Below are 114,657 nucleotides of genomic sequence, written 5' to 3' on the forward strand. Positions count from 1 at the left end.
GCCTCGGGATAGCTGGCCGGATAGGCCGGCTTTGCCGCCGGGCCTTCATTGCCGACCGCGGCCACGACCACCGTGCCCAGCCGCCGCGCCGCCGCGACGACGCGGCCGAGCAGCGGATTTCGCGGCCCGGTCAGGCTGATCACGACCACCGGCACGCGCTCACGCGCCATCCACGCCAGCGCCTGGCCGATCGCGGCCGCATTGCCGCCGGCCGGATCGCCGCCATAGACGTCCGCAACATGGAGCCGAGCGCCTGGCGCACTGGCCCGAACCCCACCGCCGCCAGTCAGCAGCGAGGCGACCGCGGCGGCATGATCGTTCGGACGCGGACCGCCCTGCGCAAAGCTCTGCTGACGCGCGAGGCCAGGCGTGCCCGCCGGGACCCCGCCATCGACGATCCCGATCCGTCCCTTCGCGCTGCCGACTTGAATGGTGCTGCCGGCGGCCGGCGCGCCTAGCCCACCGCTCGCGAAATAAAGCGGATCGGCGCTGACCTCGCGCCCGCCCGCGACCCCTCGCAATTGCTTGAGCGCCCGGGTCAGGCCCATGCCGCGCGGCGTCGCAAACCGCGCATAGCCAACGCCCAGTCCGTCAAGCTCGACTAGCTCGATCAGGCGAAAGCCGCGCGCGGTCGCCGCCTGCGTCACTGTCTCGTCGGCGTCGAGCACGATCAGTTCGTTTGCGCGCACGGCATTGCCGTCGGGATCGATCGCAACGCGATCGGGGTGCCGCCGGACAAGCTCGCGCACGCGCTCGGTCTGCGCGCGCACCAGCGACTGCGCATCGCCCAACCTCTCACCGACCTCGGGCAGCCCCCGGGTCACGCGATCGGTCACGCCGCCGACGCGCGGCAGCTGTGGCAGCAGCTGCGCCTGCGCTGGCCCTATGAGGCACAATGCCATCGCGATCAGCCCGGTCCGCTCCATGCTCGTCATCCTAGACCTAGAAAAATTCTGCGTCATGCTGGATGAAACGAATTGCCGCGTCCGTTTCATCCGCGAACCTGAAGGAACCCCTGATTGCGCTTCGAGGAGCAACTGCTCGACCACCTGCCTCGGTTACGCCGCTTCGCACATGCGCTGGCACGCAATGGCGCGGATGCGGACGATCTGCTGCAGGCCTCGGTCGAGCGGGCTCTGCTGCGGCGCGATCAGTTGGAACCTGGTACGCGACTGGACAGCTGGATGTGCCGCCTGATGCGCAATTTGTGGATCGACACCGTCCGCGCCGAAACGCGCCGCGGCGAGACCTTCGTGGCACCCGACCTCGGCGAGGCAATCGGCGCTGCAGGAAATCAGGAAGCCGTGGTCGAGCTCGGCAAGGTCGGCGCCGCGCTGCGCCGGCTCCCACCCGAACAGCGCGAGGCGGTCGCGCTCGTGGTGGTCGAGGGGTTCGCCTATAAGGAGGCTGCCGAAATTCTGGGCATTCCGATGGGCACACTTACTTCGCGTCTGGTGCGCGGGCGCGAGGCGCTGATGGCGCGGCTGGGAGAAGCGGCATGACAATCGAACCTGAAACGCTAATGGCCTATGCCGATGGCGAGCTCGGCCCGGTCGAGGCCAGGCGCGTTGAGCAGGCGATCGCCGCTGACCCCGCGCTGGCCGATCAGGTCGAGCGCCACCGCGCACTCGCCGCTTCGCTGCGCGACGCCTTCGCGCCGGTCGCACATGCTTCCGTGCCAGCGCAGGTTGAGGCCGTGCTGCGCGGGTCCGCCAAGGTCGTGCCGCTCACGCCACGTGCCGCGCGCCGCGAGCGCCCCTTTTGGATGGGCGCAGTCGCCGCGAGCCTTGTTGCCGGACTCTTCGCCGCCCCACTTGTGATGCCGCCGGGCGACCTCGCCGTGAAGAACGGCCGCCCGCTAGCTCGCGGTGACCTCGCCCGCGCGCTCGACACGCAACTCGCTTCGACGCAGGCCGACGCCACTGAAGTCCGCATCGGGGTTACCTTCCGCGACAAGGCACAGCGCCTGTGTCGCAGCTTCGAGCGCGGCGAGACTGGCGGCATTGCCTGTGCGTCAGGCAAGGATTGGCAGGTGGAGCGGCTTTATGGCGGGATGGTTGCGCAGGGGGCGCAATATCGGCAGGCCGGTTCGCCCGCCGCCGAACTGATGGCCGATGCGCAGGCGATGATGGCAGGCGAGCCGCTCGATGCCGTCGACGAAGAAGCTGTCATTGGCGAGCGGTCTCGGTAACGCAAGAAACGTACTTGAGGGCAGCTTTCAGGCGAAGCAGTGCTGCTGTGAAGTGACCGCTTGTGGGGCGCAAAACAGACCTGAATGCCTTCATCGACCGATACCGCGGTCCCGACCTCGCCCAAAGTCAATGCCGTGGTTGAATGCCAGCTCTGCACCCAGCCTCCGCCCGGTTTCAAATGTGATACCAAGCTGGGCCTTCCGCGCGGATAGGATGGACTCCATCTGCGGGTCGCGCTCAAGGCTTCGGGCCATTTCAGCCATCGCGCTCTGCGCGGACTTACGGCCCACGAGATCCCCCGCCACGTATGCGCGCTGGGCCTGAGCGGTAAACGTCTTCCATCGCTCAACGAACTTGTCAGCGCGTCGGGCCGGGCTCGTGCGAAGCTCAGCTTCAAGCTGCATTGCTTGGTTGGTTCGCCTGAAGTCGCCGCCCGCCGCTTCGCGGGCAAGCCCCCGGTCCTTCTTGTATGCGTTTTCGAGGTCGACCGACGCGTGCTCGGTGATCCCATTTAGATCCTTGCGCGCCGCGCGGAGTTCATTCGCCTGCTCTGGGCTGGTGGCGTTGCCCTTCTCGAAGCTGTCGAAGATGCTGACCACCGCGCGGGCGTGCCGCTGGACGATGTTCCTGCGCGTCTGGCGCGCTTCGTCTTCGGTGGGCTTAGCCGGTTCGAGGGGCCGTTGGACCGGAAGCCGCAGTCCGTCGAACATGCCGCGCACCTTCTCGGGCATCTTGCGTGCCAGCTCGGCAATGCGCTCGCGGAACGTGATGCCGCGCCGTTCGGCATATTGCCGCTCCGGTTCCCGAGCATAGTCGCTCGCCATATCCTTGGCGCGCTCACGCGACAGCGTGCGGACAAGCTTGCCCTGATCGGCGAAGTCATCCTGCCCATAGTGCAGATCGACACGGTCGCGATGACGCGACAGTGCGACATAGGCCGAATGGCTGTCCATGCCCGGCGTCGCGAGCACATGGGTGCGGTCAACGGTCATGCCCTGCGCCTTGTGGATCGTGGCGGCGTAGCCGTGGTCGATGTTCGCATAGTCCTTGATATCGAACGCGATCGACCGGCCATCGTCGAGCTGCACCGCCATGCGAACCTGGCTCGTGCTCTCCAAAGTCCCGAGCGTTCCGTTCTTCACGCCAAGGTCGCGCTCGTTCCGCAGGAACATGATCCGGTCGCCGGCCGCGAAGTCTCGTGCCCCTCGCTCGGTGGCAATCGTCACATCGTCGCCAAGGGCACCTGCGATACGCAGCCGATCGCGCGCGGCAGTATCCAGCGCCTGAACCTCGTCGCGCGTGTGGGTGAGGATAATGCGCGAAGCGCCGGGATTGGCGAGCCGGTCGCGATCCCAGCGATCGATCAGCGCGTCGCGCGCATCCTCCCGGGTCAGCGCACCGTGCACGGCGTTATGCTCGTCGTAGGCGCGGATCGCTTCGCCAGTGCGACCGGTGGCAAGGTGCCGGGTTGCATCGCGCTGCCAGTCCTCGCGCTGGCGACGAACTTCGGTGATTTCAACGCTACCATGCCGTTCGGCAAGCGAACGGAACGCGGCACCTGCCTCGATTGCCTGGAGCTGTTCAGGGTCGCCGACCAACACGACCTTCGCGCCGCGCTTCTCGGCTTCCGATATCACGCGTTTCATCTGGCGCGAGCCGATCATACCGGCCTCGTCGATCACCAGGATATGGTTTTCCGTGAGCAGGTCTCTGCCCTGCGCCCATTGGTGCTCAAGGGACGCAATCGTGCGCGACGCGATTCCCGACCCGCTTTCCAGATTCTCGGCAGCGATGCCCGACAAGGCGAGTCCCTGTACCTCGTAGCCAGCGTGACTCCACGCGTCGCGCGCGACACTCAACATGGCTGATTTGCCGGTGCCGGCGTAGCCGGTGACGATGGCCAGATCGTGCGGCGCAGTTATGTGATCCAGAGCGGCCTTTTGCTCTCCCCCGAGAACCAGGCCGTTCCTCCCGGCGGCGATGATGGCCTCGTTCAGCGTCGCCGTCGGGAGACCATGGCTTTCACGATCGGCAAGGCGTTCGGCGCCGCGCATCAGGCGCTGCTCGACTTCGATCATCGCGCGAGAGGTGAACCGTTCCTCGCCGCGTCCATCCTTGCCCAGCGCCACGAGATCGGGCGAGGCGCGAACCGCACCCATTGCCAGATCGAACTGCTCTTTTCCGTCGCTGTGCCGGTGGATGAACCGCGCAAGGTCGCGCGTCGTGAACGTGGCTTGCTGGTGGGTAATAGCGTCGAGCGCGATCCCCGGGTTGGCGATGATTTTCTCACCATTGGCGCGAGCGATGTCGATGTGCTCGGCGGCGCGCTCGGATTCCAGCCCTTGCGCCGCCATGCGCGACGCGGCGGGTCCGATCTTGTGCTGCGGCTCCAGGTCGATGCCCTGAGCTTCGAGTGAGCGGTGATCGATCCGCGCGTCGATATCGAGTTCGGCTAGCCGCGCGTTGACGTGCTCGCTCCAGCGCTCGCGCCACTTCTCCAGCAGATCGGTGCGGTTCCAATCGCGGTTCTTTTTGCCGAACCCGTCCTCTCCAACCTCGCGCATGGTCAGCATCACATGCGCATGCGGCTTTGCCAGACCGTCGGCTCCGATATCCCAATGGACATTCAGATCGGCGATCATGCCGCGGTCGACAAACTCGGCGCGGACGAAGTCACGGGCCAGCGCGATGCCCTGTTCCTTCGTCATCTCACGGGGAATCGCGAACTCGATCTCGCGCGCCAGCTGGGCGTCCTTGCGCAGCTCGACAGCTTCGACTTCATTCCAAAGCCGCTCGCGGTCCGACAGATGCTCGGGCGCACCATCCGGCAGCAGCACCTCCGAATGCACGACGCCGGCTTTGTTCGAGAAGTCGTGGTGGCGATCGAGCCGCTGATCATGCAGCCGGGAAGCCGAGCGATACGCAGCCGACGCCAGCGCCGATGATCCAGCAGCGCGTGAGATGACTTTGGCCGAGAAGTGGTAGATCGCCATGACGGCAAACCACATACACTAAACAAGCGACGTTGGAACAACGTATAAGCGCGCCCTCAAAAGAATTCATCTTTCTCGCGAAATAGTTATCCCAAGACATTTCACGACGTTTGCGCTGATCGACGCAGTACCTAACTGACAGCTTCCACAATGACAATTGAGGAAGGTGTCATGCGCAAACCCCGCGACTATGATTCGGAACTGAAGGAGCTCGACGAGAAGGCAAAGATGCTCAAGGAACGGCGACTGCACCAGCTTGGCGAACTGGTCGTCGCGACCGGCGCGGACAGCATGCCGGTCGAGCAACTGGCAGGCGTTCTGCTCGCCGCGGTGGAGGCTAAAGATGCGGCTGCAAAGGAGGGCTGGCGCAAACGCGGCGCGGCATTCTTTCAGGGGTCGCGCAAGGCTCGCGGGCGCGCTGGCCGCGACACGCGCGGCGCTTCGCCGGGCGATAGCGGTGCGCAACCGGCGCAGCGCCAGGATCGCGCGTGACGACAAGCGGGATTGGGTGATGAAGCGCCGCGCGCGCACGCGCCACCTGATCGAATTGGGAGGCCTCGTGGCCAAGTCAGGACTGGTCGAACTTACCGACGATGATCGCGCCGTCCTGTTCGGGTTGCTGGTCGATGCCGCAGCAAGGCTACAAGGCGAGCATCGCGACCAGGCGCTGACACTCTGGCGACGGCGCGGGCGGCGTGCGTTTGCCGAAGCCGAAACAGACTTATGAGGGTGGTGAGCACAAGTCAGCCCAGATCGCGCCGACCAGTTCCGCCAACCGCTCGGGCGTGATCCGTACCGATGCGGTGCGCGACCCGGCGGCGAGATACACGCTATCGAACTGGCGCAACGAAATGTCGCAATAGATCGGCAGCGGCGCGGGCAATCCAAACGGACACACCCCGCCGACCGGATGGCCGGTCAGTTGTTCGACATCTTCTGCAGTCAGCATGCGCGGACGATTGCCCAGTGCGGCCTTCACCTTGCGATTGTCGAGCCGGCAATCGCCGGCGGCGACGACAAGCAGAACTTGATCGCCCACGCGCAGCGAGAGCGTCTTTGCGATCTGTCCGGGTGCGACGCCAAGCGTGGCTGCAGCTTCGAGCACCGTCGCGGTGCTCGAAGCCTGTTCGATGATCGAAATATCAGGTGCCCGCGCCGCCAGAAAGGCGCGGACCGCCTCGGTCCCCATCAGCCGTTGAGCTTGTCCTTCACGGCCTTGGCAGGCGTAAAGCCGAGCTTCTTGGACGCTGCGATCTGGATCGCTTCGCCGGTGCCGGGATTGCGACCTTCGCGCGCCGGGTTTTCCTTGACCTTGAACTTGCCGAAGCCGTTCAACGATACTTCCTCGCCAGCCGCGGCCGCCTCGGTGATGGCGGCGAAAATGCCGTCGACCAGCTTACGCGCGTCAGCCTTGGTGAGGCCATGCGCTTGGGAAACGCGGTCGGCGAGATCGGCATTGTTCATGGAAGTTTTCTCCGTGTGAAATGGGGCGTGCCCTCTTGGGGGCGGCCTAGCAACCTGTCCAGCGACTGGTCAATCATGCGGCAGCGGCACGCTCCAGTGCGACGATGCGCTCTTCACAGATGACCTGGACCGCTTGTCCGAGCACTTCGACGCGCTCACCCAGCCAGGCAAGCTCTTCCTCGCTGATCCGAAAATGCTTGGAGTAGCGAGCCTTCACATAGGCTTCCTTAAGCTTCTGGAAGCGCGCGCGGTCGACGCGGTTGTCGCGCGGCCATGCGTCGATCAGACGCGGATCGATCCGCTCGGCCTGCGTGCGCAAGAAGCCGAGATTGTGAACGTGCGGCGTGTAGAAGGTGCAGACGAGCAAAACGCAGTGGTAAAGCTGTTCAGTCGCTTGATGCAGCAAGAACGCCGAGCGCTTGAAGCGTCCCTTGCTGATGAGGTGGTCTGCGCTCTCTTTGAAATCGGCTGCGGCCGGATAGAACTCCTCGAAATACTCCCGCGCCATCGCCAGCGCCTGTTGCGGCGTCTTGGGCTTTGGTTCGTGAAATTCGGTGTCCTCGCTCTGGTAGAGCGCGATGCCGTCGCGGGCGATGTCCATGAAGAAATAGCGCCCGTGCGCCAGCCCGTCGTTCACCTCGTGCATCGTGTGCACGATGAAATTGACGGGGGTGCGCAGCGTCTTGGTGATCGCCAGTTCTCGGTCGAGCCGGTCCTCGGAGGTCGCCCAGAATTCGACGCGGTCGGTGAGCTTCTCGTTGTTGACGATGACGAGCAGATCGAAGTCCGACTGATAGCCTTTGGCGGTGTGCGGCTCGTCAACCCAGCCGCCGCGCGCATAGCTGCCATAGAGGATGACCTTGAGGATGCGCGCGTTCTTCTTCCAATCGGAGGTCGCGATCGCGGTCGCGTCGCCGAATTCCTCGAACAGAATCTGGACGACGCGCTCCAGCTCGCGCTGTTTAGCCGGTGGAAGATGGTCGAGACTGGTCTGCATGGGCGGTCATCCTAACGGCATGACGATGCTTGGGACAGCCTCGCCGGCCAAGCCGGCGAGGCTGCGACGGTCATCGCCGCAGCTTCTCGGCGATGCGGCGGATTATCCGCTTCCACCATGGCACCGGCAGGCGCCATTCGAGCGCCTGGTGGAGCGTGAACAGAGTCTCTGCGAAATGCCACTCGACCTGTTTGACGCTGAGTCCGGTGCGCTTAGCGATTTCGACATAGGACAGGTCGTCCAGCCGGATCGCGAGGAAGATCTCGCGGCGCAGCGTCGGCATCCGCTGCAACCCCGCCTCCAGCTTTTCGATGATCTCGGTTTCGGTGAGGTGCTCGCTCATGACAGCGCCTCCCCGGCAGGCGCAAAGGCAAGCAGGTAATCCGCCGCCTTGCTGGCGGCACTCGCCGCGCGGAAGATCGCCTTCTCATCCTCGCGCAGAACGCCAAGCCACGATCCGATGTAATCGGCATGCCGCACGGTCGGTTGGATCGCCAGCGACGCACACGCAAACGCACTCGCCATCTCGGCGACAAGCTCCTCACGGGCATAATCCGCACTGCCGAACCCGCCGCGCTGGTTACGGTCCAACCGGCTGATGTGCCCAGTCCAATGGCCAAGCTCGTGCAGCGCGGTGCGATACCAGTTGATTGGCTCGCCGAACGCTGCCTGCGGCGGCACCGCGACGTAATCGCCGCTAGGCGAATAATAGGCCTCGCCCCCACCAACCCGGAAGTCCGCACCGCTCGCCTCGATCAGGCTGCGAACCTGCGGCAGGATATCCGCCTCCGCCGGAAGCTCTGGCAACTCGGTGAACCGCTCGGGCAATCCCTCGCACTGCTCGACATTGAACACGGTAAAGCGCTTGAGGAACGCCAGCTGCCGCGCCTCGCGATCCTCGTCGCGCGCGCGCTCTTCCTCGTCCTTGGGCGTGAACCGATCCGCATAGCAGACGGTCGTTCCCCGCTCGCCCTTGCGGACATTGCCGCCCACCGCCTGGGCTTGCCGGTAAGTCAGCCAGCGCTGCGAGGCATAGCGGCCTTCAATCACCGCCGCCCACAGGATCAGCACATTGACCCCCGAATAGCGCCGCCCGGTCACCGCATTGGCGGGCATGGTGCATCCACACGCCGCTGCATCCCAAGGCTGCACCCATGGCAGCCGCCCTGCCTCCAGCTCGGCAATCACACGGGCCGTCACCTCGGCATAAAGGCTCGCACGCTCGTTTCCAGTCGTCATCACTCCTCACTCCTTCAAACCACCGCAACCGGCGCCGGAATGGCGGGGGTGGGCGGCAGGAGCGGACCGGCGATCCCGCCGATGAAGGCGGGCCGCACCCGAAGGGCCGAAATACAATGGAGGACCCCGGCGCAGCCGGGGTTGCGGCACTCCGCGGCGGGTTCAAAGGGTAGTGACGCCCACCTCCGCCAGATCAAGTGCCGGAGGCCAACGCCACCGCGCCCGGGCGCGGTGACCGCAGCTCATCAGCGCGCAGCGCTGCTCAGCTCCACAGAGCTGCACAAAGCAGTACTCTCCGAAGCCGGACGGCCGTCGCGGCGGCGTGCGCGCGCAGCTGTGCGCCAGCCGTCGCCGCGCCCTCGGGCCGGGTCGAGTGTGCCACGCGGAGAACAAAGGCCTGCGGACCATGGCGGCTTCGCAGAAGTCCGCCAGCGCACGCCCATCAAACGTCGCGTTCCGCTGCCGGGCAGCGCCCGGCCCGCGTCATGCGATCGCAACCCGGCTGGGCCGAGACGCGGAGACGACTCGGCGACGCGCCCGCGGCGTAGAGCGCGGTCACGCAGCGCGTGGGACGCCCTGACACTTCACCCTCCGATCAACCGACCTACGCCACAGCTACGTATGTGTTCGCTGGGACCGCACAGGCCCCTCCTGACCCCAGAGAGGCTCTTTTCTGGGCGAAGGATTTCCGCCCAAATTAGCTCCGGGGGCACCAGTCAGACGCTCGCAGTACAAGGATATTCCGATGCAACCCGAAACCCCCGACCGCATCCTGCGGATCAACACCGTCCTCGACCGTACCGGGCTCAGCCGCTCGACAATGTACCGGAAGATGGAGAATGGCACATTTCCGGAAAACGTCCAGATCAGCACCCGGTGCGTCGGATGGCGCGAGTCCGCAATCGACGCTTGGCTCCGCAACCCTATTTTCTACTGCATCAACGACACTGCCAAGGATGACAGCCAAGCGCCCTAATGCCGCCCCTCACAACCTCCGATCTCCTCCCTGCAAGCTGCCACTTCTTGGGACTGTGGCGGATTAGCAGTCGCGGTCCCCACTCTGGTCGTTTGTCGGCCTAAGCCGCATCGTTCGTGCGACCGGATGGACCAGCCAATGCCACTTCAAAGACACTGCCCGATCCCGTCGCGTCCGCCACCTGCGGGGTCAATCGCATTCGGGACGTCGTGACAATAAGCCCGCCCTTGCCATCAGTGCACACGCTGCTCACGTGCGGAGCGGCGACGCGGTGGCTGCGCAAGTGCGCACCGTTCGGAGCAAGCTCGACCACGCGGCCGCCGCCCCACATCGCCACCAAAGGATTGCCATCGGCCCCGATCGTCATGCCGTCCGGCTTACCCGGAATGCTCATGAAATCGCTGACAATCTGCGGCTCACCAAGTGCGCCAAAGGGCGTCGAGGGGAATCGGATGAGCGTGCGTTGGAGCGTGTCGACCAGATAGAGGCTCGTCCCGTCCCGGGTCCATTCCATTCCGTTGCACGCACCCAGCCCCTCGCATACGCGCGTGACCGATCCATCCACACCGATCCGGAACAGTGTCCCGCGCCCCGCCAGAAGGCCGCGATGCATCGTACCGGCCCAGATGGTACCGTCCGCGCCGATAGTCATGTCGTTGAACCGGCAGCCACTTCCGACATCGACATCGACGATAGGGGTCGTCGCACCGCTCGCCCGATCCACCGTGACAACCGCGTAGTCCGCGAGACCGACGAGCGTGTCTCCGCGCCAGCCGATCGCGTTCAGCGGCACATCGGTCGCGACCCGATGCATCGTACCGTCGACCAGGGTTACGCGGTGCAGGTTCGACCGCACGGGATCGACGAACAGCAAATGCTTGCCGGTCGGATCCATCAGGGGCGACTCGCTGATTGTCGCGCCGGGATTGGCGACAACGCGCGGCTCCCGTTGACGTTCTCGCATCGCCGCGATCAATGTGTCGGCGGCATGCCCCACGGCCGCAGCATTCCGGCCCGGCCGGTAGAGTTCGGAGCCGACACCGATCGCATCGCAACCGCCGTTCAGAAAACGGGAAGCATTTGTCGCGCCGACGCCGCCGACGGCGACGAACCGGGCGTCTGTCGGCATCACCGGTCGCAGCGCACCGATCGCCGCCAGCCCCACCTCACCCGCCGGGAAATATTTGAGCCAGCGCGCGCCAGCGCGATAGGCGCGGAACGCATCGCTCGGCGAGGCAATTCCCGGCATCGGGACGATCCCCAGGTCCAGCGCGCGACCGATCACATCGATATCGCAATTTGGCGCGACACAGATTTGCCCACCTGCATCGGCGAGCCGATCCACGTCCGCAGGGTCGATCACCGTCCCCGCGCCGATCATCATATGCGCGCCGAAATGGCTGCGCAGCAACGCGATCGTCGCGAACGGGTCGGGAGAGTTGAGCGGTACTTCGGCGATGCGAATGCCCGCATCATACAGCGCCTGGACTACCCCGACCGCTTCCCCGCCATCAAGGCCGCGCAGGATCGCGACGACCGGAGTGTCGGCGAGCGCCGCTTCGACTGCAGCCAGCGTGTCGGTCATGCGGCGCGTACTTCGCTGACCGCTACCGCCACCGCGAGCGCACGGTAGCCGGCGATGCAACAGGGTTCGGAGTCGACGATCTCCGCCGCGATCCCAGTCGCTGCCAGCGCGCGGGCGAACATTGCCGACAGCCCCGGATTGCCGATCAGCGTGACCGGCGCCCCGGCGAGCGCCGGATAGAGGCGCAGCGCGTCGGCGATTTCGCCCCCGATCAGCAGGCCGCGCAGATGCGACGCCGCATCCTCTTTGCCCAGCCCGGCACGGACCGCGCGTGCGCGCGTTTCGAACAACAGGCTGCCGAGGTTGAGGCCGCTCGATCGCGCGCGGTCGCATCCGCCGTCGAACGCCGCGCCGACCGCGCCGCTGCCCTCGGTGATCGACGCCAGCAGTCCCTGGCTCGTCATCCGGTCGAACACCTCGCCGCCCATCGACGTGAAGAAATCGACGATCCGCCCGTCGCGGCAATATACCCATTTGCTGTGCGTACCGGGCAGGACAATGAACCGGTCGCCCGCCACCACGCTAGTATTCGCGAGATAGCCATACAATTCCACCTCCTCGCCGCGCATCACATCGGGGCCGCCATGCGGGCCGGTACAGGCAAGGCCCGGGATGATCCGTACCGGCGTATCGCCGATCATGGTGGCGAGGCTGTGCGCGGAAAGGTCGGCGACCGACGAAGGCGCCTCGCAATAGCTGGCATCGGCCCAGCCGATATTCGACCCGACCATGCCCGATGCCCAGCAGGTGCCGAGCGGCCCCCAGCGTGTCGCGAGCTCGTCGATGCACGCGCGCATGCCGTCGCGATCGAGCGCCGCGACCCCGCGCGGCATCGCCACGCGATCGAGCACCTTGCCGTCCACGCCGATCCTCCAGGCGCGAAAATTGCTGCTACCCCAATTGATCCCGACCAGCGGTCGGGCGCCGTCAGCGGCGTGTGACACCGGCACCTCCATCCAGTTCGACGACCGTTCCGGTCATCCATGCCGCTGCGTCCGAAGCGACGAACAACACCGTTTGCGCGACATCCTCCGGCGTCCCGAGCCGCCCGAGCGGATGCCGCCCGACATTGGCGGCGCGCGCCGCCGCCGGATCGGGCGTCAGGTCGAAATTGCGCGCGAGCAGCGGGGTATCGACCGATGCCGGGGCGACGCCGTTGACGCGGATTCCTCGGTTCGCGAGGTCGAGCGCCGCGGTACGGACCAGCCCGTCGAGCGCCGCTTTCGACGTCGCATAGGCCGCCAGCGTGGGCGTCGCGAAACGGGCGTTGATCGACGAGATCAGCACAAAATTGCCGCCGCCCTTCGCGGCCATCGCCGGAGCGCATCCCTGGATCAGGCGCACCGCGCCGACGACGTTGACGTCGTAGATCCGTAGCCAGTCGGCGCTCGGCGTATCGGCGATGCCGGCATTGACGCTCGCCGCGCCCGAATGGACGACGATGTCTGCCGCTCCGCCCGCATCATGCATCGCGGCGAGCGCATCGGCGACCGCCGCATCCGAGCCGAGATCGGCGGCGAGGTTGAGGTTGCCATTGCCCGGCCGCGAATGGCCGAGGGCGCAGACCCATCCGCCCTCGCGGCGAAATCCATCGACGACCGCGCCGCCGATACCGCCCGAGGCGCCGGTGACAAGGATGCGTCGCCCTTCGAACCGTCCGCTCACGCCACCGACTCCGTCCGTTCGACCGCACGTGCACCGCGCCGCCCGATCCATTCGGCGAAGAGCGCCAGCGCTGCAAGTGCCGCTCCGGTAATCAGCAGGATCTTGCGATCCTCAGCGCTCGCAGTGATCGCGGTCATCCACAGCAACAGGCCGCTCGCGCCGACAGTCAGCGCGACGATGCGCGGCGCGTCAGAGGCGCCGCCGCCCGGAGCGGTTTCCGCTGCAGGCGGAAGCGCTGCAATCCGCGCGACGCCCGGGGCGATCCGGCGCGAGAACAGATGATAGGCGCCGAGCACCAGCATCGGCACCGCGACGCCCACGATCACATCGATCAGGATGCCCGCGTCCGCCGCCCATCTCTGGAGCGGCTGGAACGCTGCGACATCTCCGAGCGGCCCGGCGGGCGTGATCAGGTAGCGCAAGAACAGGCCGACCGTCCCTGCCGCGACCACCGTCAGCCACGCCGAACGCTGGTCGACCCGGTCGCTGAAGAAGCCCCATACACTGGGCGCGACGAGCGGCACCACCAGCAGGCTGGTCGCCGCGACGATAACCTTCTCCGCCCCGCCGAGCAGGGGGATGAGGACGGCCACCAAGGTCAAAAACAAGCCCAGGCAGATGGTGACGATGCGTCCGGTGCGGACCTCGGACAAGCCGTCCCGCCCGCGCGTCAGCATCGGAGTGAGGGCGCCGGCGAATACGTTGAGCTGACCGCTGATCAGGCTGGCGGTGGCCGAGAACATCGCGGCAAGGACGAGGCCCAGCATGCCCGCCGGCAACACCGCCTGCGCGGCGAGCATATAGGCCTGCTCCGGATTGGCATTGGGGTCGATCGCCCGATAGAGCATTGGCGGCAGCAGCCAGAAGGCGGGCGAGATCAAATAGAGCCCACCGAACAGCCAGGCGCTGCGCCGCGCGTCGCGCGGCGTCGGCACGCTGATGAAGCGCTGGACGAACGCCCATTCGGCGCCGATCATGAAGAAGTGGATCACCGTCCACGCGGCGATGAACCACCAGCCATAATCGTCGCTGGTGAGCGCAAAGAAGCCCTCGGGCACGCGCGCGGCAAAGCCGTCGAGCCCGCCGAGACGCGCGAGGATCAGGATGACGGTGATCAGCACGGCGAGGTTGAGAACGATGAACTGCATGACATCGGTCATCAGCACCGCCCACAGGCCACCGAGCATCGTATAGAGGACAATCACTGCGCCGAAGCCGAGCACGGCGAAGGTTACGGAGAGATTGCCCGTTCCCGGATCGCGCAGCATGTGACCGGGCTCTAGCGGCACCAGCACGCACAGCAGCACCGAGAGCGCATAGAGCGCGATGCCCGACCCGATCAGGCGGAAGAGCATCATCACCCAAAGGTACAACTGCACCGCCGAATTGCCGAACCGCAGCCGGACATAGTCCGCAGGTGATTCCACCCCCAGTCGGCGCCAGCGCGCGGCGAGGAACGCGCCCGCAAGAACCGCGGCGACGCCATAGGACATGTTGACCGCGACGGCCACGAGGCCAGAGCGATATGCAAGGCCGCCCCAAACCACGAAGGTCCCGGCTGAGAACATCGTCATGAATCCCGACAGCCCCGCCACCCACCAGGGCGACTGGTGCCCCGCGGCGAACATCTGCTTCAGGCTGGTATTGCGCCGCATGTAGAAGATGCCGAGGGCAAGCATCCCGGCGAGATAGGCGATCAGGACGATCGCATCAGCGGTGGTCATCACGGCCCCTCATTACTCAGCCCTCTCCACATGGATTTTGTAGCACTATTAGAGCAACAAATTGCAAAGGCAACGCCCTGTCCAGCGATATTACGCTAATTAGAGTGCTATAAAAGCAATTATAGGCTACACGTTACTCGGCTCCGGGTGGCGTTTGGGGGCCCACAGAAACGCATAAGGAGAGAGTCATGCCGAAAATCCTAGCCGGGGCCACGATCGCCGCGGGCTTACTCGCCACAGGCGGAAGCGCCGCCCTCATATCCCGCGACGCCAGCCCGTCCGGCGTCGTGCGCACTACCGATGGCCCACGCGCCGCCCAACCCGGTGTGAAAACGTCCGCGACAACCGAAATCGCCAGCCTTTCGTCCGCGCTGGACGCCCCGACGCTGGGCCTTGCCGATTCGGTCATCGAGACCTTCCATGACAGCAACGCAAATTTGTGCGGCACCCAGAAGGTGCATATCGACGGCCCGGTCCGCGCGTTCGAGGACCAGAACAACGTCATCCACCTGACCGTATCCGACCCCAACGCCACCGGCTGGCAATGGACCGGATCCGTCACCGGCTTCACCAACAACCCCAAGACCGCGACGCTCGACTGCACGCCGGTGATGATCGGCAACAGCGGCAACACCGATCCTTCCCAGTTCGATCAGAAGACCTGGATTCAGGCGATCCATTTCGCCGGATCGACCGTCTATGCCTATGGTCATGAGGATTATTTCGGGACGCGCACCAACGATCCCGATTGCCACGATGCGGGGACGACCGACGGACTGCCCTATTGCTGGTATTCGTCGATCCCATTGTGGACGGCGACCGTCTCGCCGCCCGACCGTCACGTCAATTTCGGCCGCTCGGCCGCGACCCCGGGGCATGTCGCCATCTATCCGCAGGTCGCCTATCCGGGCGATGCCAACACGACCTCTGCCGGGTGGATAGGATACGGCACGCCGTCGAACATCATCCGCGGCCGCAACCAGGACGGCACGCTGAACGGCTATTACTACATGTTCGCCTATAGCAGCTCCAACTATGCCGGGCAGGGCAAGGGCGTCTGCCTGTTCCGCAGCGCCGACCCGACCGACCGGACGAGCTGGCGCGCCTGGGACGGCAGCACCGCATCGCCGCAGTTCGTCCAGCAGATGAAAAACCCGTACAGCAATACCAACTCGGCCTGCGCGACGGTACAACCCTCGCTGTTCAACAGCTATGTCCGCTCGGTTGTGTGGCACAAGCCATCGCGCCACTACATCGCGATCATCCGCAACAGCAGCGCGGTGCAATATGCGACATCGACCGACCTGCTGACCTGGAGCGCGCCGCAGAACCTGCTGGTCTCGACATCCGCCGAGGCGAATTATCCGGTGGTGATCGATTTCGACGGCGGCGATTACGGCGATTCGAACTTCGACCGCGTCTATTCGAACGGGAGAAGCTACCTCTTCTACCGCAAGTCGATCGTCAGCGGGCATACGCGAATCACCCGGCGCAAGATCGCGGTGACCAACTATCCCGCCGATCCGCCGGGCTCAGCCAACCCCTATTGAGGGCACTCGGCAAGAAAATGTAACGCTAGGCGAAACAAAGGAGTTGCGCTCTTAGCGACATCCTTCACAAAGGGTGCGGGCGGTGGTGCAAGGCGCCGCCGCTCGCTCTATCTTGTGGCGCCACCTCTGGCGCATCTGATCGGAACGCCTGTCCATGCTGTCCAAACCGAACGCCCAGCCCAACCAGAGCCTGATCGACGGAATCGCTACCCTACAGGCGCTGGCGGTCTCGCCCGAACCGGTGGGAAATCGCGAACTGGCACGGCAACTTGGCTTCAACCCGACCCGCGTCAACCGCCTCCTCAAGACGCTGTCCTATCTCGGCATCGCGCGCCAGACGGCGAACCGCAAATATACCGCGGGCCCGGGGATGCATGTGCTGGCCGCTCAGAGCCTGCACGCGTCGCGTATCATGCAGGACGCACTCCCGGTGCTCGAGGAGCTGCGCCGGTTCGGTCTCACCATCGCGCTCGGCGTACTGTGGCGCGACAGTGTCAGCTACCTATTCCACGCCCCGCCGGGGATGAGCACGACCCAAGGCATCGGCCGCATCGGACTCCTGCCCGCGACGTCCAGCGGGATCGGCATGGCGCTGCTCGCCCAGCATGACGACGCGCTGATCGCCGACCTGTTCGCGGGTCGCGAAATTCCGGGATTTCCGAACGGGCTGGACGATCTGCTCAAGGCGATCGGCGCGGTCCGCGACGAGGGCTACGCACGCGTGCTCGTCAACGCGGCGGAGGACCGGCACACCGTCGCGGTCCCGGTGTCCCACCCCTCCTTCGCAGCGGTCGGCATGTCGGGCTGGATTCCGGAACAGAACACGGGCGCGATCGTCGAGGCGCTTAAGGCCGCCGCTGCAAGGATCGGCGACTAGCGGGAAAAGTATTGCTAATTTAGCAATGGTTGCATAAGTCCGATGCGTGGCCGGGTACAGGCCAAGCACGGGAGTGATGTGCATGAAGGATATTGCCGGCGCCTTTCCGGTGCTGCCGACCATCTTCGACGATGCGGGTGAAATCGATGCACGCGGCATGGCGAATGTCGTCGAATGGGTGATCGCGTGCGGATGCGATGGCATCGTGTTCCCGGGCCTCGCCAGCGAATATGACCTGCTCGACCTCGACGAGCGCTTGGCGCTGATCGCGACGATCGGCGAGCGCGCCGCCGGTCGCGTTTCCTTCGTCGCCGGATGCAGCGGGCAAAGCGATGCGGAGAGCGCCACGCTGATCGCGGCAGCCGAACGCGCGGGAGCAGCGGCGGCGATGATCGTCACCCCGGCGCGCAAGGGCGACGATCTCGATGCGATCGGCGATTTCTATGCCGGGCTGGCCGATGCCGCTTCGGTACCGGTGATGTTGCAGAACGCGCCCCGCCCGATGGGGCTGGGGCTCAGCACCCGCCAGCTGGTCCAGGTGATCGAGCGCGCGCCCAACATCGCCTATGTGAAGGAAGAGAACGCCCCCTGTGGCCAGCGCATCACGATGCTGCGCGAGGCGGGCGTGCCCCAGCTGCGTGCGATCTTCGGCGGCGCCGGCGGGCGCTATATCACCGACGAACTGGCGCGCGGCGCAGAGGGAACGATGCCCGCATCGGAGATCGCCGATCTGCACGTCAAGCTGATCGCCGCGCATCGCGCGGGCGAACTGGCGACCGTGCGGATGCTGTTCGAACGCACGCTGCCGCTGCTCAACATGCAGGCGGTGTTCCGCTGGCGCCTGACCAAGGAGGTGCTGCGCCGCCGTGGCCTGATCGAATCGGCCTATGTCCGCGCGCCCGGGCCCGAGCTCGACCGCCACGACCTCGCCGAGCTGGACCAGCTGCTCGCGACGCTCGAGCCGCTGATGCGCGAGATGGGCAGTTCGCTCGATCTGCGCCAGACGGTATAGAGGCGGCGCCATGCGGGACCAGATCGACCATATCGAGACGTTCATCGTCACCATTCCGCGCGACACGCCCTATCTCGGGCCGCTGCGCCCGGGCGAACGCGTGAACGAGCGCGGCTATCTGGTCCGCAGCTCGAACCGCACCATCTATCCAACGCAGGACCGCTCGGTGCTGGTCAAGGTGACCACGCGCGATGGCGCGATCGGCTGGGGCGAGACCTATGGTCTGACCGCGCCGCGCGTGATCGGCGACCTGATCGACGACCTGATCCTGCCGGTGGTGCGCGGTCGCGATCCGTTTGACGTGTCGGCGATCTGGCACGAGCTGTACGACATGCTGCGCGTGCGCGGCTACACCGGCGGTTTCTGGCTCGACGCCCTCGCCGCGATGGACATCGCGCTGTGGGATATCTGTGGCAAGCTGGCCGGGCAGCCGATCCGCAAGCTGCTGGGCGGCGAGCGGCGCTCGTCGATCCCCGCCTATGTCTCAGGCCTCCCGCGCGCGACGCTCGACGAGCGGGTGGAACTGGCCGCGCAGTTCGTCGCCAAGGGCTATGACGCGATCAAGTTCGCTGCGGCGGTCGACCCCGACGGGATTGAGGCCGAACTGGCAGCGCTACGCGATGCGCTGGGGCCGAAGGTCAAGTTGATGATCGACTTCCACTGGATGTTCGGCGCGGCCGAGGCCGCGGCGCTGATCCGGCGGCTCGAGCCCCATGGCCTGTGGTTCGCCGAGGCGCCGGTGAAGCCCGAGGATGTCGAGGGGCTGACGCAGGTCGCGCGCAGCGTGGCGACGCCGATCGCGGGCGGCGAGGAATGGCGCAGCGTCCACGACGCCCTGCCCCGGCTGCGCGCGGGCGCATTGGCGATCGTCCAGCCCGAAATGGGGCATAAGGGCATCACGCAATTCATGCGCATCGCACAGCTCGCCGGTGCGCATCATGTTAAAACGATCCCGCACGCGACGATCGGCATCGGTATCTTTCAGGCGGCGAGCCTGCAGGCTTCGGCGGCGATCGATGACCTCCCGATGCACGAGTATCAGCATTCAATCCTGGACCGGAACGCCGCTTTACTTGACGGTGAGCTGAAGTGCGAAGCGGGCGCCTATGCGCTGCCCGAGGGACCGGGGCTGGGAGTCGTGCCGGGCGCGGCGCTGTGGGCGCATGCGGAGAAGATTCAGGGATAGGTGGCGGTTGTGCCGTCCCTGATTTGACACCTTCAATCAGCCCGGCGCGGTCGCCTCCCGTTGTCCCCCCGGAACAAGTCCGGGGTGCCGGGATGATTGGGGGCGTCGGCGATCCAGACTCCGCTTACCCTTACTCCCCCAGTACCGTCTCCGGGCTAGTCACGGTCCCACCGCCGACCGTGTCGACCGAGAGGGTGAAGCGCAGGCTCTGCCCGTGCTTGCGCGGCACGCTGAATTCGAACGGGAAGGCAGCGTCGGTGATCGCCTTCCAGTCTGCGTCGTCGCGATAGCGCAATGTGGCGGACCGCACCTTGCTGTCGTCGTCGCGCAGATAGACATAGCCGCGCCGCCCGAAGCTGCCGAAATCGAGCAGGTACGCGCGGGCGTCGCCCGCTGCCAGTTCGGCGCTGTCGTTGGGCACCGGCGTGCCGGGTTTTTCGAGCCCCGCCCGGTCGATGCTCGTCTTCGCGCGCAGTCCGTCGACGCGCAGCGCGACCTGCCCGCCCGCGGGGACGGTGACCGTCACTTTGCCGTCGGCGAGCGCAGCGCTGCCCTCGCGCGACAATGCGGTGACGCGCAGCGGCCCGGCGGCGGTGACCCGCGCCGGATCGATCTCGATCGCACTGGTCACCGGCTTGTCCGACTGGTTGGCGAGCGCGAGATAGAGCGCGTCGCCGCGATAGCCCGCGACATAGTTGAGTTCCGGGTGGAAACGGTTGAGCAGCCCCTTGGGCATCCACAGATGCACGCCGCTGTCGCCATAGAAGCGGCCCGGCGCATAGCCGTAGAAGCCGTTCTGGAGATAGGCATAGGCCTCGATGAACTGGGCGGGGAAGTCGATCTGCCCCTTCGACCGCGCGCTTGCATCCGCCAACAGATAGTCGAGCAGCATCGTCGCCATCGGCCAGATATGGTTATAGTGGAACGAGTTGACGCTCAGATTCTGATGCGCGTTGAGTGGATAGTCCGCACCCTCGTAGATCGTCGTGCGCGCGGTGTTGATGTGATAGCCAGGGAAGTTGCGATAGCGGCCGATGATCGCTGAGCGCGCGACATCGTGGAGCAACTTGTCGCCAGTGTCCGCCGCAATGCGCAGCATCCAGGGCGCAAAATTTGCCATGAAGATCGCGCGGTGCCCAGTGCTGGTGCCCGAGCTTTCCGGCGTCAGCCCCCATTCGGATAGTCGCCAGGCGGGCACGTCCTCCTGCGGCGCCGACATCGGCTTGTGCCCCTTCGACGCGAGGTACCAATAGACCGGCGCCTTGCCGCCCGGATTCACTGTCACATTGGCGTCGGGGATTGCCGGCGCCATCCAGGTGAACATGGTGTAGCGGCGCGCGCCCAGCCGGGCGGCATCGAGGAACCGCCGTTCGCCACTCGCTTCGTACAGGCGGTAGAGATCGACGAAATCGGGGACGAAAGCGGGCCAGAAGAAGAAGGCCGAATCCTTGAACTCGGCCTGTTGGGTCTCGACGCGCGTGGCCAAATAGCGATCCGCGCCCGCCACCGCGGCGGCGAGCATCGTGCGATCGCCGGTCGCCTCGAACAGCGAGAGTGCATTCTGCCAGGTCTTGCCCTGTTCGGCGACATCGAGGTTGCGCGTGCGCGATCCTGCATATTCGCGCTTCGCGAGTTCAATCAGCGCAGGGTTGCGACGGCCCAGGACGGCATAGAGCGTCGCCAGTTCGGAAATTGGCGCGGTCGGACCGAGCAGCGTGCGCGAGGGGTTCTGGATCTTCTGTTCGGGGTCTAGGCTGAACAGGAACTTCTCCCGAGACAGCATATATTCGACATAGGGGATCACCCGATCCTCGAACATGCCGGGCCGGTCGGTAACCAGCGCCAGTTCGAACGGGTTGAGGCTGCTGACATTCTTGACCGCGCCAGGCACGTCGGTGGAGTAGGACGACCCCTTCAGCTCCGCGATCCAGCGCGCATAGGACGACATCGAATAGTCGACCATGCGATCGAAGGTGGTGTTGAGCGAGCCCACCGCGTTGCTGCGAAAATCGCGGAAGCCGTACACCTCCCGCGCCAGCTTCTCGTAGAGCTGGGTCAGTTCCTCCGCCTTATCGCGGACCAGATAGGCGCGGAACTGCGTGCTCGCCCCGCTGGCGAGCTTCGATCCCGCCCCGCCCATTACCGGCGCGAAGATCATCGGGCTGGCGGTGCCATCGGTACCACGCACCGTCACGCCGAAGCGGCTATTGTCGGCGAGCGGCAGCGGCTGGAACGGGAATTCGCCGGGATGCGCGATCGCGGCAAAGCCGGTGTCGCCCTGACGAACCATCGTCGTCGGCAGCGTCGCGCGATAGGCGAGCGTCAGATAGGAGCGGTCGGGCAGCCGCTTTTCCTGCCAGATCAGCGGCTGCCAGATTTCCGAGGCCTGCGCCGCCGCAACGTCGGGCGCACCAGTATAGCCTACCGAGAAATAGCCCGGCGCCCGGGCATCGAGCTTCCAGCTGAGCAGCGGATAGGGCTTTGCCGCGAGGTCGACTTCGGCGGTCAGGATGAAGCGGGGATCGGCCGGATAGCTCGCAATCAGCCGGTCACCCTCGCGCCGCACGCTTGCAGGCTTCATCGCAATCGTTTCGCCGGCGTTGAAATAGTCGGCGCTGCGCGGCTCTGCCTTCGCGGCGAGGATACGGTCGTCGAACCCGTCGCCCTGCGTGGCTTCGTCGCGCTTCTCCGCGACGAGGTCGGCACGCGCGGGATCGAACGCGCGCCAGGTGGCGACATTGTATGCGACCCCTTTGATCCCCGCCGGACGCTGCGCCATCTGCGGATCGTCAGGGCGGTACAGCACCGTGAAGTCGAGATCGAAGCCGGCGATCCGCTGCGCCAGCGCATCCGTGGTCGCCGCCGGAGGCGCGGCCCCGGTCGCAACCGGTTCCCGCAGCCCGCACGCCGCCAGCGCCGAGCCAGCCGCCAGCATTGCCACCAATGCCGGCATCCGGCTCCTGCGCCCAATAGTCATGCTACGCCTCACCCTTGTCAGAACCGGAAGGTCAGCGTTCCGGTAATGGAGCGCCCATTTTCGAGGTAACTCGCAATCGCTTCCTCATAGTTGGCAAATTTGCGGGTCGGGGTATTCGTCAGGTTCGATCCCGCGATGCTAATCTTCACCCCCTTGGCGATGTCGTAATCGACCCCCGCGGAAAGATAGCCCGCCGCCTTGTAGTAGATGCCGTTGCCCTCCAGCCCGATGCGGTTGAGGAATCCGCTGCGGTACGAATATCCGACGCGCATGCCGAATGGCCCCTCCTCGTAGAACAGCAGCGCGGTGCCGCTGTGCTTTGATAGCGACTGGAGCGGCAATTCGTCGTTGGTACGCCCGTCGATGATCCCCGACTTGCTGTCGATGAAGGTATAGGTCCCCTTCACCCCCAGATTCTCGAGCGGGCCGGGCAGGAAGTCGAGTGGCTGGCGGATCTGGACCTCGAACCCCTTGATCGTCGCGCCCTGGCCGTTGAACGTGCGGCCGATGCGATACGGAGTTTCGGGATCGCTGTCGTTCGGATCGGCGTCGAGCCCCGGGATCACCTCTTCAACCGTCTGCGAGTAGATGAAGCTCTCGACATCCTTGTAGAAGGCAGCCAGCGACCAGAGCGCCCCGCGCCGCGGATACCATTCGATCGAGGCGTCCAGCTGATTGACGCGGAAGGGCTGGAGCGCCGGATTGCCGCCCGCGCCGGTCCCGGCCGAGGTGATCGAGAAGGAAGGCGATTGGTCGCGCGTGTCCGGCCGCGCCATCACCCGCGCGGCGCCGAGGCGGAAGAGCACGCTGTCCGACACCTCGAACCGCGTCGCGACGCTGGGCAGCCAGTCGTCATAGGCGACGGTCTGGTTGACCGGCTCGAACGCGCCCAGCGTGGTGCTGCCACGAATGCCGTAAAAGCCGTCGGCGATCAGCCGGGTGTTGACGTAGCGCAGGCCAAAATTGCCGCTGACTGGCACCGCGAACAGCTTCGTCTCGAAGTTGCCCTGAACATAGGCGGAGTGAACTGGCTCGCGCAGCGTGAAGCTCGATGTCGGGTCGTAGAGATTGGGCGTGCAGGTCGACGAGAAGACCTGGCAGATGCCCTCATTCCCCTGCTTGTCGGTGATCGGCACCAGATAGGAGGTCGGAAAGTCGCCCTGGGCACCGGTCAGGAACCGGTCGAACTCGACGATTTCGTAATTGCCCGGGATCGAGGTCACCGGGATGCGCGTCGATGCACCCGTCGGATAGGTCGTCTGGTTGCGATAGGTTTCGCGGTTGAGGTCGATCTGCGCGAAGCGATAGCCCGCCTCGATCGACGTCAGGAATCCCCGGTCGAAACTGTAGCGCGCATCCAGCCGGAAGGTCGCCTCCTCCGCCTCGTAGAGATAGCGGTTATCGAAGCTGGTCCGATAGATGTAGAGCGCCGGATCGGTAATATCGACATTGGCGGGCAAGCCGACTGCAGGCACGTCGCGATCGCGGAAGTCGAACGAGACGAGTTGTGCGGAGGTCGTGTCGGCACGCAGATAGGTCTGGCCGTAATCCTGCGTAGCGCGGGTGAAGGACACGTCGCTCGACAGTTCGATCCGGTCACCCAGCTTGCCCTTCACGCCGAATTGGCCCGAGAAGATATCGGTGGGCAGAGTCAGCCGCTCGGCATTGCCCTGAATGACGGCGCGTACCGTACCGGCGACGATATTCTCGTTCTCCGAAACGACGAGGTCGGTATATCCGGACGCGGCACGGCTCAGCGGGATCGACACCCAATTGCGCTTCCGGTCGGTATCGGCGTGCGCGTAGAGCAGGTCGGCATGGAATTCGAGACTGTCGTTAGCCTCGAAGAAGATGTTGGCGGTGGCGCCGTATTTCGTCCGCTTTTCCTGAAGCCGCTGATAGCGGATGTCATTGAAATAATAAATGTTGTTGCCGTCGCCATTGGGATCGACGACGTCGGGATCGGAACTGAAATTGTCGGGCTGTTCGCGCCAGGACGAGAAGCTGTCGAACGAATCCTGACCGATATTGAGCCGCTGATAATTGGCACCGATCGCGACGCCCAGCCGGCCGTCGAGGAACGATGCCGCAACCAGGCCCGTGAGCCGGTAGGACGGGTCGCCGGCCTTGGATTTATCCACGATCTGCGCCGATCCGCCGATGAAGAACTTCTTCCGCGACGAGGCGCGGCGGGTGAGAATGTTGACCGTGCCGCCGAGCGACCCCTCGATCATCGACGGCGAGGGCAACTTGGTCACGTCCATCCGCGCGACCAGTTCCGAAGGGATCAGCGTGAGGACGTTATAGGCGCCCTCGTCGGGGCCATCGGCACCACGGCCATAGGGGCTGATGAGCGTGTGACCGTTGAATTCCAGCCGGTTCTGACTGAGCCCGCGGATCGCGATGTCCGCCGCCTCGTCGATCTCGCGCCTCACCTGCACGCCCGACACGCGCTCCAGCGATTCGGCGACATTCTGGTCGGGCAGCTTACCGATATCCTCGGCTACGATCGAATCGACGATCAGCTTCGACCGGCGCTTGATATCGATCGATTCGGCTTCGGATTCGCGGATACCGGTGACGATCACTTCGGTCGTGGGCGCCTGCGTGCCGCCGGTCTCGGCCTCAGCCGCGCTTTCGTTCTCCTGAGCGAAACAGTTTGGCGCGGCGCCAAGCATCGCTGCGACCAGCGCAATCTGAGAAATTTTCGCGATTCTCTTCAAGGCATCCTCCATCCCAATCGTCACCCCGCTTCGAGCGAGCGGTTCGGCTGATGGGCTTTTTGTTGCTATTTTAGCTATAAGTCAACCGCGATCTATCCTACGTTCGCGCCGATCGGTGGAATGGAGGAAAGGATATTCATGCCACGCAGCGTCGCCCTGGCCCTAGCCGCCGCACTCATTCCGTCAGCAATGGCGGCGGCGCAGACCCGCGACGCGGGCTCGCCTCCCGCCGCGGAGCGGGTAGGCACGGATTCGCTATTCGCATCGCACATGGTGCTGCAGCGCGATCGTCCGATCCGAATCTGGGGCCGTGCGCTCCCCGGGGAAGCGGTCCGACTATCGCTTGGCAAGGCGCAAGCGCGGGCGATCACTAGGCCGGACGGGACGTGGACCGTCACGCTTCCCGCGCGGCCGGCGGGCGGCCCGTATCGCCTCGACGTGTCGGCGCCGTCGTTCCGCGACCGCTATCGCGAAATCCTGATTGGCGACGTCTGGCTATGCGCGGGCCAGTCGAACATGGAGTTCCGCCGATCCAAAGCGGTCGATCTGCCCGCGCACTTCGCACCTGATGCCGGTCTGCGGATGCTCGACATCGCCCGCCGCGAGGCGCCGACGCCGTCCCCACACCTCATGACGCTTGCCGGGTGGAAGACCTCGACACCCGACAGCGCGGCGCGCTTTTCGGCCATCTGCCACCATTTCGGGGAGCGCCTGCGCGCGCAGCTGGGCGTTCCGATCGGCCTGGTCGGCGCGTCATGGGGCGGAACGCGCATCGCCGCCTTTGTCGATGCCGTCACGCTGAAGACCCGCGGACTCGACGGCACCGCGCACGATCCGGTATCCCGCCAGAATGACGGACGCGTGTTCAACGCGATGATCGCTCCGCTCGCGCCGTCTGGGCTGAAGGGGGTGCTCTGGTATCAGGGCGAGAGCGACACACACCGGCCGGAGGGATATGCACCGCGACTGGCCGCGCTCGCGGCAAGCTGGAGACAGGCCTTCGCCCAGCCGCTGCCGATGATCGTCGTGCAGCTCCCGCCGTTCAACCCGTCGCCGCGCACCCCGCCCGGCCACTGGGCCGAGATACGGGAGGCGCAACGGCGCTTCGTTTCCGACGACGGTTCCGCCGGACTGGTGGTGCAGATCGATCAGGAGAGCGCGAACGACCTGCACCCGGCGAAGAAGGCTGTCGTTGCGGAACGCGCGGCCGAACGTGCTTTGTCGGTGGCCTATGGGCATGGAAGTTCGCGGTCGGGCGCAGAGCCGCCGCGTATCGTCCGGATAGGACGCAGGCTTCTGCTGAATTATGAAATCCCGGACCGCCTCGTCGCGCCCAACCCGGAGGCAGTACGCGGCTTCGAGATTTGCACCGACACCTGTGCTGCGATCCAGGCGCGCCTGACCGGCCCCCGAAGGATCGAACTGACGATCTCCGATTCTACCGTGCCGCGATGCCTGCGCTACGCCTGGGCCGACGTTCCACAGCAGAATTTGCAAACGGAGCGCAGCGGACCGCCGGGACCTTTCGCCATTTCTCTGCGTGAAGATACGACGGTGGCAGACCCGGGAGTCGCGCCGACTACAGATCACCGCAAGATTGAGGTTCGAGCCGCTGTCAGCAAATGCAACCTATTCCATTCCGGGATGTGCGGTAGCGAGGTCACCGCCTCCGACACCCGGCCGTCTGCCCGCGGCCCAATAGCCGCTATGCTCGTTTGCTAAACTTTCCCTTGATCACTTTTCCGCCAATCCGAAGCTGGTCGAGATAATCTGACCACCACTGCGCCATGCGAACCCTCTCCGCCCAATGAGCGCCGCGATGGTAAGCCGCTCGAACTTTGTCCTTCTCACCGTGGGCCAACGCGCGCTCGATGGCGTCAGGATGCCAAAGGCCTGACTCATTGAGCAGGGTGCTGGCCATCGCACGAAACCCATGGCTGGTCATTTCGTCGTGTTCGAACCCGAGGCGGCGGAGCGCAACGTTCAACGTATTATCCGAAAGGGGCCGATTCGTTGTGTGAAGTGCCGGGAACAGAAACTCGCTTTCCCGGGCGAGCGACCGGAGATCCTGAAGAAGGTATAGCACCTGCCGAGATAGCGGCACCGCGTGTGCCTGTTTCATCTTCATCCGCTCAGCCGGCACTCGCCAAACCTTCTCTGCGAAATCGATCTCGCTCCACTTCGCTTGCCTCAATTCACCAGGTCGGAGAAATACGTGAGGCGCGATCCTCAACGCGTGAAGGGTTTCGGGTCGGCCTTGATAGCCATCGATCGCGCGAAGCAATTCGCCCACCTTCTTTGGCTCGACAATAGCGGCATGATGTTTGACGCGCGGGACTGTGAGCGCGCCGCGCAGAATATCTGCCGGATTCCGCTCGGTGCGCAGCGTAGCGAAACCGTAGCGGAACACCCGGCCTGCGAACGATCGAAGCCTGAGCGCAGTCTCGTGGTGTCCGCGCCGCTCGACACGCTTCAAAACGTCCAGAAGCTCGTGAGGCGTGACCGAAGCAATTGGGCGCTTGGCGATGCCGCCCAAGAGTTCGAGGAACCAGCGGGCCTTTTTGAGGGTCGCCGGTGATTTCCCCTCGCGCTCCATCTTCTGAATATATTCCTCGGCCACGAGTCCAAAGGTCGTCTGGGCCGCAAGCTCAGCTTTCAGGCGACGCTGCCGCTTCTCCTCAACCGGGTCGATGCCGTCGTCCAACTCGGCCTTGGCCTCATCGCGCTTCCGGCGTGCTTGGGGCAACGAGACATCGGGGAAACTTCCCAGCGAGAGCTTCCGTTCGATGCCGCAGCATCGGTAGCGAAAGCGCCACAGCAAAGCCCCGGATGGCTGCACCAGCAAATACAAGCCATCAGCGTCGGCAACTTTATAAGGACGCTCAGCCGGTTTGAGCGATCGAATCTGCATCACCGTAAGCATGGGGCCACGCCTCCTGCATCGTTCGTGGCCCCATGATTCGTGGCCCCTTTTGAGTGGGCCACGGCGGAACATAATGAGATTTCATGGGACCGCCGAAAGCCAGTTTACCGCAGTTTTCTGCGGTTTTCTAGCCTTGTTCACGGTATGGACTGGTGCCGCTTACAGGACTCGAACCTGTGACCCCCGCATTACGAATGCGATGCTCTACCAACTGAGCTAAAGCGGCCCGACCGGCGCGTGCCGCCGGGGAAGGTGGCGGCGCTTACCAGCGTTGTTCATGGCTGACAAGCGTTGCCGAAGCGTTGACGCCCGGCACTTTGCCGATCCCGCGCCTTTACGCGGTGTTTACCACATGGGGGGCACAGTCGGGTTCAACGTTCGAGGGCCAGTGCCCTCTGTGGAGCATGCGCATGGACACCGGCCGCGGATTCGATGACCGACCCGACACCGATCATGACGATAGCGGCGTGAGCGATCCGGCCGCCAGCGAGGCGCGCCTGTCGATTGGCAGCGACGAGCGCCGCATGCATGTGCGCGCATACAACCACTGGGTGTCGCTGCTGCATGGCCGCGCCTATCCGTCGATCGAGGATCTCGATCCGGGCAACATCGCCGATTTCGGGCCGCACAGCGTACTGCTCGATTTCAGCGCAGGGGTGGAGAATCCAGCGATTCGCTATCTCGGCGGCTCGCTGCGCGAGGAATGCGGCGTCACCGCCGACATTACCCATGTCGCGGAGGTGCCGTCCCGCTCGCTGCTGTCTCGGCTGACCGATCACTATCTGCAGATCATCGCAAATCGCGCGCCGATCGGCTTCGAAGCCGAATTCGTCGGGCAGCGCGGCCACAATACGCTCTATCGCGGCATCCTGATGCCCTTCTCGTCCGACGAGGACACGATCGACTTCATCTATGGTGTCATCAACTGGAAGGAAATGGTCGACGCCGAGACCCAGGCAAGCCTGGAACGCGAGATCGATGCCGCGCGCCGCGCCGCGCCGACCAAGGCGGCGGTCGCCCCGGTCTGGGCCGACGGTCCGAGTTCCGGCTTCGGCGATGGCAACAACCTTGCAGAACGCGAAGTCGAGGTTGCCACGACTGTACCCGAATCGCTTGCAGACCGGCTGATGCTGGCACGCGAGAGCGCCGCCGCCGCGCGCGCGGCGGATACGCGCAGCCGGTCCTCGCTCTACCGTGCCTTGTCGCGCGCCTATGATTTCGCGCGCGCATCGGAACATGATGTCGAAAGCTATGCCGAACTGCTCGCCGATGCGGGGATTGCTGTCCAGGCGCGCGCGCCGATGACGGGCGCGGTAAAGCTCGTCTTCGGCGCCGACTATGACAAGACGCGTCTGACGGAATTTGCAGCGGTATTGGACCATGCACGTCGCCACGAGGTGGCCGAGGGCGGGCTGGACGACTTCATCGTGGCTGCAGCGGGCGGGATCAAGGGAATCGTCAGGGCTGAGCGCGCACTGCGCCGAAAGCCGGCCCAACCCGCGCAGGATCTGTTCGAACGGGTACGCGCCGAACTGCGTGCGCGACCTGCGCTCGCCCGGGTTGCGATGCCGGCCGGCACCGACGAGTTCGTATTGCTGCTCGCCCGCGCTGGCGCCGACGGTGAACTCGATATCGTCGCGCGGATCGAAGACGACGCAGCCCTGTCGCAACGTGCGCTTCGCAAGGCCGCGGCATGACCGCGTAGTACCTCCGCCTTCTCCCAAGCTGCGCGCGAACCGATCCAAACGAACGGTTCGCGCGCATTTTTTTGTCCGGCGTTACCGCTATCCCGGCAATTTAGTCTCAATTGTTACTGTGCAGCGCAGCAAGCCTTGAGCCTTGGTGAATGCAGGCGCATAGCGCGGCTCCATGAGCAAGACGCCGATCAAGTCGCTCGCCGAGGCCCTCAATGCGCGCCTCATCGATGGAGCCCTGCCCGGAGAGCTGGAGGGGTTCGCCGACGATGCCCGCGCCGCTGCCGCGCGGTTCGTGGCGGAGGCCGCCGCGACGCGCGCGCCCGGGCAGCCGGGCATCGCGCTGGAGACCGGACTGGGCGGTGACAGCCGGGCAATGCGGCTGGCCGTCGTCAACGACGACATGCCCTTCCTGGTCGATTCGATCGCCGCGACGATCGCCGCGCACGATATCGCGATCCGCCGCATCATCCATCCCGTGGTCACCGTCGAGCGCGCGGGCGACGGGACGCTCGCGGGGATCGGCGCCGGGCGCGACGGCGGCGGCGCACGCGAATCGATGGTCTATATCGAGATGGAGCGTGCCGACGCGCGCGACCGGACGGGCCTGGTTCGCGATCTCGAACGCAATCTCGGCCATGTCCGCGCGGCGGTGACCGACTGGTCCGAGCTGCGCCGCGCGATGAGCGAGGACGCGACCCGCATCGCCGATGCCGATGGCGCGGCGCTGCTGCGCTGGTTCCAGGGCGGCAGCATGACGCTGGTCGGGCACGAGAACTGGCATCGCGACGGAACGGTGATCGACGCGGCGGGGATCTGCCGGATGGAGCTGGAAACGCCGCTGCTTGCCGATTCCTCGCGGGTGCTCGCACTCGACTGGTTCGAACAGGGGGGCCAGCCGCCGTTGCTGCTTAAGTCCAACCTGATCTCCACCGTCCACCGCCGCGCTCCGCTCGACCTGGTTATCGTGCCGCTGCGCACCAAGGAGGATAAGGGCGGATCGAAGGTCACGGGCCTGTCGATCCATGCCGGCCTGTGGACGAGTGCCGCTTTGCATTCCACGCCGGACGAGGTGCCGATCCTGCGCTCGCGCATCGCCGCGCTGGAAAGCAAGTTCGGCTTCGACCCGCGCGGCCATACCGGCAAAGCGCTCGCGCATGCGCTGGCCGGGCTGCCGCATGATCTGACCACCGCGTTCCCGGGCGAAGCGCTGGAAGCGATCGCGCTCACCGCCATGTCGGTGACCGATCGGCCGCGCCCCAAGCTTGTGCTGATCCGCAGTGCGCTGGGCCGCCATCTGTTCGCGTTCGTATGGCTGCCGCGCGACGAGGTTTCGACCGGGCGCCGCGTTGCCATCGGCGAGATGCTCGAGCGCGCGGCGAATGCCTCGCTGCTCAGCTGGTCGATCGCGCTGGATGACGGGCCGGTTGCGCTGCTGCGCTACACGCTCGACCTGCGCGGCGAGGGGCGCATGCCCGATGCGGACGCGCTGGACGTCGAACTCGAGCGGATGGTGCGCGGATGGCTGCCGGCGGTCGAACATGCCCTGCGCGAGGATGGCGCCGCCGCAGCACGCGCCGCGCGGCTGGCGCTGCGCTATGCCCCGTGTTTTCCGTTCGGCTATCGCAACGGCAACCTGCCGGAAGAAGCGGCGCGCGACATCGTGCGGATCGCGGGCCTAGCCGATACCGGTTCGCGCTCGGTCCGCATCTACACGCATGACGACAAGCTGCGGATCAAGCTCTACCGCCTCGGCGGGCCGCTGCCGCTGTCAGACGCCGTGCCGGTGTTCGAGAATTTCGGGTTCCGCGTGATCGAGGAGGTGCCGACCGCGCTGGCGGGCGATGCCGACGCCTATATCCATGACTTCGAGGTCGAACTGGCGACCGGCGGCACGCTGCAGGGCGAGACCGCGATCGTCGAGGACGCGATTGCGGCGGTGCTGGAGCTGCGCGCAGAGAATGACGCGTTCAACCGCCTCATCGTCGAGGCGGGCCTCGCTCCCGCCTCGGTCGTGCTGCTGCGCGCGTGGTTCCGCTATCTGCGCCAGGCCGGTCTGACCTATGGCCTCGTCACCGTCGTCGAGGCGCTGCGCCGCGCACCCGCCGTCGCCGCCGGGCTGGTCGAGCGGTTCGCCGCCGCGCACGATCCGGCGCGGGTCAAGGACAGCGACGCTGCCATCGCCGATGCCGATGCCGCCATCGCAGCAGGCCTGGTCGCGGTCGCGGCGATCGACGACGACCGCATCCTGCGCGCCATCGCGGGCGTGGTGCGCGCGACGCTGCGCACCAACGCCTATGCGCCCGCTGCAGCCGAGGCGCTGGCGTTCAAGCTCGACAGCGCGGCGGTACCCAACCTGCCCAAGCCGCTGCCGTGGCGCGAAATCTGGGTATATAGTCCGCGGGTCGAGGGCATCCATCTGCGCGCCGGTCCGGTCGCACGCGGCGGCCTGCGCTGGTCCGACCGACGCGACGATTTTCGCACCGAGATCCTCGGCCTGATGAAGGCACAGCGGGTGAAGAACGCGGTGATCGTCCCGACCGGCGCGAAGGGCGGCTTCTACCCCAAGCAGCTCCCTTCTCCCCAGGTCGACCGCGACGCGTGGTTCGAGGAAGGCAAGGAAAGCTACCGCATCTTCATCCGCACATTGCTGTCGATCACCGACAATATCGTGTCGGGTAAGGTGGTGCATCCGGAGGATGTCGTCATCCATGACGGCGAAGACCCCTATTTCGTAGTCGCCGCGGACAAGGGCACCGCAACGTTCAGCGACGTCGCGAACGCAATCGCGATCGATCGCGGGTTCTGGCTCGGCGACGCCTTCGCCAGCGGCGGATCGGTCGGCTATGACCACAAGGCGATGGGCATCACCGCCAAGGGCGCGTGGATCAGCGTCCAGCGCCATTTCCTGGAGATGGGCGTCGACGTCCAGACCGACCCGATCCGGGTCGCCGGGTGCGGCGACATGTCGGGCGACGTGTTCGGCAACGGCATGCTGCTGTCGAAGGCAATCAAGCTGGTCGCGGCGTTCGACCATCGGCACATCTTCCTCGATCCCGATCCCGACCCGGCGGCAAGCTGGGAAGAGCGCAAACGGATGTTCGCGCTCCCCCGGTCGAGCTGGGCGGACTATGATCCCAAGCTGATCAGCAAGGGCGGCGGCGTGTTCGCGCGGTCGGAGAAGACGATCAAGCTGACCCCGCAGGTGCGCGAGGCGCTGGGCATCGAGGCGGAGGAGATGGAGCCGGGCGCACTCATCTCCGCCATCCTCAAGGCGCCGGTCGATTTGATCTGGTTCGGCGGCATCGGCACCTACGTGAAGGCTGCGGCCGAGGCGCATGTCGAGGTGGGCGATCCCGCCAACGACCGGCTGCGCGTCAATGCCGAGGAGCTGCGCGCGCGCGCGATCGGCGAGGGTGCGAATCTGGGCGTGACGCAGGCGGCGCGCATCGCATTTTCGCTGCGCGGCGGGCGGATCAATACCGACTTCATCGACAATTCGGCGGGCGTCGATTGTTCGGACAATGAGGTCAACATCAAGATCGCGCTCAACCGCGAGGTGATCGAGGGTCGGCTGAAGATGGAGGCGCGCAACACGCTGCTCGCCGCGATGACCGACGATGTCGCGCATCTGGTGCTTGAGGATAACCGCCTCCAGACGCTCGCCCTCTCCTTCCTCGAAAATGACGGCCCGGTCGCCGTGCCGAGCTTCGTGCGGCTGACCGAGATTCTCGAAGCGTCGGGGCGGCTCGACCGCGCGGTCGAGGGGCTTGCGACCAACGAGGAGTATCTGCGGCGCGCGCAGGACGGCGCTGGCCTGACGCGGCCCGAACTGGCGGTGCTGCTGGCGACGTCGAAGCTCGCGCTGCAGGATGCGATCGAGACAGGTGGCCTTGGCCATGATCCCGAACTCGAACCCGACCTGCTCGAGGCGTTCCCGCCCGCGATGCGCAAGAAATTCCGCACCGCGATCGAGGAACACCGGCTGCGCGGCGAGATCGTCGCGACCAAGCTCGCCAACCGGATCATCAACCGGTTGGGCGTGCTGCATCCGTTCGAGCTGGCCGAGGAGGAAGGTGCCGCGCTGCGCGACATCGCGATGATGTTCGTGGTGTGCGAGCGGCTGTTCGGCCTGCCCGCGATCTGGGAGGCGATCGAGACCTGGGACATGAGCGAGGCGGCGCGGATCGCGCTGATCGACGAGGTTGCGATCGCTACCCGCTCGCAGATCGCCGACCTGCTGCGCGTGAGCCGTCCGGGCGAGGATATCGCGGCGGTGCTCGGCCGTCTGAAGCCCGGTATCGAGAGTCTCGACCGACAGGCCAAGAAGCTGCTCAAGGAAGAGGCGCTTGCGCAGTCGGGCCGCATCGCCGCCAAGCTGGAAGAAGCCGGCGCGCCTGCCGCACTGGTTGCAAAGATCGTCCGCATCTACGAACTCGACGGCGCGGTGGGTCTGGCCGATCTCGGCCAGCGACGCGGCATCGCCGAGACCGAGTTGACCGATGCCTTCACCCATCTGGGACAGGTGCTGGGCCTCGACTGGGCGCAGGCCAATGCCGCGCGCATCGTGGCGGGCGATCCGTGGGAGCGGCTGCTGATCGCGGGTCTGGCGCGCGATTTCCAGCAATTGCGCCTGGAGTTCCTCGCCCGTGGCACCAGCAAGGACCCGCGCGCCGAGGTCGATGCGTGGCTGGCCGACCATGCGGGGCGCGTCGCCCAGTTCGCGGCGGTGGTCGAACGCGCGAAGAAGGCGCCGACCGCCAATGCCGCAATGCTCGCCCAGATCGCCGGGCAGGCGCGGGTGCTGCTGGGACGCTAAGCGCGATTGGTGAGGCCGGGCGATTTCGAGAGCGCCCGGCCTCGCTTCGCATTGTAATTGCGAATCACTCTCGCTAATGCTGCGAACGAATCGCAACTAGGCACATCACTGCTCTCATGCACGGAACGACCACGACCGCGCGCGCCAAGCGCAGCCGCAAGGCTTTCTGGCTGAAGCAGCTGCACACCTGGCACTGGATCAGCTCGGCGGTCAGCCTGGTCGGACTGTTGCTGTTCGCGGTCACGGGATTCACGCTCAACCACGCGGCCGAGATCGAAGGGTCGCCGAAGACGATCGAGCGGACTGCGCAGCTGCCCGCGCCGCTGCTGCCCGCGATCAAGCCCGATGATGCCCCCGATGCGAAGAAGCCGCTGCCGCCCGCGGTCGCGGCGTGGGTCGAGGACAATCTGGATGTCGCCCGCGCGCGCGCCGATGCCGAATGGTCGGCGGACGAAATCTACCTCGCCCTGCCCCGCCCCGGCGGCGACGGCTGGGTCGCGATCGACCGGGCGAGCGGCGCGGTGACCACCGAGGCGACCAGCCGCGGCTGGATCGCCTGGCTCAATGACCTGCACAAGGGCCGCAACAGCGGCACGGTGTGGAAGTGGTTCATCGATATCTTCGTGCTCGCCTGCATGATCTTTTCGCTTACCGGGCTGGTGCTGTTGCAGATGCATTCCAGGAATCGCCCGAGCACCTGGCCGCTGGTCGGTGCGGGCCTCGTCATTCCCGCGATCCTCGCGATCTTTTTCATCCATCTCTGAAGGGAGCCGCCCGCCATGCAGTTTCGCGTTACCGGATTGACCGCCACCGCCCTGGGCGCGGGCCTGTTCGCGCCGGGAGTGGCGACGGCCCAGACGCTCGACGTCTCGGTCACGATTCCAAGGCTGACGGTCGCCGAATATCACCGCCCCTATGTCGCGATGTGGATCGAAAAGGAGGGCGGCCCGGCGCAGACGCTGTCGGTGTGGTATGATGTCGATCTCAAGAACAACGAAGGCACCAAATGGCTGCGCGACGTGCGGCAATGGTGGCGCGCATCGGGCCGCACGATGCGCTTCCCCGCCGCCGGCGTGACCGGCGCGACCAAGGCGCCCGGCACGCACAAGGTGAGCTTCACCCCGAAGCTGGGCGCGGGCAATTACACGCTGGTGGTCGAGGCTGCGCGTGAGGTGGGCGGGCGCGAGCTGGTCCGCGTCCCCTTCTCGCTGCCCAAGGGCGGTACCGCGCGCGCCAGCGGGAAGACCGAACTCGGAGCGGTGACGCTCACCGTAAAGCGTTGAACAAAGGGGCATGATGATGAAATTCCGTAACGTCCTGATCGCCACCGCCGTCGCCGCGGTCGCCATTCCCGCCAGCGTCCAGGCGCACCGCCAGTGGATGCTCCCGTCCATGACGGTCGTGTCGGGCGAGGGGAGCGACGTGTGGGTAACGGTCGACGCCGCCGTGTCGAACGACCTGTTCTATTTCGAGCATCAGCCGCTGCGCGCCGACATGGCGGTGATGCTGCCCGATGGCAGCGCGGGCGAGGTCAAGAACAAGGCGCAGGGCCGGTATCGCACCACGTTCGACGTGCAGATCGAGCAGCGCGGCACCTACAAGATCTACTACGCCAGCGAAGGCGTGATGGGATCGTACAAGCTGAATGGCGAGGAAGTCCGCATCCCGCGCGGTACCACCGCCGACAAGCTGGCGAGCGTGATCCCGGCGGGTGCGACCGATGTGCGCACGACTGTCGCCAGCAACCGCAACGAGATTTTCGTGACCGCGGGCGAGCCGACCACCGCCGTGTTCAACCCGGTCGGCAAGGGTATCGAGCTGGTGCCGGTAACGCATCCCAACGACCTGATCATGGGCGAGGACGCGACCTTCCAGTTCCTGCTCGACGGCAAGCCGACGCCGGGCCTGACGGTCACGGTGATCCCCGGCGGTATCCGCTATCGCGACCAGCTGCATCAGCAGGATCTGAAGACCGGCCCCGATGGGAAGGTCACGATCAAATGGAGCGATCCGGGCATGACCTGGATCAACGTCACCACCCCGCGCGCCGAGCGTGCGGAAGGCGCCCCGCCCGCGCCGGGCGGTCGCCGGGCGAGCTACGTCACCACGGTCGAAGTGATGGCGCCCTGACCCGAGCCTACTCCGTCACCCCCGCGAAAGTGGGGGCCCATCTCGGGGTGGTGCAGCACGATGCACCGGCGCGGAGATGGCGAACGGAGGAGATGGGTCCCCGCTTTCGCGGGGATGACGATTGGGGCAGATGCGAGGCATGACCCAGCCCCGCATCGCAATTCCGCCGACGCTGTCGCCCGCTGCCTTTCACCGACGGCGGGCGAATGCGCCTGTGGAGCGCTTCGGCGGGGAGACAATGGGGACCGGCTGGTCTGCGACGGTCGTCGCGCCACCGCCGGGGGTGGAGTCGGCGATCGCGGACGTACTCGCCGAGGTCATCGCGCAGATGAGCCATTGGGAGCCGGGATCGCAGCTCAGCCGGATCAACGCCGCAGCCCCCGGAGGCTGGCACGGGATTGCGCCCGAATTCGCGCGGGTGATGGGCGTCGCGCTCGACATTGCGGCGCGGTCGGACGGGGCGTTCGATCCGGCGATGGGGGCGCTGGTCGACCTATGGGGTTTTGGCCCGCCGGGGCCGCGTGCCGATGCGCCCGAGGACGGTGCGATCGACACGGCCCGCGCCGAGATCGGGGTGGGTGCGATGGAACTCGACCCGCTGCTGCTGCGCCTGCGCCGGGCGCGCGGCGCGCGGCTCGACCTTTCCGGGATCGCCAAGGGCTATGCCGTCGATGCGGTCGCCGCGCGGTTGCGCGCGATGGGCTGCACCGATTTCCTCGTCGAGATTGGCGGCGAGCTGGTCGGCGTGGGAATCCAGCCCGATGGCCAGCCCTGGTGGGTCGATGTCGAGCCGCCGCCGGGCATGGCGCTGCCCCCACTGCGGATCGCGCTGCATGAGATCGCGGTGGCGACGTCGGGGGATTATCGCCGCTTTGGCGCGCAGGGGAGCCACAGCATTGACCCGCGCACTGGCCGCCCCATCGCGCACGGCACGGCGAGCGTTACGGTGATCCACGCCGATTGCTGTCACGCCGATTCCTGGGCGAGTGCGCTGACCGTGCTGGAGCCGGAAGCGGCGATGGCGCTGGCGGAGCGCGAGGGGCTGGCGGTGCAGTTAGTGGTGCGGGAGCGCGGCGAGTGGTTGTCGCGCGGGTTGCGGACGATGCTGGACTAGGCCGTGGACACTTAGAAGCGGATCGGCCGATGACGACCCATAGCGGTCGCCTGCAATGTCGCGTAGCGTTACGTAATGCGCTGGCCTGTCCTGTTCGTCGTATTGCTACCGCTTGTGGCTTGCGAGGCCGACCCGCACCCGTACGAGAACGTCTCAGACGACGCCCTGCGCGCGCGCGCAGGGGCGCTTGCGCTGCCGCAAAGATACGACCTTTATGTCGAGGTGCTGCACTCTAGGATACCAGAGCGCCCGGTTCTCGCGAGAGATGTCGCTGCGCTTGGAGAACCTGCGTGGCGGTACGTGTTCGCACATGCAACAAGCGGTGGCCTCACGGAACTGTCTCAGGCCTTGCCTGCCCTCTACGCTTTCGGGCGGCGTTGCACGTCGGCGGAGCTTGAACAGTTGCGAGGGCACGCTGACAAGGTATCCCGTGGGGGCACGGGGCTTGCGATAAAAAGGTATATCAATAGCCTTTGCGGAGCAGACCAGCCTGCTGGCGACTAAGGTCCGCTCCCCGCTCGGTTACGGCCCTTTAGCCCTTATGCCAAAAGCGGTCGTGGGGTCTCGACCCCACCCCCGTTCGGAGTTACCGCGCCGTTCATGCTGAGCTTGCCGCAGGGTCAATCCCGCACCCGGCTCACGCATCGGCCCAGCGGCGCAGGAGATTGTGGTAGACCCCGGTCAGTTCGATCACACTGCGGTCGGTGCCGCCGAGCTGGGCGGTCAGGCGCTGGACGCTCTGGTCGAGGTCGAACAGGATGCGGCGCGCGCCGTCGTCGCGGACCATCGACTGGATCCAGAAGAAGGACGCGACGCGCGCGCCGCGCGTGACCGGCTCGACCTTGTGCAGGCTGGACGAGGGGTAGAGGATAGCATGGCCGGCGGGGAGCTTGACCCGCTGCACGCCGAACTGGTCCTCGATCACCAGCTCGCCGCCTTCATAGGCGGCGGGGTTTTCGAGGAAGACGGTCATCGACAGGTCGCTGCGGATGCGGAATTCGGTGCCGCGCTGAATGCGGATCGCGTTGTCGACATGAATGTCGAAGGTCTGGCCGACGCCATAGCGGTTGAACAGCGGCGGAAAGACCTTGAGCGGCAAGGCGGCGGCGAAGAACAGGGGCGACTTGCCGAGCGCGTCGAGGATGATGCGCCCGCCCTGATGCGCCGCCTCACTCTCCTCGGGCAGCTGCTCGTTGCGTTTGGCGAGCGCCGACTGGTGGCCGGAGGTCGCGTTGCCATCCTGCCACGGCGCATCGTCGATGATCCGCCGCAGGGACGCGACGCCGAGAGGATCGAGCAGGTCGGGGATCGCGATCAGCATTGTGTGTCTCTATAAGGGGGTCGGAGCGGATGGAAGCCGGGGGACAGGGATGGCCCCCACCCGCTCCTCCCCCTTTAGCCCTAGAAGCGATAGCCGAGCGTCAACACCGCAGCGCGGCCCTCACCCTTGGTCGCCCAGGCGACGCCGGTGCCGGCATTGTTGCGGACGCGGGTGTAATATTCGGCGTCGGTGAAGTTCTTGACGTTGAGCTGCGCGGTGAAATTCTCGCCGAGTTCATAGGCGAGATAGGCGCTGTGCACCCAATAGTCGGGCACTTCGCCCCCATTCACTGCGTAGCTGCCCTGATAGGTCACGCCATAGCCCAGGCTGAAGCCCAGCGGCAGCTTGTAGGTCGTGAACAGGCTGCCCGAATGGTTCGGCGTGTTCGGCAGCTCCTGTCCCGCCTGCGGGTCGGACGTTCCGGGCGGCACGTTATTGGCGATGCTCTGCAGCACCTTGCTGTCGAGATAGGTATAGTTGGCGGTGATCGACCAAGCGTCACTGATCTGGCCGACGGCACCCAGGGCGATCCCGTTGACACGCGAGCGGCCGTCGAGCTGCTGGTCGGGTACAGCCGGGTCGCCCGAGGCGACCTTGAACTGGTCTCGTTCGTTGCGGAACGCGGCGAAGGTCAACAGCAGGTCACCGCCCATCAGCTCCGCCTTGGCGCCGACTTCGTAGTTCAGCGCGCTTTCGGGCTTCACATTGCAGGTATCGGCGCCACACGAGCCGTTGACCGAGGTCTTGGACGGAGTCTTCGAATTGCCATAGGCGGCGTAGAGGCTGACCGCCTGCACCGGCTTGAAGACGAGGCCGACGCGGTAGCTGAACAGATCGTCGCTGTTGTCGAACCGCTGCCCCGGCGTCACCGCGCCCAGATTTGCGCCGCTGTCGGCCACGGTGTCGCGGCGGTACCAGCCGCTGTTATGCTCGTAGCGCACGCCGCCGTTCAGTTCGAGCTTGTCGGAGAAGGCGATCGTGTCGAAGACATAGACCGCGACATTCTCCATCTCGCCATGGTCGTGGCGGTTGGCGATGAAGTTGACCGGGCCGGTATAGACGTTGCTGCCATAGGTGAAGCCCGCGGGGCCGGCGACGACTTCATTCGGATTGGCGATGTTGATCAGCGGCCAGCCCGCCGCGTTCGGATTGCTGCCGTCGGGATTGCGCAGCGAGTTGCCGCTGGCGAGGAAATATTTCTCCCACGCCGCCGAGACGCCGAGGACCAGCGTGTGGCGCAGCCCGGCGGTGCCGAATTCGGCGCGCAGATCGGTCTGGGTATAGCCGAGCTGGTTGCGCGAATCGCGCGTGGTGCCGCGCGGGCCGCTGGGCCGGTAATAGCCCGCAGGGAAGGTGATACCGCCCGAAACGCACGGATCGCCATTAGCCTGGCTGCCTGTCGACAGGCAGAAAATGCCCTGGGGCGGAGCAACACGGGTCATCTGCCGCACGTCCTGCCACCGGGTCAGGTTGCGGATGCTCAGCGCGTTGCTGAATTCGTGTTCGAAGATCGCGGTCGCCTGGTCGACATTGGTCTTTTGCAGGTCGACATTGCGGTAGCCGAAATAGTCGCTGGAATCGACTTCTGGGATCAGCCCGGTCCCGCCCGGCCCGACATAGTATGGCACGCCATATTGCGGAATGTTGGTGTCTTCCTGATGCACATATTTGAGCGTCAGGCTGGTCGGGCCGCCGATGCCGATCGTCACCGCCGGGGCGACGCCCCAGCGCTCATATTGCTCGACATCGCGGCCGGGCACGTCGTTGCGATGGACCATCGCGTTGAGGCGCACCGCAATCAGGTCGGTGGCGCGGACATTGGCGTCGATCGTACCGCGATAATAATCGTCGGTACCGATACCGCCATTGACCACGATCCGGGTCCGCTCGAGCGGTCGCTTGGTAACGATATTGATCGACCCGCCGACCGAACCCGATCCGCCATAGACCGAGTTGGCGCCGTTCACGACCTCGACCTGCTCCAGGTCGAAATTGTCGGTGCGGGTATATTGCGCGCTGTCGCGAACGCCGTCGACGGTGATGTCGGTATTGGCCGAATAGCCGCGCAGCGTGATCGAATCGCCATAGCCGCCGCCGCCCTCGCCCGCGCCGAAGGTGATGCCCGGGACGGTGGTCAGCACGTCGCGCAGGGTGAGGAGATTCTGCTCCTCGATCGTCTTGGCGGTGAGGATCGTCACCGTCTGTGGAGTGTCGCGCACGGGCCGCGTCGCCTTCGGGCTTTCCTGCTCGGACTTCACTTCCTTGCCGGTGACAACGACGTCGGCGCGGTCCTGGTCCGCAACCGGATCGGCGATGTCCGCAGCGCGCGCGGGCGCCGATGCGACGAAGCCGATGGCGGCGAGCGCCAGAAAAGCTGGGGCGGCCGCGCGGCCGTCCGACGAAATCCGTGTCATTGCGAAACCCCTCTTGTTATCTGAGGCGCTCGCTATTGAGAGTCGTTCGCACTGTCAACACTAATGCGAATCGTTTTCAACTTGTCACTCTTTTGGTGGCGTCGGCAAGCAGCCAGCTCCGCAGAGCGCTGGCCAGATTAGGGGGATCGGGCGCCTGAATGCGCAGATGGTCGATCTGCGCCACCAGCGCGTTGAGCGGTATCGCCCGCGCCCGCGCAGACTCCTCCAGCGCGGCCCAGAAGGCCGGCTCGAGGCTGATCGATGTCGGGTGCGCGGCGATCGTGACCGATCGCTTTACGGGCGGATGAAACCCGCCCGGCGGCGGCGCGATCACGGCTCCAGATCGAACAGCGCGGCGAGCTGTTCGATCATGGTCCCGGCAAGCTGGTCGACATCCATGATCGTTACCGCGCGATCATAATAGCGCGTCACGTCATGCCCGATGCCGATCGCCACCAGCCCGACCGGAGAACGCGATTCGATCCAGCCGATCACCTGGCGCAGATGCCGCTCCAGATAGGACCCGCTGTTGACGCTGAGCGTCGAATCGTCGACCGGCGCGCCATCGCTGATCACCATCAGGATCTTGCGGTCCTCGGGCCGCGCGATCAGCCGGCTGTGCGCCCATAGCAGCGCCTCGCCGTCGATATTCTCCTTGAGCAGCCCCTCGCGCATCATCAGGCCGAGCGACTTCTTGGCGCGACGCCACGGCTCGTCGGCCTGCTTGTACACGATGTGGCGCACATCGTTGAGGCGACCCGGCTGGGGCGGGCGACCCTCGCCCAACCATTTCTCGCGCGACTGCCCGCCCTTCCAGGCGCGGGTGGTGAAGCCGAGGATCTCGGTCTTCACGCCGACGCGTTCGAGCGTGCGGGCTAGGATGTCGGCGCTGATCGCGGCGATGCTGATCGGACGGCCGCGCATCGATCCCGAATTGTCGATCAGCAGCGTGACGACGGTGTCCTTGAACTCGGTGTCCTTCTCGACCTTGTAGGACAGCGACTGCATCGGATTGACGACGACCCGCGCCAGCCGCGCGGCGTCGAGCAACCCTTCGTCCTGGTCGAAGTCCCAGCTGCGATTCTGCTGCGCCATCAACCGGCGCTGGAGCCGGTTGGCGAGCTTGGTCACCACGCCCTGAAGGTTGGACAACTGGGTATCGAGATAGGCACGCAGCCGTTCCAGTTCCTCATCGTCGCACAGGTCGGTTGCGGCGACGACTTCGTCATATTGCGTGGTGAAGGCGCCATATTCAAACTGGGGGGGAAGATCGGACCAGGGCCGGTTCGGGCGGACGGGCATCATGCCCTCCTCTCCCGCGTCGCCGGGTTCGCCCTCGCCGTCCTCGAACTCGCCCTCCTGCTGTTCGGAGTCCTCGCCCTCGTCGGTCTCGCCCTCGCGCTGCTCGCCGCGCGCGTCGATCTCGCCCTCGCCGGTCTCGCCCTGCTCGTCGCCGGCGTCCGCCTCGTCCTCGTCGGCCTGATCGGTGCCCTCGTCCTCGCCGCCACCTTCGTCGGAGTCGTCCGGGACGAGATCGCCCTCGGTCAGTTCGAGGTCTTCGAGCAGGTTGCCGATCAGCTTCGCGAACGCCGCCTGATCGTCGATCGCCAGCGCCAGCGCGTCGAGATCGGCGCCGCCCTTGTCCTCGATCCAGTCGCGCACCAGCGCAAGGCCAAGCGCCGCGGCCGCGGGCGCTTCACGCCCGGTCAGTCGCTCGCGCACCAGCAGCTGGACCGCGGTCGACAGCGGCACTTCATCGCGCGTGCGCGCTCGGCTGATCGGGTCGGAGCGCATCTTCATGTCGAGCGCATGATCGAGATTGTCGGCGATTCCCGCATAGCCGCGCGACCCGAGCGCCTCGACGCGCGCGGTTTCGACGGCATCGAACACCGCGCGCGCCACCGGCTCCTTCGGCGCGGCTTTCAGATGCGTGGCGGCATCGTGAAGCCGCAGCCGCAGCGCGAAGCCATCGGCGAAGCCGCGCGCCTCTGCCACTTGCTCAGGCGGGAGATTGCGGCCCGGCATCGGGACCTTCACATGGCGTCCGGACTGGCTGGGCGCGTCCGCCGAGAAGGCGAGTTCCAGCTCCGGCTCGTGCGCAAGCGCCCGTGCGGTCCCGGCTAGGACAGACTTGAACTGATCGAGAGGAGAGTCGCTGGCCATCGCCTGTCCATGCGCGGACCCAGCGCGGGACACAAGCCACGAGCGCGCACCGCCGCGTGGGAACGGGTAACCTGCCGAACGCGCAGGCTACAGCAGCGAATCGATCACGGCGCGGCAATATAGCCGGCGCCAATGGCGTTGATCGCGCTTCTTCAATCGCCCGTTTCGCGCCCGCCCGCGCAGGATGTTCCGCGTCTCATGCCCATAGGCGCCGCGCAGCCAGCTAAGCTCCTCGCGATCTCTGCGCCGTCGATAAATCAGCTTGAACAGCATCTTGCAGTCTCCCCATTCGAGAGATGGGCGGCCTAGGATGCTGGAGAATCGGGCGCATGCGTCATATGCCATATGCCGATCCAGTCCCGGTGTTTCTATCTGGCAGCAGCATGACCGAATCGATCGATCGCGACTTTCGAATCCTCGCGGAAAGCTTCCGCGCGGCGAGCGACGTCGCGGCATGGGACGCGCTGGTTCGGGCGTGGTGCGACAAGATCCTGGACCTTCAGATCCCCGACGCACGGTTCGAAGGCGGCGAACGGCTCGCGGAACATTATGCAGAATTGCGCGAGATGCTGAGCCAGCTCTTCCGCGCGACATCGCAAGCGCCGATCGAGCATGCCGTCGAACGCACCGGATCGGCGGCGATGGTCGTCGATACCGCGCACCGGGTGGTCCTGCTCAATGCGTCCGCGCGCACGCGCTTTGGGGTCGAGCAGGGGCAGCTGGTCGGCGAAAGCTGGCTTGCGCCCGACGATGTCGATGTCTGGCGCCAGTTCGTTCGTCACGCCGCGCGGGCGAATTCGGGCCGAATCCTGTTACGCGTGATCGTCGATGGCGACCGCGTGGGAATCGCGGAAGTCGCGGCAATTCACTCTCCCGCACACAGCCATGCCAGCTTTGCGGTGACCGTGATCGACCATCCATGGAGCGCGGAGGTCGAGGCGATGCTCGAACGCGCATTCGGACTGACCGGCGCCGAACTCGATATCTGTCGGCTGCTGATGGACGGGCACTCGCCCCGCACGATGGCGGCCATGCGGGGCGTAAGCGAGCGCACCGTTCGCGTGCAGTTGAGCGCGATCTTCCAGAAAACGAACAGCGCTAGCCAAGTCGCGCTGGTCCGCCTGCTCGCGCTGCTCGCCGCGCACCTAGCGCCCAGCCCGAATGCGAAGGACCTCAGCTGGACCGATCCCAGCGGGCGGACGAAACGGATGCGGCGCCCCGATGGGCGAATCCTCTCCCACAACTGGATCGGTGCACCCGACGGAAAGCCCGCGATCCTTCTCCCATGGCTAGCCGGGGGGACGCTGTTCCCGCCTGTATTCGAAGCAGAGCTGCTGCGCGCGAACATCTGCCTGCACATGCTTCACCGGCCCGGCACCGGCTATAGCGAGCACGATCCGAAGATCGCGCCGGTAGACGACCACCAGGCGATGGTGCGCGAATTCTGTGCAGCGGAAGGGCTTTCGGGCGTGCTGGCGATCGGCCACCACGCAGCGTCCATCCCGCTCGCCGAACTGGCGACCCAAGCGGATTGTCCGCTGTCCGCGATCCTGTGCCTGGGCCGGTTTACCGCCTATGTGCCCGAGCGCATTACCAAGCTGCATTTCATGTCGGGCACACTAACATGGCTGGCGATCAACGCGCCCTGGGCCGTGGAGGTGATCGGAAAGCTGGCGACGCGCGCGCTCGAGCAGAATGGGCCGGACTGGTATCTCGATCGCGTTTTCGCCGCACTGCCGGGCGATCTGGCGACCGCGCGGTCGGCAGAGGGCGCGGCGATGCTGCGCAACGGCGTCCTGTTCAACTTCCACCAGGGGACCGAGGCGTTTTTCGATGACCTGCGGATGCGCGCGAGCGACTTCACCGGATCGCTCGCAAAGCTTCAGCGCCCCTTTCACTGGTGGATCGGCGACATCTCGCCGACCCCGATTGCAGGACAACGCCCCTATTTCGACGCGACCGAGGAGGCGCAGATCGCCAGTCTCAATCCGCGAATCCGGTTCGACACCATCTGCGGCGCCAGCGAACTCTTTTTCTACCAGCAGCCGGAGGCGACCGCAGCGCGGATTGCCGAACTGGTCGAGCGCTATTCGCGCTGAGGCGTTATGCCTTGCCGACCACGCTTTCGGGCAGATCCTTGCCGAACACGCGCTGATAATATTCCGCGACCAGTGCGCGCTCCGCCTCGTCGCACTTGTTGAGGAACGACAGACGGAAGGCGAAGCCGACATCCTTGAAGATATCGGCATTCTGCGCCCAGGTGATGACCGTGCGCGGCGACATCACGGTCGAGATATCGCCGTTGATGAAGCCGCGGCGGGTCAGCTCGGCGACGCGGACCATGTTCTCGACCAGCTCCTTGCCGCCAGGCTTGTCATAGTCGCCGCTCTTGGCGAGCACGATCTGCGCCTCGGTCGCAGCGGGCAGGTAGTTGAGCGTGACGACGATGCTCCAGCGGTCCATCTGGCCCTGGTTGATCTGCTGCGTGCCGTGATACAGCCCGCTCGTGTCGCCGAGGCCGACGGTGTTGGCGGTGGCGAACAGGCGGAACCACGGGTTCGGGCGGATCACGCGATTCTGGTCGAGCAGCGTCAGCTTGCCCTCGGTCTCCAGCACGCGCTGGATCACGAACATGACGTCGGGGCGACCGGCATCATATTCGTCGAACACGAGCGCGGTCGGCGTCTGCAGCGCCCAGGGGAGCAGGCCTTCGCGGAATTCGGTGACCTGCTGGCCGTCCCTGAGCACGATTGCGTCGCGGCCGATCAGGTCGATACGGCTGATATGCGCGTCGAGGTTGATGCGGATGCACGGCCAGTTGAGGCGCGCGGCGACCTGTTCGATGTGCGACGACTTGCCGGTGCCGTGATAGCCCTGGATCATCACGCGGCGGTTGTGCGCGAAGCCGGCCAGCACCGCGAGCGTGGTATCGGGATCGAACACATAGGCGGGATCGAGATCGGGAACGCGCTCGTCCGCCTCGCTGAACGCCGGGCATTCCATGTCGATATCGATCCCGAACGTCTCGCGGACGCTTACCGTCTTGTCCGGCGCGTCGAGAACGGTCGTTTCCCGGCTGTCGGGCATGGTGTTCGGGATATTGGTCATTCGGGGCTTTCCGGACTCGATCGGCTCTTTCGCGGTGCGGTATCGGCTAGCGCTCCGCTCCGCAAGCGCGGGGCTGGCTGTAGCGGGCAGGTCGATCCATAACGCGGGGCCAGAACCGATCGATCCGGGATGGTCCCATGCGCCTGATACCCACTGCCGCGCTGCTCATGCTGTCGGGCTGTTCGTGCGAACCGGAGGAGCCTGTGCGACCGCCCCGCCCTGCCGCGACGGTCGCGAAGGTCTCGCCATCTCCGGCACCCTCCCCGCCTCCCGCCCAGGTGATACGCGCACCTCCGTTGCCGAAGCCAGCGCCGTCGGTACGGCGTGCGTCGACGCCGAGGCCGAGGCCGGTCGCCAGCCTCGCACCGACCGAGGCAGCGGTCGCGGTGCCGCTCGCTGAGGGCGCGAACTGCGCGCCCCGGACGCTGGCGGCATTGCGCAAAGCGTGCGTGGAAACGCTACCGGTCGATCGCGCGGACATATGCCGCTCAAACGCATCGTGCGAGTCGCTCCGCAAGGCCATCTCCAAAGCCTGCGATCTGGCCGATCCTGCGCCGGCAACGTGCCGGCCCTGACCGCCCCTCAGCCCTCGGTCCATTTCGGGGGGAGGGGGAAGCGGGTCACGAACGCTTTCGCCAACGCAGGGTCGCCCTCGATTCGCAATATCCCTGCAGCCTCCAACTCGGCGAGCGCACCGCCATAGACCGCGCCGGCGATCGCCGTTGGCGGCCCCTCGAAGACGACGTCGCCGCAACTCGGATCGCCACGATGCAGGTCGATCCCGTCGTGGTTGTAGCGCCCCACGAACATGTCGTCGCCCATGCGAAATCCCACCGTGAAATCGAGGTCGCCTGCCAGCTCCGGATTGTGCATCGTCCGCAAGGACATCATTGCCGAGGCGGCCGAAAGATGCAGCGTGGGATCATGTTCGGGCGAACGCACCGCCCACGCGCCGAGCAACTGGATCGGCTTTTCGGCCTCATAGCCCCACGGGGTCAGCGCATAGACCTGTGCGTTCGCCGGCGGGGGCAGTTTCTCCCGCTTGAGGATACCCGATTCCTCGAGACCCTCCAACCGCTGGGTCAGCACGTTCGCCGACAGGCCGGGCAGTGCCGCCTTGATCTCGCCGAAGCGGCGCGGGCCGAACATCAGTTCGCGCACGATCATCAGCGACCATCGCTCCCCAACCAACTCCAGCGCCATCGCCGTACCGCATGCGTCGTCATACCAGCGACGCCGCTCCTTTTTCACAGCGATTTCCGATAGTTGGGAATATAAGTCACTTTTTCTAACTTCATAGTTGCTTTTAATAACTCAAAGGCGCATCAAACTCAAGCAAGCGATTCGGAACCACAGAGTTTCCCGAGCGCACCCTATGGAGAAGCGCGATGAGCAAGATGATTTTCGTGAACCTACCGGTGAAGGATGTCGCGAAGTCCACCGCCTTCTACGAAGCGATCGGCTTCACCAGGGACCCGCGCTTCAGCAACGAAATGGCGAGCGCGATGCAGTGGTCGGACACGATCACGCTGATGATCCTGGGCCATGATTTCTATTCGACGTTCATCCCGCACAAGACGATCGCCGATTCCTCGAAGGTGAACGAGGTCCTGCTCTGCCTGTCGTTCGACAGCCGCGAGGCGGTCGATGCGATCACCGAGAAGGCGGACGCATCGGGCGGCACCGCCGATGTCCGCGAACCGCAGGACATGGGGTTCATGTACGGCCGCAGCTTCGAGGACCCGGACGGGCATGTCTTCGAACCGATGTTCATGGACATGGAAGCCGCCATGGCCGCCTTCCCCGACGGACCGGCGCACGAACCGGCCTGACCTGCTTCACAGGAGAGATGCGATGATCAGGATCACCACCTGCATCTGGAGCAACTACACCGCCGAGGAACAGGCTGCGTTCTACACCGCGCTGATCCCGGACAGCCGCATCGTCCGGGTCGAACGCACCCCGATCGATACGCCGAGCCAGAAAGCGGGGGACGTAATCATCGCGGAGATCGAGCTGGCCGGGCGTTCCTATCTGCTGCTCAATGGCGGGCCGATGTTCCAGCATAGCGAAGCGGTGAGCTTCATCCTCCACACCGCCGACCAGGCGGAGACCGATCGGCTGTGGGATGCGATCACGGCGGATGGCGGCGCGGAAAGCCAATGCGGCTGGTGCAAGGACAAATGGGGCGTCAGCTGGCAGGTCACCCCTGACCGTCTGATGGAACTCGTCTGGGACAACCCCGACAAGGCGGCGGCGCAGCGCGCGATGCAGGCGATGATGACGATGAAGAAGATCGACATCGCCGCGATCGAGGCCGCCGCAGCGGGCGTACCGGTTTCAGGCTGAGAGGAAACCCGCGCATGTCGTTTCAAGCCTATCTCAACACCATCGAACAAAAGACCGGCAAGACGCCGGACGACCTGCGCACGCTGGCGCGCGAGCGCGGCTGGACGCAGGGCGCCGCGCTCGCACCGAACATCAAGCCGATGGCGATCGTCGCGGCACTCAAGGACGAGCTCGGCCTGGGCCACGGCCATGCGATGGCGGTGGTCGCGCTGCTCAAGGAACACAGGAAGGAAGGCGACGCCTGAAGGCGCGCGATGGGAGAACTGCCATGACCGTCGAGATCACCGGATTCGATTGGGTGCCCGATTTTGCCAAGGGCTTCGTCCGCGACCTGCGCGTACGCTGGGCGTGCGAGGAGATCGGCTTGCCCTATGCCATGCGCTTGATGGACCCGCGCAACCGGCCGCACGCCTATTTCGATGAGCAGCCCTGGGGCCAGGTTCCCGCCGTGGTCGACGGCGACATCCATATGTTCGAAAGCGGCGCGATCCTGCTGCATCTGGGCGAGCGCGACGCGCGGCTGCTGCCTGCCGACCGTCAGGCGCGCGCCGATGCGATCAGCTGGCTATTCGCCGCCTATAACAGCGTCGAGCCGATGTTGTTGGAGCTCGGCAATGTCGAAATCTTCTCGGCCGGCGAGCAATGGGCGGAGCTGCGCAAACCCTCGCTGCTCGCCGCGATCGGGCAGAAGCTCGACCGGCTCGCGACCGCGATCGACGGGCGCGATTGGCTCGCGGGGCAGTTCAGCATCGCCGACATCGCGATGACGACGGTGCTGCGCCAAGCGGAAGGCAGCGGGCTGCTGGCGGAGCGTCCGGTACTGCTCGCCTATCTTGAGCGGGCGATCGCGCGCCCGGCCTTCCGGGCCGCGCTGTCGGCCCAGCTTGCCGACTTCAAACCAGAACCCGTCGCTGCCTGAGCGAACCGAAGCAGGAGAAGAGCCGTGACCTATGTCGAAGGATTCCTGACCCCCGTCCCGACCGCTAACAAGGCGGCGTATATCAAGCATGCCCATGGCGCGATCGACCTGTTCAAGGGGCTCGGCGCCACCCGCTTTGTCGAGGCGTGGGGCGACGATGTGCCCGATGGCAAGGTCAACGACCTCAAGCAGTCGGTCGCGCTAAAGGACGACGAGACGGTGTTGTTCAGCTGGCTCGAATATCCCGACAAGGCGACACGCGACGCCGCCAATGAGAAGATGATGAGCGACCCGAACGCCGCCGAGGCGATGAAGGACATGCCGTTCGATGGCAGCCGCATGATCTTTTCCGGGTTCGAAGCGATCGTCGACACCGGATCGGCGACCGTCGCGCCGGGCTATATCGATGGCTACCTCCTCCCGGTGCCGACCGCCAATCGCGACGCCTATCACGATCTGGCGGCGCGGATGGCGCCGATCTTTCAGGCGCATGGCGCATTGCGAGTGGTCGAGGCGTGGGCCGACGACACCGCCGACGGCGCGGTAACCGACTATAACCGGGCCACGCACAAGCGGGCCGACGAAAGCGTCGTCTATGCCTGGATCGAATGGCCCGACAAGGCGGCACGCGACGCCGCCTGGGGCAAGATCATGGCCGATGACGGCAATCGCGAACCCGACCCGCCATTCGACGGACAGCGGATGATGTGGGGCGGCTTTGCGCCGATCCTGGATACGGTGAAGGGGCAAGGCTGAACATCCTTCAGTCACCCCGGCGAAAAGAAAATTTGAGAGGAAGAGTTCCCATGACCAACCCACATGGCAGCTGGATCTGGTACGAACTGATGACCCCCGATGCACAGGCATCGCGCGACTTTTACCAAGCCGTTGTCGGCTGGACGATTGACGCCGAGTCGATGGCGCCCGGCGGTGCGGAGTATCGCATCCTGCACGCGGCGGATGGCGATGTCGGCGGGGTGCTTACGCTCGACGCGGCGATGCTCGCGGGCGGAGCGAAGGCCGGCTGGCTCGGCTATATCGGGGTCGAGGACGTCGATGCGAGCGTGGACCAGCTCAAGGCGGCGGGCGGATCGGTGCATGTTCCGCCGACCGATATCCCCGGCATCGGCCGCTTCGCGATGGTCGCCGATCCGCAGGGCGTGGTCTTTTATGTCATGCGCGGGTTCAGTCCGGAAAGTAGCACCGCCTTTGCGCGCATGGGCGAGGGCCATGCGAGCTGGAACGAGCTGCAAACCAGCGATGCCGATGCGGGGTTCGCGTTCTACGCGACGCTGTTCGGCTGGGAGAAGGCTGGCGGGATGCCGATGCCGTGGGGTGAGTACAGCTTCCTGCGCGGCGCGGGCGACGAAGAGGTGTGGGGCGCGATGATGCCGCGCGAAAAGGCGGACCAGCCGGTCGGCTGGACCTTCTATTTCCGCGTGCCCGATATCGAGGCTGCGCATGCCAAAGTGAAGGATCTGGGCGGCATGCCGCTGAGCGATCCGATGGAGGTGCCAGGTGGCGAGCGGGTGTTCCACGCGCGCGATCCGCAAGGCGCCGTATTCGGGCTGGTGGCGCCGAAGTGAGCGGTCCCGACCTCTACGCCCACCCCTTCTCCTCCTATTGCTGGAAGGCGCTGATCGCATTTTATGAGCATGACCTGCCGTTCAACCTGCGCATCGTCGCGCCCGACGCGCCGGAGAACAGCGCGCGCTGGGCGGAGCTGTGGCCGTTCAAGCGCTTCCCGCTGCTGGTCGACGGCGATCTGGTGCTGGGCGAATCGAGCATCATTGCCGAGCACGTCGACCGGCAGTCCGGCGCACCGCGCCTGATCCCCGCCGACCCTGATGCGGCGCTGCGCGTGCGGATGCTCGACCGGCTGTTCGACCAGCAGGTGATGGACCCCGCCACGCGGCTGGTATTCAACGCGATCCGGCCGGAGGACAAGCGCGATCCGATGGCGGACGAGCAGGTCGCGGCGCAACTCGCCACCAGCTATGCCTGGTTCGACGCGCATCTGGACGGGCGGACATGGGCGGCGACCGACCGCTTCACGCTGGCCGATCTGTCCGCCGCGCCCGCGCTGTTCTACGCCGACTGGATCATCCCGATCCCCGAGGGGCACGCCAATCTGCGCGCCTATCGTGCACGCCTGTTGGCGCACCCATCGGTCGCCCGGGCGGTCGATGGAGCACGCCCCTATCGCCATCTCTTCCCGCTCGGCGCGCCCGACCGCGATTAAGGACATTGCCATGCCACGACGCATTATCGGTGCCGCATTCCTCAGCCTCGACGGGGTGATGCAGGCGCCCGGCGGACCCGAAGAGGACTGGACCGGCGGATTCGACCAGGGCGGCTGGCTCGCCGCGTTGTTCGACGAGGGGATCGGCAATCAGGTCGATTCGGTTTTCAAGCCGCCGTTCGACCTGCTGCTCGGTCGCCGGACCTACGAGATTTTCGCCGCGCACTGGCCCTTCGCACCGCCGGGCGACGACATCGGCGATCTCTTCCGCACGATCCGCAAATATGTGCTGACGACCAGCGATGCACCGCTCGAATGGGCGGGGAGCGAGCGGCTCGCGGATATGGACGCGCTCGCCGCGCTCAGGGCGAGCGACGGCCCGACCCTCGTCATCCAGGGCAGCTCGACGCTCTACCCGCAATTGTTCGAACGCGGGCTGATCGACCGGATCGTGACGATGACCGCGCCGGTCGTGCTGGGCACGGGCAAGCGCATGTTCGGCGACGGCACCCCGCCCCGCTCGCTCGAACTGGTCGAGCATCGCGTCACGCGCAACGGCGTGGCAATGGCGACCTATGACGTGAAGGGCGCGGTGGAACAGGCCGATTTCCAATTCCCCGAACCCACCGCCGAGGAAATGGCCCGCCGCGCGCGGGTCGAGGCGGGCGAGGGCTGGTAGCGGCGGCTCGTTCTTCTGCTTGATCCAGATGGTGCGCTTCGCCCTGGTGAACGCGCAACGAACGCCAATTCGCGCTTATGGGGTGCTCACCGAAATGACAGTGCTGAGAAGACCGGCACACTGCCCGCAATCGGAGGGACCAGGGTCGTTCGATTGAGCGTGCGAGTCCGCCTAAGCAGCGGCCGCGAGCGTCTCGATCCGCTGCTCGCAGGCCTCACGCACGAGCGTCTGGAGCGCCGCAACCCGCTCCGAAATCCACTCAAGTTCCTCGGCGGTGATGCGGTAGGAGCGCGAGTATCGCGCCTTCACATAGGCGTCGCGCAGCAGCGAATAACAGCGCTTCTGGAACCGGGTATCGCGCGGCCAGACAGTTTTGAGCGACGGCTCCAGCTGCTCGGCCATGTCGCGCAGCCGGTTCAGATTATGGGTCTTGGGGCTGTATAGGGTGCGGACCAAAAACAGGCAGTGGTAGAAACGCTCGGTGGCTTGGTGGAGCAGAAAGGCAGCCTCTTTCGCCATGCCTTGCTCGCGCGCATTGTTGGCTAAGCCCTCGAAGTTCTTCGCACTCTGAAACCACTCATCGTAATAGTCGCGCGTTTCCTGCAGTGCCTGCTCAGCCGACAGCGGCTGAGGTTCGACAAACGCAAAGCCCGGCTCCTCGAACAGGAGGATCCCCTCACGCAGGATGTCCATGAAAAAGTAACGGCCAAGGCGCAGCTTCTCGTTCACGTCGTCAAGATCATGGTAGATCAGGCTGACCGGGGTGCGCAGAACCTGCCCCGCTGAGAGCTCGTCGAGCAGCTGCGCTTCGGCCTTTTCCCAATAGTCGGCGATGTCGGTGAACTCTTCGCGGTTGACCACCACGAGGAGGTCATAGTCGGAGAAATAGCGCCCGACCGGGTCCTCGACCCAGTCGCCGCGCGCATAGCTTCCAAACAGGATGATCTTGAGTAGCTGGCCGCCGCGCGTGCGCACCTGGGTGCGTCGCGCGGTCGCGAACGCGAAGCGCTCGCGCAGCACGTCGACCACGTGCGCCAGCTCGCGGCGCTTGCCTTCGGGCAGATGGTCGAGGTCGGTCTTCATCGCTCCAGACTCGCGCTTTGAGCGTCAAATGCCAAGCAGTTATGTGCGCCGATGGCGGGTCTATGACCCGTCATCGGCATCGGTGCAGCGCCTGAGATGAAGCATCGCGCTCGCAAGCGCGTGCTCGACTTCATCCACGCTGATGCCAAGTTCCTCAGCGATCGCGTCATAAGTCATGCCGCGATAGCGGTGGCGATCAAACACCGCGCGCGGCAGTGGCGCCATGGTCGGCAATGCTGCGGCAACGCGCAGCGCCAGCGCCGCGACCGATCCTTCCCGCGCGCAGCGCGTCCCTGAATAGCGCCGCCCGGTCGCGGCACAGCCGCATCTGGCGCTATCCCGAGGCTGCACCCATGGCAGCCGTCCCTTCTCAAGGTCGGCGATCACACGGGCGGTAACCTCGCCATAGATGCCCTGACGCTGTTTGTTGTGGCTCATGGTCACTGCTCCTTCTTCCTGAACCGCAACCGGCCCCGGCGAAGGGGGGTGGGCGGCAAGGAGCGGACTGGCAGTCCCGCCGACCGGAGGCGGGCTGCACCCGCAGGGCTGCAACGCAGTGGAAGACCCGGCGCAGCCGGGTTGCGGCCCGCCGCGGCGGGACTAGAAGGCAGCGTCCGTTCACCCCCCTTGGCCGCGGCCAAGACTAACAACCCCAGCGCAATGCGCTGACCGCAGCATGCCAAGCGCCATGCGCTTGCTGCTCCGCCAGGAGCCCACAATCACGCACTCTCGAAGCCGGCCGGCCGTCGCGGCGGCGTGCGCGCGCGACTGTGCGCCAGCCGCCGCCGCGCCCTCCGGCCGGATCGAGTGTGCCACGCGGCGCACCAACCCCGCGGGCTCTGGCGGTTCCGCAGGAAGCCGCCAGTGCACGCTCAATCGAACCCGCGTTCCGCTTCAGGCGGCATCCTGCCGCCGCTCGCAATCGCAATCGCAATGGCAATCGCAATCGTCATCTGGATCAGACGGCACCTGCAGGATCTCAACGCGCATTGCCACAGAGCGCAATCGTGATTGGCGTGACACGCCCTCGCTCGCCCGCGCCGGGCACCAGTTGCACCCGCGAACTGTCGACCGCACGTGATAGTCATGCTCGTTCCAACGGGTTGGCAAGCCAGAGAAGACGCGCCGAGCGCTATAAACGGCTAGACCTACGCTTTTCAGCTGCTGCGAACGACCTGCCGGCCGAACCAGCTTGGGCCCTCAATGCATTCTAGCATTTTTCCAGGAGCGCTTACGATTTCCCAGTCTTGAGCGTGTCCAGATAGTCGCTCCACCATTGATACATCGCCACCCGTTCTTCCCAGTATGCCACGCGGTTATCGACGCCGCCAGCCACGCCGCTGTTTGCACGAGCCAGCGAATGCTCGATGGCGCCCGTGCTCCATTTGCCGCTATCTCTGAGCAACGTCGAAACTGTTGTTCGCAGGCCATAGGCGGTTACTTCGCCAGCGGCATATCCCATCCGCCGGAACGCCTGATTGACGGTGTTCTCGCTGAGCGGCCGCCTTGAGGTATGCAACGCCGGAAAAACAAAGCCATCCGGCCCCGTCAGCTCGTGAAGCTCTGCAAAATATGCTCGTACTTGCTGCGACAGCGGAACGGAATGCGTTCGGCCCATTTGGCTTCGGCTGGCCGGGATTTTCCAGATAGATTTTTCGAGATCGATTTCGGCCCATAACGCCTTCCGCATCTCCCCTGGGCGGGTCATAGCATGGGCTGAGACACACGCTGCGAGTTTGGTGACCCGGTGTCCGGAATATGAATCGATGTTGCGCAACAATTCGCCAAAGGACTTGGGGTCTAGGATCGCGGCGTGAGGCTTGGTCTTTGGCGTCATCAAGGCTCCGCGTAAGAGCGATGTCGGATCGGACTCCGCACGACCGGTCGCAAATCCGTACCGAAAGACGCGGCCCGCGAACGATCTGCAGCGCCTTGCCGTTTCGAGCTTGCCCTTCGCCTCAATCCTCTTGAGAACGGCGAGCACATCGACGGGTTTGAGATCGGCGATTGGCCGATCATGGAGTGAACGCAATTGCTCCAGCAGCCATCCAGCCTTTGCGGTCGTCGTTTGGGCGCGACCCTGAGCATTCATTTTCTGAAGGTACTCTTTCGCGACCTCGCCGAAGGTATTTGGAGCTTTCGAGCGGGCCAATGTCTGTCGCTTGCGCTCCGTAATCGGATCTACGCCATCACGGATTTTCTCCCGGAACGCCTCTTGCCTCTCTCGAGCTTCTGCAAGGGTAATTTCAGGATAGCGCCCGAGCGCCAGTCTCTTGTCCTTGCCGCGAAAGCCGTATTTGAAGCGCCAGAGCTTGGAACCATTGGGGTGCACTTCGATGTAGAGGCCGCGTTCGTCGGTCTTTTTATAAATGCGATCCCGAGGCTGGAGCGCGCGAAGTTCTAAATCGGTCAAAGCCATGGGCCAAAATTCCGAGATGTTGGGTTTTGTTCGGACGGCGCCCCTTGTTTTTTTGCTCAAGATAGTCCGCTGAGGCGGCAATTTTCACGGGTAATTCCATCCTGTGCGTAGACTTTTACGATCCTGAAACCGACTGAAACCTCCTCGGATACCTTCGCACCGAACCGATAAAATATGCCAGATTTCCAACCTTCTTGTCGATTGGGCGAGACATTGTGGGATGGAAAAATGTTGCCCCGTTAGGAGCGCAAGGCTTGTGACAGCTCTGGCGATGGCGGAGGAGGTAGGGGCGGTCCGCCAAACACTAGGCGAAGGCTGGCGAGGCTTTGAGCTGCTGATACGCCTCGATCACGCGTTGCAGTGCGCCTTCATGGCTGCGGTCGCCGCCATTGCGGTCGGGGTGATATTTGCGCACGAGCTCCGAATAGCGGCGGCGTAGCGCCATCCGGTCGGCATCGGTGTCGAGCGCGAGCGTGCGCAACGCCTCCCGGTCCTTGCCCGACAGCGGCTTGCCGTCCTTGCGCTCTTCGGGGCGGGCGGCGCGAAAGCGCGCGCCGATCGCGTCGAGTGGATCGGCGAAATCGGCCCAGCGCGGCGGGCGGTCAGCCCCGCCCGTGGCATTGAACGCGCGCGTCTCGCTCTCCCACCCCGCATAGGGGCGTTGCGCCTCGTGAATTTCGTCGGGGCTCATGCCGGAGAAATAGTTGTAGCCCGAGTTGAATGCGCGGACGTGGTCGAGGCATAGCCAGCGATAGGCGCCCGGACCGTCATAGCCGCCACGGGGCGGCGCCGCCGCCGGTGCGCGAAACTCGCCCGCTTCGTCGCAGCCCGGCTCGGCGCAGAGGCGACCGGGCGCCTCGACGCGGCCATGGAAACGAGCATTGGGACGATCTTTACGCGGCGGACGAGACACTCTGACTCCGAGACAAAAGCCGCCTATATAGGCGCGATGACCGACACTTCTACCGGCCCGGTGGCCGCCGAAATCACCGCCCGTCTGACCGCAGCGCTCGCCCCGTCGAAGCTGAACGTGATCAACGACAGCGCGAAGCATCGCGGCCATATGGGCGACGATGGCAGCGGCGAATCGCACTTCACCGTGGTGATCGAAAGCGACGCCTTCGCCGGCAAGTCGCGGCTCGACCGGCAGCGGCTGGTCAATCGCGCGCTCGGCGATCTGATGGCCGAAAAGGTCCATGCGATGGCGATCCGCGCCAGCGCACCGGGGGAGGCGTGACCGCGCGCACGCCCCGCCCGGCGGCCCGCATCCTGCTGACCGATCGCGCGGGTCGCGTGCTGCTGTTCCGCTTCACTCCTGACGATCGCCCGCCTTTCTGGTGCACGCCCGGCGGCGCGCTCGACCCCGGCGAGAGCTATGCGCAGGCCGCCCGCCGCGAACTGCGAGAGGAAACCGGGATCGACCTCGATTGCGGGCCGGAGGTTGCGCGGCGCGAGGCCGAGTTCGTGACGATCGAGGGCGAAGCGGTCAGCGCCGATGAACGCTATTTCGCAGTCACCACCGATGTCACGGACATCCTGGTCGACGGCCACACCGCGCTCGAACAACGGGTGATGCGCGAGTGGCGCTGGTTCACCCGCGACGAACTCGCCACCCATGACGAACCTTATTTTCCGGCAGACCTGGGCGCGATGCTGGCCCTGATGGAGGTACGATGACTCCCGACGACCTGTTCACCCACACGATCCAACCCACGACCCACGACCTGGGCGGGTTCAAAGTGTATCGCACGCTCCCGTCACGTCCGCGCACCATGGTCGGGCCGTTCATCTTCTTCGACCAGATGGGGCCGGCGCATCTCGAGGTCGGGACGGGCATCGACGTGCGGCCGCATCCGCATATCAATCTCGCCACCGTCACCTATCTGTACGCCGGCGGGCTCGACCATCGCGACAGCCTGGGCACCTTCGCAACGATCGAACCGGGCGCGGTCAATCTGATGACCGCGGGCAATGGCATCGTCCATTCGGAGCGCTCCCCCGCCGCCGAACGCGCCGACGGGCCGGAATTGTCGGGCATCCAGACCTGGCTCGCGCTGCCCGAACGGTTCGAGGAGATGGACCCGGCGTTCGAGCATGTCGCCAAAGCCGATCTGCCGGTGATCGACAGCGGCGGGGCCACGGCGCGAATCATCATGGGATCGCTATGGGGCCAGAGCGCTCCGACCACGACCTATGCCGGGACGATCTATGCCGACATCCTGCTCGACCCCGGCGCGAGCGTGCCGATCGATGCCGAGGCGGACGAGCGCGCGGTCTATCTCGCACTCGGGAAGGCCAGCCTCGACGGGGTCGAGCTGGAGCCGCAGACGCTGTACGTCCTGCGCCCCGGCGTCGCCGCGCGGCTGACCTCGCGCGAGGGCGCGCGTGTGATGCTGTGCGGGGGAGAGGCGTTCAGCACGCCACGCCATGTGTGGTGGAACTTCGTCTCGTCCGACCGCGATCGGATCAACCAGGCCAAGGAAGACTGGAAGGCCGGGCTGTTCCCGACGGTGCCGGGCGACGACAAGGAATTCATCCCGATCCCCGAAGTGCCCAAGACGGTCAGCTACCCGTGATCATGTTCTTTCGACCGTCATGCTGAACTTGTTTCAGCATCCACCCTGCCATCCTCGGCTCAGTCGCCTGGGGAGCGGTGGATCCTGAAACAAGTTCAGGATGACGGCGGGAATTGGCTTGAACACCGCGGCAGACGATGAAACAAACCGCATATTCGAAAAACAGCGGGAGAGGCGTCGATGTCGGCCTTTGAACTTAACCGAATCGCGCTACCCACCGGTGTGGAGCTGGACGTCGCCACCGCCGGCGATCCCGCCGCGCCTGCGATCATCCTGCTCCACGGCTTTCCCGAATCGCACCGCACCTGGCGGCACCAAATTCCGGAGCTCGCCAAGACCCATTTCGTGATCGCCCCGGACCAGCGCGGCTTCGCGCGCTCGACCAAGCCCGAGGGGGTCGAGCATTACACCGCAGACAAGCCGGTCGCCGACCTGCTCGCGCTCGCGACGCATTTCGGCAAGGACCGGTTCGTGCTGGTCGGGCATGACTGGGGCGGGGCGATCGCGTGGATGGCGGCGCTGCAGCATCCCGACCGGATCGAGCGGCTGATCATCGTCAACGCGCCGCATCCCTTCGTCTTCCAGAAGTCGCTGTTCGACGACATGGATCAGCGTGCGGCGAGCCAGTATATCCGCGCCTTCCGCAATCCGGCGCTCGATGCGCAGATCGCCGCGATGGGGGTCGACCGCTTCTTCGACACGACCTTCGCCAAGCATACCGACCCAGAAATCGTGGCGCCCGAGCGCGCCGCCTATATCGACGAATGGAGCCAGCCGGGTGCGATGACGGCCATGCTCAACTGGTATCGCGCCAGCGCGATCGTCGTGCCGGCGATGGACGAGACGCCCGAGCGCCCCGCCTTTCTCGACGCCCCGTTCCCGCCGCTGCAGATGCCGGTGCTGGTCATCTGGGGCACGCGCGACAAAGCACTGCTGCCGGTGCAACTGGATGGACTGGACGCGCTGGTCCCCGACCTGTCGATCGTACGGGTCGATGCCGGGCATTTCGTGCCATGGGAGAAGCCACAGCCCGTCACCGACGCGATTCGCGACTGGCTGGCCACCTAGCGCTTCGGGATCAGCGGCTTCCACACGCCGGTCAGCGGCACATCGCGCTCCGCGACGAACGGCGCCGGTGGCGGGGTCGCGCCTGCCGCCGCGATCTTCGCCTCTTCCGCGCGCATGACACGCAGCCGATCCTTCCAGTGCGGATGCGACCGGCTCTGGAAGACGCCGGACATCGCCTGCGCGGAAGGATGCCGCCAGAACCGGCTCGCAAGATCGGCCGGATAGCCCGCGCGTGCCAGCAGGTGCACCGACAGGATATCCGCCTGCAATTCGGTCTGGCGAAACAGGCCGACATTGCGGCCGATCCCCGATGCGAGCCCGAAATCGGCGCCTGCGGCGGACAATCGCTCGCGATGGCGCAGGATATTGTGCGCAAGCTCGTGCGCGACTGCGGCCGCGACCAGCTCATCGCCGAACCGGTCGTAATAGCCCGAGCTGATCTGGACGAGATCGCCGTTCGCGCGCGCATCGGCGCCGGCGTCGAGGCGCAGTTCATAACGCGTCCGGCAGGCCGGGATCGGCTGAAGTATGAGCGTCACCGGTTCCCCGCCGCGCAGCAGCTCGACCCGAATCGGCTTCCTGGGAGGCAGCGCTGCAACGGAAGCCGCGAACGCGGCGAGCACGTGCGTCGATGCCGATCCGGGGAGTGTAGCGGTTGGGCGAACCCCGCCCATGTCCACCACCACATCATTCGCGCGGATGCCAGCGCGATCGGCCGGCCCGCCCGGAACCACGCCCTCGACCGCCAGCGCTCCGGTAAGCGCGAAATGCGCCGCCACCAGGCCGCGCGTCGCGGGCGCATATTGGGCGAGCGTGTGGAATTGCATGCCATGCCCCGGCTCGAGGCGGTCGCACAGCGCGGCATTGGCGGTGCTGAGGCGAAAACCGGTCACCGCCAGCGTCATGTCTGCCGCGCGAATTGCCTCCAGCATCGTCGGATCCAGCCCCTGCGCGCGTGCAGGAGCGGGTACAATCACGACGATCCACGCAAACGCGAGCGAAAGGATCAGACGAATTCGGGCCAGCATGATACACGTCTATGCCGTGTCGCGGTTGCGCTGGAAAGCAGGTCAGCGCTAAGGGCGCGAGGAACGGTGATTTTCAATGTTGCGGCGGCTGTTTTCATCCCTTGCGCCCGGTCCGGTGCGCGACACCCCGACGGGATCCATACCGCCGGGGCAGCGGGTCTATGCCGTGGGCGATATCCACGGACGGCTGGACCTGCTCGATGACCTGCTCGAGCGGATCGAGCGCGACGACGCCACCCGCGCCCCGCTCGATACGACGCTGATCTTTCTGGGTGACCTGATCGACCGCGGTCCCGATTCGGCACAGGTCATCGAGAGGCTTCGCCAGCTCTCCGCCGCAGTGCCCGCGATCCGTTTTCTGCTCGGCAACCATGAGGAAGTTTTTCTCAAAGCGATGGCCGATGAGAAGGGCGCACTGCCGTTCTTCATCCGCATCGGCGGCAAACCGACGGCGCTGAGCTACGGCATTACCGAAGCGGAATATCTCGCCTGCGACTATCCCGCGCTGCTGAACCTCCTGCGCACCCGCGTGCCGCCGGAGCACCTCGATTTCCTTTCCCGATTCGAGGATGTTATCGTCATCGGCGACTATGCGTTCGTGCATGCCGGCATCGATCCGGCGATCCCGCTCGACCAGCAGAGCACCGGTAGCCTGCGCTGGATTCGCGAAGAATTTCTCGGTCACCGCGGTACGCTCGAAAAGATCATCGTTCATGGGCACACAGTCACCGAGACGATCGAGCAACGCGCGCACCGGATCGGGATCGACACCGGTGCGTATGCATCCGGGCGGCTGACGGCAATCGGACTTGAGGGCGATTCGCGCTGGTTCCTGCAAACCGAATGAGTTGCCATCAGAATTTAACACTCTATACGCATAGCGGCTATGCTTTGTCGGCTACGGCTTGGTTGCGCGCTTTTCGTGTAATCGGCCGGAACCAAACGGAGCATTGGGTGTTTGAGTGTCGTTGCGGGGAAGGCTGACGGCAGTTTGGCTGTTGAGGTTACCGCGCGGCTGTGCCATAGGCGTACGCAAGAACACTGCGTAAGAATAATGAGGGAGCTATTTATGCGGTTGGCGAAAATGATGATGGCCGTTGCGGCCTGTTCGCTTGCAACGACCCCGGCGCTGGCCGCGCCGGCGGCGAGCAAGCTGTCGGTATCTCAGGCTTCGGCTGCCCGTGCGGGCACCCCGGCTGGCAAGGCGAACAAGCAGGCGGGCTTCCCGTGGCTTGCGATCTTCGCTGTTGTCGCGATTGGCGGCGGCATCTACGTCGCAGTCGACAACGACGACGACGCGCCGACCAGCCCGTAATCGAGCGGTCAGCACGAAATATGAAATGGCGGCTTTCGGGCCGCCATTTTTTTGCGTGTGTGCCGAGCCGAAGATGCACGGACGACGAAATGGATCGCCATTCGCCGCCCGCGACCTAGATTAATCGAGGATCGATCGAGCGAAGGCGCGCACCTCCGCCCCGATATCCTCGCGCGTCAGCGCCAATGCGAGATTCGCCTGCGCATAGCCGGCCTTGTCGCCGCAATCGTAGCGCGTCCCTTGGAAGGTGACGCCGTGAAACGCCTGGTCGCCGATCATCTTGGCCATCGCATCGGTCAGCTGGATTTCGCCGCCGGCGCCTGCTTCCTGCGTTTCCAGAACCCGCATCACCTCGGGCTGCAGGATATAGCGGCCGATCACCGCCAGGTTCGATGGCGCCGAGCCGGGCTTCGGTTTCTCGACCAGACCGCGCACCTCCGTCAGCGTGCCGTCGCGCGCGCCGGGGGTGATGACGCCATATTTGTCGGTCTGCGAATCGGCCACTTCCTGCGCGCAGATGAGATTGCCGCCCACGCGATTATACGCATCGACCATCTGTTTCAGGCACCCGGGCTGCCCGACCATGAAGTCGTCGGCGAGCAGCACCGCGAACGGCTCGTCCCCTACGATATCGCGCGCGCACCACACGGCATGGCCCAGGCCCATCGGTTCCTGCTGGCGAACATAGGCGATTGCGCCGGGCTTGAGACGGGTGGGCTCGAGCACCTCGAGCGACTTGCCGCGCGATGTCATCGTCGATTCCAGCTCATAGGCGATATCGAAATGATCCTCGATCGCGCTTTTGCCACGCCCGGTGACGAAGATCATCTGCTCGATCCCCGCCTCGATCGCCTCATCCACCGCATATTGGATCAGCGGACGATCGACGACCGGGAGCATCTCCTTGGGCATCGCCTTGGTGGCGGGCAGGAAGCGGGTGCCGAGGCCTCCGACGGGAAACACGGCCTTGCGCAAGGGTTTGATGTTCATTCCGATCCTCCAGACGCTGCGCATAACCGAACAGCAGCGTAGAACAAGGCGGTGATTTGGGCTAGGCGCCCAGCGACCTGCTAGGGAGCGCCCATCAATGAACGACCTGCTCAATCGCCGCGTGCTGGTGACCGGATCTGCCGGCTTCATCGGTTTTCACACGGCGAGCCTGCTCTTGCAATCGGGCGCTCACGTGCTTGGGATCGACAATTTCACCCCCTATTACGATGTGTCTCTGAAAGAGCAGCGCAACGCGATCCTAAGCAATCACCCCAATTTCCAGCTCGGCCGGCTGTCGATCGAGGACGCGCCTGCGCTCCGACACGCGTGGCAAAACTTCAAGCCGGACGCGGTGATCCACCTCGCCGCGCAGGCAGGGGTGCGCTACAGCATCGAGCACCCGTCCGACTATGTCGGGACCAACATCGTCGGCACCTTCAACCTGTTCGAACTCGCCCGCCACCATCCCGTCCGTCACTTCCTCGCCGCCTCCACCAGCTCGGTTTATGGCGCGAACACTCAGATGCCGTTCGAGGAGACGCAGCGCACCCAGACGCCGATGAGTCTCTATGCCGCGACCAAAGGCGCAACCGAACTGATGGGCCACAGCTACGCCCATCTGTTCGGCATCCCGATGACGTTTTTCCGGTTCTTCACCGTGTACGGGCCCTGGGGCCGCCCGGACATGGCGCTGTTCAAGTTCGCGGATGCGATGCTCCGCGACACGCCGATCGACGTTTACAATAATGGCGAGATGACGCGCGACTTCACCTATGTGGAAGATCTGGTGCGGTCGATTACCGACCTGATCGGCGCGGTGCCGGGCGACACCCCGGTCGAGGGCGACAGCCTGTCCCCGGCAGCGCCGTTCCGCGTCGTCAATATTGGCGGCGGCACGCCCACCCCGCTGATGGACTATATCGGCGCGTTGGAGGAGGCGCTGGGAATTACCGCACGCAAGAATTTCCTCCCGATGCAGGCTGGCGATGTCCCCGCGACCGCCGCCTCGCCGGCTTTGTTGCGCGCATTGACCGGTCGCGCGCCCGTCACGCCGGTGAAAGAAGGGGTGGCTGCATTTGTGCAATGGTATCGCGAGCACGCTTCGCGCGGGAAGGACTGGGCACCTGTGGTCGGTTGACCGGTTGGGATCGAGAATAGCCGGTCGTTAACGACAGACTGATAGAGGAAGCGCCATGGCGAACCTTCCAAAGATCCTGGTCATTTTCGGGACCCGGCCCGAGGCGATCAAGCTGTTTCCTGTGATCCACGCGCTGCGGCAGGCCGGCGGCCTGACCGTCAGGACCTGTGTTACCGCCCAGCATCGCGATCTGCTCGACCAGGTGTTGTCGATCGCCGGCATCGTCCCCGATATCGATCTTGACCTGATGGAGCCCGGCCAGTCGCTCGATCGGCTCACGGCGCGTCTGCTCACCGGACTGGGCGACGTAATGGATGCCGAGCGGCCGGATCGCGTGATCGTTCAGGGCGATACCGCAACGGCGATGGTCGGCGCCCTGGCCGCCTATTACCGCCGTATCCCGGTCAGCCATGTCGAGGCCGGACTGCGGTCGGGCGATATCTGGCAACCCTGGCCCGAGGAAGTGAATCGCAAGATCGTTGGGACGATCGCCGACCAGCATTTCGCGCCGACCGAGACTGCGACCGATGCGTTGCGGCGCGAGAATGTCGAACCGTCCTCGATCCATGTCACCGGGAACACGGTGATCGACGCCCTGTTCGCCACCCGCGACCGGATCGCCTCCGATCCGGCCCTGGCCGCAGGGCTCGACCCGGTTGCGCACCGCTTTGCCGACAAGCGACTGATCCTCGTCACCACGCATCGTCGGGAGAATTTCGGTTCCGGCATGGAGTCGATCGCGCGCGCGATCGCGCAGATCGCGGATCGGGACGATGTCGCGATTCTCTTTCCCATGCATCCCAATCCGAATGTGACCGGCGTAATGGACCGGCTGATCGGCGAGCGCGGGAATCTCGCGCGGATCGATCCGCTCGATTATCCGCATTTCATCCGGGCGCTCGAACTATGCCACTTGGTGCTGACCGATTCAGGCGGCGTCCAGGAGGAAGCACCGGCACTTGGGAAGCCGGTACTGGTCATGCGTGAAACCACCGAACGACCCGAGGGTGTGGCTGCGGGCACCGCGAAGCTGGTCGGCACCGATGCCGACCGGATCGTCGCCGAAGTATCCGCGCTGCTCGACGACGCGGCGGGCTATCGCGCGATGGCGCATGCCCATAATCCCTTCGGGGACGGTCAGGCGGCAAACCGGATCGCCAACGTCGTCGCGCGATCGCTCCGCGACGCGGTCGGCCGCCGGGCCTGACGGTTCAGCCGGATCCGCATCCCGCCACCGCGGCCAGCACCGGGTCCGCCCATTCCCGTCGGCAAATCAGCAGATCGGGCAAATCGCGCTCCGGGCGGTTATACACGATCGGCGATCCGTCGATGCGCGAGACGTGCAGGCCCGCCGCCGACGCCACCGCTGCAGGGGCGCAATTGTCCCACTGATATTGACCACCGGTGTGGAGGTAGATGTCGGCCTCACCCAAAACGACGGCCATCGCCTTCGCGCCCGCCGATCCCATTGGAATCGTCTCCGCGCCGAGCTCGGCCGCCACGTCGGCGCACAGCCGGGTCGGCCGGGTGCGGCTGACCAGCAGCCGTGCCGGGTGGTGTGCCGCCGGAAGCGCCGGCGGGGCGCCCGACGAAAGAACCAGATTTCGTGGCGGCAGTGCCACCGCGCCGATCGCCGCGACACCGTCGATCGCCAGCGCGATATGCACGGCCCAGTCGCTCCGCCCCTCGGCAAATTCACGCGTGCCGTCGAGCGGATCGACGATCCACACACGCCGCGATTCGAGCCGCGCGGGATCGTCGCAGGATTCCTCCGACAGGATCGGATCGTTCGGCCGCGCGGCGCGGAGCATGCGCAGGATCAGCGCGTTCGCCTCCCGATCCCCGCGCGGACCATCGGCCCCGGATTGCTGGAGCGACAGGAGTAGCGCGCCCGCCGCCTGCGCGACGTCACAGGCCAGTTCGTCGTCGGTCATATCGCGCAATGCCCGGCCACACGCCGGCCCGTCACCGCTTTCCGAGTTCGCGTCGCTTCGCTTCCGGATGGCCCGTCATCCGCAACTTGCGCCAATAGCGCTTTCGCCGATGAAGGATCCACAGAACACAACCACCCAGAACGCCAGCCGAAATCACACCAAATGCTATCAGCTCGCGGATTTCCAAATCCGGCAAACCCAAAACTCCAACTCACACAGCCGCGATCGCTCACAGCACTGGGGACCAGATACCGAGGATATGTTCGATGATCAAATCCGCGGCCGCCTCCGGTGTCATTTTCTGGGTATCGATGCGAATTTCCGGTCGCTCCGGCGCTTCGTACGGGCTTGAAATCCCCGTGAAATTCTCGATCTCTCCGGATCGGGCCTTTTTGTATAGGCCCTTCACATCGCGACGTTCGGCCTCCTCCAGCGGCGTATCGACGAAGATCTCGAAGAACTCGCCTTCGGGCAGCATTCGGCGCACCAGGTCACGCTCCGCGCGGAATGGCGAGATGAATGCTGTCAGCACGATAAGGCCGGCATCGGTCATGAGTTTCGCCACCTCGCCCACGCGACGGATATTCTCGATCCGGTCGGCGTCGCTGAAGCCCAGGTCCTTGTTGAGCCCGTGCCGGACATTGTCGCCGTCGAGCAGGAAACTGTGCTTGCCACGCGCGTGCAGCTTTTTTTCGACCAGGTTGGCGATGGTGGATTTTCCCGAGCCCGACAGGCCGGTGAACCACAACAGCCGCGGATGCTGGCCCTTTTGCGCGGCATGTGCCTCGCGCGTGATCTCGAGCGCCTGCCAATGGACATTCTGGGCACGCCGCAGCGCGAAGTTGATCATGCCGGCCGCGACCGTGGCGTTGGTCAGCTTGTCGATCAGGATGAAGCCGCCCAGGTCCCTGTTCACGCTCTCGCGGCTGTCGGCATAGGGTTCGAACACGATGCCACGGTCGGTGAACACCTCCGCCACACCGATATCGTTGAGGCTCAGCGTCCGCGCGCTCAACTCCGCCATCGTGTTGACGCAGATCGTGTGGCGCGGTTGCTGTACGGTAGCGCTAACCGTTTGGGTGCCGAGCTTTAGCCAATAGGCCCGGCCCGGCAGCAGGTCCTCCTGATCCATCCATACGATCGTCGCCTGGAACTGATCGGCGACCTGCGGCGGGGCATCGGCGGCAGCGATCACGTCGCCGCGCGAGCAATCGACCTCGTCGGTCAGCGTGAGCGTGATCGACTGGTCGCGCCCCGCCTGCGCCAGATCGCCGTCACGGGTGACAATGCGCGCGACGGTGCTCGTGCGGCCCGATGGCAGGATACGCACGGCATCGCCGGGCTTGGCCGAGCCGCTGGCGACCGTGCCGGCAAATCCGCGGAAGTCCAGGTTGGGGCGGTTGACCCATTGCACAGGCATGCGGAACGGGCGCGTCGCATCCTCGCCGTCCACCGGCACGCTCTCAAGATGGTCGATCAGTGCGGGGCCGGTATACCAAGGCGTGTTGCCGCTGGGCGCGGTGATGTTGTCGCCCTTGAACCCGGAGATCGGGATGGCGGTGAAGGCGTCGATGCCAATGCCGGTCGCGAACTCGGTATAGTCCTTCACGATGTCGTCGAAGACCGACCGATCGTAGCCGACCAGGTCCATCTTGTTCACCGCCAGCACGATGTGGCGGATACCGATCAGGTGCGCGAGGAAGCTGTGCCGCCGCGTCTGCGTAAGCACACCCTTGCGCGCATCGATCAGGATAACGGCGAGGTCGGCGGTCGAGGCGCCGGTGACCATGTTGCGCGTGTACTGTTCGTGCCCCGGCGTATCGGCGACGATGAACTTGCGCTTCTCGGTGGCAAAAAAGCGATAGGCGACGTCGATCGTGATCCCCTGCTCGCGCTCGGCGGCAAGCCCGTCGACCAGCAGCGCGAAGTCGATCTCCTGCCCCTGCGTCCCCACCCGCTTGCTATCGGCTTCGAGCGCGGCGAGCTGATCCTCGAAGATCATCTTGCTGTCGTAGAGCAGCCGCCCGATCAGCGTCGACTTGCCGTCGTCCACCGATCCACAGGTGATGAAGCGCAGCAGCGACTTGGACTGGTGCTGCGCGATATAGGCGCCGATGTCGGATGCGATCAGGGCGTCGGGGCGATAGCTGGAGGTCATCAGAAATACCCCTCCTGCTTCTTCTTTTCCATGCTGGCCGCCTGATCATGGTCGATCGCGCGCCCCTGACGTTCTGACGTGGTGGTGAGCAGCATCTCCTGGATCACCTCGTCCAGCGTCGCCGCCGCGCTCTCGACCGCGCCGGTCAGCGGGTAGCAGCCGAGCGTGCGGAAGCGAATCGATCGCATCACCGGCTCCTCGCCATTCAGCGGGAAGCGATCGTCGTCGACCATCAGCGTGAGCCCGTCACGCATCACCGTCGGGCGCGGCGCCGCGAAGTACAGGGGGACGATCTCGATCCCCTCGGCGCGGATATATTGCCAGATGTCGAGCTCGGTCCAGTTGGACAGCGGGAAGACGCGGATGCTCTCGCCCTTGGCCTTGCGCGCATTGTAGAGCCGCCACAGCTCGGGCCGCTGCGCCTTCGGATCCCAGCGATGGCTGGCCGAGCGAAAGCTGAACACGCGCTCCTTGGCCCGGCTCTTCTCCTCGTCGCGCCGCGCGCCGCCGAACGCCGCGTCGAAGCCGTACTTGTCGAGCGCCTGCTTCAGCCCTTCGGTCTTCCACATGTCGGTGTGCAGCCCGCCATGGTCGAACGGATTGATCCCGCGCGCCATCGCATCGGGGTTCTGGTGGACCAGCAGCTCCATTCCCGCATCACGCGCCGCCTTGTCGCGCAGATCGTACATCGCGCGAAACTTCCACGTCGTGTCGACATGCAGCAGCGGAAAGGGCGGTGGCGCGGGAAAGAACGCCTTCTTCGCCAGATGCAGCATCACCGCGCTGTCCTTGCCCACCGAATAGAGCATCACCGGCCGCTCGGCCTCGGCAACCACTTCGCGCATGATATGGATGCTCTCGGCCTCGAGCCGGGCAAGATGTGTGAGGGAAGTCATGCATGCGATTTAGGGTCGCCGCATGCCGCGTGCGATCTAGATAAAGTTTAGTCGCCCTGAAGCGGGACGCAGACAGGCCGCATGTCGTTACCGAAATCTCAACCCCAATTGGCCACAAGCGATCCGATCCCGGTCGATGACGTCCATCAGGAACCGGTCCATGAGGTATGAGGCAGGTCGATGGATGCGAGTTCCGAACTCAAGGTCGCGGTGCTGGGACTGGGGTATATCGGGCTTCCCACCGCAGCGGTGATCGCCCGGACGGGAGCGCAGGTGCTCGGCATCGATGTCAGCCAGCACGTGGTGGACACCGTCAATGCCGGCAAGGTGCATATCGAGGAGATCGACCTGGACGGCCTGGTCTCCGGCGTCATCGCGCGCGGCACCCTGCGTGCCTCGACCCAGATCGAGCCATGCGACGTTTTCGTTATCGCGGTGCCGACGCCGTTCGGAGAGAATCACGCGCCCAATATCGGCTATGTGCTGCAGGCCGCGACAACAATCGCAACCGTGCTCAAGGCGGGCGACACCGTCGTCCTTGAGTCGACCTCTCCCGTCGGGACGACCGAAAAGGTGGCCGCGCTGCTCAGCCAGTTGCGCCCCGACCTGAAAGTCCCCGGCCACTCCGCCGGGACTGCCGACATCGCCATCGCCTATTGTCCCGAGCGCGTGCTGCCCGGCCGCATTCTGGTCGAACTGATCGACAACGACCGGGTGATCGGCGGCGTAACCCCGCGCTGCGCCCGCAAGGCGCTGCAATTCTATCGCCGGTTCGTGCGCGGCGGCTGCGTGACGACGAATGCCCGCGCGGCCGAAATGACGAAGCTGACCGAAAACGCGTTTCGCGACGTGAACATTGCGTTTGCCAACGAACTGTCGATCATCGCGGATGGAATGGACATCGATGTGTGGGAGGTCATTCGCCTCGCCAACCGCCACCCGCGCGTCAACATCCTCTCGCCCGGCCCCGGCGTTGGTGGCCATTGCATCGCGGTCGACCCCTGGTTCCTCGTCGCGGCGGATCCCGCCAACACGCCACTGATCCGCACCGCGCGCGAGGTGAACGATGGTAAGATCGACTTCACGGTGGATCGCGTCGAGGCCCTGCTCGACACCCTGCCCGGCGGGCAGGTTGCGTGCCTGGGGCTCGCCTTCAAGGCGAATATCGATGATTTTCGCGAAAGCCCGGCGCTTCATGTCGTCGAGCGGCTTGCCGAACGCCATGGGTCGCGCATCCGCGTCGTCGAGCCCTATATCCAGGAGCTTCCGGGGAGTCTTCAGGGTTCGGGTGCGGAGCTGATCGATATCGACACGGCGCTCGAAACCTGCCCGATCATGATCGTCCTCGTCGACCACGATGTGTTCCGCTCGGTGCCGCTCGCTGAGCGTGCGGAGAAGCTCGTCTATGATGCGCGGGGCATCTGGCCGGATCAGCCCATGCGGACGCCTTCCGCCACCCCGGTTCGCCTCGCAGGCTGAGCGAGGCCGCACCCCGTAGAATCTGGCAGCGCCCTAGCTTTTGGGGTCGCATGGCATGGCATAGCTGTGCATAGGGCGGCGAGCGGCTGCGAAGAAAGGATTCTGCGTGCGTATTGCGATGATCGGCACTGGCTATGTGGGTCTGGTTTCCGGAGCGTGCTTTTCCGATTTCGGTCATGACGTCGTGTGCGTCGACAAGGACGTCCGCAAGATCGAGCTCCTGCATCAGAACGTCATGCCGATCTACGAGCCCGGCCTGGCCGAACTCGTCGCGTCGAACGTCAAGGCGGGGCGGCTTTCCTTCACCACCGATCTCGCCGAGGGCGTCAAGGGCGCCGACGCGGTATTTATCGCCGTCGGCACGCCCAGCCGCCGCGGTGACGGTCATGCCGACCTGTCCTACGTCTTCGCCGCAGCGGAAGAGATCGTGGCGGCGCTCGACGGCCCTGCCGTCATCGTCACCAAATCGACCGTACCGGTCGGCACCGGGGACGAGGTCGAGCGGATCGTGGCCCGCATCGCTCCGGACAAGGGCATCACGGTCGTGTCGAACCCCGAATTCCTGCGCGAGGGTGCGGCGATCGAGGACTTCAAGCGCCCCGATCGCGTCGTCGTGGGCAGCGAAAACGAAACTGCGAGCCAGGTGATGCGCGACATCTATCGTCCGCTCTCGCTCAACCAGTCGGCCCCGGTGCTGTTCACCGGGCGGCGCACCGCCGAACTCATCAAATATGCCGCCAACGCCTTTCTCGCGGTCAAGATCACCTTCATCAACGAAATCGCCGACCTGTGCGAGCAGGTCGGCGCCGACGTTCAGGAAGTGTCGCGCGGTATCGGCATGGACAATCGCATCGGCCGCAAGTTTCTGAACGCCGGCCCGGGCTATGGCGGCTCGTGCTTCCCGAAAGACACGCTGGCGCTGCTCAAGACCGCCGACGACAATGAAACCCCGCTGCGGATCGTCGAGGCGACTGTTCGTGTCAACGATACGCGCAAGCGCGCGATGGGTCGCAAAGTAATCAAGGCGATGGGTGGCGATGTGCGCGGCAAGACCGTCGCGATCCTTGGCCTGACTTTCAAGCCGAATACTGACGACATGCGCGACGCGCCTTCGATCGCCATCATCCAGACGTTGCAGGATGCTGGTGCTACCGTGCGTGCCTATGATCCGGAGGGAGTTGAACAGGCGAAGACAGTGCTTTCGGATGTCACCTTCTGCTCCAGCGGCTACGAAGCTGCTGACCAAGCGGATGCGCTCGTTATCGTCACTGAATGGGACGAATTCCGCGCTCTGGACCTCGCGCGGATGAAGACGCTGCTGAAGCAACCGTTGCTGCTGGACCTACGTAATATCTACCCCGTCGAAGAAGCGCGACGGGCTGGCTTTGAGCTGGTGGGCGTTGGCAAACCATAACGGCTGAATTCGCAGCGTTTTTGATGCGTTTTTCGCTGCGCAGCCCTATATCGGCGGCATGACCGTGATCGCCTTCACCTTGGCGTGATCTGAAGCGAATCTATCCACGCTTCGGTTCGCTCGGAAGCCGAGAGAATTATTCTTAGCCACTGACCGCCACAATTGGGGGGGACGGCGAACGGCATATCGATCGCCACGCCACTGCTGTCCGACGCTGGAAGAAGTCTGCGGATCAGCGGCTCCTTGCCCTTATCGCAGCGGATTTCTACGAGAGGTTGTACGGCTAGACGAGTTCCAGTCGAGCCAATCTGGCCCTGCAGCCGATAAGACCCAGGTTCCAGGATCAGCAATTGCCGCGCGACCTCTCCGCCGCGCCCGCTGGATCGGAGGACCAGCCGGGTATTATCTCCAAACACCTCCCGGCCGGCGGACAGTTCATACTCGTCGCGCAACCACCAGTCGAACGGGAGCTGAGATCCTTCACCGCTGAAGTCGCCGTCGCGTATTGGCTCCGGACGAGCGGCGTCACCACCCGCAGCCTCGGCATAATAGGCATATGCAAACCGGTATTGGTTTTCGGCTACCATGCGTCGAAGGATCTGCTGAATAAAGGCCGCTTCCTCTTCGTTCGAAAGTCGGAGTCGCAGCGACCGCCCGAGCGCCATTAGAGTATGGGGATGTTGTACATCCTTAATTGCTAGGGTCAGAAACTGTGGCCACCATTCCGGGCGCGGGGTAAGGATCTTAGTGAGCGCGGGCAGAATCTCTGGATCGTCTGACGCCGCGACCAAGGTCGGCAAAAGAAAGTCCGCCGCCCCCTTCGATGTCCGCAGTGCGCGGTCATAATGCTGGAGTGCGGACGGGATGTTGTTGCGACGAACCGCATCCTCGATCAGCCAGATTTGCGTGGGAATGTGACGACGGGAACGCTTCTCCGAAGCGTCGAACAGTTGACCGGCCGCGTGCTCGTCTCCTCTGTATGCGGCGATGATCGCTAGAGCATTGATAGCCTCGACGTTAAGCGGTTCCCGCTTGAGCGCGATACGGGCCATTGCACCGCTTGCGGTCAGATTGGACGCGCCCGGCTCGGGTTGCGCAAGCAACCGATTGGCGAGAGCGGCGTTCGGTCGGCCGCCCCAGGGCCACCAAGCCAATGCTGCTTCCGGCTTCTGCCAAGCAAGTGTCAGCGTGAGCGATACACCGATCGATACATAGGCCGCAGAAGCTGCGACGACAATGACAAGAAGCAATCGCGATGTTTTGGCAAGCCGTTGATCAGTTGTATGGGACATTTGCCAGCGTCATTCGGAAGTCTCCCCCCCAGAGCGTCCATAACCATAGCCGTAGCCATAGTCATAACCGTAGCCGTAATGAGCACGTTTCGTGTTGAACTTGGTGGCAATCACGCCGAGCAAGTGAACCTGCGCAGCGCCCAGGCGGGAAAGCGCGACGCGCGCGACGCCCTTGCCGGTCGCGTGCGCTTCCACAACGAAAACGACGCCCTCGACCTTGCTCCCTATCAGCGGGGAGTCAGCCAAGCCCATTACTGGCGGTGCGTCGATGAGGATATGATCGAAGCGTTCGAGCAGTTCGCTGGTCAGACGCTCGAAACGATCCCCGATGAGCAGGTCCGCGGCATTGGGTGGCTGCGGTCCAGCCGGCAGCAGCAACAGCTCCGAGCCGGCGGCCCGACGTAGCATCGCGTCGATGTTATTGTCGCCCGCCAGATAGTTACTAAGACCCGTTGTTCCATCCAGATCGAGCATTCGGTGCAAGGATGGCGAGCGCATATCACCGTCAATCAATACGACTCGACGGCCAGCGCGAGCGAGCGAGGTCGCAATGGCAAAGGAAGTCGTCGACTTGCCCTCCGCCGGCCGCGAACTGGTAATAGCCAGAGATCGCGGGAACCCATGCTCGGTCGCGAACGACAGGGTCGTGCGAAGTGACATATATGCTTCAGTAACCGATTCCTTTGGATCCGCGAGCAAGATGATTGGATCGGCATCCACTGTTTTCGGTACCGTTCCAAGCAACGGAAGCCCAAGCGCCTCCGACATTTCGGCCGGATCGTCAAAGCTGTCGTTCAGCTGTTCAAGCAGAAATGCAAGGGCGCCGCCCAACGCAAGACCCGCCACCAAGCTTAGCAGAAGATTTACGAGCACTCTCGGGCTGGAAGGACCGCGAGGAGGCTCCGCGGGATCAACCACTGAGATGTTGTTGACACCGACACCTCCAGCCACGCCAATCTCTTTGTAGCGTTGAAGTAGGCCGTCATACAGTTGGCGGTTGGTATCCACCTCGCGCTTGATAATATTGTACTGGATGCTTCGGCGTCGATCATCAAGCATCCCTGATTTCAGCGCCTCGACCTGACCTTGCAATTGCTTTTCACGCTCGCGCGCGGCCCGATAGCTCTGAGACAGCGAACCCGACACACGCTGTTCTTCCGCCGCGATCGCACGGTCGATCTGCCGAATTTGTTGCTGCAACGCGCGCGCTGGCGGATAATCGGGCTCAAATTGCTCAAGCATCTTCGCATACTGCGATGCGAGATCTGCGCGCGATGTCCGCAAGGACGAGATTGCCGGATTCGCCAGCGCCTCAGACACTTGCCCCCCTGCCGCACCGAGACGGCTTTCGGCCTGGATACGGTCGGCGGTCGCACGCGCAAGCTCTTGATTGAGCGTCGTGAGGTTCTCCGCGATGAGCGAGCGCTCGGAACTAGAACCTCGCGCATCTCCGCCCACTTCGGTCGGGAGATTCACGATTCCCTGTTGTTCGGCATAGTTAACCAACTGCCGTTCGGCCTCTTCAATACGCACCCGCAATTGAGCGAGACGGTCCTCAAGGAATTTGCGCGCATAAGAGGTCGTCTCAAACCGGCGTTCCAACGTCGCGGAGATAAAGTGCTGACTCCACGCATCGACGACGCGCTTTGAGAAAGCCGGACTTGGGCTCGTGTACGAGATATCGACGAGACGCGAGAACCTTGGTGAATCGATCCGGATACTCGCCAGAAGCATGTTGGTGGCAGCACGCAGACGTGCGTTCGCCTGCGCCGAAATGGGGCGTCCATTCGAAAATCCTGTTTCGGCCAGCCCCGATTTGAACAACTTGAAGAATTGCGGATCGTCTTGAAGACGAAGATCACGAACAACTCGTTCGGCAAGCGACCGAGCTTTAAGCAGCCCATACTGTGTTTGATAAAATTCAGGGTCGATCGACCGTTCGGGCCCCCCCTCCGCGCCCCGCACATTGGTAAAATTCTGTGTTTCGCGTTGAATCTCGATCGTTGCCGTCGCCGTATATAGCGGGGTTGCTAGCAGGGTCAGCACCAGTCCAATCAGGAAACAACCTACAACTGCGGCAACGATTTCCCATTTCCGCTTCCGAGCGATTCCCAAAAAATAGACAAGCTGGGAAACGCGCGACGCCTCGCCCTGCGGAAACTCCCCGCCCGCTCCCCGGGAAAATATCTCGCGAGACGGCGTCATACGCCCCCCCCGCTCGGCTGGGATCACATTCATCAGACGAGCCTTTTGTTACCGTATCAATGCCACGAGAGGCGTTGTAATTAGAGCAGACGACGCGAGTACATCTTTGAATACCCGCCGAGCACGTGATTCGCCCACGACGATGACGTCGTTGGTGTAGATTTCGGGATCGCGATACATTCCGAGCCGGATCGCCCGCAGATCGTAGAGCGTGGCATATTCGCGCCCCCCAGAGCGGCGGAATACAACGACATGCGTTTCGCGCGCGAATTCCGTCGTGCCTGAGGCGCGGGCGATTACTCGGAGCAACGACATTCGGCCCACGACCGGATACGCTCCGGGCTGCGAAACCGCGCCATCCACTGTCACGATCTGGTTGGCAGCCACCGCGATGCCCACGGTAACTCGCGGGTCCCGCACAAAACCCTGGCTCAACCGTTTGGCGATCACATCAGAAAGTTCTGTTGCAGTCAGACCCGACGCGCCAATCTGCCCCGCCAGCGGGAGCGCAATCTGTCCGGAAAGATCGACTGTCAGGGCGCGAGACAGCTCGGGGAGGCCGTAGACGTCAATAACCAACTGATCGGACGGGCCGATTACATATGGGCGCGACGGGACAGTGAGGTCTTCGCGCGTGGGCGCCGGAAGGACATCACCTTCCACAAGCTGCAGATCGGGGCGCCCGACGAAGTTGGTGTCGCTACAGCCAGCCACAGGCGCGCCGACGATCATTAAGAGAAACAGCCGCTTCCGCACACTTACCTTCCCAATCTACACGCACGAAGTGCGCGTTGGAGCGTTACCGTCAACGTACCGGCGTTGCAACCGAAGCGCCAGCGTTTCGCACATTACCAACGCCGAACTGGAGCAACACGCAAAGCGTCATGAACAATGCGGCCAGAAACGGAGTGCGCAGAGGATAATCAGCCAGGCTCGCCAGAAGCAGAATAAGCAGAGCCGAAGCCGATGCACGCGCGATCAAAAGCTGAGGCGTTGTGGGCGAAGCGCGGAACGCGCGGATTGCCGCCCAGCCCCACCAAGCGAGGAAGCTGAACAGGATCAACAGCGCCGGCGCACCTCCCGTGATCGCAAGTTCAATCAAGTCGTTATGGGCATTATTGAGATAGGTCGCGGAAAGCGCGGAATCAGGTTCGTAGCTTCGGAAAAGTTGGTCAAATGTGCCGAAACCGCTGCCAAAGGGAAACATGTCGCGGATCATCTCGAGCAGTGTCGGCAAACTGGTAACGCGTTGCTCCTGAGCAAGTTCGAGTTCAAACGCACGGTCGATCGACTGCGCCCTGCCGAGATACATAGCCAGCGCGCCCGCCGCCGCGAGCGTGAGCGTCACGACACTGACTAGAAGAGACACACCAAAACGGCCGGTCCGCTTGCGGGTGCGCCCGCCGAACGCCGACAACGCAATCGCGAGACACAGCAAGATCAATCCCGCGCGCGAGCCGGAAACCAGCGCTATCACGGCGATTAGAAGAGCGAAGATAGCGGCAATCGCGTTGCGCGCAAATGCCCGGCGCGAATCCGAGATCGGCATTTCGACCCAGCAGCGCAACAATGGGAGCGTCATCACCAAAAAGACGGCTTGGTGATTGCGGTTGGCAAAGAATCCTATTGGCGAAGCACGATTCGCATATTGGTGGAAGTAAAGAGGGGACGCTTCGCCTGCAGCAAGTTGCACTGCACCTAGGAAGGCGCCGACCGCAGCTAGCAATGCGAAAATCGGGACTAATTGCTCGCGCTGCCGGGACTCAGACCCAGCCAAGCCGAAAAGGATGATCCCGGGCGCCAGCATCGTCAACAAACTGCTTAGTGTCCGATCAGGCGCGAAACTTACCGCATGAGCGGGGATTTCTATCCCGGCGAACGCATAAACATTCGCAAATTTCGCTCGACCCGGCAGCGCCGTCCAAAGTGAAGCCGGGAGAGGTATCAATTGCAATGCCATCCAGACGCCGAGAAGCGCCCAGAAGACGACCAGTAGGCGAACCGAATGCAGAGTCCGCGGCGGATAGAACGCGAACATTGTCGCTGCGAGCAGAACAAGCAGCGGACGAAGCGCTAGAAGCAGGATAGAGTCATGTCGCGAAGATCCGCCGAGCAACAAGCAGACTACGAGGGTTGCCACCACGATCCAAAATCGCGCGGGCCCGGCATCGTGCCAGAAACCCGTATTGCCGAGGTCGCGCGCCCTAGATGTCAAATCGTTCACCCAAATCCGAAATTACCCTTGGCACCGCTCAAGCGAACTGGGCCGTAAGCGAACGGCGATGAACGGACAAGTGCGGAGTAAGCTCTGCGCGGAACTGCGGTATTGCGAAGAAACCTCATGAACAATTTTGATCCTCGCGCCGCATCCGGGCGTTTAGCGCCATCCGTGGCCGAGGAGCACGATCCCGACCGTCCGCAACGCGATCACGATATCGAGCCAAGCGGAGAAGTTCTTGATGTAATAGAAGTCGTAATGGAGCTTGCGATGCACGTCCTCCAGTTCCGCGACATGTCCCTGGTTGATCTGCGCCCAACCGGTAAGGCCGGGACGGACGATGTGCCGATAGGTGTAGAACGGCAATTCGGTCTCGTACCATTGCGAAAGCTGGATCGCCTCCGGGCGCGGACCGATAAAGCTCATTTCCCCCTTGAGCACGTTGAACACCTGGGGAATCTCGTCGAGCCGGGTACGGCGAAGAAATTTACCCACCCGCGTGATGCGATTGTCATCGGCCTGCGTCATGGCGTCCCGGCGCTGCGCATCCTCCTGCTCACCGACATTCCGCTCCACCATCGTGCGAAACTTATACATGATGAACGGACGCCCCCGATATCCCATCCGGGCCTGGCGGAAAATCGCCGGCCCCGGCGAGTCCATCCGGATGATCACGCTCACCACGAGCATGACGAGCACGACGATCGGAATGGTCGCCAACGCGATCAGGATATCGGCAACGCGCTTCACGCCCCGATAGGTGTGGTTGGGCAGCAGAGAACCGAAGCTGTTCTCTGAGAGATGTTGAATCTGGAGCCGGCCGGTCAGCGATTCCCGCAGTTGCTTCACATGGTAAACCGTGTGGCCACCGATCGCCGCCTCGGCCAGCATCCGCTCCCATGCGGGCTCGTGATCCCAGTCCAGGTCGGCCACAATGACGGAGTGCGTTCCTGTCGGGACCACCGGCTCTTGCAGATCGATCCATTCATACCGCCGGGATACATGCTTGAGATCGGCCGTGCCGCCCGGAACCAGGTAGAAACGCCCACCCCCGCGCCGGTTGATGACCAGCGCCACGACGAATGTGAACAACAGCGTCGCGGCAAATCCAACTAGCAACATCGAATTGCTGTAGCTGAACCGCCCCAGCAGGAGTGCGGTCGCCACGAGTCCATAGGTAATGGAATAGACCGGTAGAATATAGGCGAAGGCCCCGGTCCCGGGATAGGCGGACATGCGACGCTGGATCAGCAGCCCGACGATCGCAGCAGACAGGGAAGCAATCGTGCTGTTCCGCGCGATTTCGTCGTTGAGCCCCAGCGAGAAGCCATTGGTCGCGAACGGAAGAGCGCCAGCCAGCAACAGCAGGCTCATGAACTGGAAGCGAAAGGTCTGCGCCGTCCGCATCCGCTCATTGGGTTGATTTCGGGCCATCAACATGCGTTAGGGAGCTCCCGTCTCCAAGCCCCCTCCAGGGCAATCAGTCCGCCACTGGTGCATCGCGACGCAACTAAGTCCACGCGATTCGGACATGTCTCACTCGCGTCGATGTGTTTCATCGCCGAGACAATATCGTGCTTCGGGTGCAACTGCAGCATACTGCTCTACACTCGCTCGGCCCTTCGGGCAATCAACGGGATACCCGAATTTGCCGGCTTGTCCGATTTTTGGATCGACGTGACGAACTTAGCCACTGACGAAATCGGTCGCGCTAGCCGGGCAAGCACTTTGGCGATAGGTAGGCGCCAATGCAGTGCGAAGGACATGAAGCAGGATGAAACGCGCCCTCATCGCAATCGGTTTGGCGACGACCCTGGCAACGCCGCTGGCGGCGACTCAGGCCGACGCGCCGCCTGAGATAAGCTTTCGCTACTGCAGTGCGCTCAGCACCTCGCCGCGGGGGACCGGCCTCATCGTCACCATGCCGTTCGAGCCGCGTGAACGTGACGTGGCTCTGTTACGGCGATCCTTCATCGCATTTCTGCGCTACGGTATCGCACCCTACGGCAATAGCTGGATCTTCGATGAAGATAATGTGAGTTGCGCGACCGCCGCCACGCGGGGCGAGGCAGAGCGCCGGCGCGCCTATCTTATCGGCCGGTACACCGCAGAGGGGCGCAAGATTTTCGCGGTTCCGTTCAGCGGATAAGCGCGGGGCTCCAGGGTCGGCTACGACCGCTTGCCCGGCGCTCATCGCCCCTCGCCCGGAGGGGGCGCGCCGCCGGGGGCACCGGGCGCGCCGCCCATCTGCTGCTGCATCATCTGCTGATAGACGCTCATCGGCAGGAACTCGAGCAGCTCGACGTCGAAGATCAGCAGCGAATTGGCCGGGATCACATCGCGACCCGTGCGCGGGTCGGTCTTCGCCTCGCTGCCATAGCCCAGTTCGGGCTTGATCCACAGGCGGTACTTGCCGCCCTTCTTCATCAGCTTCAGCCCCTCGGTGAAGCCGGGGATCATGCCTGCGACGGGGAGCGGGGTCGGCTGCTGGCTGGCGTCGAAGCTTTCGCCGTTGCGCAGCGTGCCCTTGTAATTGACGAGCGCAACGTCGCTGTCGGTAGGGCTGGCCCCGGTGCCTTCGCTGATCGTTTCGATCTGAAGGCCCGATGCGGTCTCGACCACGCCCGACTTGCCCTTGTTGCACGCGAGGTAGCCGGCATCGTCGGCGCCCGTACAGCGCACGCCGGACGTCCCGACCCATGCCAGCGCGACCGCCGCAGCAATGGCGACGACGATGCCGACCAACAGCCAGACGAGGTAGCTGCGCTTGGTCGGCGGAATCGGCACGGCGGTGACGGACGACATGGATCAGCTATCCCGGGCAGGCCGGCCGACGGCGCGGCTACAAAGTCACAAAAGTCACGCCGATTCGCACGGACGGACCACGCGAATCGGCGAATCGGGCCTTAACGGGCGCCGTCGCGCTCCATGCGCTTGCGCTCCAGCTTGCGCGCGCGGCGCACCGCTGCGGCGCGCTCGCGGGCGCGCTTCTCGCTGGGCTTCTCATAGTGACGGCGCAGCTTCATCTCGCGATAAACGCCCTCGCGCTGCAGCTTCTTCTTGAGCGCCCGCAGCGCCTGGTCGACGTTATTGTCGCGAACGATAATTTGCATAAAGCCGTCTCAACTCCGAGTTCATATTCAACAGGATAGGGATCGCCGAAGCCACCTGCCCCGGGCGTTGGGACGCGCCCCTAGCAGCGGAGGCATCAAAAGACAAGCTGACCCGGCGCAGATTCGACGCGACATCGCGGGTCGCTGTTGCTTCCGAGATACAGCGATCGCACCCCACATCGTTGCCGCAACGATGGGTGGCGGCCGCGGCGTCCGGCACGGAACGCGTTTCGCCCGGTCCCTATAGCGTGCCGTCAGGGTCGCAATTCGGCGTGTTTCACCGCCTCCGAAATGACCGCGATCGCCGATTAAGGCTCTGAAACCATTATCTAGTTTCCGGATGACGAGGCCTCCGCCTTGGGGTAGGGTGACGCCATTATGTCCAGCTTATCCAATCAGTCGCGCCGCCTGACGGCGATGGTCGCAACCCTGGCGCTGCTTTCGGCGTGCGGCGGCGGAAGCGGATCGATCAGTTCGGGCGGCGGCGGAACCGGGTCCGCGCCCACCCCGACGCCATCGGGAACCTGTTCGCTCAGCGCGCGCCAGAACTGGGCAGCGGGCGTGCTCAACGAATGGTATCTGTTCCCTGAGACGCTTCCGGCGAATCCCAACCCGGCGCCCTATGCGACCGTGCAGGATTATATCGACGCGCTCACCGCCACCGCGCGGTCGCAGAACAAGGACCGGCATTTCACCTACCTCACCTCGATCGCGGAGGAGAATGCCTATTATGCCTCGGGCTCGAGCGCCGGGTTCGGCATCCGTCTCGCGATCGATGCGTCGGGTCGCCTGTTCATCGGCGAAGCGTTCGAAGGCGCCCCCGCGCTGGCCGCCGGGATCGACCGCGGGACCGAAATTCTCGCGATCGGCACCAGCCCATCGACGCTGCGAAATGTCAGCGAAATCTATGCGGCGGAAGGGTCGGCCGGGATCAATGCGGCGCTGGGTGAAAGCACGGTCGGCCTGAGTCGCACGCTGCGCTTTCGAACCGCCGCGGGCACGACCAATACGGTCACCGTGACCAAGGCCGAGTATGAACTGACGCCCGTCTCGTCGCGCTACGGCGCCAAGATTATCGACGATGGCGGGCGGCGGGTCGGGTATGTCAATCTGCGTACCTTCATAAATCCGGCGGAATCTCCCTTGCGCAGCGCCTTCGCCAATTTCCGCGCACAGGGGATTACCGAGGTCATCATCGACCTGCGCTACAATGGCGGCGGACTGGTTTCGATTGCCGAACTGGTCAACAATCTGCTCGCGCGCGACAAGACGTCGTCGCAGGTCGCGAACTACACCAAGTTCCGCTCGAGCAAGTCGTCGAACAACGAGACCACCTATTTCGCGCCCCAGCCCCAGTCGATCGCGCCGACCCGCATCGCCTTTATCGGCACGGGGGGCAGCGCATCGGCGAGCGAGCTGGTGATGAACACCTTCATCCCCTATCTCGGCAGCCGCGCCGCGTTGGTCGGCACGAACACCTATGGCAAGCCTGTCGGGCAGATTGCGATTGATCGCTCGGCCTGCGACGATCGTCTGCGCGTCGTCGCCTTCGCGACCGAGAACAGCGCGCATCAGGGCGCATATTATAACGGTCTTGCCAATTTCATGGGCGCTACGTGCCAGGCGCCCGACGATATCAGCCGGCAGCTGGGCGATCCAGCCGAGGCATCGACCCGCGCGGCGCTCGACTTCCTCGCGGGGCGGGCGTGCACACCCATTAGCGCCGCCGGCGGAGCGACCGCGAGCGCGGATGGACCGGGTCCGCAGAGTACGCGGCTAACGAGTAGCCGCGATCGGCTTGAGCTTGTACGGCCCGAGCGGCCGACTACGCCCCAGCGCGAGGTGCCGGGGCTGTACTGACTGTAAACGCCAGTGCGTGATCTAGCTCGAATAGAGGGCCGCCAGTGCTCGTCAACCTCTCCCCGTCGCTACGCTATGTCGCCGCAGCGAATCGCGCACCGCGTGATCCTGGGCGCCTTGCGGCGATAGAGGCTGCCACGCCGCTGATATCAGACTGGCATGCGGTTCTGGCCATCGGTGAGCAGCATCGCGTAATGCCCCTGCTGGCCGACGCACTCTGTCGGGCCCCCGTGTCACTAGAAATTCGCCACCACGCGCGTGCCACAGCGCGAGATCTGGCCCGCCGATCCTTGCTTCAACTGGCCGAGATATTCCGAATCGGTGCAGCGTTCGACGCTTCGGGCATTGATTGGCTCACATTCAAAGGACCAGTGCTCGCCATCCAGGCCTATAGTGATGTAAGCGCCAAGATGTCGCATGATCTCGACCTGCTCATTGCTCCATCCGATACGCTCAACGCGTTCGACTGCATGCGCGCGCTGGGATATCTTCGCGTAGATGGGCCCGGCAAGGCCGACCCGCGCGCATTCGAGCGATATTTCAAGGATAGCCTGTGGAGACGGCCGGACATCGGGGGGCTGGTTGAGCTGCATACGCGCTTCTTCGAGACCGCTGAGTTATTACCGGGGTTTGGACTCCATTCTCCCCGCGAACGCGTGGCCGCCGGTCGAGATCGCACGATATCTACGCTGGCGCGCCCTGAACTCCTCGTATACCTTAGCGTGCACGGCGCGCGCACGAACTGGTACCGACTGAAGTGGCTGGCAGATTTTGCCGCATTGACCGGACGCAGCGTGTCTGAAGACATCGAAGCAGCGCGCGTGCGAGCGGCAGAAGTAGGCGTCCTCGATATCTTCGACAGCGCGCTCATCCTAGCTAACGAGCTTTTCGATAGCCCACTTCCGGCAGAGGCTGGCGCGAGGAACCATAAGCGGCGAGTGCATATGTTGGTACGAAGCGCGATCCAGGAATTGTCCGCTCCATATGCGCAAACGCAGCGCAATCCGAACTGGAAGCCAAGCTTGATCCAGTATCTCGGTCCGCTGCGCGTTTCGAATAGTTGGAGGTATCGGATCGCAGACGTGCGGCGGCTGCTCGCCGATCCGGTTGCAATCGAACAGGGCGCGACGAATTGGCAACGCTGGTCGAGCCCGCTGCGCGTACTGTTCCGGTTCGCGGGAAGAATTGTCAGGCAAATTGCCAAGCCGCGCCGCACACCCCTATAGCTTGCGCGTGATGCGCGATGCTGCCCCCGCCGGCCGACTGAAATCGATCCTGGGGGGATCGGCGGGCAATCTCGTCGAATGGTACGACTGGTATGCCTATGCGGCATTCAGCCTGTATCTCGCCCCGCATTTCTTTCCCAAGGGAGACCCGTTGGCGCAGACGCTGAACGTCTGGGCGATCTTTGCCATCGGCTTTTTCATGCGGCCGATCGGGGCGTGGCTGATGGGCATCTATGGCGACCGGCGCGGGCGCAAGGCGGGGCTGACGCTGTCGGTGACGCAGATGTGCGGCGGATCGATGCTGATCGCGGTGATGCCCGGCTATGACGCGATCGGTGCATGGGCGACGGTCGCACTGGTGGTCGCGCGGCTGATGCAGGGGCTGTCGGTCGGCGGCGAATATGGCGCGAGCGCCACATACCTGTCCGAAATGGCGGGCAGACAGCGGCGCGGCTTCTTTTCCAGCTTTCAATATGTGACGCTGATTTCCGGGCACTTGGTCGCGCTTGGCGTGCTGCTCGCGCTTCAGTCGACGATGAGCGAGGCCGCGCTCGGCGACTGGGGCTGGCGCATCCCGTTCTTCATTGGCGGGGCGCTGGCGATCGGGGTGTTCTGGCTGCGCCGCAACCTTCCCGAAACCGAAAGCTTTGTGAACCGGGAGACCGGCACGGAACACCGCTCCAGCTTCGGCGCGCTGTTCCTGCGTCACCCGCGCGAAGCGGCATTGGTGATGCTGCTGACCGCCGGGGGAACACTCGCCTTCTATGCCTATTCGGTCTATCTGCTCACCTTCCTCAGCGCGACCGGCGCCTTCACCAAGCCGGTGTCGACCCAGATCAGCGCGGCAGCCCTTTTCGTGTTCATGTTCATTCAGCCGCTCGCGGGCGCGCTGTCCGACCGGATCGGGCGCAAACCGCTGATGATCGGCTTCGGGGTGCTGGGTGTGATCTTCACCTGGCCGATCTTCACCACGCTGGAAACGGTGCGCACGCCGCTTGCCGCCTTCCTGATCATGTCGGGGGCGCTGGTGATCGTCACCGGCTACACCTCGATCAACGCGGTGGTGAAGGCGGAGATGTTTCCCGCGCATATTCGCACGCTCGGCGTCGCCCTGCCCTATGCGCTGGCAAATGCGATCTTCGGCGGGACGGCGCCCTATGTCGCGCTGTGGTTCAAGGATGCCGGGATGGAGCGCGGCTTCTATTGGTATGTCACGGCGATGATCGGGATCTCGCTGATCACGTACCTTCGGATGCGCGACACGCGGGTGCACAGCCAGATCCTGGAGGATTGATTCCCCTGTCCCCCGATCCGCGCTAAGGCCAGCCGATGACTCCGGTGCTCAACGTTCACAGCTCGATCCTCGGCCAGGCATGGCGCTGGCGGGGGCTGGCGGCGGATGCGCGCGATCCCGGCTTCGCGCCCGACGACCTGGTGACCCAATTGCTCCTCACCCGCGGCTGCCCGCGCGAGGAACTGGAGGCGCACCGCAGCCCCAGCATCCGCGCCTTCATGCCCGACCCGTCGATCTTTCGCGACATGGACAAGGCCGCCGAGCGCCTTGCCGACGCGGTCCAGCGCGGCGAGGCGGTCACCGTGTTCGGCGACTATGACGTCGACGGCGCGACGTCGGCCGCGCTGCTGGTGCGGCTGCTGCGCGACCTTGGCCTGTCGCCGCGCGCCTATATCCCCGACCGGCTGATGGAAGGCTATGGGCCGTCGGGCGAGGCGCTGGTGCGGCTGAAGCGCGAGGGCGCCGACCTGATCGTCACGGTCGATTGCGGCGCGATGGCCTATGACGCGCTCGCCGACGCAAAGGCGGTCGGTGCCGAGGTGATCGTGGTCGATCACCATAAATGCGCGTCGGAACTGCCCGTCGCGCTGGCACTGGTAAACCCCAACCGGCTGGACGAGGATGAAGGGCGGCTCCACGGGCATCTGGCCGCAGTCGGCGTTGCCTGGCTGCTCGGCGCCGCGCTGGTACGGGTGCTGAGGGCGCGCAGATTTTTTTCCGGGCGGCCGGAGCCCTGGCTGCTCGACCTGCTCGACTTGGTCGCACTCGGCACCGTCGCCGATGTCGCGCAGCTGAAGGGCCTCAACCGCGCATTCGTCGCCCAGGGGCTGAAGGTGATGGGCCAGCGGCGCAACATCGGCATGAACGCACTGATCGAGGCGAGCCGGCTGACGCGCGCGCCGACGTGCAGCGACCTGGGCTTTGCCTTGGGACCGCGGATCAATGCCGGCGGACGGGTCGGCAAGTCGGACTTGGGGGTGCGGCTGCTGACCACCGAGGACGCCGACGAGGCGCGGCAAGTCGCCGAGGAACTCAACCGGCTGAATGAGGAGCGCCGCGCGATCGAGGCGGAGGTGCAGCAATCCGCGGAAACGATGCCGTGCGACGGGGCGGTTGCGGTGCTGGCGGCGCGCGGATGGCATCCCGGGGTGATCGGAATCGTGGCGGGCCGCCTCAAGGAAAAGCTGGGCCGCCCGGCGATCGTCATCGCGATCGGCGAGGACGGGATCGGCAAGGGATCGGGCCGGTCGATTTCCGGGGTCGATCTGGGTGCGGCGATCATCGCCGCCAAGGAGGCCGGGCTGCTGATCGCCGGAGGTGGCCATGCCATGGCGGCGGGGGTGACCGTGGCCGAGGCGCAGATTCCCGAGCTCGTCACCTTCCTCAACACCAAGCTCGCCGAGGCGGTGAAACGGGCATCGGGCGAGCGGGCGCTGCTGCTCGATGCGGTGCTGGCGCCGGGCGGGGTCAATCCCGATCTGGTCGACGCGATGGAGGCGGGGGGGCCCTATGGCATGGGCTGGCCAGCGCCGCGGGTCGCCGCCGGGCCGGTGCGGATGATCAAGTGCGACGTGGTCGGCAACGGGCATGTCCGCGCGATCGTCGCGGGCGACGACGGGCGGAGCATCAAGGTGATGGCGTTCCGCGCCGCGGACACGCCGCTGGGCCAGGCACTGCTCAGCGCGCCGCGCGACCGCCGGTTGTGGATCGCGGGGCGGGCGAAGATCGACGATTGGGGCCCGCGGCCTGCGGCGGAGATCCACCTCGACGATGCGGCCTGGGCGGATTAATCTAGCACGTCGACGTGGCTGTCGATCACTGCCACGTGGGGCGTGATGTTAGCCTAATGCCGCTCCACGTAATCCGGCCTCTGTGGCTCTCAGTAGTTTAGGCTAAGCGCCTTAGTTTGACATCAACAAGGCGCATATTTCCCTACACCGACAAGGTTCGAATAGATTTCGAGATGGCGGGCACAGACGTCGCGAACGTCGAAATTGTGCTCCGCATGCGCGCGCGCGGCCTGTCCCATGCGGATTTGCGTATCACGATTCGCGATCAGGGGTTCTAGTCCGTCCGCAAGCGACCGCGCATCACGCGCCTTGATCAAGATCCCGGTTTCTCCTTCCACGATAGCATCCCGGCATCCCGGAACATTCGACGTCACGCTCGGCCGTCCCGCTGCTGCGGCGTCGATCAGCGTTTTAGGAAAACCCTCGCGGTAGGAGGGAAGTGCCACGATATGCGCGCGGGCGAGCGCCGAGCCGATATCGCTGGTGTGCGGATGCCATTCGATCAGGCCCGCGTCCTGCCACTCGGCCAGATCGGCCATCGAAATGCTGGTCGGATTGCCGACATCGGGGTCGCCGAGCAAGCGGAACACCGCGTCGATACCGCGTGCCTTGAGTATCCGTGCGGCCTCGACGAATTCGATAACGCCCTTGTCGCGCAGCAACCGGGCCGGAAGCACGACCACGACCGGCCCATCTGGCAGCGGGGTCGGACGAATCGCTTCGAGATCGACGCCTGAACCCGCGATCATCGTGAAGCGGTCGTGCTTCAAGATTGCCCGCTCGCGAAAGATGGCAAGATCGTCGGCGTTCTGGAAAACAAGGTGGCTCCGCAGGCCACCGACTGCAAACCGGTAGCCCTGCACTACCAATTCGCGCAGCAAACCGACGCGCAGGCCCCGGTTGGCGAAAAGATAGCCGAGGCCGGGCACCGCAGTTACGGCCGGAATGCCAAACAATCGCGTCCACAGGCCACCATAGATGATCGGCTTGGCCGTAATCAGATGGACTACGTCGGGACGTTCGGCGAGCAAAATCGTCCTGATCGAAGCGATGGTACGCAGTTCACTCCAAAGCGTGCTGCCCTTACGCCGCATCGGAATCGGCAGATGGCGAATGCCAAGCGCCTCGATCGTTTCCCTCGCGCCATCGATCGGGCAGGCCACAGTAACCTTGAAGCCGGCGCCGCGCGCATGGACTGCAATCTCCCGGCGATGTGATAGCAGAAACTCCCCGTTCGACACGAGGATCAGGAGGTGCGGGGCGCGCGGGACGTCGCAGAGCCGGTCTTCAACGGGCATTCTTCATTCACTTTCGACCGGGAAATCCGGGACTCAATTTGCGTGCCTAGGTGTGCCGATGGGTTTGGCTGGCACGCCCGCAACGATCGCAGAAGGGTCAACATCCTGAGTCACGACGGCATTGCTTCCGACTATTGCTCCAGCGCCGACCGTGCGCCCCGGCATCACAACAACATGAGCGGCAAGCCAGGCGCCCTCGCCGATGACGACCGGGCCATGCTCAAACCCTTGCTCGCTGATCGCAACGTCAGTCTTACTGAAACTGTGCATACTCGACTGGAGATACACAAAGCCCGAAACCAACGCTTTGGCGCCCACCTGAATGCAGTCCCCACCATTTAGCACCGAATAAAGGCCTATCCGAGCGCCGGCGCCAATCCGGACCAGAGACTGATTCGCCGCTAAAATGCGTACACCACGATCGATACGGACCCCGTCCTCGATCACGATCCGCGCGGTACCGTGAACGCGCAACTCGACTCCACTGCGAAACTCGACATCGTCGCCGATTATCAATTCCGCGCTTGCGTCCACCAAACAGCGGGGAAGGCTATCGCATTGGAGGCCACGGCCGGCACGAACGTTTCGCGCGCCATACAACAGCCGAAATAACTGCGCGTTCAGCCGGGGACGACCCCGACGAATCCAGCTTTGCGTAAAAGATGCGACAACGCTCATGACTGCACGGTCCGTCCCGATGGCGCGATCCCGGCATACACCCGCTCATGCATCCGCGTCGTCGCCGCAATGGAATGATGCGCATCGATATAGTCGCGCAGTCGCGCGCCGGCTGCGAGCGAGGCGTCCGGCTCTGCGATCATGCGCGCCAGCGCTGCGCCAAACCCCTCCGCTTCGGCGATGACGCCTCGGTCCGGGCTAAGGATGCTCGCGATCGCACCGACTGGCGTTGCGATAATGGGCATCGCCTCGCTCCCCGCCTCTAGCATCACCATCGGCATGCCTTCGAACTTGGACGGCATCACCATAATGTCTGCGGCGCCCATCACAGATCGCACGTCGCGCGACAGGCCGCGGAGCCGGATGCGTTCACCTAAATTCAGCCTTTCGATCAACGCCCGCATCTCGTCTTGGAGCGGCCCCTCGCCATAGAAATCGAGTGTAACCCTTTCATTGTCGAGCGTGGCGATGGTTTGGATAAGGCCAAGCGGGTCCTTCTGGTCCGCCAGCCGCCCGATCGCGACAAGCCGGACCGGGCCGTCCGGCTCCCACGGTGCGCGCGGCGGCACCGTCGCCGGTACGTTCACTCCATTGGGGATCACCACGACATGAGGGGCGTTCAGCGAAGGGTGCTGACCCTCGACAAAGATGATGTCGGCCGTCCGCCGCCGCCGAAGCAACCGCACGATCGCCGAGCGCAGCGGGGGAAAGGCAAGTTCGTTGCAATGGCTGGTGAAACACAGGGCGGGCGCGGGGGAGGCGCCCCCCGATGTCAGCGTTGCGGCCACGAGCGGATGGAACATATGCGCATGGATGACATCGGGCGACAGCGCCGCAATATAGCGCCGCATCGCCGCGAGTGCCGCGGGCGCGCGTTTACCGCGCATGTCGAATACCTGCACCGGCACGTCTGTATGGCCATATACGTCCAGCGCCCGTCGATCATCCATTAGGATCGCGAGCCGTACATCGAACCGGTCGACGTCGAACCGGTCCATCATGTTCAGCACCAGTCTTTCGGCGCCGCCTGGGCCAAGACTGGTTAGGACCTGCAAGATTTTCAGGCGGCGCATGCGCCCTCCTGCCGCCTCGAATCAATGTTGAGAGCGGCGTCCCATTGAGCCAGCACGGTATCCATCGAGAAGCGGTCCAGCACCGCGCGCGCCGCATCCGCGAGCGCCACACGTCGCGATTCATCCGTCATCAACGCTGACAATGCACCGGCAAGTTCCGCCGCGTCGGGCGCCGCGCCGAGCAGCACACCGTTTCGCCCTTGATCGATCATGTCGGCGGGACCTGTATCGCAGTCGAAGCTGATTACCGCGCATCCGTGCGCCATCGCTTCCAGCAGCGCGTTCGGAAAACCTTCGAAGCGCGATGTCATCGCGAAGATATCGGCACGGGTGTACCAGTCGCCCATATTTCCGGCCGCGCCGACCAGATGAACGCGATCGATGAGCCCCGCCTGCGCGACCTGACGTTCGAGCGCGGCGCGTTCATCACCGTCGCCGACGATCACGAGTTGCCAATCTCGATGCTCATCTGCGACCTGACGAAATGCTTCAATCATGACATCGAAGCCCTTCTGCGCGGCCAGGCGACCGACGCCCAGCAGAAGGCGCGTCTCGACACCCACTACGGTGCCGGGATCGAGCCTCGGAACCGTTACCGGGAGAGGCAGCGCCACCGGATTAGGGATGGTAACACCCCGCGCTAAGAGAATCGTGCGCGACAACCATTCGCCACCTCGATTGGTTTGCATCACCACCCGACTGGCAAGGGGGTAGATGAAGCGCCGCACGAGCGCATAGCGACGGGGGAGGACATCTGCTGGAGGATAGTTGCGTTCGCTAACAATGACTGACAGTCTCAGCCCGCGGGCGGCGCCAAGGGCAATGACATTTGCGTTGGTGAGAAAAGAGACCACGCGATCAGGACATTTCGCCTTCAAAAGTCGCCTGAGCGCTAGCATGCGCGCCAGCGCACCGCGCGTGCGCTCGCCGACAAGGTCCGCCAGATACACAACCTCAACGCCTTCCGGGATGTCATAGTACGAAGATCCACGGCCCGAGAAGGTTACCACGAGCGTGACAGCCCAGCCCCGCTTACGCCACGCGCCGATGAGATTGAGCGCGACTCTTTGCGCGCCGCCCATATCAAGCGAGCCGATAACGAAGACCAAATTCATTCTATCTATCCGCCACCCGAATCAGCCGGACTCGCGATCCGAACACCTGTTCGATCCAAGGTACACTTGAAGACGCATACGTCACAATGATCTCAGGAATTTCGGCTTGGTCGAGGAAATCCATTTCAAGGCTGTATCGCGGATAGCTCGATGACATGCCGCGTTCCGCGACACCACGCTCGATCATCTTGCCATAGTTGGCGTCCAAGCGCGTACGGTTGCGATCGGTGGGATGAAAGCGATATTCGATCGTCGCAACGTCCCGCGGCAGACCCGCGGCCGTCTGCGCATCCAGCGCATGGCGGATATACGTATCAATGTGTTTGAGACGCGGAATGCCCATGATCATCACGCCACGCCGCAGGGTCTTTGCGCCCAGGACTGCGCTGCAATGTCGATAGTCATTGGTTAGAACGGGAAACGCGCAGTCCGCGGCAAACTCCCGCGCATAGCAGGTGAAGAAGGGTGTTTGGGCGCTGAACCGCGCCACGGCCAGCTTTCGCAGCAGACCGGGCATCAGCGGCCGTTGTTGCCGGAGCGATGTCGCGACCAATTCACGGGCGCCACCGCGCTCAAACGCTGGGCACAGCCCGTAATGGAGTGTCGAATAACCGCCATCTGTGATCGAGATTAAAGCGCCAGCGGGCATCGCGCTCAGATAAAAGCATTTTGACCGCCAAGCATCGAGAATGACCAGATCGTAGCAGTTTCCGCGCAGTTGGGCACGCAATCGAAAGAACGCATAGAACCAGTAGAGATAAGCCAGTGGAAGGATCAGCGCCTTGACCACAAGCAGCAATGCACGCGACAGGTTCTGCTTAGCATTCAGATAGGCCACCCAGCGGGCATAGAGATCCGGGTCATCAATATGGGTGACCGGGATCCCCCGCTGCTTACATAGCTCCGCTACCGCGAGCGAATTGGCATAAATTCCAATGACCGCGGCATCCAGAGTGGCATCGGGGTAATACCGTTCGAGATATTCGGTGGCATTGATCAGATCATATGGCTTCTGAAGGAGGCATAGCGCACGCACGGCGCCGATTTTCGGCTGCTTGCTCGCCCCTTTCATGGCATTGCCCGGTCGAAGTTCGGCTGCACATACAGCGAGATGGCGAGGCACACTCCAAGCGCAGCCAAGGCGCGACGATCATCACGGCACATCAAGGCAGTGAATGCGATGAACGGCATAACATAGGTCTGCATTCTTAGAAAATCATAAGTGAAGGGAAGTACTATGGCAACCGAGACCGTCGCGAACGCCATAAAACTTGCTAGTGAGCCACGTGTCTTTGGATAGAGCAGCCACGCTAGGCCAAGGAGAGCACTCGAGACACCTACACGCTTAAAAATGTTGGTGTCATAAGTAATATAAATTTCAGTGCGCTCCTCCGAAAATAATTGATCCTGATAGATAAACAAAATAGCCCATAGTAGTGGAAGCGCGATAACGACGATCCGGTCAAACCGAATTTCGCGCGGAGTGTGAACCAATGTCAGGTCCCTCTCATTTCGAAACAGATAGAGCCGCACTAAAATTGCCAGCGCAAAAGGCGCGTAAGTTAAGTGCATTGCGCCCCCTGCAACAAGCAGCACTGCCGCAACAGGCCAAGCGGGGGTGAACAGGGCATGGAGAATGAGTGCATTTGCGGCCCCCTGCCGGATCACCTGCGTATAGTTGAACTCTAGGAGGGGTAAGAGAAGAAGAACCAGAAATATTGCTTGTTTGTACCAAGCTGCGCCAGTACGAAACGTCAGATAGAGATACGACGCGCACGTGAAGGTACCGATGAGAATGAACGGGTCCGCATACGGGAATAACGCGACCAGGGTCCGCACTACAAACGCAAACAGCGTGGAATTGCTCTCGTCATAAACACCGAGGTCGAGATTGAGACGATACTGATACGCATCCTGCGCCTCGGTTACGACCAGAGTACTTGCGAGAAAATATCCCAGCGCGACCGAGATGACTGCGATCAAGACAATAGATGTCGGATCGATCGATCGGAGTAAGCCCACTCGGCTGTGCTGTAGACCGCCGTGTTTAAAAGTCGGATGCTGCGGGCGGTTCATCGGGCTCACAGCGAAAATGCGGAAACGGTGTCGGCTTTGAGCTGTACCGAATCCTTCGCGGACATCTCAATATAGGCGACACTCTCGCCGAGCAGGCTGCCCATCTCGATCACCTCGTTCCACAGCGCGAGGATCGCGCCGTTGAACCGATACAGGCGTTCGCGGACATAGGATAGCTCCTCAAGCCGCCCCGGATTGAGCAGGCGAAGGCCTTGCTGCCCATGGCTGAAAACGGGCTCGCGCTCCTGATGGACTGATACCACCGAATCGCATTCCGTTAGGCGCAGGACGCTCAATGCCTTGTCGACATGCTCGGCGCGCCGGTTGAACGCATGGATGCTGAGAAACGCGAGCGAGTCGGGATCGCATGCGTGGACCGCACGATAGCCGGCTGATGCCTCGGACAGGATCTCGCGGAGCGGAACGGCGCTTTCGGCCGCAGCGACCTGTCGCAACTGGCGCCGATGCGGCGGGACGCGGCCATCGCGTTCGAGCTGTTCGGAAAAGGCCAAGACCGCCTCGCTCTCCGACGTGACGACCACGTCGGTGACCCGCGTCGCTTCCGACGCCGAACGCACCGCGCGTTCGAGCAGGCTCTGTCCGTCTACCTGATGATAGGGAACGCCGGGGAAGTCCGGATAGGATTCGCGCACGCCGATCACCGCCAGGCAGGTCGGCTTGTAGCTGCCCTCAAGCGTGTTGCACAATCGCGCGAGGATCTTTGTCCGCGCCATCAGCAACCGCTGGGAATCGCGACTGAGCGATGTCGTATGCTGGCGATAGTAGAAGATCGGCGTGTCGAGATTGGCTGCCTTCACGCGGCCCCGCAGCTTGAACCACAACTCCCAGCCGTCCTGCGCGTTGATATCTTCGGAATAGCCGCCGACAGCCTTCAGCGCGCGGGTGCGGACCATGGTACAGGCCCCGTGCGGCGGCAAATGGCCCGACGTCTCCTCCGCGTCGATATCGTAACCGCGCTCGACGCCCAAGATGTTCCCTTCGGCGTCGGTATAATAATAGTTTCCATAGACGAGGCCGAGCGCCGGGTCGGATTCGAGTTTGGCGACCATCGCCAGCAGCGCGCTTTCGTCAAGCCAGTCGTCTGCATCGAGGCGGACAAGATATTTGCCTTTCGCGGTCTCGATCGCGCGGTTGGCGATCCACTGCAGCCCCCGGGGCGTCGCATTATGGACCACCTGGATGCGGGCGGGGTCGGCGCGCTGAAAATCATCGGCGATTTCATGTGTGTCGTCCTTGGACGCTTCGTCGAAGAGGATGATCTCCCAGTTCGCATAGAGCTGGCGCTGCACGCTTTCTATCGCTTGGCGCAGAAAGCGCCCATAGTTGCGACACGGAATATAGACAGTGACCAGCGGCCCGTTTGCAAGAAAGTTATCAGCCATGCCGCGAGCGCTCGCGTTGAAAGCGCCGGAATCGACGATCGAATGACAAACTTGTCTCGTTCATTTCACTGCACCGGTTCATAATCGACGCCGATTTCGATCGCGCGAAAGGGCTCGAGTTCGTGCAGGGCGCGCGCGCCGACGAGCTGCCCGAAATCGCGGGCATCAGTTCCGTGCGCCGGGCGCAGGATGCACAGGTCGTCCGCTGCGATCACCGCGCCCGCGGCGACGGGCCGGCATACAAAGGCACCGCGGCGGAAAGAGACGAGATGTCCGGCCTCGACCTCGCTGGGTTGAGGCACTTTTTCACCATTGCCGCGAAATGCGCAAATCTGCGCGATCTCGTCCTTGAGCACGCGAACCTCATCGGCCGTCAGCGACACGAGATGGTCGCGGAAGGTCTTGTTCTCGCGGCTCAGCGTGAAGTGGAACTCCAGCGCCTCGGCACCCATCGCGGTCGCCGCCCGCAACGCCGCCGAACCGATCGTATGGTCGGAATATCCCACCGCGAGTCCCGTCGCCGCCCGCAGCGTATCCATGACGCGCAGGTTCGCATCGCTGTCGGGGATGGGGTACATCGACGTGCATTGCATCACGCACAGCCATTCGGGCCGGCGATAGCGATCGTCGACCGCCTGGATCGTAGCAACCGTCTGAAGGATTTCATCCAGCGTGGCGAGTCCGGTCGAAAGCAGGATCGGCTTGCCCCGCCGCGCGAACTCGCGCAGCAACGGCCATGCCGTCAGGTCGCCCGACCCGACCTTGTAGAAGTCCATATAGGGATCGATCCAATCGAGACTTTCGAGATCCCAGACGGACGAGAGATAGGCGACGCCCGCATTTCGGCACATCTTCGCCAGTTCGATATGCTGGTCGGGGGTCAGTTCGAACCGCTTGAAATGCGCGTGGCGATCCGGGCTTTCCACTGGGCTGACCAGCGCGGCGCCGGTGTAGATCTGGAACTTGACCACATCGGCCCCCGATCCGATCGCCGCTTCGGCCAGCGCTTTCGCAACCTCGAAATTGCCCTCGTGATTGCCGCCGATTTCGGCGATCAGCAACGGGCCTGCGGCGCCGCGCCAAGGGGAGGGTACGGCTTCGCGTGTCGTAAGATCGACGATCGCCGGCATGGCAAGACCCGCCGGGTCGGGGCCGGCGGCATCCAAAATTGCCCGTATCCGCTTTAGATCGTCCGCATCGTCCAGCGCCAGGTCGAGCCCCGTTGCCGCCGGGCAGCGCCGGTTCTCGTACACATACCGATTGCCGACCCCGGGGTTGTCGTACAACCAAGACGTTACATGCTCGCGATGGCGGGGGTCGCTGACGTCTTTCATCTGAGCGCGATAGAAATCGGTCCGGACGATCTCGACGCTCATACCATAGGGAAAGGTGCGGCCGGGAACGTTGGTCACCAAATCGAACATGCCGGTTTCGACGATCGCCACCATGTCGCTGACGGTGCGGCCATCGACGAATACATTGTCGCCGTTGATCCGTGCAGCATAGTCCCAGCCGTTCGCCTCGGCGCACTCAAGAAAGCGCCCGGCAACATCGTTGAGGCTACCACGAAAGCACGGCACGTCCGCACGGCGACAATAGAGCGCGATCGGATCGTCCTCCGCTTCGGTCGACGTCGCAACGACGACGGGAAGGTCGGGTGCGGCGCGGTGGAGCCGGTCGAGGATCAGGCCGAGCACTGTGCGTCCGCGCAATTCCGTCAGGATCTTGCCTGGAAATCGCGTCGAATTGTGGCGGCAAAGTATGATGATTCCGGTCTTCATGTACGACGCCCAATCTCTTTTGCGGGGATTCCCCCGACGATGACACCCGGCGGCACGTCGCCGCGCACCACCGATCCCGCGGCGATGATCGCTCCCGACCCGATCTTGCTGCCCGCAAGAATAATGGCCTTTGCGCCGATCCAAACGTCGTTGCCGATCACGATCGGCCGGGTGACGTTCGGCTGGAGGTTCATGTTCGTTCCGGCCACCGTGCCATGATCGCTGTCCACGATATAAACGAAGGGCGCGATCATGCAGTCGTCGCCGATCTCGATCCGTTCCGAAGCATAGACGAAGCTGTGAAAGCCGAGCGTCGTGCGGGCGCCAAGAGTTATCGTTGCCGCGGGGCGGCAGGGGCAGAGATGCGCGCCCGATTTGATGATCGCGTCAGCGCCGATGGTGATATTGCGCGGATAACGCAGCAGTTGCGCGCCGTGGAAGAGCACGGCGCCGGGACCGACGTCTACCCCTCGCGCGCGATGCCAGCGACGGCGCAGCCAGCGCGGCAACGCGGCAGGAAGATGCGCCCGCAGCTGGGGGTTGGTATGCGACCCGCTGCCCCTCACCTGCAGATCCCCCCCGCCGGCCGCACGCGCATATCGCACGCCATCCTACGCGCGCGCCCTGCCATCAGCTTACGTGCTGCGCCAGCTGACGAAACTCCGCGCTCGTTGCGATGAGCTCGTCATAGGTTCCGTGCGCGCGGATACTGCCTTTATCCAGTAGATAGATCTGGTCGCAGGCCCGCACCGTGGACAGCCGATGCGCGATAATGACGGCGGTGACCGAATCCCCCATCCGGTAGATCGCGTTCATCACCGTTTGTTCGGTCTGGTTGTCGAGCGCACTGGTCGCCTCGTCGAGGATCAGGACCTGGGGCTTGCGATACAGAGCGCGGGCGATGCCGATGCGCTGCCGCTGACCGCCTGATAAGCGGACCCCGCGCTCGCCGACCATGGTGTCATAGCCCCAAGGCATCTCGGCGATGACAAATCCAGCCAAATCGGCGATTTCTGCACACCGAATTGCGTGATCGCGATCAACTGAGTTTGGATCGACACCGAGCGCGATATTGCCGACCAGGGTTGTATCAGCGAGGAAGATATCCTGCTGAACATAGCCGAGTGCCTGTTGCCAGGCGCCCAGATTATCAGGGTTGAGAGCAACGTCGTCGACACGGATATCGCCCTCGGAAGGCTTGAGCAGCCCGAGCAGAAGATCGACCAGAGTTGTCTTGCCGCAACCTGTGGTGCCGACCAGTCCAATCTTGCAGCCGACGGGGATTTCCAGAGTTATACCTGCCAGCGCATCGCGCGCCGCACCGGGATAACGGTAGGAAATGCCATCAAACCGAATTGACCGCGACACGCGCATCCGCTCCGGCGCCTGCGTTTGTATCTCGGCAAGTCGCTGGCGTTCGCGCATGTCGAAATGAATTTCATTCAGCGCCGCGAAGCCAAACCGCATGTTCGCCGCCGAGCTGTACATGTTTTGCGCGGCAGGCAACAGCCGTAGGCCGGCAAAGGCATATATGCCGAGTACGGGCAGCACCTGTCCCAGTCCGCTCGACGAGGATCCACCCTTCGTTATGAGCAGGCCCAGCGCGAGCGCGATCACACCGCCAAATCCGATCGCCTCGATTAGAAACTTCGGCAGCTGTGCCACGGTGGTGTTGATCGCTTGGGTTTTCGACTGACGGATCGAGGGGATTTGAAATCGGCTGAGATAGGCGCTCTCGCGACCGAGCAACTTGATCGCCTTGATCCCTCCGAGCGCCTCGCTCGCCGCCGAATAGCGTTCGCGATTGGCGGCTACCCGCTCGCGTCCGACCCGTCCCAGCACCCGGTTGACAGCCAAAAAGATTGCTACATAGGAGCCGCCGATGACGCCCAGCACGATCACCGCGACCGCAAAGTCGAGGATCAGCAAAAATGCGACGATGCAGGTCGCCACGACGCCATAGGAGACGAGCTGGATCAGCGGCCGGATGAAATTCTGCGTGATCTGATCGACCTCGGACAGAATGCTCTTCGCCAGGTCCGAACTGTTGTTCTGGATGAAGAACTCGTAGGGCTGCCGCAAGTAAGTTTCGAGGAGACGCTCACTCAGGCTGTGGCGCATCATCTCGGTATAGTCGTTCAGGAAATAGTTGGTAACGATCCGGAAACCGGCCGATGACAGGACCACAACGAACGAAGCGATGCCGAGCTGAGTCAGAAACACGCCCATATCCGGGCGGCCCATAAAGTCATAAACGGCGGCTAGCGCCGGGTTGCTCGCCACGAGCGAGGTGTCGCCCAGCACCGCGAGGAACGGCATGATCGAGGCGACGCCGACCGTTTCCAGGATTGCCATCATAGCCGCCATTGCCAGCAACAGGAGGCCGCGCCGCTTTTCGTCACGGGTGAGCAGCTGGTAGAATTTCTCCATCGCACCGATCCGCGCGCCGCCGTGGCGCGCCCCGACCGCGCCAACCAAAGGCAAGGGCGCGACCGGGGTCGCGGCGTCAGAGCCGGGCATCGGACATATCGGCCGGTAGGATAGACTTGAGATCGTACAGGACGCTTTCGGACTTGCCTAGGCCGCGAATCTGCGCCGGCGCCATCGACCTAAACTGCTCGTGCGCGACCGCAACAACGACCGCGTCATAGGCTCCCGCCTCGGGCTCGGCAACCGGCGACACCCCGCATTCATGACGGGCCTCCTCGCCATCGACCCACGGGTCGTACACATCCACCTGGACGCCATAACTCTGAAGAGCGCGAATGATGTCTACAACCCGGGTGTTGCGCAGGTCCGGACAATTCTCCTTGAAGGTAAGGCCCATCACCAGCGCACGGGCGCCATTCACATGAATCCGCCGCTGCAACATCGCGCGGACCAGCTGATCGACAACGAAGGAGCCCATGTCATCGTTGAGCCGGCGTCCGGCCAGGATGATCTGCGGATGATACCCGATCGCCTCCGCCTTATGCGTGAGATAATAGGGATCGACGCCGATACAGTGTCCGCCGACCAGCCCCGGCCGGAACGGAAGGAAGTTCCATTTTGTCCCCGCCGCCTCCAGCACCGCCTGGGTGTCGATCCCCATCTTGTTGAAGATGATCGCCAGTTCGTTGACGAGCGCGATATTGAGATCGCGCTGGGTATTTTCGATCACTTTCGCGGCTTCCGCGACGCGGATACTGCTGGCTTTGTGCGTCCCCGCGACAATGATCTGAGCATAGAGGCCGTCGATCAGATTTGCGACCTCAGGCGTGGAGCCACTTGTCACTTTGCAGATACTGGGCAGCCGGTGTTCCTTGTCGCCTGGGTTGATCCTCTCGGGGCTGTAGCCAGCATGGAAATCCTGGTTGAACTTGAGGCCGGACTGACGCTCGAGCACTGGCACGCAAATCTCTTCGGTGCAGCCTGGATACACAGTCGATTCATACACCACGATGTCGCCGACCTTCAGGACTTTTCCCACGGTTTCCGATGCGCGGATTAGCGGCGTCAGGTCAGGCTGCTTGTGCGCATCGATCGGTGTGGGCACCGTTACGATGTAGAGATTGCATTCGGCGATATCGTCGACGCTGGTGGTAAACCGCAGCAGGCTCGCCTCTGCAAGTTCAGCTGGTTCGACTTCAAGAGTGGAATCTTCTCCAGAGTTCAGCGCGGCAATACGGGTTGCATTTATGTCGAAGCCGACCACCGTCCGCTGCTTGCCGAACTCGACGGCGAGCGGCAGGCCAACATAGCCCAAGCCGATGACGGCGACCTTCAGGTCTTCGAGGGAATGGGTGGCCAATAACTGCACTCCGTTAGGAACTGAAAGATGGGGCTGCGTCACCAAGGCCGACACCCGATGATGCGGGAGTGCGCTTGCGCAAGACGTATATATAGGCCTCTGCTGCATTGTCCCCGAGGAAAAGGTAGTTGGCGCCCTGAATCAGGCGCCACGCAATGAATGCCGGTGCAAGGACAGTGAAATAGGAGCTCATCCAGAACAGACGGCGATGCTCGATATTAAGTCCGTTAGCGTCGGCGAGCTGCTCGAGCTCGCGCGGCGTGCATTTGTCATAAAAGGCCGGAAATCCGTCATGTCCTTTAGCCTTGCTTGGAAACAGCGTGAACAAAAGCCGTTCCTTTACGCTTTGGGGAAGCAACAGGTTCAGCCGCGCGAACATCGCATTACGGCAGGGCGCGAAGATGAAAGCCCGCCCCCCGGGCTTAAGGCAACTTGAGATCGCCCGCATGGTGCCCGCCCCGTCGCGAACGTGTTCCAGCACGGCCTGACAGATGACGACATCGCCATCACCGTCGCCGACGAATTTTGTGAGGTCGGCCACGATCTCGCGGTCGTAAACTCCATCGGGCGCGGCTGACAGCTCCTCCTCGCTAATGTCAAGCCCGATAATGGTCAAATTGAGTGCCCGCTTCCGGTCGAGGGAAATGAAAGGCCGCGACCCGCCCCCCAAGTCATACACCCGGTCACCCTCGGAAACACTGTCGGGGACGAAGTCCCTCAGAAACACTTGATTGCCGTCCGCCTGAAGACTGTCGGGCAGGAGCCTGTTCAGGGTTTGCGATATTTTGACATTCGCATCTAAGAAACGCCTCAGCAGTCCCACGGCGACACCTCCCCGCTCAATTCTGTCCGCGAATCACCGCGGTCAAGCGTCGCTATTCCTCGCTCGTTCATGCGCTATACCCCTCCTGCTCGGCAGGTCTCGTGCGGCGCCCCAACTGCGGTGTCTGCACTTCCCGACGCAGCGTGTCGATCTCGGCCTTGAGCACTTCATATTCTGCGATCTTGCGTCGCAGGAATTGGGCGGTCAGCGCAGCTCGCGCTGCAATACCACTCGGGGTCAGGACGTAAATGTAGTTCCCTTTCGACTCCGATTTTCTGAAATTTTCAACCTTCACATATCCCTTTTCGACCAAGCTGCGGATGCAGTAATTGATTGCGCCGAGGCTGGCACCCGCCGATTTGGCGATCTGTCGCTGACTAAATTCCGGATGCTGCTCAATAACTCGTAGCACCCGAAACTCTTCGTCGATCCTGTCTTCTACTGACCTTCGATTGGACACGACGTTTCCTAGCGGAGTGGCGACCCGAAAGAGCGGGAGCGAGCAGCGATGGCGTTCAAAGTTGAACTATTGGAGTTTGCCGGCTGCTACAAGCGATAAATCGGGCATTCTTCGACTTTCCCACCTTTTCGGCCACCTAGTGCGTGCGCTCGTGCGATAGCGACGTTTCACCGAGCCAGACGTCCTTCCATGACTGGAACATCAGCACTGCCCAGAGGCTCTGCATCATATTGCGCCGACCGCTCAGGTGGGCCTGCCAAGCTTTGCGGATCGGCGCTGGGTCGAAATAGCCTTCGCTGCGCAACCGGCGTTCATCCAACAGCGTCTCCGCCCATTCGCGCAACGGACCTCGCAGCCATTGTCCCAGTGGTACCGAAAAGCCGGTCTTGGGCCGTTCGATCAATGACCGAGGCACATGACGATATAGAATTTGACGAAGCGCCCATTTTCCGATTCCGCCGCGAATCCGCATGTCCATGGGCAATCGCCACGCGGCGGCGGCGACGCGATGGTCAAGATAGGGCGCTCGCGTCTCAAGGCTGATCGCCATCGCTGCCCGATCGACTTTGCACAGTATATCGTCGGGCAAATAGAAGATCGAATCGGCGAACATCATGCGCGCGCGCATGTCAGCGCAGCGCAGCATTGTGGCCGTGTGGCCTTCAGGTGCCTGGAGCACCCCCTTTGCACCCAGCACTATCTGGGGCTCACGCCACTCGCTGATCAGATTGCGATACAAGTCCTCCGGCGTCCGGGCCTGCTTTAGCGCGCTTGCGAGCTTTTGTACCTTGTACCCGACATGGCGCGTATCGATGCCCGACAGCATACGGTCCCAGGCTGAGATCGGCACGCTGCCCGCAGCCCGCGCGGCCAATTGGCGCAACGGGTAGGGAAGTCGCGACGCCTGGCGCCAGAGCCCCGGGGCCCAGAGGTAGCGGTTATAGCCGCCGAACAGTTCGTCGCCAGCATCGCCCGACAGCGCGACGGTTACGTGCGTGCGAGCCGAGCGGCATACCATATGCGTCGGGATTTGTGACGAATCCGCAAACGGCTCGTCAAACATCATTGGAAGCTGAGGGATCAGCGACGATGCGTCGGCGTCGCTGACGAACATCTCATAATGATCGGTGCCGAGATGCTCTGCCACGGCACGTGCGTGTGCGGACTCGTCATAGCTTGAATGCTCCGATCCTATGGTGAAGCTCTGGACCCGGCGGGTAGCCTGGCGCTGCATCAGCGCCGCAATCAACGACGAATCGACGCCTCCGCTGAGGAACACGCCCAGCGGGACATCGGCCTGAGATTGAAGCGCCACCGCATCGACGAGGCGCGTCTCGACCTCGCGCAACGCTTCTTCTTCGCTAGGAAAAGGATTACGATATCCCGTCTCGAACTGCTCGGAAAGCGACCACCAGCGCTTGATAGACATCGTCTCATGGCGTTCGCCGGGCCTCAGCGGGGCGCGAGGGGGAGCCTTGGGTGCGCTTCCTGCGATGGTGAGGACACAGCCTGGTTCAAGCTTGTACGCGCGCTCGAAAATGCTGTGCGGGGCAGGCACAACCAAATAGCGCATGAATAGCGCAAGCGCGTCGCGATCGACCGTGCGCTCAAATCCGGGCGCGGCGCACAGCGCCTTCAGCTCCGACCCGAAGACGAACGTCGTTCCTGCCCAGCCATAATAAAGCGGTTTTTCACCGAACCGGTCACGAGCGAGATGCAACTCATCGCGCTCTTTGTCCCACAATCCGAATGCAAACATGCCGACGGAAAGCTCCAGCGCTTTCTTCACCCCCCAGCATTCGATCGCGGCGAGCAGCACCTCAGTATCCGAATGTCCCCGCCATGCGGGTGCGGCGGCAGACTGTTCGAGCGATCGCCGGATGTCGGCGTGATTATAAATCTCGCCGTTAAAGGTAATGACATACCGGCCAGATGCGGAGCACATCGGCTGCTGGCCCGCGGCAGACAGATCGACAACAGCAAGCCGGTTATGAGAGAACCCCAGCCGCCGCTCGTCCTGCACCCAGGTGCCGCGCGCGTTAGGCCCCCTGGCGTGAAGCACGGCGCCCATATTGGCAAGAATGCCATCAATGTCGCGAACGGGCTCGGGCGCGATCAATCCTGCTATTCCGCACATCGCAGGTCAGCCCCTCACGCCAGGGCGGATTACAAACACATTAGCCGCGCTGCCCATTACCGCGGCTAGTCGGCGCCGAGCGGCAATTGGCAGTCGCTTTCCCGCAAGCATGTGTCCGGTATGGAAAAGGCCCACTGGATGAACCTCCTCCACAACGAAGCCCGCATTTCGAAATTTCGATCGCCATGCATGTCTGGAAAACGTCCAGAGCTCGGAAATACCCTCGAAAGAAGTGCCGTGCCCGATCGGCAGCAGGCTTCCGAAGACTGTCTTTAAGTTGCTGCGAAAGGACTTTCGCCTAGGATCATCGGTGGAGAGGAACGGGTCGCGGATCGCCTGCGCCGCAGCCAACACGGCCGTCGGCACGCCGGTGACGAATGTCCATGCGCGCCATGCAACGGACGGCAGCAGGTGCACGCAAAATCCATCCGGCCTCAATACCCGTGCGAACTCTCGAAAAATCTGATCCGTATCCTCGACATGCTCCAATACGTTCGATGAGAAAATGGCATCAACGGACTGGTCGGGAAGTGGAATATGAAGGCCATCATAATCGATTACGTCGAAAACACGCTCGCCCGAATAACCCGATGTCGCGAGGTCGATCGCGACGACGTCGAAGCCAAGCTGGGCAAGATCGCGTGCCTGAGATCCTGTTCCTGCCCCGAACTCAAGCACGCGGGATCGGGGTTTCAGCTTACCGACCACAAGCTGAAGCTCCTCGACTCGGAGCGTGTCAAGAAATGCGATATTGAACATGGCGTCCTGTCGAAAGCTAACGGCACTTGTGATGTGCGTGTTCCGAGGGGGTTCTCGAGCGGGCACTGGGCGTTGCCAGAGGCGCTGTCAACGGTCTCGCCTAATTGAATGCAACTCACCGAGCAATTTTATATCTCGTTCTCGAGCCGGTTGACGCCGGCCTTGAGGCAGACGCGCTGTCTGACAAGCGAAGCAGTAGCGTGTCCAAATCGCCGCAAAGAGCGGCGTAGCTGGAGTGTGGCAATTTAGAGATAAGCGCGCATTAAACTCGAACCGGATTCAGCAATCGGGCCGCTTAACCGATCGTCGCAACGGACGCGACTGATCGCGCACACCGGTCATCACCGGCGAATGACAATCCTAACGTTGTCCAGTTTTTCGGGAACCGCCGCCGCCCTCTGACCATTGTCGCCTCAAAATGGAGTATCCAAAGATGAAGACCTATTTGAAGGCCGCGCTGGCCGGTGCCGGACTGATCGCGCTGGCGGCGTGCGGCGGGAATGCCGACGATCGGGCGGCGGACAATGTCGAGGCGGCGGCCGATGCCCGTGCCGACAATCTGGAAGACCAGGCCGACATGGCACCCAACGAGACGATGGAAGACGCGCTGGAGCAGCAGGCCGACAATGTCCGCGAAGCCGGCGAGGAAAAGGCCGACGCGATCGACGACAATGACGATGCGCGGCTGGAAAACGCCAACTAACCCCCTTCCCCTTCCCCTTCGGACCGACGGCCCAACAGGTCGTCGGTCACTTCCATCAGCAGCAACGGTTCCGCCGCCGCTTCCGCGATGGCATCGACGAACGCCGCGCGCGTCGCGGGTTCGTGATAGACCATGCGGGCATCGAACGCCGCCTGCCACGTCGCGCGATCGGGCCATTCGGCGACGCCGATGAAGCGGCCCTGATCGTCGCGATGCAGCCGCGAGCCCAGGCTGCCATAGCGTTGCTGGATCAAATGCGTGCCGCGGCGCCAGGCGGCGCGGAACTGATCCTCCTTGCCCGGATGCACTTTCCACCAATAGGCGGCGACGAACATGCTGTGCTCCTTCCCCAGCTTCAGCGTGCCGTCGGAGCGCGCGTCGCGCGGTCGGCGAGGTGCAGGCGCAGCCACCCCGCCCCCGCCCACCATGCCAGCGCCCACAGCGCGCCGAAGCTCCACCCGGCGAGGACGTCGCTGGGCCAGTGCACGCCGAGATAGATGCGGCTGACCCCGATCGCGGCGACAAGCGCGAGCGTGACGCCGATCAGGAACATGCGCGCGCTGCGCCGGGCCATCACCTGGATGCCGAGCAGCGCGATGGTGAGATAGACGATCGCACTGTTGGCGGCATGCCCGCTGGGGAAGCTGGCCGAGCCGACCTCGACCAGATGATCGACCAGCGCGGGACGTTCGCGCCCCACCACCAGCTTGGCCAGCCCGACCGCGACCGACCCGGTTATCGTGCCGGCAACGACCAGCGCGGCGGTGAGCAAGTGGCGACTGGCTACCAGCAGCCCGACGGTGAGTACGACCGCGAGCGTCAGCACGGTCCCGCCGCCCAGCGCGGTGATGTCGACCATCGCCTGTTTGAACCAGACCGGGCCGTCGGGGATGGCGGGATTGCGGCCCTCACGCATCGCCAGCATCAGATTGGTGTCGAACGCGAAGCGCGCGCCGCCGGCGATGGTGCGACCGAGCAGCGCGATCACGCCCACCGCCGTCGCCAACGCCGCGATGGCGATGAGGATGAAGGGCGGATGCGCGGGATCGCGCGCCGACTGGTCGGGCGTGACGGGGGTGTCGGCCACCGCCTGAAGGATCGGATCGTGCCGGGTCATGCCATGCGCGTCATGCGCACCCCTCGACATAGCCGAGCACCGGCATAGTGCCGACATGCATCATCGTCACCTTGCCGTCGCGGCCGATCTCGAAGCGCAGCGCGGGGTCGCCGCTGTCGGCATTGGGGGCGGTGAGATATTTGGCCGGCGCCTCGACATATTTGTGCGGGGTCGAACGGAAGCCGCCGAACGCGGCCATGACCTGTTTCTCGGTCGCGCCGACGCCGATCCCCTCGATCAGCTTGACGTCCGAGCTCTTGCCCACGGTGATGCGGCGCACGGCATTGTCCTGAACGATGGCATAGACGCCGGGATAATCGGGCGAGGAAACAGTGCGGCAATCGCTGCCCGGGATCTGCGCGCCGCGCTGGGCGAAGCCGCTGGCGGCGGTGACCGGCTGGCCGATGCGGAGCGGGCCGAGACCGTCGAGGGTCAGCGTCTTTGCGTTGGCGGGCGCAGACGGGGCGGGATCGGGCGTCATCGCCGGACCCTCGGTCGGGGCGGGGTTGGGTGTGGGGGTGGGCGCCGCACCCTGTTCGATCATCGTGTCGTTGGCGACATCGAGCGTGTTGTCGGAATCCGGCGCCGCGGGCGAGCAGGCGGCGAGGACGAGCGTGAGGGCCGTGGCGGCGAGGATGGTTTTCATGGGGGAGGCAACGGGATCGTGTCGGGATGGTTCCGAGCGCGTGTTGTCCGACGAAGCTGACGCGAATGGGCATGGTTGCGGGCGAAGCGACGGGTTCGCGACCGCGAACGGCCTGCGAGGCGACGGTGACGCGACACCAACGCGACAGCGACGCGACACCGGCGCGACAGCGGCGCGACGGGTGGGCGACGGGCTGACAACGTGTCGTGACGCCGAGGCGACCGGAACGCGTCACGGGCGCGACACCGGCGCGACAGGTGCGGGACGGTTCGCGTCAGGGGCGGGTGCGCGCGGTGCCAGCGGATCGGGCGCGAAGGGATCGGCGAGGCGCGCGGCGTGGAGCCTGAGCGCGCGGCGCCACGCATGATCGAAGGGCGTTCCGGCGAGACGGTGGCGCAGCGCATGCGCGCTGGAGCGCGACATGCCGGCGGCGCGCGCGGCGCGGGCGATGCTGCCGGTTTCGACGAGCGCGGCGAGGAAGACGCGCTGTTTGGCGGGGGTCCATCGTGCGCGGACGGGCGGAGGGGTGGGCTGGGTCATCCGACAGGATGAAGCGGATTTGGCGCGTGTAGGACAGGGGTGGTGAGGGGTGTTGGATGGTTTTTGGGTGGGGTGTGGCGTGGGGGCATCCGTCAGCGAGGCCGGGGCGGCACTTTTTACGATAATCGTAACTGTGCGCGCCACTTTTCACAAAATCACGTTTTTGTTGAAAGTGCCGGCTACAGATTATAGCTTCGTGCAATAGACAGGAGCGGCTTTGGCTCGAAAGCTACCGGAACCCTCGTTTCCACTATCGGGGGCGCAAGGCGTTCGTGCCGGCGCCGTTGCCGCCCGAGCGGATTGATGTCGCCAGCTTTCTGCCGGAACTGACACGCGCCACGCAGGCGGTGGGCGAACTCAAGGGCATTAGCCGGACGATTCCCAATCCCTTGCTGCTTGTGCGGCCGCTCCAACGCCGCGAAGCGGTTTCGTCCTCCAGCATGGGGGGCACCTATACGACGCTTACCGATCTTTTCCTATTCGAAGCTGGCGCGAACGACGCGGCGACGCGCGGCGACAACCGGGAGGTGCTCAATTATGTGCGGGCGCTCGAAGGGGCGATCGACGGATTGGCAGATTTGCCAATCTCGACCCGGTTGATCCGCGACGCCCACCGGGTGCTGCTGAGCGGGGTCGCGCGCCATCGCGGTGCGGCGGTCGACGCTGGCGAGCTGAAACGGGACCAGAACTGGATCGGCGGCGGCGGCCGGATCGACAGCGCGCGCTTCATCCCGGCGCCACCCGCGGAGACGCCGGGCGCGCTCGACACGCTGATGGGATTCGTCAATCGCGAGCAACGGCCCGCGCCGCTGATCGACGCGGCGCTGGCGCATTACCAGTTCGAGGCGATCCATCCCTTCGCCGACGGCAACGGGCGCGTCGGTCGGATGCTGATCACGCTGATGCTGATCGACAATGGCACGCTGCCCCAGCCCTTGCTGTACATGAGTCCGTATCTGGAGCGGCACAAGGATCGCTATATCGACCTGATGTATGCGGTGTCGCGTGACGGCGCGTGGGAGGAATGGATCGCCTTCTTCCTGGAGGCCGTGGCGGAATCGGCGGCGGAAACGATATCCGTAGTGGAGCGGCTGCAGGATCTGCAGCGCGAGTATCGCGAACGGTTCCAGACGGCGCGGCGTTCGGCGCTGATGCTGCGGATCATCGACCTGGCGTTCGAGCGGCCGGTGCGCTCGATCACGGATTTCGCCGAGGCTCTAGGGGTGACCTATGGCGGGGCTGCGAACAATATCGGGGAGCTGATCGCGCAGGGCGTGGCGGAGGAAGTGGGCGGGACCTATCCGAAGCTGATCCGGTTTCCGGGGGTGCTCGCGGCGTTGCAGGTGGGGTGATTGCGGGACGCGTTTAGTATAGTGTCACCGGAATTCGAGCGAAATTCGAAATAGGTATTATGCCTCCGGAAATCCTCCGGAATTTCCGGGCTATCGATTTGCTGCCGCGTCGTCAGCCACAGGACCGCTCGGCCATTGGAAATCAGTGCTGTCATAGTTGGCGTCAAAGCCAAGCGTCTGGGCGATGAAGCGCGGAATCAAGAACTGCTTCCACTGGTCGGGCGTGAGCGGGTACGCGGGCAGAGGCAACGGTGCGCCCGCCAAACCTGCAGCGGTTGCGCCAAGCGCATAGGCCACATACCGGTGACCGCCATCGAGTATCTGGTCGTTGCCCGGGCCGGCCGCGCCGATCCCGATGATGATCGGCTCCATCTGATTGTGAATCGTATGCTCGGTAATCCGGTTGCGATCAATCGCACCGCTGGAGATCAACCGCTCCGCCCGCCCCCAGTCCAGAAAAGTGGTCACTTCAGCGACATTCGCCATAGCCCACTTTCGCATCGAATAGACGTCGAAATATAGGTGCTTATCGGGCGTGCTGCCGCTGATCCGATAGACCTCCGTCGCAGCGTCGCCGCCACCCTCGCGCAGGTTCCTCTTCATGCGCTTCATAACGGGGTGGTCAAGGACACGGCGACCGACCCGCTTCTTGAGCTGCCGACGCTCATACCGCGAGCTCACAGCGATAGGTCCTCGATTGTGCTGGCAGGCAGCACAATTGGCTTGAAGACGGCCCTCTTCTTCTCGCCCAGCTGCCATAACACGTCGACCGTCTGTAGATATGCAGCGACTAGCTCGCTCTTGTCGTCAATAATGCCTCCGGGATTGGTCAGCTTCTGATGCTGGCCCGGATCGCGATGGAATGCGCCGAAATCAACGTTCCACACGTCGCCTTCGATGCTGTTCGAAGCCAACTCCTGCACGATGTTGTACCAGTCCGACCGCTCCCGGACTGGATCGACGTCTTGCCACAGCAGCACGGTGACCATGCCCTTGCGCTCGCCGATGAACACGACCGGCCATAGCAGCCCCCGCATATGCAGCTGCTCGACGAGTCCGATAATACGGGTGTCGTGGTCCTCGTCCCAAATGACCGCGAAATCGTGAAAGCGACCGCTGTCGCGGAAATCGCCATCAAGTTCTCGCCACTCAATGCTGCGGAAGATGGAATAGTGCGTGCCGCGCCCAAGGTCGCCAACCGGCTCGGCCTGGTCGTACAGGCACGCGATATACTGCGAATACGCGGGTGGTGTCGTCATCGCTTGCTCCTGCTCAAGGATCATCGCGGCTTTCGACCGCTGCGCCCCGGCTGTCGGCCAGCGCGCAAATCCACCATACGCCTGAATGCTCGATTTCGCACCCGGAAATTCCACTGCATGATGACCGGGACGACCACTGTGGTCCGAGTTTTCATGGGCACGGGCATCCCCTCACCGGCATCGACAATAATCGCGGAATTCTATGGAATGCAGCGGGTTGTAGGCGACGGGGGCGTTTAGTCCCGCTCCCGATCCCCTGCCCCCAGGTACAACTCCCGCCCCATTTCCTCATACACCCGGCTCATCTCCTCCATCCCCTTGAGCGCCGCCGCCTTGCTCGCGGCTGCGGTCTCGGCACCCGTCGGGCCGGTGGCGAGGAAGCCTTCCACGCCCTGATTCTGCTTTGAGGCGAAGTCGCGGACTTCCTGGCTGATCTGCATCGAGCAGAATTTGGGGCCGCACATCGAGCAGAAATGCGCGGTCTTGGCGCCTTCGGCGGGGAGCGTCTGGTCGTGATAATCCTCGGCCGTGTCGGGATCGAGCGACAGGTTGAACTGGTCGCGCCAGCGGAATTCGAAGCGCGCGCGGCTCAGCGCGTCGTCGCGGACCTTGGCCGCGGGGTGGCCCTTGGCGAGATCGGCGGCGTGGGCGGCGAGCTTGTAGGTGACCACGCCGACCTTGACGTCGTCGCGGTCGGGGAGGCCGAGATGCTCTTTGGGGGTGACGTAGCAGAGCATCGCGGTGCCGTACCAGCCGATCATCGCGGCGCCGATTCCGCTGGTGATATGGTCGTAGCCGGGCGCGATATCGGTGGTGAGGGGTCCCAGCGTATAGAAGGGTGCTTCGCCGCACACCTCGAGCTGCTTGTCCATATTCTCCTTGATCTTGTGCATCGGCACATGGCCGGGGCCTTCGATCATCACCTGCACGTCGTGCTTCCACGCGCGGTGGGTGAGTTCGCCCAGCGTATAGAGCTCGGCGAACTGCGCCTCGTCATTGGCGTCGGCGATGCTGCCGGGGCGCAGGCCGTCGCCGAGGCTGTAGGCGATGTCGTACGCCTTCATGATCTCGGTAATCTCGTCGAACTTCTCGTAGAGGAAGCTTTCGCGATGATGCGCGAGGCACCATTTGGCCATGATGCTGCCGCCGCGGCTGACGATGCCGGTGACGCGCTTGGCCGCCATCGGAATGTACGCCAGGCGGACGCCGGCGTGGATGGTGAAATAGTCGACGCCCTGTTCGGCCTGTTCGATCAGCGTGTCGCGGAAAATCTCCCAGGTCAGTTCCTCGGCAATGCCGCCGACCTTTTCGAGCGCCTGATAGATCGGGACGGTGCCGATCGGGACGGGCGAGTTGCGCAGGATCCATTCGCGGGTGTCGTGGATGTTGCGGCCGGTGGAGAGGTCCATCACCGTGTCGGCGCCCCAGCGGATCGACCACACCATCTTGTCTACTTCGGCGGCGACGTCGCTGGCGACCGCGCTGTTGCCGATATTGGCGTTGATCTTGACCAGGAAGTTGCGGCCGATCGCCATCGGCTCGCTTTCGGGGTGGTTGATGTTGCTTGGGATGATCGCGCGGCCCCTCGCCACTTCGTCGCGGACGAATTCGGGGGTGACGTAATCGGGGATCGACGCGCCGAAGCTTTCGCCGTCGCGGGCGTATTCGCGCAGCCGCTCACGGCCGAGATTTTCGCGGGTGGCGACATATTCCATTTCGGGCGTGATGATGCCGCGGCGGGCATAGTGCGTCTGGCTGACATTGGCGCCGGGCTTGGCGCGGAGCACGGTCTTGCGGACGTTGGGGAAGGGCTGGACGCCGCCGCTGCGGTCGGGGCCGAGCTGGCCGTTATCCTCGGGACGAACCTCGCGCTGAGCGACTTCCTCGACATCGCCGCGGCTGCGGATCCAGTCGCGGCGCAGTTCGGGCAGGCCGGCCATGATGTCGATGCGGGCGAGGGGATCGGTATAGGGGCCCGAGGTGTCGTAGACGCGCAGCGGCGGCTCGCCAGAGCTGGGCTCGAGATGGATCTCGCGCATCGCCACCTTGAGCGGGCCGACATGGACCTTGGTCGATCCGCGGATCGCGCCGGTGGTGACCTTCAGTTCGGGATGCGTGGGATTGTCGGCCATGATGCGCTCCAAATTCGCGGAGAGCGCACGGTTTTCGGGTGAAAGCCGCCCACTCCCTACGCCGGTGTCAACCGGATCAGGTTCAGCGGGTCGGTGGCTGCTGCCACCCTCTCAAGCGCGCATGAGCGCTCCCCCGGGGATGCGACGGGTTTACGCCCGGCGGCGCCGAAGGTCCAGCGCGCTATTCGAAGACCTGGGCGAGGTCGGTGTCGAGATCGCTTTCGCGGGGGTAGGTGTTGGCCACGCGCGTCGACCGCAGGAGATAGGCGGTCCACAGCGCCGAATAGAGGAAGGGTCGGATCATTTCAGGCAGGATCAGGCCGAACGGCGAGTCGACGGCCAGACCGCCGACCGTGGTCACGAGCAGCAGGTCCACCAACGGGAAGCCGATCGCGAGTCCCCACATCGCGCCGATCGCAAGCCGCACCGAGTGCCAGTTGCGACGCGCAACCAGGCGCCAGACGATGAAATAATAACTCAACACGCCGACCGCGGTCAGCGCGATTTCTGCGCTGCTGAGCAGTGGCCAGCGATCGCCATAGGCAGCGGCGACCGAGGGATCGGCAAACAGATTGCTGTAAGTGACCACGATCGTCACGAGCGGCCCCGACACCGCGAGCGTGAAGATGTAGAAAGCGAGCCAGCCGCCGATGCCGCTGGGTCCGTCGCGATATGCCATGTGCTGTCCCCCGGCCGAAAATCTAAGCCAGCCAGGGATTTCGGCAAGCGGAAAAAGCGGTGGCCGGGCGCTAGGCGTTCAGCGCGGCGTACCAGTCGGCATAGGGCGTGTTCTTCGCCAGATGGCGGTTCCAGTCGGGGGCGCCGTCGTCCCACCACACCGGCCCGCGCTCGCCCAGCGCGCGCTTGGCGGCATCGACGCGGGCGCGGGCGTCGGGTTCGCGGGCGCGGACGGCGCGGCGCGCGGCCATCAGCGCCTGGACGAGCCGCTCGCGCTCCGCCCCGGCGAGCGCGGGGTTGCTCATCCGCCACAAGCGGCCGCGTACCACGAAGTAGCGGCCGTCGGGGGTGACGGGGTGGTTCAGAAGGTGACCGCCAGACCGCCGCCAAAGGTCCAGTTGTGGCGGCTGCCGGCGATGGCGACGATCGGGGAATCGGCGAAATCGCCGACCAGCTTGGAATAGTTGACGCCGCTGACCAGCGCGATCCCCTTGGTCAGGTCGCCGGTCAGCGCGTAGGTGAACAGGCCGCCGAAATTGATGTTCTTCTGGCCCCCGCTGGGGGTGAAGACGGGGAGGCCGCTGGCGATGCTGCCCGCCGGGGTGACGCCGAAATAGGTGCGGGCATATTCGTCCTCGACGATTTCGGCCGAGGCGAACAGGCCGACCAGCGCCTTGGTGCTGAGCGGCGTGGTATAGTTGACCGAGGGCGTGATGATGCCGCTGCGGTGGATGCGGGTCACGTCGTAGCGGTAGGAGACGCTGATCGAGAGCGTATCGAAATCGCTGGTGATGACGCCGGTCTTGCCGATGCCGACATAGCCGCCGACTTCGACCGCGGTATCGATCTCGCCCAGTGCGCGCACGCGGGGGTCCGCGATCGCGTCGCGGTTGGTGCGGTTGAGGTTGATCACCGCGACCGGGCCGAGCTGCAGGTTCCAGTCCGCGCCGTCGACATCGGGGATGAGGTCGAGGCTGGCGCGATTGCCCAGCACGGTGAAGCTCATGCCCGCGACGGTGCCGTTGGCGGCGGGCAGCGGGGTCCAGCGGCTGTCGTCGGACCCTTCATAATCGGGAATGCGGGCCACGCCGGCACCGATGGTAAGGCGCGCGCGGCCCTCCCGGGCGGCGGCGGCCTGTTCGGCGGTGGCGGGGGTCGCCTCTTCCGCCGCGGGGGTGACGGATTCGGCCGGCGGCGCGTCCTGCGCAAATGCGGGGGTGGCGATCGCGACGGCGAAGAGCGCAGGAACGATGAGACGCATATGGGTTTTCCCTGAAAACTGTTTCAGGGGCGCAACGCTGCACCG

The 114,657-nt window shown here is 64.1% G+C and carries 104 protein-coding genes, 1 tRNA gene and 1 riboswitch (1 of these 106 cut by a window edge); of the genes, 42 read left to right on the forward strand and 63 right to left on the reverse strand.

Translation table 11 applies throughout. The features are described 5' to 3' along the window. A protein-coding gene (locus ABS767_RS02315; protein WP_408076750.1) for a S8 family serine peptidase crosses the window boundary here: on the reverse strand, positions 1-935 show its 5' portion. 301 nt of this gene lie to the left of the window's left edge; the window shows 935 of its 1,236 coding nt (coding positions 1-935); its start codon is at positions 933-935; its stop codon lies off the left edge, out of view. A gap of 84 nt (positions 936-1,019) precedes the next feature. Between ABS767_RS02315 and ABS767_RS02320 the strand changes: the two genes are divergently transcribed. Both ABS767_RS02320 and ABS767_RS02325 read left to right on the forward strand, forming a co-directional pair. After that, complete coding sequence (locus ABS767_RS02320; RefSeq protein ID WP_408076751.1) at positions 1,020-1,502, forward strand: RNA polymerase sigma factor; 483 nt, start codon at positions 1,020-1,022, stop codon at positions 1,500-1,502. Beyond that, the gene (locus ABS767_RS02325) at positions 1,499-2,191 is read left to right on the forward strand and encodes an anti-sigma factor family protein (protein WP_408076752.1); all 693 of its coding nucleotides are present in this window, start codon (positions 1,499-1,501) and stop codon (positions 2,189-2,191) included. The genes ABS767_RS02320 and ABS767_RS02325 overlap by 4 nt, the downstream gene beginning before the upstream one ends. A 90-nt stretch (positions 2,192-2,281) precedes the next feature. On the opposite strand, the gene traA is transcribed toward ABS767_RS02325, so the two are convergent. Further along, positions 2,282-5,185 carry a Ti-type conjugative transfer relaxase TraA gene (gene traA, locus ABS767_RS02330; RefSeq protein WP_408076753.1) on the reverse strand — a complete coding sequence of 968 codons (2,904 nt, stop codon included), beginning with the start codon at positions 5,183-5,185 and terminating at the stop codon, positions 2,282-2,284. Between the two features lie 171 nt (positions 5,186-5,356). Here traA and ABS767_RS02335 point away from each other — a divergent pair, with 171 nt between their 5' ends. Further along, complete coding sequence (locus tag ABS767_RS02335) at positions 5,357-5,677, forward strand: conjugal transfer protein TraD (RefSeq protein ID WP_408076754.1); 321 nt, start codon at positions 5,357-5,359, stop codon at positions 5,675-5,677. A 19-nt stretch (positions 5,678-5,696) separates the two neighbouring features. Beyond that, entirely contained in the window at positions 5,697-5,912 is a 216-nt protein-coding gene (locus ABS767_RS02340) for a conjugal transfer protein TraD (RefSeq protein ID WP_408076755.1), read from the forward strand. Here ABS767_RS02340 and ABS767_RS02345 read toward each other — a convergent pair. From ABS767_RS02345 to ABS767_RS02365, 5 genes are all read right to left on the reverse strand, one after another. Next, on the reverse strand, positions 5,907-6,374 hold the full coding sequence (locus ABS767_RS02345; RefSeq protein WP_408076756.1) for a YbaK/EbsC family protein: 468 nt from the start codon (positions 6,372-6,374) through the stop codon (positions 5,907-5,909). The two genes, ABS767_RS02340 and ABS767_RS02345, sit on opposite strands and share 6 nt — an antisense overlap. Next, complete coding sequence (locus ABS767_RS02350; protein ID WP_408076757.1) at positions 6,374-6,649, reverse strand: HU family DNA-binding protein; 276 nt, start codon at positions 6,647-6,649, stop codon at positions 6,374-6,376. Before ABS767_RS02350 ends, ABS767_RS02345 begins: the two co-directional genes overlap by 1 nt. Positions 6,650-6,722: 73 nt before the next feature. Continuing rightward, the gene (locus tag ABS767_RS02355) at positions 6,723-7,646 is read right to left on the reverse strand and encodes a HEPN domain-containing protein (RefSeq protein WP_408076758.1); all 924 of its coding nucleotides are present in this window, start codon (positions 7,644-7,646) and stop codon (positions 6,723-6,725) included. Positions 7,647-7,716: 70 nt separating this feature from the next. Next, entirely contained in the window at positions 7,717-7,989 is a 273-nt protein-coding gene (locus ABS767_RS02360; RefSeq protein WP_408076759.1) for a sigma factor-like helix-turn-helix DNA-binding protein, read from the reverse strand. After that, positions 7,986-8,885 (reverse strand): ArdC family protein, encoded by a 900-nt coding sequence (locus ABS767_RS02365; protein WP_408076760.1) that lies wholly within the window; start codon positions 8,883-8,885, stop codon positions 7,986-7,988. The genes ABS767_RS02360 and ABS767_RS02365 overlap by 4 nt, the downstream gene beginning before the upstream one ends. Before the next feature lie 745 nt (positions 8,886-9,630). Between ABS767_RS02365 and ABS767_RS02370 the strand changes: the two genes are divergently transcribed. Then, positions 9,631-9,861 carry a helix-turn-helix transcriptional regulator gene (locus ABS767_RS02370; protein WP_408076761.1) on the forward strand — a complete coding sequence of 77 codons (231 nt, stop codon included), beginning with the start codon at positions 9,631-9,633 and terminating at the stop codon, positions 9,859-9,861. A 100-nt stretch (positions 9,862-9,961) separates the two neighbouring features. On the opposite strand, the gene ABS767_RS02375 is transcribed toward ABS767_RS02370, so the two are convergent. Genes ABS767_RS02375 through ABS767_RS02390 form a run of 4 tightly spaced genes read right to left on the reverse strand, consistent with a single transcriptional unit; the run spans position 9,962 to position 14,835 of the window. Then, on the reverse strand, positions 9,962-11,446 hold the full coding sequence (locus tag ABS767_RS02375; protein WP_408076762.1) for a 2-dehydro-3-deoxy-6-phosphogalactonate aldolase: 1,485 nt from the start codon (positions 11,444-11,446) through the stop codon (positions 9,962-9,964). Continuing rightward, complete coding sequence (locus ABS767_RS02380) at positions 11,443-12,390, reverse strand: 2-dehydro-3-deoxygalactonokinase (protein WP_408076763.1); 948 nt, start codon at positions 12,388-12,390, stop codon at positions 11,443-11,445. The genes ABS767_RS02375 and ABS767_RS02380 overlap by 4 nt, the downstream gene beginning before the upstream one ends. Continuing rightward, entirely contained in the window at positions 12,374-13,111 is a 738-nt protein-coding gene (locus ABS767_RS02385) for an SDR family NAD(P)-dependent oxidoreductase (RefSeq protein WP_408076764.1), read from the reverse strand. Before ABS767_RS02385 ends, ABS767_RS02380 begins: the two co-directional genes overlap by 17 nt. Then, a complete protein-coding gene (locus ABS767_RS02390; RefSeq protein WP_408076765.1) occupies positions 13,108-14,835 on the reverse strand; it encodes a sodium:solute symporter family transporter in 1,728 nt (575 codons plus the stop codon). The genes ABS767_RS02385 and ABS767_RS02390 overlap by 4 nt, the downstream gene beginning before the upstream one ends. Before the next feature lie 188 nt (positions 14,836-15,023). Between ABS767_RS02390 and ABS767_RS02395 the strand changes: the two genes are divergently transcribed. The 4 genes from ABS767_RS02395 to ABS767_RS02410 all read left to right on the forward strand — a co-directional run bounded on the left by ABS767_RS02395 (position 15,024) and on the right by ABS767_RS02410 (position 19,460). Next, complete coding sequence (locus ABS767_RS02395) at positions 15,024-16,385, forward strand: hypothetical protein (protein ID WP_408076766.1); 1,362 nt, start codon at positions 15,024-15,026, stop codon at positions 16,383-16,385. A gap of 154 nt (positions 16,386-16,539) precedes the next feature. Further along, positions 16,540-17,262: an IclR family transcriptional regulator gene (locus ABS767_RS02400; protein ID WP_408076767.1), complete on the forward strand. Its 723-nt coding sequence runs from the start codon at positions 16,540-16,542 to the stop codon at positions 17,260-17,262. Between the two features lie 82 nt (positions 17,263-17,344). Beyond that, positions 17,345-18,274, forward strand: coding sequence for a dihydrodipicolinate synthase family protein (locus ABS767_RS02405; protein ID WP_408076768.1), 930 nt, complete (start codon positions 17,345-17,347; stop codon positions 18,272-18,274). A gap of 10 nt (positions 18,275-18,284) precedes the next feature. Then, entirely contained in the window at positions 18,285-19,460 is a 1,176-nt protein-coding gene (locus ABS767_RS02410) for a mandelate racemase/muconate lactonizing enzyme family protein (RefSeq protein WP_408076769.1), read from the forward strand. Positions 19,461-19,590: 130 nt separating this feature from the next. On the opposite strand, the gene ABS767_RS02415 is transcribed toward ABS767_RS02410, so the two are convergent. Further along, a complete protein-coding gene (locus ABS767_RS02415) occupies positions 19,591-22,413 on the reverse strand; it encodes a hypothetical protein (RefSeq protein WP_408076770.1) in 2,823 nt (940 codons plus the stop codon). 41 nt (positions 22,414-22,454) lie between these two features. After that, positions 22,455-25,160 (reverse strand): TonB-dependent receptor, encoded by a 2,706-nt coding sequence (locus ABS767_RS02420; RefSeq protein WP_408076771.1) that lies wholly within the window; start codon positions 25,158-25,160, stop codon positions 22,455-22,457. Positions 25,161-25,298: 138 nt separating this feature from the next. Here ABS767_RS02420 and ABS767_RS02425 point away from each other — a divergent pair, with 138 nt between their 5' ends. Continuing rightward, positions 25,299-26,882 carry a sialate O-acetylesterase gene (locus tag ABS767_RS02425; protein ID WP_408076772.1) on the forward strand — a complete coding sequence of 528 codons (1,584 nt, stop codon included), beginning with the start codon at positions 25,299-25,301 and terminating at the stop codon, positions 26,880-26,882. On the opposite strand, the gene ABS767_RS02430 is transcribed toward ABS767_RS02425, so the two are convergent. Both ABS767_RS02430 and ABS767_RS02435 read right to left on the reverse strand, forming a co-directional pair. Next, a complete protein-coding gene (locus ABS767_RS02430) occupies positions 26,866-28,083 on the reverse strand; it encodes a tyrosine-type recombinase/integrase (RefSeq protein ID WP_408076773.1) in 1,218 nt (405 codons plus the stop codon). The genes ABS767_RS02425 and ABS767_RS02430 overlap by 17 nt on opposite strands. Before the next feature lie 150 nt (positions 28,084-28,233). After that, a tRNA-Thr gene (locus ABS767_RS02435) sits at positions 28,234-28,309 on the reverse strand. Positions 28,310-28,493: 184 nt separating this feature from the next. On the opposite strand from ABS767_RS02435, the gene ABS767_RS02440 reads away from it, so the two are divergent. The 6 genes from ABS767_RS02440 (at position 28,494) to ABS767_RS02465 (ending at position 37,840) form a co-directional block, all read left to right on the forward strand. Beyond that, positions 28,494-29,780 carry a PAS domain-containing protein gene (locus ABS767_RS02440; protein ID WP_408076774.1) on the forward strand — a complete coding sequence of 429 codons (1,287 nt, stop codon included), beginning with the start codon at positions 28,494-28,496 and terminating at the stop codon, positions 29,778-29,780. A 172-nt stretch (positions 29,781-29,952) separates the two neighbouring features. Next, positions 29,953-34,596, forward strand: a complete 4,644-nt coding sequence (locus tag ABS767_RS02445) for an NAD-glutamate dehydrogenase domain-containing protein (RefSeq protein WP_408076775.1) — start codon at positions 29,953-29,955, stop codon at positions 34,594-34,596. Positions 34,597-34,712: 116 nt separating this feature from the next. Then, a complete protein-coding gene (locus ABS767_RS02450; protein ID WP_408076776.1) occupies positions 34,713-35,360 on the forward strand; it encodes a PepSY-associated TM helix domain-containing protein in 648 nt (215 codons plus the stop codon). Positions 35,361-35,375: 15 nt separating this feature from the next. Then, positions 35,376-35,879 carry a DUF2271 domain-containing protein gene (locus ABS767_RS02455; protein ID WP_408076777.1) on the forward strand — a complete coding sequence of 168 codons (504 nt, stop codon included), beginning with the start codon at positions 35,376-35,378 and terminating at the stop codon, positions 35,877-35,879. A gap of 16 nt (positions 35,880-35,895) precedes the next feature. Then, positions 35,896-36,726, forward strand: a complete 831-nt coding sequence (locus tag ABS767_RS02460; RefSeq protein WP_408076778.1) for a DUF4198 domain-containing protein — start codon at positions 35,896-35,898, stop codon at positions 36,724-36,726. Between the two features lie 139 nt (positions 36,727-36,865). Continuing rightward, on the forward strand, positions 36,866-37,840 hold the full coding sequence (locus tag ABS767_RS02465; RefSeq protein ID WP_408076779.1) for an FAD:protein FMN transferase: 975 nt from the start codon (positions 36,866-36,868) through the stop codon (positions 37,838-37,840). A gap of 637 nt (positions 37,841-38,477) precedes the next feature. Here ABS767_RS02465 and ABS767_RS02470 read toward each other — a convergent pair. From ABS767_RS02470 to ABS767_RS02490, 5 genes are all read right to left on the reverse strand, one after another. After that, on the reverse strand, positions 38,478-39,161 hold the full coding sequence (locus ABS767_RS02470; RefSeq protein ID WP_408076780.1) for a Fe2+-dependent dioxygenase: 684 nt from the start codon (positions 39,159-39,161) through the stop codon (positions 38,478-38,480). An 80-nt stretch (positions 39,162-39,241) separates the two neighbouring features. Further along, complete coding sequence (locus tag ABS767_RS02475) at positions 39,242-41,575, reverse strand: TonB-dependent receptor (protein WP_408076781.1); 2,334 nt, start codon at positions 41,573-41,575, stop codon at positions 39,242-39,244. Positions 41,576-41,651: 76 nt separating this feature from the next. Beyond that, positions 41,652-41,909, reverse strand: a complete 258-nt coding sequence (locus ABS767_RS02480) for a ribbon-helix-helix domain-containing protein (protein ID WP_408076782.1) — start codon at positions 41,907-41,909, stop codon at positions 41,652-41,654. Continuing rightward, positions 41,906-43,738, reverse strand: coding sequence for a cobaltochelatase subunit CobT (cobT, locus tag ABS767_RS02485; RefSeq protein WP_408076783.1), 1,833 nt, complete (start codon positions 43,736-43,738; stop codon positions 41,906-41,908). Before cobT ends, ABS767_RS02480 begins: the two co-directional genes overlap by 4 nt. A gap of 87 nt (positions 43,739-43,825) precedes the next feature. Beyond that, positions 43,826-44,011, reverse strand: coding sequence for a hypothetical protein (locus ABS767_RS02490; protein ID WP_408076784.1), 186 nt, complete (start codon positions 44,009-44,011; stop codon positions 43,826-43,828). Between the two features lie 56 nt (positions 44,012-44,067). Between ABS767_RS02490 and ABS767_RS02495 the strand changes: the two genes are divergently transcribed. Next, complete coding sequence (locus ABS767_RS02495; RefSeq protein WP_408076785.1) at positions 44,068-45,837, forward strand: LuxR C-terminal-related transcriptional regulator; 1,770 nt, start codon at positions 44,068-44,070, stop codon at positions 45,835-45,837. Positions 45,838-45,841: 4 nt separating this feature from the next. On the opposite strand, the gene cobS is transcribed toward ABS767_RS02495, so the two are convergent. Beyond that, positions 45,842-46,846: a cobaltochelatase subunit CobS gene (gene cobS, locus ABS767_RS02500; RefSeq protein WP_408076786.1), complete on the reverse strand. Its 1,005-nt coding sequence runs from the start codon at positions 46,844-46,846 to the stop codon at positions 45,842-45,844. A gap of 582 nt (positions 46,847-47,428) precedes the next feature. Further along, positions 47,429-48,097: a winged helix-turn-helix transcriptional regulator gene (locus tag ABS767_RS02505; protein ID WP_408076787.1), complete on the reverse strand. Its 669-nt coding sequence runs from the start codon at positions 48,095-48,097 to the stop codon at positions 47,429-47,431. Between the two features lie 137 nt (positions 48,098-48,234). Here ABS767_RS02505 and ABS767_RS02510 point away from each other — a divergent pair, with 137 nt between their 5' ends. The 8 genes from ABS767_RS02510 to ABS767_RS02545 are packed head-to-tail and all read left to right on the forward strand — an operon-like array spanning position 48,235 to position 53,035. After that, positions 48,235-48,678: a VOC family protein gene (locus tag ABS767_RS02510; RefSeq protein ID WP_408076788.1), complete on the forward strand. Its 444-nt coding sequence runs from the start codon at positions 48,235-48,237 to the stop codon at positions 48,676-48,678. 22 nt (positions 48,679-48,700) lie between these two features. Continuing rightward, positions 48,701-49,195: a VOC family protein gene (locus ABS767_RS02515; RefSeq protein WP_408076789.1), complete on the forward strand. Its 495-nt coding sequence runs from the start codon at positions 48,701-48,703 to the stop codon at positions 49,193-49,195. A 14-nt stretch (positions 49,196-49,209) separates the two neighbouring features. After that, the gene (locus ABS767_RS02520; RefSeq protein WP_408076790.1) at positions 49,210-49,440 is read left to right on the forward strand and encodes a DUF4287 domain-containing protein; all 231 of its coding nucleotides are present in this window, start codon (positions 49,210-49,212) and stop codon (positions 49,438-49,440) included. A 23-nt stretch (positions 49,441-49,463) separates the two neighbouring features. Continuing rightward, positions 49,464-50,114, forward strand: coding sequence for a glutathione S-transferase family protein (locus tag ABS767_RS02525; RefSeq protein WP_408076791.1), 651 nt, complete (start codon positions 49,464-49,466; stop codon positions 50,112-50,114). 24 nt (positions 50,115-50,138) lie between these two features. After that, positions 50,139-50,870 carry a DUF1428 domain-containing protein gene (locus ABS767_RS02530; RefSeq protein ID WP_408076792.1) on the forward strand — a complete coding sequence of 244 codons (732 nt, stop codon included), beginning with the start codon at positions 50,139-50,141 and terminating at the stop codon, positions 50,868-50,870. Positions 50,871-50,920: 50 nt separating this feature from the next. After that, the gene (locus tag ABS767_RS02535; protein ID WP_408076793.1) at positions 50,921-51,700 is read left to right on the forward strand and encodes a VOC family protein; all 780 of its coding nucleotides are present in this window, start codon (positions 50,921-50,923) and stop codon (positions 51,698-51,700) included. Beyond that, positions 51,697-52,356: a glutathione S-transferase family protein gene (locus tag ABS767_RS02540; RefSeq protein ID WP_408076794.1), complete on the forward strand. Its 660-nt coding sequence runs from the start codon at positions 51,697-51,699 to the stop codon at positions 52,354-52,356. Before ABS767_RS02535 ends, ABS767_RS02540 begins: the two co-directional genes overlap by 4 nt. Before the next feature lie 10 nt (positions 52,357-52,366). Beyond that, complete coding sequence (locus ABS767_RS02545; RefSeq protein WP_408076795.1) at positions 52,367-53,035, forward strand: dihydrofolate reductase family protein; 669 nt, start codon at positions 52,367-52,369, stop codon at positions 53,033-53,035. Positions 53,036-53,206: 171 nt separating this feature from the next. Here the strand turns inward: ABS767_RS02545 and ABS767_RS02550 are convergent, their stop codons facing one another. From ABS767_RS02550 to ABS767_RS02565, 4 genes are all read right to left on the reverse strand, one after another. Continuing rightward, a complete protein-coding gene (locus tag ABS767_RS02550; protein WP_408076796.1) occupies positions 53,207-54,118 on the reverse strand; it encodes a HEPN domain-containing protein in 912 nt (303 codons plus the stop codon). A 60-nt stretch (positions 54,119-54,178) separates the two neighbouring features. Further along, positions 54,179-54,556 (reverse strand): sigma factor-like helix-turn-helix DNA-binding protein, encoded by a 378-nt coding sequence (locus tag ABS767_RS02555; RefSeq protein WP_408076797.1) that lies wholly within the window; start codon positions 54,554-54,556, stop codon positions 54,179-54,181. Between the two features lie 793 nt (positions 54,557-55,349). Next, a complete protein-coding gene (locus ABS767_RS02560; RefSeq protein WP_408076798.1) occupies positions 55,350-56,537 on the reverse strand; it encodes a tyrosine-type recombinase/integrase in 1,188 nt (395 codons plus the stop codon). A 304-nt stretch (positions 56,538-56,841) separates the two neighbouring features. After that, positions 56,842-57,450: a J domain-containing protein gene (locus ABS767_RS02565; RefSeq protein WP_408076799.1), complete on the reverse strand. Its 609-nt coding sequence runs from the start codon at positions 57,448-57,450 to the stop codon at positions 56,842-56,844. Positions 57,451-57,486: 36 nt separating this feature from the next. Here ABS767_RS02565 and ABS767_RS02570 point away from each other — a divergent pair, with 36 nt between their 5' ends. The 4 genes from ABS767_RS02570 (at position 57,487) to ABS767_RS02585 (ending at position 60,181) form a co-directional block, all read left to right on the forward strand. Then, on the forward strand, positions 57,487-57,774 hold the full coding sequence (locus ABS767_RS02570) for a BolA family protein (RefSeq protein ID WP_408076800.1): 288 nt from the start codon (positions 57,487-57,489) through the stop codon (positions 57,772-57,774). Continuing rightward, on the forward strand, positions 57,771-58,214 hold the full coding sequence (locus ABS767_RS02575; protein WP_408076801.1) for an NUDIX hydrolase: 444 nt from the start codon (positions 57,771-57,773) through the stop codon (positions 58,212-58,214). Before ABS767_RS02570 ends, ABS767_RS02575 begins: the two co-directional genes overlap by 4 nt. Then, complete coding sequence (locus ABS767_RS02580) at positions 58,211-59,113, forward strand: pirin family protein (protein WP_408076802.1); 903 nt, start codon at positions 58,211-58,213, stop codon at positions 59,111-59,113. Before ABS767_RS02575 ends, ABS767_RS02580 begins: the two co-directional genes overlap by 4 nt. Positions 59,114-59,293: 180 nt before the next feature. After that, entirely contained in the window at positions 59,294-60,181 is an 888-nt protein-coding gene (locus ABS767_RS02585) for an alpha/beta fold hydrolase (protein ID WP_408076803.1), read from the forward strand. On the opposite strand, the gene ABS767_RS02590 is transcribed toward ABS767_RS02585, so the two are convergent. Beyond that, a complete protein-coding gene (locus tag ABS767_RS02590; RefSeq protein ID WP_408076804.1) occupies positions 60,178-61,209 on the reverse strand; it encodes a PDZ domain-containing protein in 1,032 nt (343 codons plus the stop codon). The genes ABS767_RS02585 and ABS767_RS02590 overlap by 4 nt on opposite strands. A gap of 115 nt (positions 61,210-61,324) precedes the next feature. Between ABS767_RS02590 and ABS767_RS02595 the strand changes: the two genes are divergently transcribed. Together ABS767_RS02595 and ABS767_RS02600 are read left to right on the forward strand one after the other, a co-directional pair. Next, positions 61,325-62,056, forward strand: a complete 732-nt coding sequence (locus ABS767_RS02595; protein ID WP_408076805.1) for a metallophosphoesterase — start codon at positions 61,325-61,327, stop codon at positions 62,054-62,056. Between the two features lie 222 nt (positions 62,057-62,278). Further along, complete coding sequence (locus ABS767_RS02600; RefSeq protein WP_408076806.1) at positions 62,279-62,524, forward strand: hypothetical protein; 246 nt, start codon at positions 62,279-62,281, stop codon at positions 62,522-62,524. Between the two features lie 120 nt (positions 62,525-62,644). Here the strand turns inward: ABS767_RS02600 and galU are convergent, their stop codons facing one another. Beyond that, complete coding sequence (gene galU / locus ABS767_RS02605; protein ID WP_408076807.1) at positions 62,645-63,514, reverse strand: UTP--glucose-1-phosphate uridylyltransferase GalU; 870 nt, start codon at positions 63,512-63,514, stop codon at positions 62,645-62,647. A gap of 97 nt (positions 63,515-63,611) precedes the next feature. Between galU and ABS767_RS02610 the strand changes: the two genes are divergently transcribed. Both ABS767_RS02610 and wecB read left to right on the forward strand, forming a co-directional pair. Then, a complete protein-coding gene (locus tag ABS767_RS02610) occupies positions 63,612-64,652 on the forward strand; it encodes an NAD-dependent epimerase/dehydratase family protein (protein ID WP_408076808.1) in 1,041 nt (346 codons plus the stop codon). Positions 64,653-64,707: 55 nt separating this feature from the next. Beyond that, positions 64,708-65,859 (forward strand): non-hydrolyzing UDP-N-acetylglucosamine 2-epimerase, encoded by a 1,152-nt coding sequence (gene wecB, locus ABS767_RS02615; RefSeq protein ID WP_408076809.1) that lies wholly within the window; start codon positions 64,708-64,710, stop codon positions 65,857-65,859. A gap of 4 nt (positions 65,860-65,863) precedes the next feature. Here wecB and ABS767_RS02620 read toward each other — a convergent pair whose 3' ends face one another. The 3 genes from ABS767_RS02620 to cysD all read right to left on the reverse strand — a co-directional run bounded on the left by ABS767_RS02620 (position 65,864) and on the right by cysD (position 69,640). Beyond that, complete coding sequence (locus ABS767_RS02620; protein ID WP_408076810.1) at positions 65,864-66,586, reverse strand: 3'(2'),5'-bisphosphate nucleotidase CysQ; 723 nt, start codon at positions 66,584-66,586, stop codon at positions 65,864-65,866. Between the two features lie 229 nt (positions 66,587-66,815). Continuing rightward, on the reverse strand, positions 66,816-68,744 hold the full coding sequence (gene cysN, locus ABS767_RS02625) for a sulfate adenylyltransferase subunit CysN (protein ID WP_408076811.1): 1,929 nt from the start codon (positions 68,742-68,744) through the stop codon (positions 66,816-66,818). After that, complete coding sequence (gene cysD, locus ABS767_RS02630) at positions 68,744-69,640, reverse strand: sulfate adenylyltransferase subunit CysD (RefSeq protein ID WP_408076812.1); 897 nt, start codon at positions 69,638-69,640, stop codon at positions 68,744-68,746. The genes cysN and cysD overlap by 1 nt, the downstream gene beginning before the upstream one ends. A gap of 180 nt (positions 69,641-69,820) precedes the next feature. Between cysD and wecC the strand changes: the two genes are divergently transcribed. Together wecC and ABS767_RS02640 are read left to right on the forward strand one after the other, a co-directional pair. Beyond that, entirely contained in the window at positions 69,821-71,119 is a 1,299-nt protein-coding gene (gene wecC, locus ABS767_RS02635) for a UDP-N-acetyl-D-mannosamine dehydrogenase (RefSeq protein ID WP_408076813.1), read from the forward strand. A 106-nt stretch (positions 71,120-71,225) separates the two neighbouring features. Continuing rightward, positions 71,226-72,533, forward strand: a complete 1,308-nt coding sequence (locus tag ABS767_RS02640) for a UDP-glucose dehydrogenase family protein (RefSeq protein WP_408076814.1) — start codon at positions 71,226-71,228, stop codon at positions 72,531-72,533. Between the two features lie 74 nt (positions 72,534-72,607). Here ABS767_RS02640 and ABS767_RS02645 read toward each other — a convergent pair whose 3' ends face one another. The 5 genes from ABS767_RS02645 to ABS767_RS02665 all read right to left on the reverse strand — a co-directional run bounded on the left by ABS767_RS02645 (position 72,608) and on the right by ABS767_RS02665 (position 79,688). Further along, entirely contained in the window at positions 72,608-73,825 is a 1,218-nt protein-coding gene (locus ABS767_RS02645) for a hypothetical protein (RefSeq protein ID WP_408076815.1), read from the reverse strand. A 9-nt stretch (positions 73,826-73,834) separates the two neighbouring features. Further along, complete coding sequence (locus ABS767_RS02650; RefSeq protein ID WP_408076816.1) at positions 73,835-76,063, reverse strand: GumC family protein; 2,229 nt, start codon at positions 76,061-76,063, stop codon at positions 73,835-73,837. Positions 76,064-76,078: 15 nt separating this feature from the next. Next, complete coding sequence (locus tag ABS767_RS02655; protein ID WP_408076817.1) at positions 76,079-76,762, reverse strand: polysaccharide biosynthesis/export family protein; 684 nt, start codon at positions 76,760-76,762, stop codon at positions 76,079-76,081. A 73-nt stretch (positions 76,763-76,835) separates the two neighbouring features. After that, on the reverse strand, positions 76,836-78,068 hold the full coding sequence (locus tag ABS767_RS02660) for an O-antigen ligase family protein (RefSeq protein ID WP_408076818.1): 1,233 nt from the start codon (positions 78,066-78,068) through the stop codon (positions 76,836-76,838). 339 nt (positions 78,069-78,407) lie between these two features. Next, positions 78,408-79,688 carry a sugar transferase gene (locus ABS767_RS02665; protein WP_408076819.1) on the reverse strand — a complete coding sequence of 427 codons (1,281 nt, stop codon included), beginning with the start codon at positions 79,686-79,688 and terminating at the stop codon, positions 78,408-78,410. Between the two features lie 334 nt (positions 79,689-80,022). On the opposite strand from ABS767_RS02665, the gene ABS767_RS02670 reads away from it, so the two are divergent. Next, positions 80,023-80,397, forward strand: coding sequence for a hypothetical protein (locus tag ABS767_RS02670; RefSeq protein ID WP_408076820.1), 375 nt, complete (start codon positions 80,023-80,025; stop codon positions 80,395-80,397). Positions 80,398-80,438: 41 nt separating this feature from the next. Here ABS767_RS02670 and ABS767_RS02675 read toward each other — a convergent pair whose 3' ends face one another. Further along, positions 80,439-81,053 (reverse strand): FKBP-type peptidyl-prolyl cis-trans isomerase, encoded by a 615-nt coding sequence (locus ABS767_RS02675; protein ID WP_408076821.1) that lies wholly within the window; start codon positions 81,051-81,053, stop codon positions 80,439-80,441. Positions 81,054-81,154: 101 nt separating this feature from the next. Then, on the reverse strand, positions 81,155-81,361 hold the full coding sequence (gene rpsU, locus ABS767_RS02680) for a 30S ribosomal protein S21 (protein WP_010162663.1): 207 nt from the start codon (positions 81,359-81,361) through the stop codon (positions 81,155-81,157). Between the two features lie 378 nt (positions 81,362-81,739). On the opposite strand from rpsU, the gene ABS767_RS02685 reads away from it, so the two are divergent. From ABS767_RS02685 to recJ, 4 genes are read left to right on the forward strand one after another with little or no spacing between them, the layout of a single operon-like run. After that, positions 81,740-83,221, forward strand: a complete 1,482-nt coding sequence (locus tag ABS767_RS02685; RefSeq protein ID WP_408076822.1) for a S41 family peptidase — start codon at positions 81,740-81,742, stop codon at positions 83,219-83,221. Positions 83,222-83,265: 44 nt separating this feature from the next. Next, positions 83,266-84,447 (forward strand): nucleotidyltransferase family protein, encoded by a 1,182-nt coding sequence (locus tag ABS767_RS02690; RefSeq protein ID WP_408076823.1) that lies wholly within the window; start codon positions 83,266-83,268, stop codon positions 84,445-84,447. Positions 84,448-84,457: 10 nt separating this feature from the next. Next, positions 84,458-85,741 carry an MFS transporter gene (locus tag ABS767_RS02695; protein WP_408078637.1) on the forward strand — a complete coding sequence of 428 codons (1,284 nt, stop codon included), beginning with the start codon at positions 84,458-84,460 and terminating at the stop codon, positions 85,739-85,741. 35 nt (positions 85,742-85,776) lie between these two features. Further along, a complete protein-coding gene (gene recJ, locus ABS767_RS02700) occupies positions 85,777-87,531 on the forward strand; it encodes a single-stranded-DNA-specific exonuclease RecJ (protein ID WP_408076824.1) in 1,755 nt (584 codons plus the stop codon). Positions 87,532-87,653: 122 nt separating this feature from the next. Here the strand turns inward: recJ and ABS767_RS02705 are convergent, their stop codons facing one another. The 15 genes from ABS767_RS02705 to ABS767_RS02775 form a co-directional block, all read right to left on the reverse strand. After that, complete coding sequence (locus tag ABS767_RS02705; protein ID WP_408076825.1) at positions 87,654-88,829, reverse strand: glycosyltransferase family 4 protein; 1,176 nt, start codon at positions 88,827-88,829, stop codon at positions 87,654-87,656. A gap of 33 nt (positions 88,830-88,862) precedes the next feature. After that, complete coding sequence (locus ABS767_RS02710; RefSeq protein ID WP_408076826.1) at positions 88,863-89,507, reverse strand: acyltransferase; 645 nt, start codon at positions 89,505-89,507, stop codon at positions 88,863-88,865. Beyond that, complete coding sequence (locus tag ABS767_RS02715; protein ID WP_408076827.1) at positions 89,504-90,580, reverse strand: glycosyltransferase; 1,077 nt, start codon at positions 90,578-90,580, stop codon at positions 89,504-89,506. The genes ABS767_RS02710 and ABS767_RS02715 overlap by 4 nt, the downstream gene beginning before the upstream one ends. After that, positions 90,568-91,695, reverse strand: a complete 1,128-nt coding sequence (locus tag ABS767_RS02720) for a glycosyltransferase family 4 protein (protein ID WP_408076828.1) — start codon at positions 91,693-91,695, stop codon at positions 90,568-90,570. Before ABS767_RS02720 ends, ABS767_RS02715 begins: the two co-directional genes overlap by 13 nt. A 1-nt stretch (position 91,696) precedes the next feature. Beyond that, positions 91,697-92,767 (reverse strand): NAD(P)-dependent oxidoreductase, encoded by a 1,071-nt coding sequence (locus tag ABS767_RS02725; protein ID WP_408076829.1) that lies wholly within the window; start codon positions 92,765-92,767, stop codon positions 91,697-91,699. Then, complete coding sequence (locus ABS767_RS02730) at positions 92,764-93,771, reverse strand: hypothetical protein (protein WP_408076830.1); 1,008 nt, start codon at positions 93,769-93,771, stop codon at positions 92,764-92,766. The genes ABS767_RS02725 and ABS767_RS02730 overlap by 4 nt, the downstream gene beginning before the upstream one ends. Positions 93,772-93,776: 5 nt before the next feature. After that, entirely contained in the window at positions 93,777-95,174 is a 1,398-nt protein-coding gene (locus tag ABS767_RS02735) for a glycosyltransferase family 2 protein (protein WP_408076831.1), read from the reverse strand. 65 nt (positions 95,175-95,239) lie between these two features. Further along, positions 95,240-96,955, reverse strand: coding sequence for an N-acetylneuraminate synthase family protein (locus ABS767_RS02740; protein ID WP_408076832.1), 1,716 nt, complete (start codon positions 96,953-96,955; stop codon positions 95,240-95,242). Beyond that, positions 96,952-97,464, reverse strand: coding sequence for an acyltransferase (locus ABS767_RS02745; RefSeq protein WP_408076833.1), 513 nt, complete (start codon positions 97,462-97,464; stop codon positions 96,952-96,954). The genes ABS767_RS02740 and ABS767_RS02745 overlap by 4 nt, the downstream gene beginning before the upstream one ends. Positions 97,465-97,585: 121 nt before the next feature. Beyond that, complete coding sequence (locus ABS767_RS02750; RefSeq protein WP_408076834.1) at positions 97,586-99,475, reverse strand: ABC transporter ATP-binding protein; 1,890 nt, start codon at positions 99,473-99,475, stop codon at positions 97,586-97,588. Next, complete coding sequence (gene tviB, locus ABS767_RS02755; RefSeq protein ID WP_408076835.1) at positions 99,462-100,745, reverse strand: Vi polysaccharide biosynthesis UDP-N-acetylglucosamine C-6 dehydrogenase TviB; 1,284 nt, start codon at positions 100,743-100,745, stop codon at positions 99,462-99,464. Before tviB ends, ABS767_RS02750 begins: the two co-directional genes overlap by 14 nt. Positions 100,746-100,758: 13 nt before the next feature. After that, entirely contained in the window at positions 100,759-101,568 is an 810-nt protein-coding gene (locus tag ABS767_RS02760; RefSeq protein WP_408076836.1) for a class I SAM-dependent methyltransferase, read from the reverse strand. Positions 101,569-101,635: 67 nt separating this feature from the next. Beyond that, on the reverse strand, positions 101,636-102,028 hold the full coding sequence (locus tag ABS767_RS02765; protein ID WP_408076837.1) for a MarR family EPS-associated transcriptional regulator: 393 nt from the start codon (positions 102,026-102,028) through the stop codon (positions 101,636-101,638). Between the two features lie 136 nt (positions 102,029-102,164). Beyond that, complete coding sequence (gene asnB, locus ABS767_RS02770) at positions 102,165-104,165, reverse strand: asparagine synthase (glutamine-hydrolyzing) (protein WP_408076838.1); 2,001 nt, start codon at positions 104,163-104,165, stop codon at positions 102,165-102,167. A gap of 6 nt (positions 104,166-104,171) precedes the next feature. Then, positions 104,172-104,924 (reverse strand): class I SAM-dependent methyltransferase, encoded by a 753-nt coding sequence (locus ABS767_RS02775; RefSeq protein WP_408076839.1) that lies wholly within the window; start codon positions 104,922-104,924, stop codon positions 104,172-104,174. A gap of 433 nt (positions 104,925-105,357) precedes the next feature. On the opposite strand from ABS767_RS02775, the gene ABS767_RS02780 reads away from it, so the two are divergent. Next, entirely contained in the window at positions 105,358-105,627 is a 270-nt protein-coding gene (locus ABS767_RS02780; RefSeq protein ID WP_408076840.1) for a hypothetical protein, read from the forward strand. On the opposite strand, the gene ABS767_RS02785 is transcribed toward ABS767_RS02780, so the two are convergent. The 4 genes from ABS767_RS02785 to ABS767_RS02800 all read right to left on the reverse strand — a co-directional run bounded on the left by ABS767_RS02785 (position 105,624) and on the right by ABS767_RS02800 (position 107,930). After that, entirely contained in the window at positions 105,624-105,962 is a 339-nt protein-coding gene (locus ABS767_RS02785; protein WP_408076841.1) for an antibiotic biosynthesis monooxygenase family protein, read from the reverse strand. The two genes, ABS767_RS02780 and ABS767_RS02785, sit on opposite strands and share 4 nt — an antisense overlap. Before the next feature lie 20 nt (positions 105,963-105,982). Then, on the reverse strand, positions 105,983-106,744 hold the full coding sequence (locus ABS767_RS02790) for a phosphatase PAP2 family protein (protein ID WP_408076842.1): 762 nt from the start codon (positions 106,742-106,744) through the stop codon (positions 105,983-105,985). Positions 106,745-106,754: 10 nt separating this feature from the next. Beyond that, positions 106,755-107,390: a hypothetical protein gene (locus tag ABS767_RS02795; protein ID WP_408076843.1), complete on the reverse strand. Its 636-nt coding sequence runs from the start codon at positions 107,388-107,390 to the stop codon at positions 106,755-106,757. A gap of 231 nt (positions 107,391-107,621) precedes the next feature. Then, the gene (locus ABS767_RS02800) at positions 107,622-107,930 is read right to left on the reverse strand and encodes a LysR family transcriptional regulator (protein WP_408076844.1); all 309 of its coding nucleotides are present in this window, start codon (positions 107,928-107,930) and stop codon (positions 107,622-107,624) included. A 272-nt stretch (positions 107,931-108,202) separates the two neighbouring features. Here ABS767_RS02800 and ABS767_RS02805 point away from each other — a divergent pair, with 272 nt between their 5' ends. Beyond that, positions 108,203-109,282 (forward strand): Fic family protein, encoded by a 1,080-nt coding sequence (locus ABS767_RS02805; RefSeq protein ID WP_408076845.1) that lies wholly within the window; start codon positions 108,203-108,205, stop codon positions 109,280-109,282. Positions 109,283-109,372: 90 nt separating this feature from the next. On the opposite strand, the gene ABS767_RS02810 is transcribed toward ABS767_RS02805, so the two are convergent. The 6 genes from ABS767_RS02810 to ABS767_RS02835 all read right to left on the reverse strand — a co-directional run bounded on the left by ABS767_RS02810 (position 109,373) and on the right by ABS767_RS02835 (position 114,612). Next, a complete protein-coding gene (locus tag ABS767_RS02810; protein WP_408076846.1) occupies positions 109,373-109,885 on the reverse strand; it encodes a hypothetical protein in 513 nt (170 codons plus the stop codon). A 74-nt stretch (positions 109,886-109,959) separates the two neighbouring features. Next, on the reverse strand, positions 109,960-110,565 hold the full coding sequence (locus tag ABS767_RS02815; protein ID WP_408076847.1) for a hypothetical protein: 606 nt from the start codon (positions 110,563-110,565) through the stop codon (positions 109,960-109,962). Between the two features lie 212 nt (positions 110,566-110,777). Next, positions 110,778-112,673 carry a phosphomethylpyrimidine synthase ThiC gene (gene thiC, locus ABS767_RS02820; RefSeq protein WP_408076848.1) on the reverse strand — a complete coding sequence of 632 codons (1,896 nt, stop codon included), beginning with the start codon at positions 112,671-112,673 and terminating at the stop codon, positions 110,778-110,780. A gap of 36 nt (positions 112,674-112,709) precedes the next feature. Then, positions 112,710-112,817: riboswitch (TPP riboswitch) on the reverse strand. Between the two features lie 37 nt (positions 112,818-112,854). Beyond that, positions 112,855-113,352 (reverse strand): DUF2569 family protein, encoded by a 498-nt coding sequence (locus ABS767_RS02825; RefSeq protein WP_408076849.1) that lies wholly within the window; start codon positions 113,350-113,352, stop codon positions 112,855-112,857. A gap of 70 nt (positions 113,353-113,422) precedes the next feature. Next, positions 113,423-113,656: a hypothetical protein gene (locus ABS767_RS02830; RefSeq protein WP_408076850.1), complete on the reverse strand. Its 234-nt coding sequence runs from the start codon at positions 113,654-113,656 to the stop codon at positions 113,423-113,425. A gap of 56 nt (positions 113,657-113,712) precedes the next feature. After that, positions 113,713-114,612 carry a MipA/OmpV family protein gene (locus tag ABS767_RS02835; RefSeq protein ID WP_408076851.1) on the reverse strand — a complete coding sequence of 300 codons (900 nt, stop codon included), beginning with the start codon at positions 114,610-114,612 and terminating at the stop codon, positions 113,713-113,715. Positions 114,613-114,657 lie beyond the last annotated feature (45 nt).

The sequence above is a fragment of the Sphingomonas plantiphila genome, from assembly GCF_046000505.1.
Classification (GTDB): Bacteria; Pseudomonadota; Alphaproteobacteria; order Sphingomonadales; family Sphingomonadaceae; genus Sphingomonas; species Sphingomonas plantiphila.

What these genes read in the sequence shown, in the direction of transcription:
- ABS767_RS02510 (WP_408076788.1), top strand. Translation starts at nt 48,235, where the DNA reads ATGAGCAAGATGATTTTCGTGAACCTACCGGTGAAGGATGTCGCGAAG.
- ABS767_RS02365 (WP_408076760.1), bottom strand. Translation starts at nt 8,885, where the DNA reads ATGACGACTGGAAACGAGCGTGCGAGCCTTTATGCCGAGGTGACGGCC.
- ABS767_RS02525 (WP_408076791.1), top strand. Translation starts at nt 49,464, where the DNA reads ATGACCGTCGAGATCACCGGATTCGATTGGGTGCCCGATTTTGCCAAG.
- ABS767_RS02360 (WP_408076759.1), bottom strand. Translation starts at nt 7,989, where the DNA reads ATGAGCGAGCACCTCACCGAAACCGAGATCATCGAAAAGCTGGAGGCG.
- ABS767_RS02610 (WP_408076808.1), top strand. Translation starts at nt 63,612, where the DNA reads ATGAACGACCTGCTCAATCGCCGCGTGCTGGTGACCGGATCTGCCGGC.
- ABS767_RS02705 (WP_408076825.1), bottom strand. Translation starts at nt 88,829, where the DNA reads ATGCCCGTTGAAGACCGGCTCTGCGACGTCCCGCGCGCCCCGCACCTC.
- ABS767_RS02515 (WP_408076789.1), top strand. Translation starts at nt 48,701, where the DNA reads ATGATCAGGATCACCACCTGCATCTGGAGCAACTACACCGCCGAGGAA.
- ABS767_RS02560 (WP_408076798.1), bottom strand. Translation starts at nt 56,537, where the DNA reads ATGGCTTTGACCGATTTAGAACTTCGCGCGCTCCAGCCTCGGGATCGC.
- recJ (WP_408076824.1), top strand. Translation starts at nt 85,777, where the DNA reads ATGACTCCGGTGCTCAACGTTCACAGCTCGATCCTCGGCCAGGCATGG.
- ABS767_RS02750 (WP_408076834.1), bottom strand. Translation starts at nt 99,475, where the DNA reads ATGCCCGGCTCTGACGCCGCGACCCCGGTCGCGCCCTTGCCTTTGGTT.
- ABS767_RS02665 (WP_408076819.1), bottom strand. Translation starts at nt 79,688, where the DNA reads ATGTTGATGGCCCGAAATCAACCCAATGAGCGGATGCGGACGGCGCAG.
- ABS767_RS02675 (WP_408076821.1), bottom strand. Translation starts at nt 81,053, where the DNA reads ATGTCGTCCGTCACCGCCGTGCCGATTCCGCCGACCAAGCGCAGCTAC.
- galU (WP_408076807.1), bottom strand. Translation starts at nt 63,514, where the DNA reads ATGAACATCAAACCCTTGCGCAAGGCCGTGTTTCCCGTCGGAGGCCTC.
- ABS767_RS02600 (WP_408076806.1), top strand. Translation starts at nt 62,279, where the DNA reads ATGCGGTTGGCGAAAATGATGATGGCCGTTGCGGCCTGTTCGCTTGCA.
- wecC (WP_408076813.1), top strand. Translation starts at nt 69,821, where the DNA reads ATGGATGCGAGTTCCGAACTCAAGGTCGCGGTGCTGGGACTGGGGTAT.
- wecB (WP_408076809.1), top strand. Translation starts at nt 64,708, where the DNA reads ATGGCGAACCTTCCAAAGATCCTGGTCATTTTCGGGACCCGGCCCGAG.
- ABS767_RS02550 (WP_408076796.1), bottom strand. Translation starts at nt 54,118, where the DNA reads ATGAAGACCGACCTCGACCATCTGCCCGAAGGCAAGCGCCGCGAGCTG.
- cobS (WP_408076786.1), bottom strand. Translation starts at nt 46,846, where the DNA reads ATGACCAATATCCCGAACACCATGCCCGACAGCCGGGAAACGACCGTT.
- thiC (WP_408076848.1), bottom strand. Translation starts at nt 112,673, where the DNA reads ATGGCCGACAATCCCACGCATCCCGAACTGAAGGTCACCACCGGCGCG.
- ABS767_RS02350 (WP_408076757.1), bottom strand. Translation starts at nt 6,649, where the DNA reads ATGAACAATGCCGATCTCGCCGACCGCGTTTCCCAAGCGCATGGCCTC.
- ABS767_RS02775 (WP_408076839.1), bottom strand. Translation starts at nt 104,924, where the DNA reads ATGTTCAATATCGCATTTCTTGACACGCTCCGAGTCGAGGAGCTTCAG.
- ABS767_RS02825 (WP_408076849.1), bottom strand. Translation starts at nt 113,352, where the DNA reads ATGGCATATCGCGACGGACCCAGCGGCATCGGCGGCTGGCTCGCTTTC.
- ABS767_RS02335 (WP_408076754.1), top strand. Translation starts at nt 5,357, where the DNA reads ATGCGCAAACCCCGCGACTATGATTCGGAACTGAAGGAGCTCGACGAG.
- ABS767_RS02785 (WP_408076841.1), bottom strand. Translation starts at nt 105,962, where the DNA reads ATGTTCGTCGCCGCCTATTGGTGGAAAGTGCATCCGGGCAAGGAGGAT.
- ABS767_RS02720 (WP_408076828.1), bottom strand. Translation starts at nt 91,695, where the DNA reads ATGAATTTGGTCTTCGTTATCGGCTCGCTTGATATGGGCGGCGCGCAA.
- ABS767_RS02400 (WP_408076767.1), top strand. Translation starts at nt 16,540, where the DNA reads ATGCTGTCCAAACCGAACGCCCAGCCCAACCAGAGCCTGATCGACGGA.
- ABS767_RS02570 (WP_408076800.1), top strand. Translation starts at nt 57,487, where the DNA reads ATGACCGACACTTCTACCGGCCCGGTGGCCGCCGAAATCACCGCCCGT.
- traA (WP_408076753.1), bottom strand. Translation starts at nt 5,185, where the DNA reads ATGGCGATCTACCACTTCTCGGCCAAAGTCATCTCACGCGCTGCTGGA.
- ABS767_RS02650 (WP_408076816.1), bottom strand. Translation starts at nt 76,063, where the DNA reads ATGAATGTGATCCCAGCCGAGCGGGGGGGGCGTATGACGCCGTCTCGC.
- ABS767_RS02340 (WP_408076755.1), top strand. Translation starts at nt 5,697, where the DNA reads ATGAAGCGCCGCGCGCGCACGCGCCACCTGATCGAATTGGGAGGCCTC.
- ABS767_RS02455 (WP_408076777.1), top strand. Translation starts at nt 35,376, where the DNA reads ATGCAGTTTCGCGTTACCGGATTGACCGCCACCGCCCTGGGCGCGGGC.
- ABS767_RS02440 (WP_408076774.1), top strand. Translation starts at nt 28,494, where the DNA reads ATGGACACCGGCCGCGGATTCGATGACCGACCCGACACCGATCATGAC.
- ABS767_RS02555 (WP_408076797.1), bottom strand. Translation starts at nt 54,556, where the DNA reads ATGAGCCACAACAAACAGCGTCAGGGCATCTATGGCGAGGTTACCGCC.
- ABS767_RS02395 (WP_408076766.1), top strand. Translation starts at nt 15,024, where the DNA reads ATGCCGAAAATCCTAGCCGGGGCCACGATCGCCGCGGGCTTACTCGCC.
- ABS767_RS02715 (WP_408076827.1), bottom strand. Translation starts at nt 90,580, where the DNA reads ATGCGCCGCCTGAAAATCTTGCAGGTCCTAACCAGTCTTGGCCCAGGC.
- ABS767_RS02390 (WP_408076765.1), bottom strand. Translation starts at nt 14,835, where the DNA reads ATGACCACCGCTGATGCGATCGTCCTGATCGCCTATCTCGCCGGGATG.
- ABS767_RS02520 (WP_408076790.1), top strand. Translation starts at nt 49,210, where the DNA reads ATGTCGTTTCAAGCCTATCTCAACACCATCGAACAAAAGACCGGCAAG.
- cysN (WP_408076811.1), bottom strand. Translation starts at nt 68,744, where the DNA reads ATGACCTCCAGCTATCGCCCCGACGCCCTGATCGCATCCGACATCGGC.
- ABS767_RS02375 (WP_408076762.1), bottom strand. Translation starts at nt 11,446, where the DNA reads ATGACCGACACGCTGGCTGCAGTCGAAGCGGCGCTCGCCGACACTCCG.
- ABS767_RS02810 (WP_408076846.1), bottom strand. Translation starts at nt 109,885, where the DNA reads ATGAAGAGGAACCTGCGCGAGGGTGGCGGCGACGCTGCGACGGAGGTC.
- ABS767_RS02430 (WP_408076773.1), bottom strand. Translation starts at nt 28,083, where the DNA reads ATGCTTACGGTGATGCAGATTCGATCGCTCAAACCGGCTGAGCGTCCT.
- ABS767_RS02445 (WP_408076775.1), top strand. Translation starts at nt 29,953, where the DNA reads ATGAGCAAGACGCCGATCAAGTCGCTCGCCGAGGCCCTCAATGCGCGC.
- ABS767_RS02735 (WP_408076831.1), bottom strand. Translation starts at nt 95,174, where the DNA reads ATGGCTGATAACTTTCTTGCAAACGGGCCGCTGGTCACTGTCTATATT.
- ABS767_RS02655 (WP_408076817.1), bottom strand. Translation starts at nt 76,762, where the DNA reads ATGATCGTCGGCGCGCCTGTGGCTGGCTGTAGCGACACCAACTTCGTC.
- ABS767_RS02790 (WP_408076842.1), bottom strand. Translation starts at nt 106,744, where the DNA reads ATGACCCGGCACGATCCGATCCTTCAGGCGGTGGCCGACACCCCCGTC.
- ABS767_RS02695 (WP_408078637.1), top strand. Translation starts at nt 84,458, where the DNA reads ATGCGCGATGCTGCCCCCGCCGGCCGACTGAAATCGATCCTGGGGGGA.
- ABS767_RS02545 (WP_408076795.1), top strand. Translation starts at nt 52,367, where the DNA reads ATGCCACGACGCATTATCGGTGCCGCATTCCTCAGCCTCGACGGGGTG.
- ABS767_RS02475 (WP_408076781.1), bottom strand. Translation starts at nt 41,575, where the DNA reads ATGACACGGATTTCGTCGGACGGCCGCGCGGCCGCCCCAGCTTTTCTG.
- cysD (WP_408076812.1), bottom strand. Translation starts at nt 69,640, where the DNA reads ATGACTTCCCTCACACATCTTGCCCGGCTCGAGGCCGAGAGCATCCAT.
- ABS767_RS02590 (WP_408076804.1), bottom strand. Translation starts at nt 61,209, where the DNA reads ATGCTGGCCCGAATTCGTCTGATCCTTTCGCTCGCGTTTGCGTGGATC.
- ABS767_RS02465 (WP_408076779.1), top strand. Translation starts at nt 36,866, where the DNA reads ATGACCCAGCCCCGCATCGCAATTCCGCCGACGCTGTCGCCCGCTGCC.
- ABS767_RS02325 (WP_408076752.1), top strand. Translation starts at nt 1,499, where the DNA reads ATGACAATCGAACCTGAAACGCTAATGGCCTATGCCGATGGCGAGCTC.
- ABS767_RS02710 (WP_408076826.1), bottom strand. Translation starts at nt 89,507, where the DNA reads ATGAGCGTTGTCGCATCTTTTACGCAAAGCTGGATTCGTCGGGGTCGT.
- ABS767_RS02370 (WP_408076761.1), top strand. Translation starts at nt 9,631, where the DNA reads ATGCAACCCGAAACCCCCGACCGCATCCTGCGGATCAACACCGTCCTC.
- ABS767_RS02450 (WP_408076776.1), top strand. Translation starts at nt 34,713, where the DNA reads ATGCACGGAACGACCACGACCGCGCGCGCCAAGCGCAGCCGCAAGGCT.
- asnB (WP_408076838.1), bottom strand. Translation starts at nt 104,165, where the DNA reads ATGTGCGGAATAGCAGGATTGATCGCGCCCGAGCCCGTTCGCGACATT.
- ABS767_RS02780 (WP_408076840.1), top strand. Translation starts at nt 105,358, where the DNA reads ATGAAGACCTATTTGAAGGCCGCGCTGGCCGGTGCCGGACTGATCGCG.
- ABS767_RS02830 (WP_408076850.1), bottom strand. Translation starts at nt 113,656, where the DNA reads ATGAGCAACCCCGCGCTCGCCGGGGCGGAGCGCGAGCGGCTCGTCCAG.
- ABS767_RS02620 (WP_408076810.1), bottom strand. Translation starts at nt 66,586, where the DNA reads ATGACCGACGACGAACTGGCCTGTGACGTCGCGCAGGCGGCGGGCGCG.
- ABS767_RS02795 (WP_408076843.1), bottom strand. Translation starts at nt 107,390, where the DNA reads ATGAAAACCATCCTCGCCGCCACGGCCCTCACGCTCGTCCTCGCCGCC.
- ABS767_RS02470 (WP_408076780.1), bottom strand. Translation starts at nt 39,161, where the DNA reads ATGCTGATCGCGATCCCCGACCTGCTCGATCCTCTCGGCGTCGCGTCC.
- ABS767_RS02535 (WP_408076793.1), top strand. Translation starts at nt 50,921, where the DNA reads ATGACCAACCCACATGGCAGCTGGATCTGGTACGAACTGATGACCCCC.
- ABS767_RS02355 (WP_408076758.1), bottom strand. Translation starts at nt 7,646, where the DNA reads ATGCAGACCAGTCTCGACCATCTTCCACCGGCTAAACAGCGCGAGCTG.
- ABS767_RS02410 (WP_408076769.1), top strand. Translation starts at nt 18,285, where the DNA reads ATGCGGGACCAGATCGACCATATCGAGACGTTCATCGTCACCATTCCG.
- ABS767_RS02730 (WP_408076830.1), bottom strand. Translation starts at nt 93,771, where the DNA reads ATGAACCGCCCGCAGCATCCGACTTTTAAACACGGCGGTCTACAGCAC.
- ABS767_RS02645 (WP_408076815.1), bottom strand. Translation starts at nt 73,825, where the DNA reads ATGTCCCATACAACTGATCAACGGCTTGCCAAAACATCGCGATTGCTT.
- ABS767_RS02725 (WP_408076829.1), bottom strand. Translation starts at nt 92,767, where the DNA reads ATGAAAGGGGCGAGCAAGCAGCCGAAAATCGGCGCCGTGCGTGCGCTA.
- ABS767_RS02580 (WP_408076802.1), top strand. Translation starts at nt 58,211, where the DNA reads ATGACTCCCGACGACCTGTTCACCCACACGATCCAACCCACGACCCAC.
- ABS767_RS02685 (WP_408076822.1), top strand. Translation starts at nt 81,740, where the DNA reads ATGTCCAGCTTATCCAATCAGTCGCGCCGCCTGACGGCGATGGTCGCA.
- ABS767_RS02660 (WP_408076818.1), bottom strand. Translation starts at nt 78,068, where the DNA reads ATGTTCGCGTTCTATCCGCCGCGGACTCTGCATTCGGTTCGCCTACTG.
- ABS767_RS02460 (WP_408076778.1), top strand. Translation starts at nt 35,896, where the DNA reads ATGAAATTCCGTAACGTCCTGATCGCCACCGCCGTCGCCGCGGTCGCC.
- ABS767_RS02425 (WP_408076772.1), top strand. Translation starts at nt 25,299, where the DNA reads ATGCCACGCAGCGTCGCCCTGGCCCTAGCCGCCGCACTCATTCCGTCA.
- ABS767_RS02835 (WP_408076851.1), bottom strand. Translation starts at nt 114,612, where the DNA reads ATGCGTCTCATCGTTCCTGCGCTCTTCGCCGTCGCGATCGCCACCCCC.
- ABS767_RS02815 (WP_408076847.1), bottom strand. Translation starts at nt 110,565, where the DNA reads ATGATCCTTGAGCAGGAGCAAGCGATGACGACACCACCCGCGTATTCG.
- ABS767_RS02345 (WP_408076756.1), bottom strand. Translation starts at nt 6,374, where the DNA reads ATGGGGACCGAGGCGGTCCGCGCCTTTCTGGCGGCGCGGGCACCTGAT.
- ABS767_RS02490 (WP_408076784.1), bottom strand. Translation starts at nt 44,011, where the DNA reads ATGCTGTTCAAGCTGATTTATCGACGGCGCAGAGATCGCGAGGAGCTT.
- ABS767_RS02670 (WP_408076820.1), top strand. Translation starts at nt 80,023, where the DNA reads ATGAAACGCGCCCTCATCGCAATCGGTTTGGCGACGACCCTGGCAACG.
- ABS767_RS02740 (WP_408076832.1), bottom strand. Translation starts at nt 96,955, where the DNA reads ATGAAGACCGGAATCATCATACTTTGCCGCCACAATTCGACGCGATTT.
- ABS767_RS02405 (WP_408076768.1), top strand. Translation starts at nt 17,345, where the DNA reads ATGAAGGATATTGCCGGCGCCTTTCCGGTGCTGCCGACCATCTTCGAC.
- ABS767_RS02415 (WP_408076770.1), bottom strand. Translation starts at nt 22,413, where the DNA reads ATGCCGGCATTGGTGGCAATGCTGGCGGCTGGCTCGGCGCTGGCGGCG.
- rpsU (WP_010162663.1), bottom strand. Translation starts at nt 81,361, where the DNA reads ATGCAAATTATCGTTCGCGACAATAACGTCGACCAGGCGCTGCGGGCG.
- cobT (WP_408076783.1), bottom strand. Translation starts at nt 43,738, where the DNA reads ATGGCCAGCGACTCTCCTCTCGATCAGTTCAAGTCTGTCCTAGCCGGG.
- ABS767_RS02800 (WP_408076844.1), bottom strand. Translation starts at nt 107,930, where the DNA reads ATGACCCAGCCCACCCCTCCGCCCGTCCGCGCACGATGGACCCCCGCC.
- ABS767_RS02585 (WP_408076803.1), top strand. Translation starts at nt 59,294, where the DNA reads ATGTCGGCCTTTGAACTTAACCGAATCGCGCTACCCACCGGTGTGGAG.
- ABS767_RS02495 (WP_408076785.1), top strand. Translation starts at nt 44,068, where the DNA reads ATGCGTCATATGCCATATGCCGATCCAGTCCCGGTGTTTCTATCTGGC.